The organism is Paractinoplanes rishiriensis (genome assembly GCF_016862375.1).
In the GTDB taxonomy this organism is placed as follows: domain Bacteria; phylum Actinomycetota; class Actinomycetes; order Mycobacteriales; family Micromonosporaceae; genus Actinoplanes; species Actinoplanes rishiriensis.
This window is the reverse complement of record NZ_BOMV01000065.1, coordinates 55,591-163,996: the sequence shown is the minus strand read 5'-3', so window position 1 is coordinate 163,996 and position 108,406 is coordinate 55,591. Positions and strand designations below refer to the sequence as shown.

The following is a 108,406-nucleotide window of genomic DNA, read 5'->3' as shown; positions in this document are numbered from 1 at the left end:
GCGCTGCGCGTCGTATTGGATCTCGTCCATGCCGGTCTTGTCCATGGCGAGATACTCTAGTCAACCGATGGAATATATGGATAGTGTGCGTCGCATGGACTTTCACTGGTTTCTGCCCACCAACGGCGACAGCCGCGACATCGTGGGCGGCGGCAGCGGCGTGCCGACCGGTGCGGCCGGCGGGGCGCGCCCCGCCAGCGTCGCGTACCTGGGCCAGATCGCCCGTAGCGCGGAGCAGCTCGGCTTCGTCGGCGCCCTCACCCCGACCGGTGCCTGGTGCGAGGACGCCTGGCTGACCACGGCGATGCTGACCGAGGTCACCGAGCGGCTCAAGTTCCTGGTCGCGTTCCGGCCCGGGCTGCTGTCGCCCACCCTGGCCGCCCAGATGGCGTCCACCTTCCAGCGGCTGTCCGGCGGCCGGCTGCTGCTCAACGTGGTGACCGGCGGCGAGTCGCACGAGCAGCGGCAGTACGGCGACTTCCTGGACAAGGACGCGCGCTACGCCCGTACCGCCGAATTTCTGGGGGTGGTCCGGGCGCTGTTCCGGGGCGAGACCGTGACGCTGGACGGCGAACACGTCCGGGTCGAGGGCGCCAAGCTCGCGCACGTGCCGGAGGTGGCGCCGCCGATCTACTTCGGCGGCTCGTCCAAGGCCGCCGGCCCGGTCGCGGCCGAGCATGCCGACATCTACCTGACCTGGGGCGAACCGCCCGCGCAGGTGGCCGAGAAGCTGGCCTGGATCCGCTCGCTGCGGCCGGACATGCGGTTCGGCATCCGGCTGCACGTGATCACCCGGGACACCGCGGAGCAGGCCTGGGCCGAGGCCGGCCGGCTGATCGGCGGGGTGCCGGAGAGCGCGATCGCGCAGGTGCAGGCCGGGCTGCGGCGCAGCGAGTCGGAAGGCCAGCGCCGGATGCTGTCGCTGCACGGCGGCTCCCGCGACGGCCTGGTGGTGTCGCCCAACCTGTGGGCCGGAGTGGGCCTGGTGCGCGGCGGCGCCGGCACCGCCCTGGTCGGCAGCCACCGGGAGGTCGCCGACCGGCTGGAGGAGTACGCGGCGCTCGGCATCGACGAATTCATCCTCTCGGGTTACCCGCACCTCGAGGAGGCCTACTGGTTCGGCGAGGGCGTGCTGCCCGAACTGGCCCGGCGTGGCCGCTGGTCGCACCCGGCAGGCCGCCTGGCGACGGCCACGGCCGCGGTGCCGTTCGCCGGGGTCCCGATCTGAAAAAATGTCCCGTGTGGACAGTGTCGATCTTACCAGCGGCCGTGACCTGCGCGACGAACTCGTGCAGCTGATGCACCGCTACGGCATGGCGTCGCAGCAACTGGGCGCGTACTTCGCCCAGAAGCACGGCCTGCACCCCACCGACCTCCAGGCGCTCATCGCGGTGTTCCAGGCGGAGCGGGCCGGCGATCCGCTCACCCCGGGCCGCCTCGGCGAGGCGGTGGGGCTCTCGTCGGGCGCGGCCACCGCCGCCATCGACCGCCTGGAGCGGGGCGGGCATCTTCGCCGTACGCGGGAGAGCCCGGACCGCCGGGTGGTGCACCTGCGCTACGGCGAGCCGGGGATGGCGGTCGCGGTCGGCTTCTTCGGCCCGCTAGGCGTCCGCAGCCACGCCGTGATGGACCGGTTCAGCCGGCCGGAGCTGACCGCGATCCGGCGTTTCCTGCTGGCCATGACCGAGGTGCTCACCGACCATCACGAGGAGATGAAGCGGGTCTGACCCGGAGCGTCTAACTCTAGCGTATATACGCGAGGTATACTCTCGGTGTACGGTGGCGGCATGAGCGTACCCCTCACCCTGCTCGGCCTGCTCGAGCGCCAGCCCAGCCACGGTTACGACCTGAAACGCGACTACGACCTCTACTTCGGCGGCGGCCGGTCGCTGCCGTTCGGCCAGGTGTACTCGACGCTGGCCCGGCTCGCCCGGGACGGCAAGGTGGTGATGGACGAGGTCACCCCGGGTGAGGGCCCGGAACGCAAGCGGTACGTGATCACCGACCGCGGCGCCACCGAGGTCGACACCTGGCTGACCGAGCCGGTCGCCCCCGAGCCGCACCTGCAGACCGTGCTGTTCGCCAAGGTCGTCCTGGCCCTCATGCTGGACCGGCCGGCCGACGCCTACCTGGACACCCAGCGCCGCTCCCACCTGGCCCGAATGCGCGAGCTCACCGAGGTCAAGCGGGGCGGCGGGCTGGTCGAGGGGCTGCTGGCCGACCACGGGCTGTTCCACCTCGAGGCCGACCTGCGCTGGATCGAGACCACCGCGGCCCGGCTCGACGCTCTGCGGGCGCAGGTGCAGCGATGACGGCCGCGCTGGAGGCCCGTGGGGTCGCCCTGTCGCTCGGCGAGACGCCGGCGCTGCGCGGCGCCGACCTCACCGTGGCGGCCGGCGAGATCGTCGCGGTGATGGGCCCGAGCGGCTCCGGCAAGTCCACGCTGCTGCACTGCCTGGCCGGCATCCTGGTGCCGTCGGCCGGCGGGCCCGGCAGTGGTTCGAGCTGCTCGGCATCGGCGGCCTGGAACGGCGCCGTTCCGGCGAGCTGTCCGGCGGCCAGCAGCAGCGGGTCGCGCTGGCCCGCGGGCTGGTGGCCGAGCCGCAGGTGCTGTTCGCCGACGAGCCGACCGGCGCGCTCGACTCCCTCACCGGCGAGCAGGTGATGGACCTGCTGGTGCGGGCCGCCCGGGACCGGGGCACCACGGTCGTGCTGGTCACCCACGAGCCGCGGGTGGCCGCCTGCGCCGACCGGGAGGTCATGGTCCGCGACGGCCGGGTCACCACGCCGGCGGTAGCGCCGTGATCGGGTTGGGCCTGCGTCTTGCGGTGGCCGGCGGCCGGTCGGCGGCCGGGCGGCTCGCCCTGGTCGGCGCGGCGGTCGCGGTGGGCGTCGCGCTGCTGCTGGGGACGCTGGCCGGTATCAACGCGGTACAGGCCCAGAATCTGCGCTACGCCTGGCTGAACAGCGCGGTCACCTCGGCCGCCACCGGCCCGGAGGCGGCCGACCCGGCGGGCTGGGCGCTGCGCCTGGTGCTCGGGTTCGCACTGTTCCCGCTGGTGCGCCTCGGCCTCGCCGGGTTCACCCTGACCGGGGAGCGGTTCTTCACCGGCGACCTTTCGCTCAGCACCGCCGACGTGCTGCTGGTCGCGCTCGGGGTGCCGGTGGGCGCGGCGGTCGCGGCCCGGATCGCGTTGCGCCGGGTGCGGATTTCGCCGCTCGGAGTCAGCCGCCGCGTCACGCCGAAGCCGCCGCGCGCCTGGCGGCTACTTCCGGTGGCGGCCGGGCTCGCCGAGCTGGTGTGGTTCGTCGGCCGTCGCCCGGACACCACGAACGGGCAGCTGATCGCGTACCTCTCCGGCATTGTCCTGGTCATGACCGGGCTGGTGGTCGCCGGGCCGTGGCTGACCATGACCGGTTCCCGCCTGCTCGCCCACCGGGCCGGCCGCCCGGCCACGCTGATCGCCGGCCGCCGCCTCGCCGACGACCCGCGGGCCGGATTCCGGGCGGTGAGCGGGCTGATGCTAGCGCTGTTCGTGACCACGGTGGCGACCGGCGTGATCACCACCGTGGTCAACCACCGGGGTGCCCAGCCGCCGGGCAGCGCGATCCACGACAACCTGACCGTGACCTGGTATCCGGAGGAGCAGCCGCCGGGCACCAGCCCGCCGCCGGCCGCGGCTGTCCCGGCCGCGCTGCGCACCACCGCCGGGGTCGAGGACGTCATCGCCGTGCACGGCCAGGAGCCCGCTCCGGGGCACCTGGCCGGCCTGGTCGACTGTGCGGCGCTGGCCCGGGTGCCGCAGGTGGGCCGCTGCCCGGCCGGCGCCGCGGTGGCCGAGACCCACCACGACCTGTTCGACCCGCGGGACGGCGGGGAGCGGGTGTGGTTGCCGTCGCCGCTGACCCCGGCGCAGCTCGCGGAGCGTCCGCTGCTCTCGGTCGTGGTCGTCACCGACGGCTCGGCGGCGGCGCTGAACCGGGCGCGGACCCTGCTGCAGGGGGCGTTCCCGGACGCCCAGCCGGCGGCCACCCAGGGCGAGTGGCGCAGCAACTTCGCGAACAGCCTGGTGCAGTTCCAGCGGCTCGCCGACGTGGTGATCGTGGCCAGCCTGCTGATCGCCGGGTGCAGCCTGGCGGTCAGCGTCACCGGCGGGATCAACGAGCGGGCGCGGCCGTTCAGCCTGCTGCGGCTCGCCGGGGTGCGGCTGCCCGAGCTGCGGCGGGTGGTGCTGCTGGAAAGTGTGGTGCCGCTGCTCGCGGTCGCGATGGTGGCGGTAGGTGCCGGGTTCCTGGCGGCCCACCTGTTCCTGAGGTCGCAGCTCGGCTACCGGCTCGATCCGCCCGGGCCGGCCTACTACGCGACGGTGCTGCTCGGCCTGGGGCTGTCGCTGGTCCTGATCGTCTCGACCATGCCGCTGCTGCGGCGGGTGACCGGGCCGGCGGCGGCGCGCAACGAATAGGAACCCGGTCGCACCCCGCCGGGTGCGCAGGTCGGTGGCCGGACGGCCGATCGAGGCGGTCGTGCGTACCGACACCCTGCTCGGCCGGGCCGACGACCTGCTGCACCACGGGCGGGCCGGCCAGGCTGCCCACCTGCTGGCACCCGTGGTCGGCGAGGAACCCGGCAACGTCGAGGCGTGGCTGCTGCTGGCCCGGGCCCGGCTCGCGCTGCACCGGCCGGCCGAGGCGCTCGACGCGGCCCGGGCGGCGCTGCGGCTCGAGCCGCGCGGCGTGGAGCCGCTGTACTGGGTGAGCGCCGCCTACACCGCGACCGGCCGGCACGACCTGGCCGTCTCGGCGGCCACCACGGCCTGCGCCGAAGACCCGGGCAACCCGCGCCTGTTCGAGCGGCACGGGCGGGCCCTGCTCGCGGCCGGCCGGGTCGCCGAGGCGGTCGAGGTGCTCGCGATCGCGGTCGAGCTGGCGTACTACGACGCCGATCTGCACGTCGCGCACGGGGTTGCGCTGTTCGCGGCGGGTCGTCCGCTCAGCGCGCGGGACGCGTACGGCCAAGCCTTGAGACTGGAGCCCGGCCACCCCCGGGCCGAGACCGAACTGCGGCGTCTCGCCGCGGCCGAGCGGCGGATCGTCGACGCGACCTCGCTGGTCCGGGTCACCGACGACTTCGCGGAGTCGCTGCGGGTGCCGGCCGGTGGCGTGCAGCCGGTGCCGGTGGGACGGGGCGTGCTCGGTCACCTCGCCTCGGTGGTGTTCGCGGTGTGCCTGGTGGCGGCGCTGGCGCTGGGTGTGCTGGACCGGTTCACCACGGTGCCGGTGCCGATGCCGTTGATCGCGGCGATGCTCTGCGGTGCCGGATCGGCGGCCTGCGTCACGCTGCTCGCCCGCCGCACCTGAAGCAGCCCGCCGCACCTGAAGCAGATTGCCGGGAACCGGCCGCCAGTTTGAGTCGTCTCATCCCCCTGTCGACACTCGTTGGGGGTGACCATGATCGGCCGGCTGGCGGCTTGGGGCGCGGGACTCGCGATGGTGCTGGTGGCGGCGGGATGCGGCGGTGACTCCGGCGCCGGGGACAGCACGATGCCGGCGGAGGCGCCACTGGTCCAACCGACCTGGGAGTCCTGCGCCGCGGCGGCACCGTCGGCGCGGGGACTCGACGGGGCGCAGGACGCGCTGTCGATGCCACGGCTCGACGGCAGCTTCCAGCCGGTGTCCGCGGTGGTCTGCGGGTCGGCGCCGGTCAAACAGGCCAACGGCAGCACCGCGCTCGTTGCCTCCGAGAACAAGGCCACCGACATCGCGGCCGTGGTCGCCGCCCTGCGCCTGCCGGACGAGGCGCCCACCGACGGCGCCTGCACGATGGACCTGCCCGTGGTGCCGTGGCTGGCGCTGGTCGACGCGGACGGACGCTGGGTGCAGCCGGGCGTGCCCAAGGACGCGTGCGGCAAGCCGCGGATCGAGTTCCGGGACGCGTTCGGTGCCATGCGGACCACGCAGGTGTCGGCCAAGCCGGTGCAGGAACTGGAGTCGGCCGAGGCGGCGAAGACCGGGTGTGGGCAGTCGTGGGCCGACATGGTGTGGGCCACCAGCCAGATGGGCCTGGGCAGGACCGCACTGCCGGTGCTGCCGGCGGCTGACGCGGCCGCGCGGATCTGCGTCTACACGGTGCCGGAAGACCAGCGGGGCACCGGGAAACCGGCCGGCCGGTTCGCGTCCGGCGGGCGGCTGGCGGCGGAGAAGTGGGCCGGGGCGCGGGAGCAGCTGACCGTCTCCAAGGACGCGGCCGCCTGCAGCACGCCGGCGACCCGGTTCGCGGTCCTGCAGGTGGAGCAGGCGACGCTCTACGTTGAGGCGGACGGCTGCGAGCGGGTGCTGGTGGAGGCCGGTGGCCGGTCCAGCCTGCGGCAGGGGTCGGAGTCTCTCGGCACGCTGCTGTTCGGCTGAGGACGGGGCAGCGGGGCCGCGCGGTTTCCATTACCGTGTGGCCCTCAGTCCACGGGGGAGCTGGTCACATGCGTGCACAGTTGGCGGCAGCACGGTTGGCGGCAGCACGGTTGGCAGCAGCACGGTTGGCAGCAGCACCGTTGTTCGCCGCCGCCCTACTCGTCGCCGGTACGCCGGTCGCCGCCGCGGCCGCGGCGCCCAGCCTGCAGATCGAACTGCGCCAGTACGAGGACATCAGCGTGGGGCGGACCGCGTTCGAGCCGGAGTTCCGGCTCTCGGCGTCCGGCGGGCCGGCCACCGGGGCGGTCCTCACGGTCGGTCTGGCGGGGCTGGCCGACACCATCAGCGTCACCGGGGTGGCGGACGGCTGCACCCGGGAGGACGCGACGGTGCGGTGTGCGATCGGCGACCTGACGACGGCCACGGTGCGGCCGGTGCGCCTGGTCGCGTCGGTGACCGAGACCCAGCCGGCCGGGGAGCTGCGGCTGGCGCTGACGGCTGCCGAGGGCGGCGACGTCGCGCGGGCGTTCCCGGTGCGGGGGCTGTCGCGGGGGCCCGACCTGTCGCTGTGGGCCGAGCAGGTGCCGGCCGGGGAGCCGGAGCAGGAGCGCCCGCTGCCGATCCGGGTGACGAACAACGGCGACGTGGTGGCGCGGACCAGCCGGCTGGTGCTGACGGTGCCGCAGGGGCTCGGCGTCGGCGACGGCGAGCAGGACCCGGGCTGCACCTACGAAGGCGGCACGGCGGCCGGGCGGTTCCACTGGGGAGAGGTGACGTTGAGCTGCCCGTTCGTGCGGGACATCCAGCCCCGGGAGACATTCGAGCTGCTGTCCCGCTTCTTCGTGATCCTGGGCAAGGACACCCCGGGGCCGGGCGAGTTCCGCGGTGAGATCGCGGTCGAGGTGGCCGGCGGGGATTTCAACGAGCAGGACAACGAGGGGCCGCTCTCGGTGCTGGCGCCGGCCAACACGCTCGACGTCGTGGTGCGGGCGCAGGCCTCGGCGACGGCGGTGACCTGGACGGTGACCAACAACGGGCCGTCGAGCGCGATCGGGTGGACGGCCGACCTGGTGCCGCCGGCGGGGTCCCGGTTCGGGTCGGCGGCGGGCTGCACGGCGCGCGGGACGGGGCTGCGGTGCGTGTCGGAGGAGTGGCTGGCGCCGGGTGCGTCGGTGTCCCGGACCGTCCCGCTGCGGGTCACCGGGACGGCGGGACGGCCGGGGTCGGTCACCGTGGGCGACACCGGGCCGTCGAAGGAGACCGTGCCGGCCGACAACACGGCGGCCATCACGCTGCCGGGGAGCGGTGGCGGTGGCGGGGGCGGTGGTGAGCTGCCCATCACCGGGCCGGGAGCCGCTGTCGCGGGGCTGAGCGTCGCGGGGATGGGCGCGGTATTGGCGGGCCTCGTTCTGCTGGTGCTCGGGCGGCGCCGGGTTCGCTGACAACTTGGTCCATTCCAGAACAAAGTTCGTCCGGTTCGACCGTTCCCCCTGGTGATCGCCTGGCCTACATTGCGTAGGAGGTGGTGGGAGGTTCGGCGATGAACGCGAACCATGTGGTCGGCGGTGTGGCGCTGCGGCCCGGCGTGTGCCTGGTCATCGCGGAGGCCGACTACCTCTACGGCATTGGCGCGGTGACCGTGGTGGTCGCGGGCGTCGACCGGATCTTCTGGTACGCGGGCGAGGACTGGGTCGAACTGCACGGCAGCCAGGTGATGACCGGCGGTGCGACGGTGCCGCGGATCATCTCGGTGCGGGTGGGTGCGCTGCGGGCGGCGGTGCGGCAGTAGGTCCGTCGATCAACTTGCGCAGGATCGCCATCAGTGCGGTGCGGTCGTCGTGGCCGAGCGCGGCGAAGAAGCGTTCCGCCTCGGCCTCCCGCGCGGCCTGGATCGCGCGGTTGGTCTCGACGCCCGACGCGGTGAGTGCGACCAGGGTGGCGCGCCGGTCGGCCGGGTCGGGGCGGCGCTCGGCGAACCCGAGGCGTTCCAGGTCGTCGACCACCTCGGTGGCCGAGCGCGGGGCGATCCGCAGGTGCTCGGCGAGGGCGCCGGGGCGCAGTTCGGCGTGCCCGGCGAGCACCCGCATGGCGCGGGCCAGCGACGGGGACAGGTGCCAGGGCTCGAGCGTCACCCTCGTGCGGTGCCGGAGCCGGTGGGCCACCGCGAAGAACGCCTCGGACAGGCTGTCGGTCACGCGGAATACCGTAGCAGCGACTTCGGTTGTAACCTCATAGTGAGGTAACCTCAGCACCTGTCTTTCCTGGCGGTCCGTCGCGCACCGCGTCGCCGGTGCGCGCGCACACGTCGTACGGCGAAAGGATTTTGATATTGCCCAAGAACAGAGAAGTCTCCGCGGCTGAGAAGGCTCAGGCCCGCTCCGTGTCGCTGCGCCGGATCGGCGCCCTGTTCCGCGCCCACCGCTGGTCGCTGGCCGTGGTGGTGCTGCTCATCGTGGTCACGTCGATCCTCGGCATGGCCGCGCCGTTCCTGCTCCGCGAGGTGATCGACGTCGCCCTGCCGCACGCCGACCTGCGCCTGCTGGCCTGGCTGGTGGCCGGCATGGTCGCGGTCGCCGCGGTGAGTGCTGTGCTCGGGGTCGTGCAGACCTGGATCTCCACCACGGTGGGTCAGCGGGTCATGCACCGGCTCCGGGTCGACGTGTTCGCGCACCTGCAACGGCAGTCGATCGGCTTCTTCACCCGCACCCGCACCGGCGAGGTGCAGTCCCGCATCACCAACGACATCGGCGGCATGGAACAGGTCGTCACGTCGACGGCCACCTCGATCGCCGCCAACCTGACCACCACGGTCGCCTCCATCGTCGCGATGGCCGCGCTGTCCTGGCAGCTCACCCTGGTCTCGCTGGTCGCGCTGCCGCCGGCGATCTGGCTCACCAAGCGGGTCGCCCAGATGCGCCGCGAGATCACCGCCCGCCGCCAGCGCGAACTCGCCGACCTGAACGTCACGATCGAGGAAGGGCTGTCGATCAGCGGCATCCAGCTGGCCAAGACCATGGGGACCGGTCCCGCGCTGGTCGACCGGTTCACCGCGTCGTCGCGCCGCCTCATCGACCTCGAACTGCGGTCCGAGCTGGCCGGTCGCTGGCGGATGGCGTCGATGTCGATCGTGTTCGCCGCCATTCCGGCGGCCATCTACCTGTCGGCGGGTCTGCCGTTCACCGCCGGCACCATGAGCATCGGCACGCTGGTCGCCTTCACGGCCCTGCAGAGCGGCCTGTTCCGGCCGCTGATGGGGCTGCTCAACGTGGGTGTGTCGCTGACCGCGTCGCTCGCCCTGTTCGCCCGCATCTTCGAATACCTCGATCTGCCGATCGAAGTGCAGGAACCGGCGAGGCCCGTGCGGATTCCGGCGCCGCGGGGCCACCTGCGCTTCGAGGAGGTGACTTTCTCGTACGCGGGGAGCCCGTCGGCCGCGGTGGCCGGGGTGAACCTGGACGTGCCCGCCGGGTCCTCGCTGGCGCTGGTCGGCGAGACGGGTTCGGGCAAGAGCACGATCGCGGCCCTGATCGCCCGGCTGTACGACCCGACGGCCGGCCGGGTCACCGTGGACGGTGTGGACGTGCGGGACCTGGCACTGGCCGATCTGGCCTCGATCGTCGGGGTGGTCAGCCAGGAGACCTACCTGCTGCACACCACGGTCCGCGAGAACCTCCGCTATGCCCGTCCAGAAGCCACCGACGCGGAGATCGAGGCCGCAGCCCGGGCCGCGCAGATCCACGACGTGATCGCCGGCCTGCCGGACGGCTACGACACCATGGTCGGCTCGCGGGGGCACCGGTTCTCCGGCGGTGAGAAGCAGCGCATCGCCATCGCCCGGACACTGCTGCGGGACCCGCGGATCCTGGTGCTGGACGAGGCCACGAGCGCGCTGGACAACGAGACCGAGCGGGCGGTGCAGCGGGCGTTCGACGAGTTGTCCCGCGGCCGGACCACGGTCACGATCGCGCACCGGCTGTCGACGGTCCGCGCCGCCGACCAGATCGTGGTGATCGACCACGGCCGGGTGATGGAATCGGGTACCCACGAGGCGCTGGTCGACGCGGGCGGGCGGTACGCGACCCTCGCCGCGTAGGTGGTTGGGTGGTCCTGCAAATGGTGGGGAAGGATCTTTGTGGGTTCCGGGGTTGTCGTACGGGTGTTCTAATTTGGGCGGGTGCTTGAGGATGTGGAGCGGCTGCACGCCGACACCGCCAAGGTTGCGGGGTCGGCGTGCTGGTCGCTGGCCGATTCCGAGCTGATCTCCTGTCTGCGGGCGGCGCACGGGCTCGTGCAGGCCGCGCAGATGATGACGGTGCGGCTGGTGCAGCAGGCCGACAAGCGCGGCATCCCGGGCTCGCACGGTCACCGCACCACGGCCGGCTGGCTGCGCAGTCAACTATTGATGGACCATGGGCCCGCCCGGGAACTCGCCGGGCGGGCCACCGCGTTCCGAGCGCGTCCCGCCGTCGAACAGGCGATCCTCGACGGCGAGCTCGACCTGCGGCAGGGCGACGTGATCGCCGCGTCGGTCGGCGCCATTCCGGCGACGCTCGCCGACATCGTCGAGGACGGTGGGCCGGCGGCCGACGGCACGCTGATCGCCGACGAGGCCGAGGCGTTCCTCCTCGAGCAGGCCGGCCAGTTCCCGGCCGAACAGCTGCGGCGGCTCGGCGAGCGGATCCTGACCCATGTCGCGCCGGAGGTTGCCGAGGCGGCCGAGGAGGCGGCGTTGCGCCGGCAGGAAGCCCGGGCGTACGGGAAACGGGCGTTCACGATGTCACGGCCGAACGACGGCGTGGTCCGGGTCTCCGGGTCCCTCACGGTCGAGGACGCCGCAACCGTCGCCGCCGCCATCGATCCGCTGTGCGCGCCGAAACCCGACGACGACCGGCAGCCCGCCCAGCGGCGTGCCGACGCCCTCGTCGAGGTGTGCCGCCTGACGCTGCGGACCGGGGACACGCCGGACAACGGCGGCGGGACGGCCCACGTGTCGGTGACGATCCCGTACGACCCGCTGACCCGCCTGCTCGGGGCCGGGATCACCGACGGCGGCGAACGGATCTCCGCGGCCACCGCGCGGCGGATGGCCTGTGACGCGCTGATCGTGCCGATCGTGCTCGGCGGCAAGAGCCAGATCCTCGACGTCGGCCGCGCCTGCCGCCTGGCCACGGCCCCGATCCGGCGCGCGCTGGTCGCCCGGGACAAGGGCTGTGCGTTCCCTGGCTGTGACCTGCCGCCGCGCTGGTGCGACGCGCACCACCTGCACGCCTGGTCGGCCGGCGGGGTCACGAGCCTGGACAACCTGGTCCTGCTGTGCCGCCGCCACCATCGCTACCTGCACGATCCGGCGTACGGATGGCAGGTCCGGCTGGCCGAGGACCGGCTGCCGGAGTTCATCCCGCCCGCCTGGATCGACGCGAGCCGGGAGCCGCGCCGCAACCTCTACCATCCGCGGACGTGAGGGCGCCGAGCTGTGGTGACACCGTACGGCACCCGGAGAACTCTCAACCGGTGTGCCGCTCTAGCCGATACCGCTGGGCGACCCCCTTTGCAGCAAGTAGAGAGGACCTCCCGATGGCACAGGGCACGCGAGAGATGCCGGTCCGGGCCGACGGGTGGCGCCCCACGGACCAGGTGTTCGAGGGCATCATCAAGCGCTGTGTCGAGGACGCCGAGGCGGGCGCTTCCCGCGACGGCACCCGGGAGTACATGGCGGGCGCCGTGATCCTGGTGGTGCTGTTGGTGGTCATGCTGATGGCCGGGGTGCCCACCGAGATGGCGCTGCTGATCCCGGGCGTCCTGTTCGGGGCCGGTGCGCTCTACATGATCACGGCCACCAAGCCGGAGCCGGTCAAGCGGCACCGGGCGCTGGCGCCGCTGGGCGGACCGGGGCGGCTGCCGGCCGGCTACCTGGTGCACCCGCGCGCCTGGCAGGCCGGCATGGCGGAGCACGTCGCGTACATTCCGGAGTCGCAGCTGCGGGCCGCGGCCGAACTGTGCAGCTCGTTCCCCGGCTCGGTCGACGACCTGCTGATCTTCACGGGCACGATCGCCGCTCAGTTCCCGGCGCCGCGCAACGCCTCGGGCGCCGACGTGGACCGGCGCGCCCGCGACCTGGTGCTGGTGGGCATGCCGATCCTGCGCGACTACAACGAGAAGTATCCGGCGCCCAAGCCGGCACCGGCCAAGGGCAAGAAGAAGTAGCCCGGACCGCCTACAGCTCGACGCAGAACTCGTTGCCCTCGGGGTCGCGCATCACGACCAGTTCACCCTGGTCGTCTTCACGCTGGTCGTCTTCACGCTGGTTGTCGGCGACGGTCGCCCCGAGGGCTTCGAGTCGTTTCACCTCGGCCGCGACGCCGTCCGGGGCGCGCAGGTCGAAGTGCATGCGCAGCTTGGTGGTCTTGCTCTCGGGCACCCGCTGGAACCACAGGTTGGGCCCGCCCCAGCCGGGCGCCTCCACGAACGACTTGTCGGACGTCGAGTCCTCCTCGAGTTCGCCGCCCAGCGCCGCGGCCCAGAACCGGCCCACGACCAGCGCATCGGCGCAGTCGAACGTCACTGACTTGATGTAGGTGGCCACGTTCGCACTTTATCGGCCGTGTCGATCCCGTTTCTCGTGCAAGGTTTAGGGTGACCCCCATGCCTGCTGAGCCGGAAGATCTGCCCGTGCTGGCCGCGCTGCACTCGACCCCCGCGCGCCGCTACCTGTCCGACCGGCCGATCGAGGACGACGTGATCCGGCAGCTGCTGGACGCGGCGATCCGGGGGCCGAACGGCGGCAACACGCAGCGGTGGGCGTGGATCGTGGTGCGTGACCCGGAGGTGAAGGGGCGGATCGCGGCGTTCTACCGGGAGGGCTGGGAGAACAGCTACGGCCGGCACCGGGAGCGGTTCCTGACGGGGGAGGAGCCGGGGCGGGCGCTGTTCCGGGCCGGTGACCACCTGGCGGCGCACCTCGAGGAGGCGCCAGTGTGGATCTTCCCGGTGCTGCTGGGCGCGGCGAAGTCGCAGAACCCGCGGCTCGGGTCGTCGATCTACGGTGCGGTGCAGCAGTTGATGCTGGCGGCGCGGGCGTTCGGGATCGGGTCGGTGCTCACGACGCTCTACTCGGGACATGAGGACGAGGTACGCGAGCTGCTCGGGTTGCCGGAAGACGCGCTGACCATGGCGCTAATCCCGCTCGGGTATCCGGCGCGTGGCCGGTGGGCGCAGCCGAAGCGGCGGCCGCTCGACGAAGTTGTGCACTTCGAGCGGTACCGAACCTCCTAGTCACTCTTTCGGGTTTGTGCCGGTTTGACCGTGCGGGGCCGCTACCAGGGAATTCAGATGACTAGGTTCCTAGGACGCCGGACACGGTGTGCGCCACGCTACGGGTGGGCGTACCCGAACGCGCGGCTGGTTATAGTTGCTCGGCGAGTGACCGGTTCGGGGGGTGTCCGGCTGGTCGGGGGGACCGCTGCCGGGTGACGCGTCGCCGAGTGACCAGACGGCAAGTCTGGTTGCGTGCGGCCTGTCGGGAGACAGTGCCGGGGTGACATGGTGCCGGGCGGCGCTGGGTCGTGCCCGGCACCGGAGGGGGAGAGGAAGTCGCGATGTCGCAGCAGCCTGCGCCGTCCATCGCTGCCTCCAACCGGATCTGGACCCTGCCCAACGTGATCAGCTTCCTCCGGCTGCTGGGCGTCCCGCTTTTCCTTTACCTGCTGCTCGGGCCGCAGAACGACGTGGCCGCGGTGATCGTGCTGGCGGTCGGCGGCACCACCGACTGGGTGGACGGGTATGTGGCGCGCCGGATGAACTCGGTGTCCCGGCTCGGCGAACTGCTCGACCCGTTCGCCGACCGGCTCTACATCCTGGCCACCCTGATCGGGTTCACGGTGCGCGGCGTGGTGCCGTACTGGCTGACCGGCGCGCTGCTGCTGCGCGAACTGGTGCTCGGCGTCGCGCTGCTGGTACTGCGCCGGCACGGCTACGGCCCGCCGCCGGTGCACTACGTCGGCAAGACCGGCACGTTCGTGCTGTTGGCGGCGTTCCCGGTGATCCTGCTCGACCAGGCGGTGCCGGCCGTGGAGGCCTGGGCCGGCCCGGTCGGCTGGGGGCTGGCCTGGTGGGCGCTGGCGCTGTACTGGGCGGCCGCGGCGCTCTACCTGGCTCAGGCGGCCCAGCTGTTGCGGGCCGCGCGGACGGCTGCCTGATGACGACGCCAGAGCCGCAGCCGGATCACCAGCCGGATCCCCAGGCGGATCAGCAGCCGGATCAGCAGCCCAAGCGGGTTTTCCAGCCGGATTTTTTGACCGAGCTGTTCCGCAATCCGCTCGAACCCGGCTATGCCGCCGCGGCCGCCCGCAAGGCCAAGGAGGGCGAACCCACCGGCCCGCGCAAGTGGATCACCAGCGGGATCTCGGCGCTGACCCTGGTGTGCCTCGGTTTCCTGCTGGTGGTGGCCTACCAGCAGACCGTGGCCGACGAGCCGGCCCGCAGCAAGGCCCGGGACACCCTGATCGAGCAGGTGCAGAAGCGCCGGGACGAGACCGCGCGGCTCCAGCAGCGAGCGGACACCCTCGGCAAGGAGGTCTCCGACCTGCGGGCGCGCGAACTGGGCGGCGCCACCGTGGCCCGGCTGCGTGAACTGGAGGCGGCCACCGGGCTGGCCTCGGTGCGCGGCTCCGGCGCCACGGTCACCGTCGGCGACGGTCCGACCCCGATCAACCCGGTGACCGGGGAGCGCAACACCACGGCCCGGGTCAAGGACACCGACCTGCAGCTGGCCACGAACGCGCTGTGGTCGCTGGGCGCCGAGGCGATCGCGATCAACGGGCAGCGCCTCACCGCGACGTCGACGATCCGGCAGGCCGGTGAGGCCATCCTGGTCGACCAGCGTCCGGTGACGACGCCGTACGAGGTGGTCGCGATCGGCCCGGACGACCTGGCCGACGAGTTCTCGGACGGCTACGCGGGCCGGTTCTTCCGGGAACTCTCCGCCAAGTACGGCATGTCCTTCGACACCGGCGAGGTGGACGACGTGACACTGGCGGCCGCCACGGAGCTGAAGCTACGGGTGGCCGAACCGTCCGCCCCGCCGCCCGAACCGTCGGGCTCTCTACCACCCCACAGCAAAGCGGCCGAGCCGCGCACCTCATCGTCGGAAGGCGGCCGATGATCGCCGTACTCGCCCTGCTCGCCGGGATCGTTCTCGGCATCGTGTTCCACCCGACCGTGCCGGCTGCGCTCCAGCCGTACCTGCCGATCGCCGTGGTGGCAGCTCTCGACGCGGTGTTCGGCGGCGTCCGCGCCAAGCTGGACGGCATCTTCGACGACAAGCAATTCGTCGTCTCGTTCATCTCCAACGTGCTGGTCGCGGCGTTGATCGTCTACCTGGGCGACCAGCTGGGCGTCGGCGGGCAGCTGTCCACCGGCGTCGTGGTCGTCCTCGGCGTGCGCATCTTCGGCAACGTCGCGGCGATCCGCCGGCACCTGTTCCGGGCATAGTCGCGATGACCGACAAGAACCAACCCCACCAGCACGACCGGGACCTGCCCACCGCGGGGCGCAAGCCGCCGCCGGTGGACAAGGGGCCGGGAGGCGAGACCACCCGGCTTACGCCATCGGGGCCGGGCGAGGCAACCGCTCGCCTGACCCCACCCGCGGCGGAGGAGCCGACCACGCGGCTCGGCGAGGTGAGCCCGGCTCCGAGTGCCGCCTCGGCGGACCACCTACCGGCCGACCCGGATGAGGAGACCACGCGACTCGAACCGGTGGGTCCGGGGGAGGCAGCCGGAGCGCCGGCACAGCCGCCGGACCCAGCCGGCCCGGGGGAGTCGACTACCCGGCTCACCCCTCGACCGGCCCCGGCGGCCACGGATCAGGCGGCCGCCGGAAGCGACCCGGAAGGCCCCACCCGGCGGCTGAGCGCCGAGGACCTGGTCGCCTCGCGGGAACCGGATCCAAGCCGGCCGGATCCAAGCCGGCCGGATGCACCCGAACGGGTGACCCCGGCGTATTCACGGGGGCCGTCGCATCCGGAGACGCTGCCGGCGGGTTCGTCACCCCTGGAATCCCGGACGGAGCGCTCGGCGGAGGCGCAGCCGCTTCTCGACGAGGACTCCTCCGCGGAGCCGGCGTCGGACGCTGAGCCGGCGGTGAACGCTGAGCCGGCCGCGGACGCCCGGAACGACGGCGCCACCCCACCCGACAAGGAAGGCACACCCGCCGCCGCGGCCCGCCGCCGTCTCTCCTCGGCCGGTGCCCTGATCTGGCTCCTCCTCGCGTTGTTCGGCTTCACCCTCGTGGTCCAGCTGCGCAGCAACGACGGCGACCAGGGCCTGGCCACCGCCCGCCAGGAGGACCTGGTCCGCATCCTTTCCGACCTGGAGGCCCGGGACGCCCGCCTGCAGAGCGAGATCAACGCCCTCGAGAACACCCAGCGCCAGCTCACCTCGGGTGTCGCCGGCCGGCAGGCCGCGCTGGCCGAGGCGGAACAGCGGGCCGACCAGCTGGGTCTGCTCGCCGGCACGATGCCGGGCCGCGGCCCCGGTCTGGTGATCACGCTCGATAAGATCAAAGCGTCCGCGGTCCTCAACACCGTGCAGGAGCTGCGCGGCGCCGGCGGCGAGGTCATGCAGATCGGCGGCTCCGCCGGTGGCGCCGTACGGATCGTCGCGTCCAGCTATTTTGTAGACGCCGAAGGTGGCGGGATCATCGTCGACGGTGAACGGCTGACCGGCCCCTACACGCTGCTGGTGATTGGCGCCGCGCAGACGATGCAGACCGCGTTGCAGATCCCCGGCGGGGTGGTCGCGTCGGTGAATAGTGCCGGCGGTAGCGTGACGTTGGAACAACAAGCCACGGTCGAGGTGACCGCGGTACGTAAGGCGACGTCTTTGCAATATGCGCGACCAGCCTCGTGACAGTGACGGGTGTGAAACGGGAGAGATGGCGTGATTCCTGAGGACCTGCGGTACACGGCGGAACACGAGTGGGTGTCCGGTGACGGCAGCGGGCCCGTGCGGGTGGGCATCACCCACTATGCGCAGGACGCGCTCGGCGACATCGTTTTCGTCCAGTTGCCGGATGAGGGCACCAAGGTGCAGGCCGGCGACTCGCTCGGCGAGATCGAGTCGACCAAGAGCGTTTCCGAGATCTACGCGCCGATCGCCGGCACCGTGGTGGCCAAGAACGCCTCGCTGGTCGACGAACCCGAACTCATCAATGCGGAGCCGTACGCGGCCGGCTGGCTGGTCGAGATCGTGGCCGACGACGCCGCCTCGATCGGTCAGCTGCTGGACGCGGGCGCATACCAATCGCTCACCGAGAGCTGAGTGGCCGCAACGGCATATTTCGGCGACGACCGCGACACACGCGACCTGCGCGATGAACGCGGTGAAGGCGAAGAAGCCGATGGGACCGAGGCGAAGAAGGCCATGCGGCCGGAACCGTCGTGTTGGATGCGCGACGGTTCCGCGCGTCCGGTTGCCCCGCGATATTGGCGCTGACTAGGCTCGCGTGGCACGAACAAACAGTTGTCTGTACGTCTGTGTCGAAATTTTGAAACCGATAGTCGTGCGTCCGGGCCTGACGGCCGCGGTGGGGGAGCAGAGCTTGTCTCATTGGCCCGTGCCGCCTGGCGGCGACCAACTGATCCGTGAGGTGGTCCGATGACGCGCCCAGACGACGAGTTCCCCCCACTCGACGTCACGTCCACGCTGAACCTCGGTGCGCTCGATGAGGTGCTGGAGGGTCCCGACACCGACGTGGTGCCGAGCCGCATGTCCGGCTCGCTCCCGCCGGGGATGGCGCTGCTGGTCGTGCGCCGCGGCCCCAACGCGGGGGCCCGGTTCCTGCTCGACCACGACGTGACCACCAGCGGACGGCACCCCGACAGCGACATCTTCCTCGACGACGTGACGGTCTCGCGCCGGCACGCCGAGTTCCACCGGGACGGCGGCACCTTCACGGTCCGCGACGTCGGCTCGCTGAACGGCACGTACGTGAACCGGGAGCGGGTCGAGGCGGCCACCCTGAGCAATGGGGACGAGGTGCAGATCGGCAAGTTCCGCCTGGTGTTCATCGCCGGCCCGCGGCCGGAGGGCGAGGGCAGCTGATCGTGAATTCGTCGGGGGCGGCGGCGCGCGACCCTGGGCATCGCCCAGCGGCCGGGCGCGAGGCTGCGCTGATGAGCATCGGGGAGGTCCTGGCCCACCTGCGCACCGAGTTCCCCGACACCACGATCTCCAAGCTGCGGTTCCTGGAGGCGGAGGGGCTGGTCGATCCCCAGCGCACCGCCTCCGGGTACCGCAAGTACTCCTGGAACGACGTGGCGCGGCTGCGGTTCGTGTTGACCGCGCAGCGCGACCAGTACCTACCCCTTCGGGTGATCCGGGAGCAGCTGGACCGGATGGACGACGAGCCGGTCGCCGTCGCTCCGGCCCGGCCGTCCCTGGTGGCGGTCGGTGCCGAGAAGGCGGCCGACCCGTCCGACACCCGGATCCCCCGGGCGGATGTGATCGAACGCACCGGGGTGTCCGGCAGCCTTCTGGACGAACTAGAACAGATCGGACTCGTCACCGCTAAACCGCCAGGCTGGTACGACGGTGACGCGGTGCTCATCGTCGAGGCGGTGGTTGGCCTCACCCGGTACGGCCTGGAGGTGCGCCATCTGCGTGCGTTCCGGGCCGCCGCGGACCGCGAGGTCGGCCTGTTCGCGCAGCTGCTGGCACCGCTGGTGCGGCAGAGCGACCCGGCGGCGCGGGCTCGGGCCGCCGAGACCGCACGTGAGCTGCAGGCCCTCTCGCAGAAGCTGCACGGGGCACTGGTGCGGGCCGGCCTGCGGGGCGAACTAGGCCGCTGAGCCGGGAATGGCGCACCCGTGGGTTCCGGACGCGGGGCGTGTACCGTGCAGGATAAGGGGGCCGTGCGGGGCAGGCGGCGACTAATAGCGACACGGAGGCGGGCGGTGCGCGAGCTGAGCGTGGTCGGGGTTCGGGTGGAGCTTCCGAGCAACCAGCCGATCGTCCTGCTGCGAGAGGTCGACGGTGATCGGTACCTGCCGATCTGGATCGGCGCCGTGGAGGCTACGGCCATCGCGTACGAGCAGCAGGGCGTGAAACCGGCCCGGCCGCTGACCCACGACCTGCTCCGCGACATCCTCAAGGCGCTCGAGGCCCCGCTGAAGGCCGTCGAGATCACCGAACTGAAGGACAACGTCTTCTACGCCGACCTGCTGATCGGCGACGAGCTGCGGGTGTCCGCCCGGCCGAGCGACTCGATCGCCCTGGCGCTGCGTGTCGGCGCGCCGATCCGTTGTGCCGACCAGGTGCTCACCGAGGCCGGTATCGTGATCCCGGACGAGCAGGAGGACGAGGTCGAGAAGTTCCGCGAGTTCCTCGACCAGGTCCGTCCCGAGGATTTCGCGGGATAAGCGCACCGCCGGCCACAGCACCCCGCAAGGCCTGGCGTAGAACCCGCAAAGCCCAGCCACGCAGAACACGCGAGTCGCCCACCGGCGGCGTGTCGTCGCATTACCTCCCTTCCAAGCCGGGCGCTGAGATATACGCTCGTGAAGTCCAGGTGAAGCGGCACCGCGCAGCGGGGAGGTAGTCGCGTGCACGAGCAGCCGTTAGAAGGCCCACTCGTCGGCGAGGACGGCTCGGTCGGTTATCGCGGGGTGACGGCCTGCCAGGCGGTCGGCATCAGTTACCGCCAGCTCGACTACTGGGCGCGCACCACGCTGGTGGTGCCGAGCATCCGGGACGCGTCGGGCTCCGGCACGCAGCGTCTGTACTCGTTCCGCGATCTGGTGGTGCTCAAGGTCGTGAAGCGCCTGCTGGACGCGGGCGTGTCGCTGCAGAACATCCGGCGCGCGATCGAGGCGCTGCGCTCCCGGGGGGTGGACGACCTGGCCGGGATCACGTTGATCTCGGACGGGACAACCGTGTACGAGTGCCGCTCGCCCGAGGAGGTCGTCGACCTGCTGCAGGGCGGCCAGGGCGTGTTCGGCATCGCGATCGGCGGAGCGTTCAAGGAGATCCAGGGTTCGCTCTCGCACCTGCCCGCCGAGCCGGCCGCCGGCCCGCAGCCGCTGCCGGCCGTCCCCGAGGAACCGCCGGCAGGCGATGAGCTGGCCGCCAGGAGAGCCCGCCGCCGTGCCGGTTGAGAACAGCGCTGGTTTGAAACAGTGCTGGTTGAAGACAATGCTGGTTGAGAACAGTGCCGGCTGAGGCCGCCGACTCGCACGACGTCATCCAGGTGCGCGGCGCCCGCGAGAACAATCTCGCCGACATCTCGCTCGACGTACCGAAGCGCCGCCTCACGGTTTTCACCGGGGTCTCGGGTTCCGGCAAGAGTTCGCTGGTCTTCGGCACCATCGCGGCCGAGTCGCAGCGGCTGATCAACGAGACGTACTCGGCCTTCCTCCAGTCGTTCATGGGCAGTCCGTCGCGCCCGGACGTGGACGCGCTGCACAACCTGAGTGCCGCGATCGTGGTCGACCAGGAGCGGATGGGCGCCAACTCGCGGTCCACGCTCGGCACCGCCACCGACGCGTACACGATGCTCCGGATCATTTTCTCCCGGATCGGTGTGCCCAGCGCCGGCAGCGCCCTGGCGTACTCGTTCAACGCCGAGGGCATGTGCCCGGCCTGCGAGGGCCTCGGCAAGGTGTCCGCGATCGACGTCGAGGGCCTGGTCGACCGCGACCGGTCGATCAACCAGGGCGCGATTATGGTGCCGAACTTCAGCGTCGACGGCTGGTATGTGAAGGGGTTCGCCGAGTGCGGCCTGTTCGACCCGGACAAGCCGCTGCGCGACTACACCGAGCAGGAGTGGGCCGACTTCCTCTACAAACCGGCGACCAAGGTCAAGATCAACGGCATCAATACGTCGTACGAGGGACTCGTCGTCAAAGTCCAACGGATGTACCTGTCGAAGGAACGCGAGTCGGCGCAGCCGCACATCCGTGCGTTCATCGACCGGGTCGCCACGTTCACCGCGTGCAAGGAGTGCGGCGGCACCCGGCTCAAGCCGTCGGTGCTGGAGTCGCGGATCGCCGGCCGCAACATCGCCGAGTGCTCGGCCATGCAGGTCAGCGACCTGGCCGCGTTCCTCGACGAGATCAGCGCACCGTCGGTCGGCCCGGTGCTGGCCAACCTGCGCGGCACGCTGGACTCGCTGGTCGAAATCGGGCTCGGTTACCTGTCGCTGGACCGTGAGTCGGCGACGCTGTCCGGCGGCGAGGCGCAGCGCGTCAAGATGGTGCGCCACCTGGGCTCCAGCCTCACCGATATCACGTACGTCTTCGACGAGCCCACGGTCGGCCTGCACCCGCACGACATCCAGCGGATGAATACGTTGCTGCTGCGCCTCAAGGACAAGGGCAACACGGTCCTGGTCGTCGAGCACAAGCCGGAAACCATCGCGATCGCCGACCACGTGGTGGACCTCGGTCCCGGCGCCGGCCCCGACGGCGGCCACCTGCAGTTCCAGGGCACCGTGACGGAACTGCGCGCCTCCGGCACCCTGACCGGCCGTTACCTCGACCACAAGGTGTCCCTGAAGCCGCAGTTCCGGGAGCGCACCGGCGTCCTGGAGATCCGCGGCGCCAGCCTGCACAACCTCCAGCACGTCGACGTCGACCTTCCGCTGGGCGTGCTCACGGTCGTCACCGGTGTGGCCGGCTCCGGCAAGAGTTCGCTGCTGTACGGCTCGCTCGAGCACCGCGCCGGCGTCCAGGTCGTCGACCAGTCGGCGATCCGCGGCTCCCGGCGCAGCAACCCGGCCACCTACACCGGTCTGCTGGACCCGGTGCGCGCCGCGTTCGCCAAGGCCAACGGCGTGAAGCCGGCCCTGTTCAGCGCGAACTCGGAGGGCGCCTGCCCGAACTGCAAGGGCATCGGCCTGGCCTACGTCGACCTCGCCATGATGGCCGGCGTGGCCAGCGTCTGCGAACAGTGCGAGGGCAAGCGGTTCACCCCGCAGGTCCTCGAGTACAGGCTGCGCGGCCGGGACATCAGCGAGGTCCTCGGCATGCCGGTGACCGCGGCCCGCGAGTTCTTCACCGAGAAGACCGAGAAGGCGGCCCGCACCATCCTGGACCGGCTGGACGGCGTCGGGCTCGGCTATCTGACCCTGGGCCAGCCCCTGACCACGCTGTCCGGTGGCGAACGGCAGCGCCTCAAGCTGGCCATCCGCATGGCCGAGGGCCCGACCACCTACCTGCTGGACGAACCCACCACCGGCCTGCACCTGGCCGACGTCGACAAGCTGCTGGCTCTGCTGGACCGATTGGTGGACGCCGGTAACACGGTGATCGTGATCGAGCACCACCAGGCCGTCATGGCGCACGCCGACTGGATCGTCGACCTCGGCCCGGGCGCCGGTCACGACGGCGGCCGGGTGGTGTTCACCGGTACGCCCGCGGCGCTAGTCGGTGCGGGCGACACGCTCACCGCGCGGCACCTGCGCGAGTATGTTGCCGTTCCAGCAAAGTAGTTGCCGCCGCGCCGTCCGGCTGCCGCACGATGGACCGCATGAGTCACGAGCACGAGTGGAACGCCCGGTACGAAGAGAGTGACCGGATCTGGAGCGGCAACCCGAACGTCGCGCTGGTCGCCGAGGTCGGTGACCTACCGCCGGGCCGCGCCCTCGACCTGGGCAGCGGTGAGGGCGCCGACGCGGTCTGGCTGGCCCGGCAGGGCTGGCGGGTGACCGCCGCCGACATCTCCACGGTGGCGCTGCGCCGCGCCGCCGGGCACGCGGCCGAGGCCGGGGTCAGCGTCGACTGGCAGCACCACGACCTTGTCCAGACCTTCCCGGAGGGCGAGTACGACCTGGTCAGCGCCCAGTTCCTGCATTTCTGGAAGGACTTCGACCGGGACAAGATCCTGCGCCGCGCCGCCGAAGCGGTCGCTCCCGGCGGCATCCTGCTGATCGAGGGCCACATGGATCACGGCCCGTTCCGCAGCCACGGCAGTCCCGAGGACCACACCGACCACGACGGCCAGCACGAGGACCACGGCGAGCACGACGGCCACAGCCAGCACGACGGCCACAGCCAGCACGACGGCCACAGCCAGCACGACGGCCACGGGGACCACCCGCATTTTCCGACCCCGGACGAGGTGATCGCCGCCCTCCAGCTCGCCGAGGGGGAGTGGGAGATCCTGAAGACCGAGATCCACCCGCGCGAACAGGTCGGCCCCGACAACGAGCTGCACACCCGCACCGACAGCACGGTTAAGCTGCGGCGCCGCCCCGCCGGCGCGTAGCGTCAGCTTCGTGATCGCGCAGAACTACCCGCTCTATCTCCGCGCGGACGACCGGGACTGGCTGGTGGTCGGCTGGGTGCCGGCCACCGACTCGGGCCTGCCCCGCCAGCCCGTCGTCCTGCTCTGCGGCGACGAGACTCAGGAGCCCCGGGTGCTCGAGCAGACCACGCCGTTCCGGGTGGTGGGCACCGGCGACCGCCCCGCAGTAGCTATCCGGTGATCTCGACCGCAACCCCGCCGGTGGACAGGTCGGCGATGACGACGTGGCCGTCCCCGGCGACCAGCATCCACGTCAGCCGGGTGTCGCCGGGCGCCGCGTCCGCCGGCACGTCCAGCTCCATCGCGAGGCGAACCGTCTTGCCCGGCTTCTCCGGGAAGGCCGCGCAGTTCAGGCGCAGCGTCTCGCCCGTGGTGCCGAGTCTCTGCCGGTAGGTGGGGCAGGGCTTCAGGTTGGCCAGCTTGCCGGTCAGGGTCACCTCGTACCGCAGCGTCTCGCCGCGCCGTACCTGCTGCGGCGCTACGATCGTGGCGGTTACCCAGGGCAGGTTCAGCAGCGGGGGCAGTACCCGCCAGATACCCACCTGGACCGGGCAGGCGGTGGACAGCAGCACGGCCGGCACCGGGATTTCGCGGCCCTGCACCACCACCGCCACGTCCCGGTAGCGGTGGGTGTCCGCCGGCGGCCCGGCGCAGTCGGCCGTGGTGACCACGTCGAGGCGGGCCGGCTCGCCCGGATCGATGGTGGCCGGCACCTGGCTGACCCCGTCGTAGCCGGCCGCGCCGGTGCTGGCTCCGTCCACCCAGCTCTGCGTGGTGCTGACCGGGCCGCGCTCGCCGGTCCGGATGTCGGTGGCGACGATCCCGGCCGATCCGCGCAGCGTGCACCGCGAGTCGATCCGGGTGGGCAGGAGGACGACGGTGTGGCCGGGGCCGTTGCTCTCCGACCATGCCTTGCCGAGGTCGGCCGCCGCACAGTCCCGGGCGTCCGGTCGGACGCTGCGGCGGGCCAGGGACGGCTCCGGCGCGGGCACGTCGGCCCAGGGCACCGCGCTGCCGGCCGTGGTGTCCGGCGTAGCGCCGCCGCGCAGCGAGGGGATGCCGAGTCCGGCCAGGACCAGGACGGCCAGACCCGCGGCCGCGGCGTTGACCCGGCGACGCTGCTTCCGGCGGCGGACGCCGGTGCTGATCCGGCCGACCGGGTCGGGCCAGCCCGGCAGCGCGTACCGGTCGTCGGTGAGTTCGGCCCGCAGGCGCTGGTCGGCGGTCATCGGACGGGCTCCTTGACGTCGGGGACGGCGATGGCCGCCCGGAGCTTGGCCATGCCACGGGACGCGTTGCTCTTCACGGCGCCGACCGAGCAGCCCAGCGCGTCGGCGATCTGGGCCTCGGAAAGGTCGAGGTAGTAGCGCAGCACCAGCACGGCGCGCTGCTGGCGGGGCAGTCCGGCCAGCGCCCGGCGCACCTGGTCGTCGGCGGTGCCGTCCTCGACCGGCGGGCCCTCGGGCGGGTGTGCCATGAGCCGTTCCCGTTTCAGCTTGCGCAGCCGGTTCAGGTAGCGGTTCAGGATGATCTTCCGGGTGTAGCCCTCGGGGTCGTCCCGCCGGGCCAGGCGTTTCCAGGCCATGCCGGTACGCTCCAGCGCGTCCTGTACGAGGTCCTCGGCGAGGTGCCGGTCACCGGTCAGCACATGGGCGAAGCGCAGCAGTTCGACATGCCGGTTGCGGACGAAGTCGACGAAGGTTTCCGGTGCTTCCCAGCGTTCCACGACCCAAGGACCCTACAGCGGCCGGAAAGGTTGCATCTCCAGCAGTTCGCCGAGTTCGGCCAGGTGGGCGGCGAGCTCCGGATTGGGGGTGCCGGTCCACGGGCCAGCCAGGTGCGGGTGGTGCCGGACGACGTGGACGGTGAACGCGGCCAGCTGGTCGCGGGCGTTCTGGGCGGCCGAAACGTCCTCGCCGACCGCGGTGCGCGCGCCGAGCGCCAGGTCGATGCGTTCCCGCAGCCAGGCCGGCGCCGTCCGGGCCCGGTCCGGGGCACCGGCCGCGTCCGCGCCCGCCAGCACCGCGATCCGGGCGGCCACTGCCACGCCGTCGTGCCGGGACGCCATCCGTTCGAACCGGGTCCACTCCCGCCCCATCGAGCCGAGCCGCTCACCCCAGCTCTCCAGCAGCACCATCCGCAGCGCACGCGCCGACTCCCGCAGCCACCACGTCGCGACAGCCGGGTCCGCAGCACCGCTCGCCCGGTCGAAGGCGTCGCGCGCCTGTCCGCGCCACCGATCGAGCCGGGCCGCGACCACCACGGGATCGAATCGCATCGCCCCGATCCAGCCCGCGAACGACGTCGTCAACGCGTCCCCGGCATTTGCGGCCCGCCCGCCGTACGCCTTGTCGATCCCGTGGAACCAGCGCACGTCGTCGAACCGCTCGACCAGCCAGCCGGGCCCACTGGCGAGGGCGGCCCGGATCTCCGCGGCGGTGAACGCGAGCCGGCCCATGTCCAGGTTCTGCGCCCGGCCCGACGCGGCCCACCAGTCGACCAGCCCGGCCTGCTGCCGTTCCAGGTCCACGATCCCGTCGGTGAACACCGGCAGCAGGTCGATGTCCGACATCGGCCACGGCTCGCCCCGCCCGACGCTGCCGCCCACGATCAGCCCGTGCACGCCGGGTACCCGCCCCAGCACGGCGACCGCCTCGTCCAGCCGCTCCTCGATCAGCTCCCGCCACCGCGGCGACGGCGCGGTCACCGCGGGCAGCCGATGGGGCCGGTGGGGTGGACGCCGGCGGCGCACAGGGCGGCGGCGCCGTCGACGGCCACCTTCCGCTCGTACCCAAGGACCCGCCGGTTTACCCGCATCAGTGCGGGCCGACGGCGATCACCGTCACCGCTGCGGCGCCGGCCTCGTCCGAGGCGGCCAGGTCGACCGTGGCGTCGATGCCCCAGTCGTGGTCGCCGTCCGGGTCCTCGAACACCTGCCGGACCGTCCAGGCCGTGGCGCCCGCGTCGGTGTGCAGGCCCGTGTCGATGTGCAGGAAGGCCGGCCCGCGCGCCGCCGGTCCGGTGCCGATCTCGCCGTACTCCTCGAAGTACCCCGCCATCGCGTCCGACCAGCGCTCCGCGGTCCAGCCGTTCTCGCCGTCGAGGTCGCCGAGCACGTCCCAACGGCGCAGGGCGCACAGCTCGACCCGGCGGAACAGCGCGTTGCGCACCAGCACCCGGAACGCCCGGGTGTTGCGGGTGACCGCCGGCGGCTTGTCGTCGAGGCGCACCTCCTCGACCACGGCGCCCGGGTTGCGCAGCCGCTCCCACTCGTCGAGCAGGCTGGAGTCGACCTGCCGGACCAGCTCGCCGAGCCACTCGATCAGGTCGGTGAGCTCCTCGGTCCGGGCGTCCTCGGGCACCGTCTGCCGCAGCGCCCGGAACGCGTCGGCCAGGTAGCGCAGCACCAGCCCCTCGGACCGGGACAGGCCGTAGAACGACACGTACTCGGTGAAGGTCATCGCCCGCTCGTACATGTCGCGTACCACGGACTTCGGTTTGAGCTCGTAGTCCGCCACCCACGGATGCCCGCGCCGGTAGGTCTCGTACGCGTTCTCCAGCAGTTCCAGCAGCGGCCGCGGGTGGGTGACGTCCTCGAGGAGCTCCATCCGCTGCTCGTACTCGATGCCCTCGGCCTTCATGGCGTTGACGGCCTCGCCGCGCGCCTTCTGCCGCTGCGCCGACACCACCTGCCGCGGGTCCTCGAGGGTCGACTCGATCACCGACACCACGTCCAGCGGGTAGTCCGGCGCCTCCCGGTCCAGCAGTTCGAGGCAGGCCAGCGCGAACGGGGACAGCGCCTGGTTGAGCGCGAAGTCCAGCTGCAGGTCCTCGACCAGGCGGTAGGTGCCGGTCTCGGTCCGTTCGATCACCCCGCCGGCGGTCAGCGCCCGGGCGATCGCGACGGCCCGCCGGATGTGCCGCCGCTGCGCCCCCGGCTCCTCGTGGTTGTCGGTGAGCAGGTGCCGCATGGCCGCGAACGGGTCGCCGCCGCGCGCGATCACGTTCAGCAGCATGGCGTGCGAGACCTGGAACGACGACGTCAGCGGTTCCGGGTCGGCGGTCACCAGGCGGTCGAACGTGGGCTGTCCCCAGCCGATCGTGCCCTCCGGCGGCTTCTTGCGTACCACCTTGCGCCTTTTCTTGGGGTCGTCGCCCGCCTTGGCCAGGGCCCGCTCGTTGTCGATGACATGCTCGGGGGCCTGCACGATCACGGTGCCCAGGGTGTCGAAGCCGGCCCGGCCGGCCCGGCCCGCGATCTGGTGGAATTCGCGGGCCTTGAGCAGGCGCGTCTTCACCCCGTCGTACTTGGACAGGCCGGTGAACAGCACCGTCCGGATCGGGACGTTGATGCCGACGCCCAGTGTGTCCGTACCGCAAATGACCTTGAGCAGACCCGCCTGGGCGAGCGTCTCCACCAGCCGCCGGTATTTCGGCAGCATGCCGGCGTGGTGTACGCCGATGCCGTGCCGCACCAGCCGGGACAGCTGCCGGCCGAAGCCCGCGGTGAACCGGAAGTTGCCGATGGCCGCGGCGATCGCGTCCTTCTCGGCCCGGGTGCACATGTTGATGCTCGTCAGCGACTGCGCGCGCTCCAGGGCGGCGGCCTGGGTGAAGTGCACGATGTAGACCGGCGCCTGCTTCGTCTGCAGCAGTTCCTCGATCGTCTCGTGCAGCGGCGTCATCGCGTACGAGAACATCAGCGGGACCGGGCGCTCGGCGCTGGCCACCACCGCGGTGGCCCGGCCGGTGCGCCGGGTCAGGTCGCCGATGAACCGGGTGGTGTCGCCGAGCGTGGCCGACATCAGCAGGAACTGTGCCTGCGGAAGTTCCAGCAGCGGCACCTGCCAGGCCCAGCCCCGGTCCGGCTCGGCGTAGAAGTGGAACTCGTCCATCACCACCTGGCCGACGTCGGCGTCGGCGCCCTCGCGCAGCGCCAGGTTCGCCAGGATCTCGGCGGTGCAGCAGATGATCGGGGCGTCCGCGTTGACGCTGGCGTCGCCGGTCAGCATGCCGACGTTGTGCGCCCCGAAGACCGCGCACAGGGCGAAGAACTTCTCGCTGACCAGCGCCTTGATCGGTGCGGTGTAGAAGGTGGTGCGCTCGCTGGCCAGCGCGATGAAGTGCGCACCGGTCGCGACCAGGCTCTTGCCGGAGCCGGTGGGGGTGTTGAGGATGACGTTGGCACCGGTGGCCAGCTCGATCAACGCCTCTTCCTGGTGGGTGTAGAGGGCGAGGCCCTGTTCGGTGGCCCACTTCTGGAAGGCATCGAAGACCGCGTCGGGTTCGGAGCTTCCCGGTAGGCGATCCGTAAGCGTCATTTCGCGGCTACCTTATCGACATTTGACGAATGGCGAGGCTTCATCGGACGGGACTGTCCGCTACCTCATGATCGCGTAGTCTGCGCTGCCATGACTACGATGGTGGCGCTCAAGCGCCGCGCCCGGCGTGTGGTAAATCGTCTGCTCCGCCGCCGCGGCGGCGCCCCGCAGGTGGTGGCCAAGACCACCGAGTCCCGCGACAAGTGGGCGACCGAGGCGCAGGAGGGGGAGTTCCTCTTCCACAAGAACAACAAGTGGCGGCAGACCCCCGATTTCATGCGCCAGACCGACCGGCTCCTGCGCCATTTCGGTTTCACACCGGAACAGTACGCGGGCCGTACCGTGGTCGACGTCGGGGCCGGAAGCATGTTGCGCACCAAGTTCTTCACCGGCGCACACCTCGTGGTCGTCGAGCCGCTCGCCGACCGCTTCCTCACCGAGATCGAGAACACCGACCTCAAGGACGCGGCCGAACTCTACTCGACGCCGGCCGAGCAGCTGATCACCGAGCTGGTGGGCCGCTGCGACCTGGTGATCAGCATCAACGTGCTGGACCACTGCTACGACTTCCCGCAGATCGTCGACAACATCCGGCAGTACCTGAAGCCGGACGGCCTGGCCTTCCTCACCTTCGACATGCACGACAAGGCCGACCACATGCACCCGCTGTCGCTCACCGAGCAGACCTGCAAGCCCATCTTCGCCAAGGCGAAGCTGCGGATCGAGAAGGTCACCACCGGCGTGGGTGACGCTCTGGGCGGGGCGCAGACGTACGGGCACGGCCCGTTCACGCTGAACTACTGGCTGCGCCGAGCCGACATATAAGCCGAGCCGACATCTAAGGGTCCGACATATAAGGGGCCGACGTCTAGCGCGGCCAGTCCCGCAACCGGTCCCGCAGCGCGGCGATGTCCGCTGCGCTCAGCCCGTACAGCGTGAACCGGACGTCGTCGATCCGGTCCAGGTACCGGCCCGCGTCGGCGACGTCCGCCGGGTCCAGCGCCGGATCCGCGGCCGCCGCCAGCTCCAGCACCCGGTCCAGCGGATAGCGGTCCAGCGCCGCAGCCACGTCGATGTAGTCGCGCACCTCGCGCCGGTTGACCAGCGCGGCCACCTTGGTGGCGACCAGGTCGTCGAGGTGCATGACCGGCCCGAGATCCATCACCACCGGCGCCCGGTGCCGGTCCAGCCGGCACAGGGTGAGCCGCAGCGCCCGGTCCGGCCCCGCGACCACGAACTCCTGCAGGTCCTCGTCCATCCCGGCGAACAGTTCGTCGCCCTCCTCGCGGACCACCCGGTAACCCGCCGCGGTCAGCGCCGCGGTCACCTCACCGGCTGCCGCCCGTACCCCGCCGGCCGTGTCGGTGAACAGGTCGACGTCCTCGGTGGGCCGGTCGACCAGCCCGTTGACCAGCCACGCCACCCCGCCGCCGAGGACGAAGCCGTGCTTGGTGGCCACCGTGAGCGCCACCCGCGCGACGTCCCGGTAGAAGTCCTCGAACGTCACCCGGCAGCCCGGACCGCGACCCGGCGCAGGCGCGGGTGGCGGGCCTCCCAGGCGGCCCGCACCGCGCGGGGGAGGTTGAGCTGCGGCCAGATCCGCACCAGCGTGGCACCGTCGAGGTAGGACCGCAGCTCGTCGACCCGGATCGACTCGCGCAGCACGTTCTCGTACATCCACGCCAGCATGGTGGGATCGTCCAGGTCGAACGTGCGCTGCGGGTGCCACCACAGCCGCAGCGGCAACTCGACCAGACCACGGGTCGGCCCCGCCAATTCCCCAAGGGTCCCAGCAACCAGCACCGGTCGGTGCGGCCGCGCAAGGTGGACCACGGGCGCGTGCATGTGATCAGGGTAAACCGACATCCCGCCCCCACCTAAGTTCCTAGAATCCTAGGATGCCTTACAGGCAGTGCGGCAGGCCGCACCAACCCACGAACGCCGGCTTCGCCGACCACCCAAAAGGATCAGCTCAGGCGCGTAGAGAGCACCGCCCCCAGCACGGTGAGATCCGCCTCCAGCGCCCCGGTTGCTGCTCGATCACAGGTCCAGGACGGTCCCGTCGATGGCGCCCAGTTCCTCCTCGGCCAGTGCCAGGTTGCCGACCGCCGCGACGTTGGCCTCGAGCTGGGTGACGCTGCTGGCGCCGATGATGAGGCTGGTCATCCGGGGGTCGCGCAGCGCCCAGGCCAGCGCCATCTGGGCCAGCGATTGGCCGCGGCGCTTCGCGATGTCGTTGAGCGCGTGTATCCGGGCCAGGGTGCGGTTGTCCAGGGCGTCCTCGTTGAGGAAGACGCTGGTGCGCACCCGCGAGTCGTCCGGGATGCCGTCCAGGTAGCGGTCGGTGAGCAGGCCCTGCTGCAGCGGGCTGAACGCGATGCAGCCGGCGCCCGCGGTTTCCAGGGTGTCGAGCAGGTTGTCCTTCTCGATCCAGCGGTTGAGGATCGAGTACGACGGCTGGTGGATGAGCAGCGGCGTGCCGAGGTCGCGCAGGATCGCGGCGGCCCGGGCGGTCTGCTCGCTGGTGTAGTTGCTGATCCCGACGTAGAGGGCCTTGCCGGCGCGGACCACCGCGTCGAGGGCGGCCATCGTCTCCTCGAGCGGCGTGTCCGGGTCGGGCCGGTGGTGGTAGAAGATGTCGACGTAGTCGAGGCCGAGCCGGCGCAGCGACTGGTCGAGCGAGCTGACCAGGTATTTGCGGGAGCCCCACTCGCCGTACGGGCCGTTCCACATGTGGTACCCGGCCTTGGTGGAGACGACGATTTCGTCGCGGTGCGGCCGCAGGTCGCCGGCCAGGATGCGGCCGAGGTTGGTCTCGGCGCTGCCCGGCGGCGGGCCGTAGTTGTTGGCCAGGTCGAAGTGGGTGACGCCGAGGTCGAACGCGCGCCGGACGATGTCGCGCTGCCGTTCCCAGGGCCGGCCGTCGCCGAAGTTGTGCCAGAGGCCGAGGGAGATCACGGGCAGCCGGAGGCCGCTGCGGCCGGAGCGGCGGTAGATCATCGTGTCGTAGCGGTCGTCCGCCGGGTTGTAGGTCACATCCACACCCTAGAGATACCTGTTCGCAACCAGGTCACTGGTACTTTGGTCGCAGCCATGCGGGAGAGACCGCCTGTGACCGGGCGGCGCCGAAGGGGCAAATCCTCCCCGGAACCTCTCAGGCAAAAGGACCGCGTGGGCAGGCGACTCTGGAGTGCCCGCTGGGTATGACAGAGGGGGAGGCCGCTTCGTCGACCTCTCTGCCCTAGGAGTCGCCCTATGTCGTTCGCTTCCCGGCACATCGGTCCGGACACCGACGAGCAGACCCACATGTTCAAGTCGATCGGGTACGCATCGCTCGACGCGCTGATGGATGCGGCCGTACCCGAGGTGATCCGCTGGCGCGGCAGCCTGAATCTGCCGGCGGCGGCGTCCGAGGAGGAGGCGATCGCCGAGCTGCGGGCGATCGCGGCCGGCAACACGGTGGCGACGCCGATGATCGGGCTGGGTTACTACGGCACGGTCACGCCCGCGGTGATCCGGCGCAACGTGCTGGAGAACCCGGCCTGGTACACGGCCTACACGCCGTACCAGCCGGAGATCAGTCAGGGCCGGCTGGAGGCGCTGCTGAACTTCCAGACGATGGTGACCGACCTGACCGGGCTGGCGACGGCCAACGCGTCGATGCTGGACGAGGGCACCGCGGTGGCCGAGGCGATGACCCTGGCCCGGCGGGCTTCAAAATCAAAGTCGCAGGTGTACGTCGTCGACGCGGACACGTTGCCGCAGACGTTGTCGGTGCTGCGGACCCGGGCCGAGCCGCTGAACATCGAGCTCGCGCTGGTCGACCTGACTCATGCCGGCCTGGAGGGCGGTGACCCGCTGCCGGAGGCGTTCTTCGGGTTGCACCTGCAGTATCCGGGCGCTTCCGGAGCCGTACGGGATCATCTGTCTTTGATCGAGGCCGCCCATGCCGCGGGTGCCCTGGTCACGGTGGCCGCCGACCTGCTGGCGCTGACGCTGCTGCGGGCGCCCGGCGAGATGGGTGCGGACATCGCGGCCGGTACGACGCAGCGGTTCGGGGTGCCGCTCGGGTTCGGCGGCCCGCACGCGGGTTATCTGGCGGTGCGGTCCGGGCTGGAGCGGTCGTTGCCGGGCCGGCTGGTCGGGGTGTCGAAGGACGCCGACGGCGCGCCCGCGTACCGGCTGGCGTTGCAGACCCGCGAGCAGCACATCCGGCGGGAGAAGGCGACCAGCAACATCTGTACGGCGCAGGTGCTGCTGGCGGTGATGGCGAGCATGTACGCGGTGTACCACGGGCCGGACGGGTTGCGCGCGATCGCCCGGCGTACCCATGACCGGGCCCGGGAGATCGCCGCCGGGCTCGCGGCGGCCGGGGTGACCATCGAGCACGCCGCGTTCTTCGACACGGTGACCGCGCGGGTGCCCGGCCGGGCCGCCGAGGTGGTCGCGGCCGCCGCGGCGGCGGGTGTCGACCTGCGGCTGGTGGACGAAGACCGGGTGTCGGTGGCGGCCGACGAGACGACGACGGCCGCAAACGTGTCCACGGTCCTGGCCGCGTTCGGCGCGGCCCCTGCACCCGCCCGGGACCGCGTCCTGCCGGAGAGCCTGGACCGCACCACCGACTTCCTCACCCACCCGGTCTTCCGCACCCACCATTCCGAGACCAGCATGCTGCGCTACCTGCGGCAGCTGTCCGACCGCGACTACGCGCTGGACCGCGGCATGATCCCGCTGGGCTCGTGCACCATGAAGCTGAACGCCACCACCGAGATGGAGCCGGTGAGCTGGCCCGAGTTCGCCGACATCCACCCCTACGCGCCCGCTTCCCAGACGGCCGGCTACGAGCACCTGGTGGCCCAGTTGGAGGGCTGGCTCGCCGAGATCACCGGCTATGACGCGGTGTCCGTGCAGCCGAACGCCGGCTCGCAGGGTGAGCTGGCCGGCCTGCTGGCGATCCGCGGCTACCACCGGTCCCGTGGCGACGCCCACCGCGACGTGTGCCTGATCCCGTCGAGCGCGCACGGCACGAACGCGGCCAGCGCCGTGATGGCCGGCATGCGCGTCGTGGTGGTGGCCTGCGACGACCAGGGCAACGTGGACCTGGCCGACCTGCGCGCCAAGATCGAGAAGCACGCCGCGCAACTGGCCGCGATCATGGTCACCTACCCGTCCACCCACGGCGTGTACGAGACTTCGATCGCCGACCTGTGCGCCCTGGTGCACGACGCCGGCGGCCAGGTGTACGTCGACGGCGCCAACCTGAACGCGCTGGTCGGCTTCGCGAAGCCCGGCAGGTTCGGCGCCGACGTGTCGCACCTGAACCTGCACAAGACGTTCTGCATCCCGCACGGCGGCGGCGGTCCCGGCGTCGGCCCGGTCGCGGTGCGCTCCCACCTGGCCGGGTTCCTGCCCGGCGACCCGCTGCTGGCCGGCGACCACCACGCCGTGTCGGCGGCCGCGCACGGCTCGGCCGGCATCCTGCCGATCTCGTGGGCGTACCTGCGGATGATGGGACCGGACGGCCTGGCCCAGGCGACCGCGGCCGCGGTGCTGGCGGCGAACTACGTGGCGGCCCGGCTGCGCGACCACTATCCGGTGCTGTACGCCGGCAACAACGGCCTGGTGGCCCACGAGTGCATCCTCGACCTGCGCCCGCTCACGAAGGCGACCGGCGTGACGGTCGACGACGTCGCGAAGCGCCTGATCGACTACGGCTTCCACGCCCCCACCATGTCGTTCCCGGTGGCCGGCACGCTGATGGTGGAGCCGACCGAGAGCGAGGACCTGGTCGAGCTGGACCGCTTCTGCGCCGCGATGATCGCCATCCGCGCCGAGATCGACCGGGTGGCGTCCGGCGCCTGGCCGCGCGACGACAACCCGCTCGCGAACGCCCCGCACACGGCGGCCGCCGTGTCGGCGGACGTGTGGGAGCACGCCTATCCGCGGTCGGTGGCGGCCTACCCGTCCGGGGTGTCGCCGACGGCCAAGTACTGGCCGCCGGTGCGCCGCATCGACGGCGCCTACGGCGACCGGAATCTGGTGTGCTCGTGCCCGTCCCCGGAGGCGTTCGAGGAGGCGTAGGCGGGTCAATGCGGATGGGCGGCGGCGTTCGGCAGCGGCGCGGGCGGCCGGGCCACCGCGGCCGCGGTCCGGACCGGCGGGCTCACCACCGTGCCTTCCACGGCGGTGCTGAGCCGCCGGGCGAGCGCGGCATGGTCGACCGGCTGGTCGGTGCGGACGGTCAGCACCTCGCCGATGCCCAGCGGCTCCGCCTCGGCCGCCCACCGGTCCCAGAATTCGCGCACGTGCCGGTCGTCGTCGTAGAGGTCGCCGCGGTCGCGCTGCCGCACCCGGTCCAGGGCGAGGCCGGCGGGCAGGTCGCACCAGACCTCGACGGCCGTGGTGGCGCCGGCGCGGCGCAGGCCGGCTTCGGCGAATCCGCGGTCGCGCGGCCGGAACCACCACGACTCCAGCAGCACCCCACCCGGGACGGCCCCGGCCAGGTCCCACATGCTCCCGGCGGCGACCGGCCCGACGGCCGCCGCCGGGACACCCGGTGCCGCGGCGGCCATCGCCTCCTTCAGCGTGTCCTTGCTGATCACGGGGATGCCCAGCAGCGGTCCCAGCGCGCCGGCGAGCGTGCTCTTGCCGGCGCCCGGGAGGCCGTTCACCAGAACGACGTACTGAGCCATCCGACGAGGATCGCCGATCGGGGCGCGGCTGTCTGCCCGGCTCGCCGCCGCCGCCCGGTTTGCCCCGGCGGGTCGGCCTTGGGGGAAACGGGGTTTGGCACTGTGACCCGTTCGGGTGGCAACCGGCTTGGACACCCTCCGCCGTTATGGTGTTATTGACGATCGTGATTACTGACGGAGGGCTTGGCGGAGCCGCCGCGCGTGAGCTGTATCAGCAATTGCTGGACGCCTGGAACAAACGACGGGCAGACGACTTCGCGGCTTTGTTCGCCGCGGACGCCCTGCTCGTAGGGTTCGACGGCAGCCAGATACCCGGCAACCGGGTGGCCGAACATCTCAGACCAATCTTCGCGGACCACCCCACCGCCAAATACGTGGCAAAAGTACGCCAATTGCGCCCCCTGGGCTCCGACACCACCATGCTGATCGCAATAGCCGGAATGGCCCCACCCGGCGGCACCGTCCTGAACCCCTCTGCCAACGCCGTGCAGACCCTGCTGGTGGAACCCTCCGGCAACACGTGGCGCATTGTCCTGTTCCAGAACACCCCAGCCCAGTACCACGGCCACCCCGAGGTGGCAGCCCAGCACACGGCCGAACTGCAACCCTTCATGACCGCAGGCGTCCTGGTCGCCTGATCCGGGTCTCCAGCCTCCGGCCCGGCACCCGCCCGCAGGGTGATCGCAAACGGTCGCCCACGGGTGCCGGGCGGCGGCCACCCACCGCCGCCCATACCGGTCCGGCCGACTGGTGAGGTGCGCCGACACAGACCGATCCGCTCGGCACCGGTGGACGCGAACCCGACTGGGAAATGTCCGGTAGCCGATGCGGACCGTCTCGCGGTTCACCGGGGTGGGATCTACGCCACTCGCGACCACCGCGCCTGACCAGGCGATGGGAGGGCTCCGTAACCTCAACCTCACCGGTCGGGTTCGGGATCATGCACCGCTTTGGGGCGGCGGCGCGAAGTCGGGATCCGCGTGCTGGCCGGAACCCCGAGAGGAACATGGGCGAGGTGGAGCGCGACCTGCGGTGCCAGCCGCTGGACCGCAAAGTTCTGCTGGGCGACACCCGCATGAAAAGCGGACCGGCTAGCGGCTGTCTGCTCGCGGACCACTGGTCATACCGCGGTGGAAACGGACCGGCCGGTGGCGATCTGCTTTCGGTTCGCCGGGCATGCCCGGCAGAAACGGACCGGCCGGTGGCCACCTGCTCGCGGATCGCTGGCCCGGCGGCCGGGCCCGGGGCTGGCACACCATCCGTGGCGGCGGAATGCGGCGTCCGGCGGGCGACGCCCGGATTGTCGGGCCGCGGCGGGCATGCGTCATCTGCGCCCGCCGCGTGTCGTCGTTGCTCGCGGGGTCGGTCGGCCGTTAGGTGGGAAGGGGCTCGGCGTTGAGCGAGGTGTCACGCGGCTACGGTGAGTAACCGCGGAGGCTCTGCCGGGCGGCTTCGTCGCCGTCCGGTCCGGTCACGCCGCGAGGGCGTGCCGGGCGGGACCGCGGTGCGGTTCGATCATCGTGCCGTCGGGCAGGATCTCACCGGTGTCCTCGAAGACGATCACGCCGTTGCAGAGCAGGCTCCAGCCTTGCTCGGGGTGCGTCGCCACGGCGCGCGCCGCGTCGCGGTCGACGGCATCGGCGCTGGGACAGGTGGTTTGGTGCTGGCACATCAGGGGTCTCCGGTCGGGGGTTGTGTGTGACGATTCACAACGACGGTGACGGACGTTACCTCAATCCGAACGACGACGGATGGAGCGGGTGACGGCGCCACATTGAAGAAATCCTCACTTCGAATGGTCCACGGAAGCAGGCCGGTCGGCCACTTTCCGGTGCCTCCTCTCGGTCCGTTGCCGGGTGCTCCGGCGTCCTGCCAGGGCCGTCACCGTGCGTTAGATGCATTCCTGTGGTTCTGCTGTGACAGTGGTGACCCTGCCGAGCTTGTCTCCGCTTTCTTCGCCGCCAACGGACTGCCGGTGCGAAACATTGGCCGAACGGCTACCCAAGTCCACCCGACTGGCGCTGGCAGTTTGTGCGGAGCGGCACTCTATGTGTCCGCGGCCGCCAGTTCTGTAATTGCCGGCGGCCCGCCGGGCGCTGCCACTCCGGTTCCGACGATCCCCGACGTCTATGCGGTTGTGTACGTCCACACGGACGTTGACGAGCGCCGAACGGACCAACCATGGGAACGTTCACAACGAAGCACGGCGATCTCCGGCCGGCCTCCACGGAACCGGGGGGAGGCCGCGCCGCCGCCACCCGCACTCCGGACGAAACTCGTCCCATCACCCAACTCCCTCGTCGAGGGTCTTTGGCCTGATGGTGACGGCCCGAGGCAATCCGGCCACGTGACGGCGATCACCCCCGGCGCCAGCCGCACAAACAGCCAGAAAGCCAGTTCCGAGGGCCTTCCGGGCGAGTCCCCCACCGGAAGTGCCCAGCCTGCCGCCGGGGAACGCCGCGCGCCGCCGGCGCCGCGCGGCAGCGATCAAGCTTCGGCGGGTGCGAGTGTGCCGGGCGCCGGCACCCATGAGCCGCCAAGGGAGCCGGCCGGTGGCCCGGCCGCCGCCGACCGCGGCGGGGGATGGCGCCTGGGCCCCTGGCGCGCCAGCTGGAGCCCGCGGGAGCACGCCGCCGCCGTCGAAGCCGTCCGGGACGCGATCGGGCGGGGTGACGTCTACCAGGTCAACGTCGTAGGGCACGCCAGCGCCCCCTACACGGGCGATCCAGGCCCGGCGCTGCTCCGGGTGGCCGGGCTGCCCGGCGCGCGGTACGGCGGCGTTCTGGCGGGCGACGGTTGGGCGCTGGCGACCGCGTCGCCGGAGACGCTGGTCGAGGTCCGGGACGGGCGGGTGGTGACCCGGCCGATCAAGGGGACCCGGCCGGCCACCGAGGCCGGGCGCCGGGAGCTGCTGGCGTCGGCCAAGGAGCGGGCCGAACACGTGATGATCGTCGACCTCGAGCGCAACGACCTGTCGCGGCTGCCCGGGCTGGGACCGGTGCGGGTCGAGGAGCTGTTCGCGGTGCGCCGCTGGGTCGATCTGTGGCAGGCGGAGTCGGTCGTCTCGGCGCCGGTCACCGGGCGGCTGGACCTGGCCGACCTGCTGCGCGCGGTGTGCCCGGGCGGCTCGGTGACCGGCGCCCCGAAGCTGGCCGCACTGAACGAAATCGGTCACCTGGAGCCGGTCGGCCGCGGCGTCAGCATGGGCGCGATCGGCTGGGTCGCCGCGGACTACATCGATCTGGGACTCAGCATCCGCACGGTCGCGGTCGACGGTTCCCGGGTGCACGCCTGGGCCGGCGGCGGCATCACCTGGGACAGTGACGCGGACGCCGAGGTCGCGGAGGCCGCCGCGAAGGCCGCCCCGATCCGGGCCGCGCTGGCGGGGGACAGCGGCGGCGGCGCGACGGCGTAGGTGAGGTAGGCGAACGGCCCCTGTCGTTCCATTGTGGTGAGGGTCAGGCGGGCGGGCGCCGGGGATCGCGGGCAGGTCGCGGTGGGTGAAGATCCAAGCCGGTACGTCGCCGTAGTACTCCTGCCATTTGCCGGGGTCGGCCAGCAGGTCGTCGCCCATGGCGAACGCGCTCACCCGGGCGAAGAAGGCGGGGAACGGCGCGTCGTCGCCGCGTTCGTAGCCGACCTCGAACAGCCAGTCCAGCGAGTGGTGCCGGTCGGCGAGGAAGCCGTCGATCGTCGTGGCGGTGTAGTACTGGGTTCTCGGCACGGCGGTGACACTGCCATGGGCGTACGACAAAAACGGGGTTTTGCCGTCGCCGGAGGCGGATCCCGGACCGTCTTCCGCGGTAGGGACACGGCAGGCGGTGAACGAGGATCTACGGGCGTTGCTGCGTGCCGGCCTGTCCGCGGAGTGCCCGCCGCCACTGGGCGACGCGGTGGGCGCGGAGCTGCGCGACGGGCGGCGGCGAACGGCTCCAGACCATGGTCGCCGCCGCCGTTGCCCTTGCTCGTCGCCGGCGGGGCGCTGCAGGCACTGTCTCCCCAAACCGTCCTGTCTCCCCAAACCGTGCCGTTGCTTCCGGCCGCACCGGCGCCGGCACCGTACGCGCGTACGTTGACCATCCACAGCGCCACGGGGACAGCCGTTGGCCTGCGGAAGAAGGCGACGGCAGCGGCCATGCTCCACCTACTGACCACACTCCTCCCGCCCGGGCGGACCAGCGGTTACGCGGCCCCGGACGACCTGTCGGTGCAGCTCTACCTGGACGAGGGCGCCGGGCCCGGCCTGGTGCGGGCGACGGGCAGCCCACCCGTGCGGCCCTCACCGCCGACGAGGCCGTCAGGGTCGCCGCCGACCCGCGCTGGGACGTGACCATGGACGAGCACCTGCTCGACTCGGGCGCCCGGCAGTTCCCCCGGCCGCCGCGATGATCACCGCGGAGGAGGAGTTCGCCGAGTTCGCCCACGCGCACGCCGAGCGCCTGCGCACCACCGCGTTCATGCTCTGCCACGACTGGCACCTCGCCCAGGACCTGACCCAGACCGCGCTCACCAGACTGTTCCTGTGCTGGCGCCGGGCCCGACAGGCCGACAATCTTGTGGCGTACGCGCAAAAGATCCTGCTCCGCGCCTACCTGGACCACCGCCGGCGCCGCTCGTCGACCGAGACGACGCCCGGTGACCTGCTCGAACCCGTCTGCCGCGACAGCCCCGACCTGCGCCTGACCATGCTCGGGGCGCTCGGCCGGCTGCCCGCGCGGGACCGGGCGATCGTGATCCTGCGGTACTTCGAGGACTACAGCGTCGAGCAGGTCGCCGACGTGCTGGAACTCCCGGAGAGCGTGGTCAAGAGCCAGACCCGCCGCTCGTTGGCCAAGCTGCGCCAGGTGCTGGCCGAGGAGCAACTCGCCCTGTTCGCCGCCTGAATGTAACGACCGGATAGCCTGAGCGGCATGACCGTCCGGCCTATTCGGATCTTCGGCGACCCGGTGCTGCGCACCGAGGCCGACCCGGTGACAGCTTTCGACGCCGAGTTGCGCGAGCTGGTCCGGGATTTGGAGGACACCGTACGCGAGCCCGGCCGCGCCGGCGTGGCGGCCCCGCAGATCGGTGTCAGCCTGCGCGTCTTCTCCTACAACGTGGCCGGCCAGGTAGGCCACCTGGTCAACCCGGTGCTGTCAGACTTCGACGGCGAACAGGACGACGACGAGGGCTGCCTGTCCCTGCCCGGCCTCGGCTACCCGACAAGGCGCGCGCTGACGGTCACCGCCCGCGGCTTCGACGTGCACGGCGAGCCGCTGGTGATCGAGGGAACCGGCTTCCTGGCCCGAGCCTTGCAACACGAGACCGACCACCTGAACGGAACGCTCTACATCGACACCCTGACCGGCGACGTCCGCCGCCAGGCCTTGCGCGAGCTGCGCCGGGTCCGCCCGGCCCCTCAGGGCGGCTGACGCCCGCCGCGCATCGCCGCGGCCGGAGCTCAGACCGGGGCAAGCCCCACCGCCCCGCAGACCCTGGTTGATCAGGGCGCCGTCTCGACGACGCCGTGCGAAGTGGACCTCCCGGGATTGCCGGCGCCGCCGGCCGCTTTCTGCGCAGCCTGCTCGATCATGGCCCGATACTGCGCGCGGGCTGCGGGATCGATCTCCTTTTCGTATGCGGCCAGCACCCCGGTCCGGCCGTCGATCTGCTCGCGCAGGATGTCGGCGTGGCCGGCATGCCGGTTGGTCTCCTGCAGGAGGTGGACGATCACGTTGAACAGCTTGACGTCGGGTCGCGACCACCACGGCACGCGCCCGGGGGCGTCGAGGGGAAGCTCCTCGATCGTCGCGTCCGCATGCCGCCAGGCACGGCGATAGAAGCCGAGGACCTGTTCGCGGGTCTCGTGCGGCGTCACCCACCGGACGTCGTACTCGGACAGGCCGTCCAGCTTCCAGATCAGCGCTTCCCGGATCGCCTTGAGCTGGCCGTGCAGGTGGTCCTTGGCGAAATCGTCGATCACGGGCCCGAGCGTGCCACCCGACGGCAAGAGAGCCGGCCAGGTGCCTTCACGGCTCGTGTTGAGGCAGCCGCCGTCAATATTGACGGCGCCACGTCGAGTCAACTGTTGACATGTTGACCGCGTCAACATGTCAGGGCGCACGAGGCGAGGCGGCGCCGCTACACGATGAGGAACTCGGGTGGGTCGTGGCGCAGGAAGTCGTGGTGGGAGATGTCCCAGCCGTAGGCGCCGGCCCGCGGGAACACCAGAATGTCGCCGGCCCGTAACGAACGCACGTGCTGGCCCCGGGTCAGCACGTCGCGCGGGGTGCACAACTCGCCCACCGCGTCCACCGCCGTGTCCGTGACCGACGGGCGGGGGTACGGGTGCGGCCACTCGGAGACCGGCACTATCTCGAAGGGGTGGCTGTAGCCCCACGCCGCCGGCAGCCGGAAGTGATGGGTGCCGCCGCGCAGGACGGCGAACGTGCGGCCGTGGGTGGTCTTCACGTCGAGCACCGACGCCGCGTAGCACCCCGCCTCGGCGGTCAGCAGCCGGCCGGGCTCGAAGATCAGCTCGACGCCGGCCGGGACCCGGACCGTGCGCAGGGGTGTCAGGTCCATGGTGGCGCCGGTGACGTAGTCGATGCCGAAGCCGCCGCCCACGTTGATCACGCGCAGGTCGATGCCCACGGCCGCGGCGGTGCGCTGCGACCAGTCGATGCCGTCGTTCACGAAGGAGGCATGGGCGGCGCCGTCCAGGTTGTTCGAGACGGCGTGCAGGTGGAAGCCGATGATCCGGACCCCGGGGACGCGGACCGCCGGGGCCAGCTGGGACTCCTCGATGCCGAACGGGGTGGGCGCGCCGGTCATGGTGTGGCTGCCGCGCAGGCCGGCGCCCAGCCGGTTGACCCGCAGGCACACGTCCGGCGGGGACGAGGCCAGCGCCGCCAGGCGGCGCAGTTCGTGCAAGCTCTCCACGTTGATCAGCGCGCCCGCGGCCAGGGCCGCCGTCAGCTCGGCATCCGTTTTCGCCGGGCCGCCGAAGACGATCCGGCTCGCGCCGGCCGCGCGGGCCAGGGCCAGTTCACCGCCGGACGCCACCTCCAGGCCGTCGCACGCCTGGGCCAGCGTCGCCAGCACCGCCGGGTGGCCGTTCGCCTTCGCCGCGTACAGCAAAACGGCGGACGGGGGCAGCGAGTGCCGGACCGACGCGGCGCGAGCGCGCAGCGCCGCGGTGTCGTAGACGTAGGCGCACGCCGGGCTGTCCAGGCTGCGCAGCAGGTCAGCGTGCATGCAGCGGGTTCGGCACCGGCACGTGCAGGTCGCCCTGGCCGGCCAGCCGCATCCGGACCAGCGCCTTGTGCGGCACCCGCGGTGCGGTGAACGCGGCGTGGTCGTCGCCGGTGGCGCACGTGTCGAGGACGTCGCGGATGATCCGCCAGGCGCGGTGCTCCTCGATCGGCAGGTGCAGCACGATCTCGCCGAGGTGGGCCTGGAACAGGGTGTAGCCGATCTTGGCGCGCAGCACGTCGAGGTCGTCGGTGCCGACCACCGAGCCGGGCCACAGCGTGATGTGGTGGCCGGCCTCCGCGAGTCTCGGCAGGTGCACGCGCAGGCCGGCGAAGTCGCGCAGGGCCAGCCGGTGCGGGCGGCCGTCGACGAAGGTGGGCAGGCAGTTCTGCAGGTGCGCTTCGAGGGCGACACCCTGCCCGGTCAGGCGGAGCAGGGGCGGGAGGAGCATTTCCGCGTACGCCCGCAGCCAGTCGCCCGGATCGCCGGTGACCAGGTCGCCGAGCAGGAACGGCAGCGCCCCGCCGGGGATGGCCCGCTCGCCGGGCTCCAGGCGGCCGGTCAGGCCGGTGCGGCGGATCGCGGACAGGTCGCGCCCGGAACCGACCGGCACCGCGGACCCGGCCGTCTCGTCGAGCAGCAGCAGCCGGTCGTCTTCGACCAGGGTGTGCAGCAGGCGGGACAGCGCGGGGCCGTTGCGGGTGCTGGCCACGCTGATGCTGCGCCGGGTGGAGGTGACCTGGATGTCGAGGGAGACCTTCAGGTACTCGCCGGTGCCGGGCAGCAGCAGGGTGCGCAGCGCGCCGGTGGGCACCGCGTCGATCTCGTGGTCCAGGATCCGCAGGGCGCCGTCGTGCAGCAGGTCGGCGTAGCGGGCCGGCAGGATCGTGTCGCGCTGCCAGGCGTGCACGGGCTGTACCCGGTAGCCGGGCGGCGCGGGCAGTTCCGGGAACACGTCGTCGCCCAGGTACAGGTCGTCGCGGACGGCCACGAAGCCGAGCCGGGTGGCCGGCGCCTCCAGGTCGTGGGCCAGCACGTCGCTGACGTCCCAGCCGAGCCGGGTCCGGCCGCACGGGTGCAGGTTGTGCCCCGCCACCGCGAGCCGTTCCAGGGCGACGGCCTGCCAGTCGGGGTCGTCGCGGGCTGGGTCGTCGCGGGCTGGGTCGTCGCCGGCTGGGGCGGGCGGCCGGGCCATGGCGATGGCCAGGTTGACGACGGCGTTGCGGATCTCGGCGGCGAAGGCGGGCGCGTCCATGCCGTCGAGCAGGTGGACCGGGTCGCCCACGCCGGAGGTCGCGTATTCGACGCGGCCGTAGCCGTGCTCCGCACCGGGGCCCATGTCGCGCAGGCCCTCGCGGGTCAGCGCGCCGCGTAGCCGGCGGCCGACCGTGTCGGCGGCCTCGGGCACCGCGGCGAGGAAGCCGTCGAGCAGTTCCGGGGCGTGCACGGCCAGCGCGGCCTCGGTGTGCGCGAGGCGCTCCGGTGAGAGGGTGTGCGTCATGCGTGCGCCGCCATCGGGTTGTCCAGAAGGGCCCAGATGTCGTCGAGCGGGTCGGCGGCCAGGCGCATCGCGGTGGTGGCCTTGACCGGCAGCGGGTCGCGCAGCAGGTAGGGCGCGTCGGCCGTGCCGGACTCGCGGACCGCGGCGGCGACCAGGCCCCACAGCCGCCCGGGGTCGGCGCCGCGGTGCCGGGTGAGGGCCGCGATGAGCTGGGCGGCGACCGTGCCGAACGCGGCGGCGGCCAGTTTGGTGCGTAGCACCGCGGGGTCGTCGGTGGGCAGGTCGCCGCGCAGGCCGGGCGGTTCCAGGCCGGCGTTGCGCAGCCGGGCCGGCAGCACCCGGACGCCGCCGAAGTCGCGGTAGAGGATCCGGGTGGGGCGGCCGTCGCGCAGCACGACCAGGGTGTTCTGCCCGTGCGCCTCGAGCGCGACGCCGCGTTCGAGCACGCGCAGCAGGGGCGCGAACAGCAGGGTGCCGAGCTGGGCGATGACGTCGTACGGGCTGGGCACCGTGGCCAGCAGCAGCGGCGACGCCCCCAGCGCGGCGAGCGGCACCGCGGTCTCGCCGGGGCCCAGGGCCGGTGCCTCGCGCACGACGTGGGCCAGGTGCCGTTGCGGGACGCCGTCGACCAGCACGGCGCCGGCCGCGGTCTCGGCGAGCACGTCGATCGGCAGGTCGGCGGTGAGCCGGCGCAGCAGCGCGGACAGGATCGGGCCGTTGTGCACGGCGGCGGGGGAGACGGTGCGCACCGCGGAGGTCATCTGCACGTCGACGGCGGTTTTGACGTGCGGGCCGCCGTCGACCGGTGCCACCGTGCGCAGCGACATCAGCGGCCGGCAGGGCGCGGTCTCGCCGTCGTCGGCCAGCCACGGGTAGCGGTCGAGCAGCCGGCCGGCCTGCCACGGGTGGGCCAGTAGCACCGGCTCGGCGGTGCCCCACCAGCGGTCGGGCGGCACCCGCAGCCGGCGCAGGCGGATCACCGGTGCGTGTTCGGGCGCGTAGGCGAGCACGTCGGCGACGCTCATGCCGCCGCGGGTGCGGCAGCACGGGTGCAGCGGGTGCCCGTCGGTGACCAGCTGTTCGAGGCGGCCCAGCGCGTCCGGGTCGCCGGGCTGCGGCAGGCCGGGGCGAGGCAGCCCAGAGCCGGGCAGGTCCCGGCCGGCGCGGGCCAGGGCCAGGTTGGCGACGCTGTTGTCGATCTCGGCGGCCAGGTCGGTGCCGGGCCACAGCACCCGCACCAGGGTGCCGGGGTCGAACAGGACGGCGCCGGCCGGTGCGGTGCCGCCGGGCTCCGGACCTTGCCAGGCCCAGTCGCCGGGCGGCGGCTGCCGGGCGACGTGCACGGCGGCGGACAGCCCGGCCCCGGCGGCCGCGAACGGCGCGGCGGCGGCCGGGTCGTAGCGCACGGTCAGCCCGCGGAACACGACCTCGCCGGGGCGGCGGGCGGTCATCTCGGGCAGGTGTTCGCGGTCCAGCGCGCCGAGCAGCCGGGCCAGGACCGCGGCGCGGGCCCCGGCGAGCTCCTCGTCGTAGCGGTCGACCAGGCCGGGCCGCAGCGAGGCGAGGTCTTCCCGGGTGCGGGCGGGATCGGCGGTGTGCCGGATCGGCGGCGAGCTGGACGGTAACGGCACGCGTTCATTGTGCGCCCATGCCCGGATCGGCCCGGGAATCGCCTCGGCGCCGGGTGAGCGACACCCCACTCGGAAATCCAACATCCTAGGACGCTCTACAGGTGGTGCGCTCGCGCACCACCCAGAAAAACCAATAAGGAATCAACGGCATCCCCTGGTATTCCGGTTGCGGCGGCGACCGGGCCGCGGCACGGTGGTACCCGTACCTGCTGTCGACCCGGGGGAGTGCTTTTCTCCATGTGATAGCTGCGCCGACCTTCCTGACGCCGCCCGTGTGCGGCGAGTCCCTGTCGGTGTCTGCCCTTGGAGATCCCCTTGTTGAAAGCGTCTTCCCTCAGCTGCGCGCACGACGGTGACCTGCTGTTCGCCGGGTTCGACCTGGTGCTCGGCGACGGTGACCGGATCGCCGTGGTGGGCCCGAACGGTGCCGGCAAGACGACCCTGTTGCGGGTGCTGGCCGGCGAGCTGGCGCCGACCGGCGGCGCGGTGGTCGCCGGGCCCGGGACCAGGGTGGGGTATGTGCCGCAGCAGATGCCCGACCCGGACGGCCCTAACCCGGACGGCCCTAACCCGGACGGCACAGTCGGCAGTTTTCTCACCGGCGGTCTGGGTGAGCTGGCCGGGGTGACGGCCCGGTTGCGCGAGCTCGAGTCGCGGCTGGCCGCCGGTGACGACGTACTGGATGAATTTGGTCTGGTGCAGGAACGGTGGACCGCCCTCGAAGGCTGGCAGGCCGAGTCGCGGCTGCTCGAGATCCGGCAGCGCCTGGACATCGCCGGGGTGCCCGACGATCTGGCGTTGTCCGCGGTGAGCGGCGGTGAGCAGGCCCGGTTGCTGCTGGCCCGGGCGTTGCTGGATGCGCCGGACGTGTTGCTGCTGGACGAGCCGACGAACCATCTGGACGCTGAGGGTGCGGCGTGGCTGGGGGAGTGGCTGGCCGGTTTCCCGGGTGGCGTGCTGGTGGTGTCGCACGATCGGGCGTTCCTGGACGCGCTGGTGTCGCGGGTGATCGAGCTGGACGGGATACACGACGAGCCGCAGGACTTCCCGGGCGGCGGCTACACGGCTTACCGGGCCGAGAAGCAGCGCCGGTGGGAGCGTTTGCTGCTGGATTTCGAGGCGCAGGAGAAGGATCGCCGCCGGTGGGAGGCGGACATCGAGCGGACGAAGCAGCAGTCGCTGAGTGTGGAGCTGGCGACGGGTCTGGGGGTGGCGGGTCCGCATCTGCGCCGGGTGGCCCGGTTGGTGGCGCGTAAGGCGAAGGTGCGGGAGCGGCGGTTGCGCCGGCAGATGGAGTCGGTGCGGTGGATCGCGCAGCCGCGGACGCGTCCGCCGTTGACGTTGGCGTTCCCGGGGGACGAGGAGGAGTCCGGGGAGGTGGTGGTCAAGGTTCGCGGGCTGTCGGTCGCGTACGGGGACCGGGTTTTGCTCGATGATGTTGATCTTGACGTGCGCCGCGGTGACCGGATCCTGATCACCGGCCGTAACGGTGCCGGGAAGACGACGTTGCTGCGGGCATTGACCAGGGCGGCCGGTGACGAGGTCGCGGTGCTGCCGCAGACGTCGGACGGGCTGCGGTCGGACGCGACGGTGATGGAGTTCTTCCGGCAGCGGGTGCCGGTGTATGTCGACGATGCGGAGCGGCTGCTGGCGGGGCATCAGTTCGGGCCGGATCAGTGGGCGGCGCGCACCCGGAGCCTGTCGGCGGGGGAGTTGCGGCGGCTGGTGCTGGCCGTGCTGGTGAATGCGCCGGCGCGGGTGCTGGTGCTGGACGAGCCGACGAACTTCCTGGACTTCGACGCGCTGGACGTGGTGGAGGAGGCGTTGCGGCGGTACCGGGGGACGCTGCTGACGGTGACGCACGACCGGTATTTCGCGGAGGCGGTGGGACATGACCGGCGCTGGCATGTCGCGGCGGGTGCGGTGATCGGGAGCTGAGACGATGGCGGCATGCAGGTGGTGCCGAGGCAGGGCGGCGGCGCGGTGGCGCCGTTGGGGGCGGCGGAGCAGGTCACCGAGGCGTGGCTGCTGAACCGGCGGTTGTCGGAGCACACCCGGGCGGCGTATCGCCGGGATGTGGCGGGGTGGCTGGCGTGGTGCGCCGGGCGCGGGGTGGATCCGTTGCGGGCGTCGTTCCTGGACGTGAACGCGTACGCCCGTGGTCTGGAGTCGCAGAGCCTGGCGGCGTCGACGGTGGCCCGGAAGTTGTCGGGGTTGTCCAGTTGGTACGACTTCCTGGTGAAGTTACGGGCCGTGGACCTGAACCCGGTGGGTGGCGCGGACCGCCCGTACGTGTCCCGGGACCATTCGGTGACGGTGGGCCTGACGCCGGAGGAGGTCGACGCGCTGCTGGTGGCCGCGGACGCCGCGGGGCCGCGGAACCGGGCGGTGATCACCCTGCTGGCCGATCTGGGGTTGCGGGTCGGTGAGGTGGTGGGCCTGGATCTGGCGGATGTGGGCTGGGAGCGCGGTCACCGGACGGTGCGGTTCGTGGGCAAGGGTGGCCGGCCGCGGCGGCGGGTGCTGACCGCGGGTGCGGGCGCGGCGCTGGACGACTACCTGGCGTCGCGGGGCCCGGATGACGGTCCGTTGTTCGTGACGGCGTCGGGTGGCCGGATCGACCGGCACGCGGTGTTCCGGCTGGTGCGCCGGCTGGCGAAGGAGGCGGGCATCCCGGCGGCGGAGCGGTTGTCGCCGCACTCGCTGCGGCACGCGTTCGCGACCACGGCGCGGGCCGAGGGGGTGCCGCTGGAGGACGTGCAGGACGCGATGGGTCACGCCGACCCGCGGACGACGCGGCGGTACGACCGGGACCGGCACAACCTTGATCGTGATCCGGCTTACACGATCGCCGCGGCGCGGGTCCGGCGCGTCGGGGGATGACCGGCACCCCTATGCTCAACCGCGGTTCGGGGCGCGGGAGGGTCGGGGTTTGAACATTTTCGAAGCGATTCTGTTGGGTGCGGTGGAGGGGTTCACCGAGTTCCTGCCGATCTCGAGCACGGGTCACCTGACCATCGTGGAGAAGTTGCTCGGCTACAACATCGCGTCGCCGGACATCACGGCGTTCACGGCGATCATCCAGTCGGGCGCGGTGATCGCGACGGTGCTCTTCCTGCGTAAGGACATCCTCCGGATCATCACCGCCTGGCTGCGGGGTTTGTCCAGCCCGCAGGCCCGGGAGCACCCGGACTGGAAGTTCTCCTGGGCGGTGATCCTGGGGTCGATCCCGATCGGCATCGTGGGGCTGACGTTCCAGGACACGATCGAGACGACGCTGCGCAGCCTGTGGTTCGTGTCGGGGGCGCTGATCCTGTGGTCCGGGGTGATGTTCTTCGCCGACCGCGCGGCGACGCAGATCCGGCACGAGGCCGACGTGACGTGGAAGGACACGCTGATCATCGGCACCGTGCAGTGCCTGTCACTCATTCCGGGGGTTTCCCGGTCCGGGGCGACGATGTCGGCGGGCCTGCTGCGTGACTTCGACCGGGTGACGGTGACGAAGTTGTCGTTCTTCCTGTCCATCCCGGCGCTGCTGGGTGCGACGGTGCTGCAGGTGACCACCGAGGCCGGCAACATCGCGGAGGGTGTCGGCTGGGTGAACACGATCACCGCGACGATCGTGAGTTTCGTGGTCGGGTACGCGGCGGTGGCGTGGCTGCTGAAGTTCATCGCCGGGCACACGTACACGATCTTCATCGTGTACCGGATCGTGCTGGGTTCGCTGCTGATGGTGCTGCTGGCGACGGGCGCGCTCGAGGCGCAATGACGTCGCCCGCCGAGCGTGCCGTCGCCCACGTGCGGGGCCTGTTTCCCGAGGCGGGTCCGCCGGGGCTGTTCGACCGTGCGGTGATCACGGTCAGTTTCCACCCGGACCGCCTCGTCGCGGGCGGCCGCACGGTGGCGGAGTGCCTGGTGGCCGAGGGGGTGTACCGGTCGCAGTTCGAGACCGGGATCTCCAACGGCGGCCTGGACGGGGTGATCGGCGGCCGGCGCACGGTGTGGGAGCAGCGGATGTTCGGCGGCGCTTACGTGTCGCCGTCCGGGCGCCCGATCTACGGCGGCCTGAACCTGGCCGGGCATCCGGACGGTGCGTCGCCGCGGTTCGGCAGCTGTCATCTGGTATTGCGGCCCGAGGTGTCGCAGCGGGCGACGTTCAGTCACGGCGACAGCGTCACGGAACCGTCCGTGGTGGGCACGGCGGTGTCGTTCGGTGCGGTGTGGGCGGCGCTGCTGGACGAGGTGTCGCGGACCGGGCGGGCGTTGAACGTGGCGGCGGCCTCGGCCGGCGACTGGGTGCGGGCGCTGGCGGTGCCGCGGCGTGCTCCCGGCCGGGCGCTCGACGACTACGTCGAGGCGCAGGTCCACGGTGGGGTCACCCTGGGTGCGGATGTCACGGCCGTCGTGGCCGACCCGTCCTTTCGCGGTACGAGGTACGAGGAGCTGCTCGGTTCTCTGGCGCCCGCCCTGGACTGGTCGCCGGGCTTCCGGTTGCCGGCCACCGGCTTCCCTGCCAGTTTGCGCGGCCCCGACGTGCCGCCGCTGGCGTTGGAGATCGCCGACCGGTACGGCACGCCGGTGCTGGACGCGGAGGTGATCGGCCGGGCGGCGCGGGAACCGGGCACCACGCCGGAGCGCCTGCAGCTGATCAAATACCTGTGGCACATCCTGGTGCTGAACGGCGCACCCATAGACTCGCCGTCATGACGTCTCCTCTTCCCGCCGACCGGGTGATCGCCGCGTTGCGGTCCGGGCACGACGACCTTGCCGGGTATGCCGCCGGCCTCGACGAGAAAGGCCTGGCCGGCCCGTCCGGCGCCGCGGAGTGGCCGGTGGCGCAGGTGCTGAGCCATCTCGGCAGTGGCGCGGAGATCGGGCTGGCGACGCTGGACCGGGCGCTGGCCGGCGGCGGGAAGCCGCCGGAGGGCGCCAACGAAAGCGTGTGGGACCGGTGGAACGCGATGTCCCCGGCCGAGCAGCGCGACGGTTTCCTGGTGTCGAACGAGAAGCTGGTGTCCAGGTACGAGTCTCTGGACGCCGCGACCCGCGAGGATCTGCGCATCGACCTGGGTTTCCTGCCGGCGCCGGTGAGCGTGGCCGAGGCGGCGCGGCTGCGGTTGTCGGAGTTCGCCCTGCACGACTGGGATGTGCGGGCGGTGGCCCAGCCCGGTGCGACGGTGGCGTATTCCGCGGTGCCGCTGCTGCTGGACGGCTACGGCCCGATGCTGGCGTGGATCGCCCGCCCGCACGAACTGGGTGGCCGGCAGGCGGCGCTGGCGGTGCAGTTGCGCGAGCCGCAGGCGCAGTACGGCCTGGTGCTGGGCGATGAGGTGGCGCTGTCGGCCGGCGCGCCGGCGGAGCCGGACGGGGTGTTGCGGTTGCCGGCCGAGGCGTGGTTGCGGCTGTTGACGGGCCGGTTGGGCCCGCAGTTCACGCCGTCCGGGGTGGAGGCGCAGGGCCCGGTCACGCTCGACGATCTGCGCCGGGTCTTCCCCGGCTTCTGACCGCTACAGGTTCTGGCCGCTACAGGTTCTGTTACAGCGCCCCCGGGTCGGTCAGGGCCCGGGGCGCCGGCTCTCCGGCCGGCGCGTACCAGGCCTGCGGATCGTCGCTGCCGGCCGTCTCGATCCGCAGCTTGGCCCACTCGTCGAGGTCGGGCAGGTCACCCGGCGCGAACCAGCCGACGGCCAGCGACTCGTCCCCGTCGGCGCGCGGTGCTCCGCCGACGGCCCGGCACCGGAACCACACGTTCAGGTATTCGCACCGGTCCCCGTTCGGGTACTCGACCGGGTGGGTGGCCGCGCCCGCGACCCGGTCCACCTCGGCGACCACGCCGGTCTCCTCGTAGATCTCCCGCACGATCGCGTCGGCGGGTTGCTCACCCGGGTCGACCATGCCGGCCGGCAGCGACCAGCGCCCGTTGTCGCCGCGGCGCAGCAGCAGGATCCGCCCGTCGCCGTCGCGCACGACGGCGCTGACTCCGGGCAGGAGCAGCAGGTCATGCCCGATGTGGGCGCGCAGCGTGCGCACGTAGGGCGGTACGGCCATGCCCGCGAGCCTAGGCGAGGGGTTCGCGCTGCCGGCCGGCCGGGTCGATCCGGTAGACGACGTCGTGCGGATGTGTCTGGCAGACGGCGAGGTGCGGGTCGAGGCCGAGCAGATGCCGCTGCAGCATCCGGCCGATCATCTCGTGCGCGACGATGAGCGGCCGCCGCGCGGGTCGCCGGCTCAGCTGCTGCAGGACCCGCGCCGCCCGCACATCGGCGTCGGCGTAACTCTCCCCGCCCGGGAACCGCCACCGGTATTTGTCGGCGGCCCGCCGCTGCCGCGCACCCGGGTAGCGGGCGTCGATCTGCTCGTCGACGAGGCCGCTGAACTCACCGTGGTCGATTTCAGCGAGGTCGTCGACCACCTCGACGTCCACCCCGGCGACGTCGCGGCTGATCGCGGCGCCGATGATCCGCGCGGTCGTCAGGGCCCGTCCCATCGGGCTGGCGAAGATGCCGTCGACCCCGCATCCGCGCAGCGCCGTCCCGTGCCGGCGGGCCTGCGCGATCCCTGCGGCGGTCAGCGGCGAGTCGAGGTGCCCCTGCCGGCGCCGGACCACATTCCACTCGGTCTGCCCGTGCCGCGCCAGGAACACCACCTCCCAGGGCCGGCCCGCCGGAGGTGAAGTCACCCGGCCCCCTCAGCCCCGCCGCAGCAATGCAGCGTCCACCGCGCCGGCGGCCACGCCGACGGGTCCCCGTCCGTCGACCACTCCGTCACCGACGCCGGGGCCACCTTCAGGTCGAAGGCGCGGTACAGCGGCTGCCCACCCAGCACATGGAACGAGCTCTCCACCGTCTCGCTGTGCCCGACCAGCACGGCCGTGCCGCCGGCGTGGCGCTGCGCTATCTCGGTGATGGCGCTGCCGGTGCGGGCCACCAGCTCCGCCCAGGTCTCGTTGCCGTGTTCGAAGGGCCGGAACACCCCGCCACCGCCGGCCGCGTGGGAGTCCTGGAACTCGGCCGTCCGCATCCCGTCGGCGTGCGGCGGCAGATGCCAGGTGCACAGGCCGCAGTGCTGCACCGGAGCCGTGCCGAGGGCTGCGCCGATCGCGTCGGCGGTCTCCACCGCCCTGGGCAGCACGGACGAATAGACCGCGGCCGCCGTGCCGCCGAGCCGGCCGGCCAGGCTGAGCCCGACGGCACCGGCCTGTGCCCGGCCGCGGTCGGTGAGACCCCGGCACCCTTCCGGACCGCCGATCACACCGTCCAGGGAGTGGTGGGACTCGCCGTGGCGAACAAAGAGCAGCCGGGTCACCGGCGGGCGGGTCACCGGCGCGCCAGGATCGTCGCGGCGACCTGCTCGGCCGGCACCGTGCCGTCGACGAAGTCGGCGTCGGTCAGGTCGGCGAACGTGGTCAGGGCCTGGGCGACGTGGTCCTGCCGCCACCCGGCGGCCTTCGCCTCGATCTGGTCGGCGGCGATGCGGGCGCGCAACTGCGGCTCGGGCACCGCCAGCACGAACTCGCGCACCTCGGCGCCGGACTTGCGGATGCCGTCGAGGATCTCCGCCCGGTGGCCGGCGTCGATCAGGCTCATCGGCGCGATCCACGGGTGCGGGTAGTGCTGCGCCAGCCCGCTCATCGTCTCGACCACCAGGTGCCGCCACAGCGGCAGGTCCTGGAAGTCACCCGTGGGCGCCGGCACGAACGTGGTCAGCAGGTACCCCACGTACTCCGGATCGAAAATCTTGGCCTCGGGGATGCGTGCCGCCAGCAGGGCCGCGGTCGTGGTCTTGCCGGCACCGAACGCGCCGTTGATCCAGACAATCACGAGTGGATCCTGCCACCGCGGGACAACCGGCCGTAGGCTGCCGCGAATGACACCCGACGAGCTTGTGCAGGCGGCGATCGCCGTGGCCGAGGACGGCATGGCGCAGGGCGAGCTGCCGATCGGCGCGGTCGTCGAGATGGGCGGCGTGCTCATCGGGCGGGCGTTCACCCGCGACCGCGGCCGGGGCCGGCGCCTCGTGCACGCCGACCTGCTCGCCATGACCGAGGCCGACGAGCTGCTGGGCTGGCGGGGACGGCCGCACCCGGTCCGGCTGGCGGTCAACCTGGAGCCCTGCCTGATGTGCCTGGGCGCCGCGATGGCGTTCCAGGTCACCGACGTGTATTTCGGCCTGGAGTCCCCGGCCGACGGCGGCGCTCGCCTGGTCGAGGGCTGGCCCCAAAGTCAAGACCTTCCGTGGTACGCCGCGCCGGCCGTCACCGGCGGCATCCGCCGAGCCGAGGTACAGGACCAGTTCCGCCGCTACTGCGACCGCGCCCCGGAGTCGAGTTTCCGCACCTGGGCGCGGACCCTGGTGGATCTGCCCGCCTGAAACCCGGTTGCCGCCGCCTGCCCGCATCGACGAGCCTCACCGTCATGGCCGACTCCACCACCGCGCTGTTCGACCGGCTCGCCGACCGCTACGACCAGGTGCTCCCGTTCTTCGCCGCGTTCGCCGCCCGGCTGCTCGACGTGGTCGACCCGGCGCCGGGCACCCGCCTGCTGGACGCCGGCTGCGGCCGCGGCGCGATCGCCCTGGCCGCCGCGGCCCGCGGTTGCGTGGTCACCGCCGTCGACGCCGCACCGCGCATGGTGTCCCTGCTCGGTGACCGTGCCGGGACCGGCCGACGACGGCGGCCGCTGGGACCGGTTCCACCGGATCGCCGCCGAGTTCTCCGGCCCGCGCCCGCACTTCCCGGACGTGGCCGCCGCCCTCACCGCGGCCGGTTTCACCGACGTACGCGCCACCGGCATCGCGGTGTCGCTGCCGGTCGCCGACCCGGGCACCGCGTGGGACTTCCACCTGTCGCACGGGTTCGCGGCCCGCGTCGACGCCCTGTCCCCGGACGACGCGGCCGCGTTCCGCCGCCGCGCCCTGGCCGAACTCACCCGCATGCACGGGTCGGGCGGCATCGTGCTGGACCGCGGCGCCGTCGTCCACCGGGCCCGGGCATAGTGGTCGTCGTGCCCCTCACCACGCCGCCGGCCATCCCCGCCGGCACCCTGTCCGCCACCCCGCAGCCCGTGCTGTCCACCCCCGACGGCCTGTTCCTGCGTGCCTGGGAGCCGGCCGACGCCCCGGTCTTCCTGGCCGCCTACCGGGACCCCGCGATCCGGCAGTGGCACACCCGGCAGCCCGCCGACGAGGCCGAGGTCCGCGACTGGTTCGCCGGGTACCGGGAGAAGTGGGCGCAGGAGTCCTACGCCAGCTGGGCGGTGACCCGCGACGGCACCGTGCTGGGCCGGGTCGCGATCGGCGGCGTCAACCTGGACGACGGGGTCGCCGGCTGCGCGTACTGGGTGCTGCCGGCCGCCCGCGGCGCCGGTGTCGCACCGCGGGCGCTGACCGCGGTGAGTGCCTGGGCTCTGGCGGAGGGCCGTTTCCACCGCCTGCACCTCGACCACTCCACCCGCAACCAGCCCTCCTGCCGGGTCGCGGTGAAGGCCGGGTTCGTGCTGGAGGGCACCAAACGCAGCGTCGCCGTGCACGCCGACGGCCGGCACGACATGCACCTGCACGCCCGGGTGCGCGGTGCTGAGTTCCCTGAGCTGGCCGGACCCTAGATTGGGCGCATGGCTGTTTCCCCGTACGTGTCCACCTTGCGTGCCCACATCGGCCGTGACCTGCTGCTGTTGCCCGGCGCCGGCGCCGTCGTCCGCGACGGCGCCGGCCGGATCCTGCTGCTGCGCCGCGGCGACGACGGCCGGTGGGCGCTGCCGGCCGGGATGATCGAGCCGGGGGAGCAGCCGGCCGACGCGATCGTGCGGGAGATCTACGAGGAGACCGGCGTGGTCGCCGAGGTGGAACGGCTCGCCGGGGTCGGCAAGCACGTCAGCGTCTACCCGAACGGCGACCACTGCGAGTACCTGGTGGTGTGGTTCCGGTGCCGGGCCGTGGGCGGCGAGGCACGCCCGGACGGCGAGGAGTCCCTGGAGGTGGCCTGGTTCGCGCCCGGCGACCTGCCCGCCGGCCTGGGGGAGCGGGCGCGCCTGCGGATCGCCACCACGGAATCCCCCGGGGGTGAGGCATGGTTTTCGCCGCCCGCGGGTAGAAGCGGAGCGGAGGTGCGGCAATGAAATTTGTGGTCAAGGAGACCAGCAACGGTCAGTTCCGGTTCAACCTCGTGGCCAGCAACGGGCAGGTCGTGGCCACCAGCGAGTCCTACCAGCAGAAGGCGTCGGCGATGAGCACGATCGCCTCGATCCAGAAGAGCGCGGGCGGCGCCACGGTCGACGATCAGACCTCCTGACATCCACCGCGTCAGCGGGCCCCGGGTTGCTCCCCCCCGGGGCCCGCTGTGTGTCCGGCTGAGGGTTACGCGCTGAGGCGGTATCGGCCCGGTGCGATGCCGTGCTGGCGTTTGAAGGCGGCCGCGAAGGCGAACTCCGACGTGTACCCGGCCGCCTTCGCGACCACCGCGAGCGGTGCGTCGTCGCGGCGCAGCAGCCGCGCCGCCGTGGTGAGCCGCCACCAGGTCAGATACGTCAGCGGCGGCTGACCCACCAGGGCGGTGAACCGGCGGGCGAACGTGGCCCGCGACATCCGCGCCTCGGCGGCCAGCGCGGCCACCGTCCACGGCCGGGCCGGGTCCCGGTGCATGGCGGCCAGCGCGGCCGCGGTCGGCCGGTCCCGCAGCGCGCCCGGCCAGCCCGTGGCCCCCGGGTGACCGTCAAGGGCGGCCCGCAGCAGGTACAGCAGCAGCGTCTCGAGCAGCGCCGGAACCAGCGCGTCCGTGCCCAGCCGCGGCCGCTCGAGCTCCGCCGCGAGCAGGTCGGCGGCCGGCAGGTGAGCGGCACGCACGTGGATCAGATCCGGCAGGTCCAGCAGCAGCGGATGCACCAGAACCGGATCAAGCTCGTACGCCCCGCACAGCGTCACCGTCACACCCGTCCCCGCCGGCGTGCCGATCTCGTCGACGGCGAACAGCGGCCCGTCCGGTGCCGGATGGCAGGCAGCCGTCACCGGGCGCGTCGACGGATCGTCGCTGAGCGTGTGCGCCGGCCCGTGCGGGCGGAACACCACGTCACCGGCCTGCAGCGCGAGCGGCGCCTCGCCGGGCCGGGTCAGCCAGCACCGGCCGCGCAGCACCACGTGGAAGCCGGCCGCCCCCGGCACCGCGGCGAACTCCTGCGCCCACGGCGCGTGCCAGGTCAGCAGCGCCGACCGCGGCCGCCCGGTCCGCAGCACGGTCAGCACATCGCTGAGCACATCCATGAGACGACAGCGTATACGAACGCGGTTCTCACGCATTCATCGTCTCGGCGCGGAGCCGTACGGTCGAACCCATGAAGGCGATGCGCATGCACGGCTACGGAGACGTCTCGGTGCTCTCCTACGACGACGTCCCCACCCCCACGCCCGGCGCCGGCGAGGTGCTGGTGCACGTGGAAGCCACGTCGTTCAACCCGTCCGAACTGGGCCTGCGGCGCGGCCTGCTGCGCCACCTGTTCGACGTCGACCTGCCGCACACCCTCGGCAACGACGTCGCCGGCACCGTCGACGGCCGGCCGGTGATCGGCCTGCTCGACGGGGGAGCCGCCGCCACGTACGCCATCGCCCTTGAAAATGCTCTTGTCCCGGCACCGTCGGCCATCCCGCTCGCGCACGCCGCAGCCCTGCCGATCGCCGGGCTCACCGCCTGGCAGGCCGTCCACGAACACGCCGCCGTCGCACCCGGCCAGCGCGTCCTGATCACCGGCATCGGCGCGGTCGGCCGCCTCGCCCTCCAACTCGCCCGCAACGCCGGCGCCCACGTCATCGCCGCCGCCAGCCCCCGCAGCCGCGACGCCGCCCGCGAACTGGGCGCGGCACAGGTCGTCGGGAACGGCCGCGAACTCGACCAGCCGGTCGACGTCCTGCTGCACTGCGCCCCGGCACCGGTCGACGCCTCGGTCCTGCGCCCCGGCGGAACGCTGGTATCCGCCACCGTGCCCGTCCCCACCGGCATCCACTTCGTGACCCGCAACGACCCCGCTCACCTGGCCGCCCTCGTCACGCTCGTCGACCAGGGGAAACTGCGCCTCCACTCCAGCTCCGCGCTCCGCGACGTCACCCACCCGCCCCGGTCCGCACCGACCACCACGAACACGTCCACATCCGAGTGCCCGGTCCCCATCCCGCGAGCCACCGACCCGAACAACACCAAACCCAGCACCAAGTCATCCGCCGCGGCTCGCGCCCGCAGATCGGTGTACGCCGTCGTCACAGAACCATTCTCGCGGGCCGGAGCAACGGAATTCGAAACTCCTATAGACCCAGCGCCGCCCGCACCAGCGCCAGCGCCGTCTCCGGAGCCACCCCCAGCGCCCGGGTCTGCTCCGCATAGGCCGCGGCCGCCCGCTGGGCCTGCGACGACGTCCCCGCCGCCCGCGACGTGACCACCGTGCCCAGCCGCCCCCGCGTCTCCACCAGGCCGGCCGCCTCCAGCTCCTTGTAGGCCCGCGCCACCGTGTTCACCGCCAGACCCAGATCCGCCGCCAACACCCGCACCGGCGGCAGCTTCGTCCCCGCCGGCAGCAGCCCCGCCGCCGCCAGCTCGGCGATCCTCAGCCGCACCTGCTCATAGGGCGGCGTCGGCGACCCGTGGTCGATCCGGATGTCCATCGCAGCGGACAACGATCAGACCACCCGCGGAGGTGTGTTCCCGGCCGCCACGATCGCCCGGCGGATCGGCACCAGCGCCAGCAGGATGCCACCCACCAGGAAGAAGAACACCAGCGACACGATGCCCACCCGGTAACTGTTGGTCAGCTGGAACACCAGCCCGAACGCCAGCGGACCCAGCCAGCTCGTACCCTTGTCGCTGATCTCGTAGAAGCCGTAGTACTCGCCCTCCTTGCCCGCCGGGATCAGCTGCGAGAACAGGCTCCGGCTCAACGCCTGACTGCCGCCCAGCACCAGACCGATCGCCGCACCCAGCAGCATGAACGGCAACGGCTCACCCTCCGGCAGCCAATACGCCGTGACCACCACACCCAGCCACAACGCCAGGCTGAACAACACCGTCTTCCGCGCACCGATCCGCGCCGCCATCGCCCCCAGCAGCAACGCCCCGCCGAAAGCCAGGAACTGCACCAGCAGAATCGTGATGATCAGCGTCGACTGCCCGAGCTTCAACTCCTCGGTCCCGTACTGACTCGCCAGCGCGATCACGGTCTGGATACCGTCGTTGTAGATCAGATAGGCAAGAAGAAAAAACAAGGTCAGAGGGTACGCCCGAATGCCCCTGATCGTGTGCCCCAGCTGCCGGAAACCGTCCGTCAGCACATTTCCCCGCCGCTCGGTCGACGCCGCCCCCGGATGCTCCCGCAGGAACCTCAACGGAATGAGCGTGAACAGCGCCCACCACACACCCGCGCTCACGATGCACCACCGCGCCAGATCCATCGTCCGCTGCGGATCGTCATCGATCGACAGAATCGTCACCGCCACCAGGTTGAACGCCAGCAGCAACCCGCCACCCAGATACCCCAGCGCCCACCCGCGGCTCGACACCTTGTCCCGCTCGTCCGGCCCCGCCAGCTGCGGAAGGAACGAGTTGTAAACCACAATCGACGCGCCACCCGAAATGTTCGCGACCAGGAACAGCGCCCCACCCAGCAGATACCGGTCCCCGGTGACGAACACGAACCCCATCGTCGCCGCCGACGCCAGGAAAGCCGTGCACGCCAGCAACACCTTCTTCCGCGGCGTCCGGTCCGCAATGGCCCCCATCACCGGCAGCACAAAAACCGTGAGGAAAACCGACAACGAGACCACGTACGGGTAATAGGACCCCGCCGCGACTTCGATCCCCAGCGGATAAACCCGCCCGTTGCACTCGTCCGCCCCGAGCTCACAACCCGCCGCCACCTCGGTGACAGTGGTCAGGAACGGCCCGAGAAAAACGGTCAGAACCGTGGTGGAAAAGGCGGAGTTGGCCCAATCGTAGAAATACCACCCGGTCCGCTCACGACGCGTACTGCGAGCGGGCTCCACCTGCGAAATCTCATCTGCGGCCACGCCGGCTGACCCCCTGCGAACACCGGGCGGTTTGCCCGCACAGCGCAGGAGAGTAACGGATCGAGCCAACCCAGCCAAACCTCAAAGATCGCCCGTACCTCAAAGGTCGCGCAGCGCCCGGTTGGTGCGATTGGCCCGCACGGCCGCCCGCTGCTGCTCGGCCGTCACCTCGATGTAACCCTGCGACGTGGTCAGCGACGCGTGCCCCAGCAACCGCATGATCTCGGAAGCGTTGGCCCCGTCCTCGGCCAGCCGCGTAGCGAACGTGTGCCGCAACGCGTGCAGCTGCGCACCCCGCGGAACCCGGTCCACAATCCCCGCGCGCCGGTAACAGGACTCCACCAGATACTGCAGCCCACCGCGCCGCAGCGGCTGCCCGCGCCGGTCCACCAGCAGGAGAGAGGCCGCCTCGGCCCGCCCGAACCGGACCCGCCGCGAATCCAGGTACCGCTCCACCACCCGGTCCAGCTCCGGCTCGATCGGCACCGTCCGCGGCCGCCCGCCCTTACCCGCCACCTCGACCCGCCGCTCACCCGGCCGCCCCAGGACCGACCCGATACGCAGAGCAAGCAGTTCGGACAGCCGAAGCCCCGCACACAACGCCAGCGCCAGCACGGCGACGTCCCGCTCCGGCCACGGATCCCGCTGCCGGTCGTCGACCTGGCTGACCCTCTCGAGAAGCTGCTCCGGCGTGTCCTCACCACGCAGCGGCTTGGGGGAGTGCGCGGGCAGCCGGGGTTTGTCCACCGCCGACATCGGATTACCCGCAACCACCTGCTCAGTCACCAGAAACGTGAAGAACGCATTCCACGACGACCAGGCCCGAGCCACCGAAGCCGGCGACCGCTCCGCCGCAAACCGGGCAAACGCCGACCGCAGCAAACGAGGGGAGAGGTCACCGAGAGTAACCCTTTCACCGTCGACGAGTCCCAGCACAGCCCGAAGATCCCGCCGATAGGCCTGCAACGTATGCACCGAAGGCTTACGCGTAGCCCGAGCAGCCAAAAACTCCTCGACAAGCCCCTCAGCCGTAATGTCTCGTTCGTCATGCATAAGGTATATTATGCAGCATCTAGGCATTTATAGCAGCTGGTGTCCGTTCCCAGTTCACCGACGAGAAGCAAGAGCAGCTGCCGACAGACCGTGCGCGGAAGCTAGCCCAGAGCCGAGCGCCCCGCCGTAGAGATCACCAAGCGGCCGGGACCACTCCAGCGTGGCGCGGCACCCACCAGGCGCAGAACCACCGCGGCGGCGCGGGTTCCTTACTAACAGCTCGGCACTAACAGCTCGGCACTAACAGCTCGGCCGCCCAGCGCGCGCCCAGCACGACGACACCCGGTCGCCGTGCTCCCGACGCCCGTCGGGGCCGGTCCGCGGCAAGACCCAAGGCGCCGTCACACGGTTCGCACCCGACCCGCGTGGCTAGCAGCACGGTCCGAAACGCGACCGCAGCGTTCTGGCGGGAGTGGCGTTCCCAGCGACCGCTAAACGCCGGCTCATCGCTTCCTCCGCAAGCACCACCTCCTCCCGGCGCTTCTAGTTGACATAATGTAAATTATCGACCCGGGATCTGATCGATGAAGCGGGCGCAGCAGCGTCGATCTCTCGGCGCTCAGCGGAACCAGATGTTCACCCATGGCAACGGCCAGCACAGCGGTCGTCCCAGGCCGGCCGCTCTGGTTCGTCGTTGTGCACGATGATGTCGGCGTGATCGGCAGGGCGGACGGTCGCGAAGTACAACTGCTGGGCGGGGATGTAACGCTCGCGCCACCGTCGTTCGACGTCGGCCTGAGATGACACCTGGCGTGCCCGGATCACGGCACGATCCACGGTCCTCTCGAGCGCAACCGATACGAAGACACGGAGGTCCCACCGTTCAACCAGTTCCGGCCGCATGAGGAAGACGCCGTCGAAGAGCAGGACGGCGTCGGCGCGGGCGGTGCCGACCGGCGGGGACATCGCTGTGTCCGTGGTGTGGTCGTAGGCCGCGTGCTGGAAGCTTCGATCTCCGTTCGGGCCGAGCGGATCGAGCAGGATCCGGTTCAGCGAGTCGTAGTCGTGGGTGTCGAAGTAACAGCCTTCGGCCGAGTATTCGCCGCGCGGATAGCGCTGTGCGCGGGGGAAGAGGAAGTGGTCGATCGTCGCCCGGATGACGTCGCGGCCCTGTGCGCGCAGGGTGACGGCGAGTTCGTCGGCGAGGGTGGTCTTGCCGGCGGCGGGCGGCCCGTCGATGGCAACCCGCGTCGGATGTGTGGCGGTGACGGCCCCGACCGCCTCAGCTAGATGGCCGAGCAACTCTGCGCGGGTGCCGTGGCCCATGTCGTGTCCCATCTTGGTCTCGCGAACGCCGGTGTGCGCTTCCCGTCCCTCCGGGGCGCGGTGGCTCTGACAAGGACGTGTTCTACCTCGGCCTCTCCCCTGGTCCGGTGGGTTGAGCGGCCATGCCGAAGCAAGGTGTCGCGTGCACTCAGGTGCCGTATGCGGAGCGCGGCGTGGGGCGGTGAGGTGGGCATGGCGGGGAGGTTAGTCGGGGGCTCCGACATTTTTCGGTGGGTCGCCTACGGTCGGGGTCATGTTTGTACGCTGGATCACTGGGTTCCTCGACTCCCCCTCGGCGGCCGCGGAGCCGTTCTGGCTGGCGGCGACGGGGACGACGCTGTCCGCGCGGCGCGACGGTGGCACGTTCGCGACGCTGGTGCCGGGCACGGGGGACGCTTATCTCCGCGTACAGCTGATCGGATCTGGCCCGCCGCGTGCCCACTTTGATCTCCATGTGGCCGGGGTGTCTGCCGCCGCCGGCACGGCGGTGGGTCTCGGTGCTGAGGTGGTACGCGACCAGGACGGTCTCGTGGTGCTCCGCTCCCCTGCCGGTGTCGTGTTCTGCCTGGTCACGTGGCATGGGGAGCACGCGGTGCCGGGTCCGGTGCGGTGGCCGGGCGGTCAGTCGAGTGGGGTGGACCAGCTGTGCCTGGACGTGCCGGTGGACCGGTTCGAGCGGGAGGCGGCTTTCTGGACGGAGTTGACCGGGTTCGTGCGGCGCCCGTCGGATCTGCCGGAGTTCGAGGTGCTGGAGCGGGTGGCCGGGTTGCCGGTGCGGTTCCTGCTGCAGCGGACCGGGCCGGGCGTGGCGGGCGTACACCTGGATTTTGCCTGTGACGATGTGGACCTCGAGGTGGACCGGCAGGTGGCGCTGGGTGCTGTGGTGGTGCGGCGGGTGCCCGGTGAGTGGACGACGTTGCAGGATCCGGCCGGCCGGGAATATTGCGTGACGGGGCGCCCACCGCAGTGAGCACAGGCGTGGTGACCGGACTCGCCGGGGTGGTGGTCGGCGAAGTTGTCGGTGCCCCCTGGTAGAAAGATTGATACAGGCGTTCGAATCTTGATGGAGGGTGTGATGGTGGCCCGTGGTTTGAGCACGGACGAGCTGGCGGCAATCCGGGACGGGTTGGCTGCCGGACGTAAGCCGCGGGTGCAGTTCACCGAGGCGGCGGGGCAGATCTCAGGGCAGATCGGCCAGGTGGTGTCGCTGGACGATCCGGCGGTGTCCGACGAGTGGGTGGTGGTGCGGTTCGGGCGCGACGAGTTGCCCTTCTCCCCCACTGATCTGCGGGTGGCGCCGCGCGGGGTGGCGGCCCGTAAGGCGGTTCCGGCGGCCGAGCCGAAACCGGAGCCACCGGCGCCACCAATGCCGGAGTTCGTGATCGACAAGCCGGTGCCGGTCAAGAAGGCCAGCGTGGCGCCGCCACCGGCACCGGCGGCGGGCAGGGAGGCGGCGGGCAGGGAGGATGGTGTGGTGAGCGCGCCCGCGCCACGGAAGGGTGGAGACGACGTGACGGCTTCCGCGCCGCGTAAGGCGGCGTCCCGGTCGGCGAAATCGAAGCCGGCGCCGTCGTTGACGGTGACGCTGGCCTACGGCGAGGGCGAGTGGACGATCGCCGCCAACCAGGGTGCCAAGGTGCTGGCGAAACCCTATGTGATCCGCCCGGCGGAGGCGCTGCGGATGGTGTCGCTGGTGGACATGCCGGGCGTGCAGGAGGCGGTGGAGCACATCCTGGCGGCCGAGCGGGCCGAGGCGGAGCAGCAGGCACAGCGGTTGCGGGCCGAGCTCGCGGAGGTGGAGGCGCGGTTGGCGGAGTTGGGCGACGCGCACTGAGGCCGCTCCGGCCGGGCCGGCCGGAGCGGGCCGGGCCGGGTGAATCGGGCCAGCCGGGTCTGGGGTCAGGCGCGGGCGGCCAGCAGCAGGGTGGCCAGCTGGCCGAGGTCGCCGATGGGGAGGTCGGCGGCCACGCCCTTGAGGCCGGCGGTGGCGGCCCCGGCGGCGTGGCCGGCGCGGATGCCGACCTCGGCGTCCTCGACGACCAGGCAGCGGGCGGGTGGGGTGCCGAGGAGTTCGGCGGCGCGCAGGTAGCCCTCGGGGCTGGGTTTGCCGGCGGTGATGTCGTCGGTGGTGACCAGCACCGGCGGGTCGATGCCGGCGGCGGCTAAGCGGGCCTTGGCGAGGCGGGTGTCGGCGCTGGTGACGACGGCCCAGGGCAGGCCGAGGCGGGTGAGGGCGGCGATCAGGTCGGTGGCGCCGGGGGTGGCGGTCACGTCGGCGAGGTCGTCGTACTGCAGCTCGAGCTGGCGCAGGGCGGCGGTGGTGCCGGCGGGTTCGTCGAGGCCGGGCAGCAGGCGGCGCACGGTGTCGGCGGCGGGGGCGCCGTGGGCGATCGCGAGGGCGGCGGCCGGGTCGACGCCGTGTTCGGCCGCCCAGGTGTGCCAGGCGCGTTCGACGGCGGCGTCGGAGTCGACGAGGGTGCCGTCCATGTCGAGCAGCAGGGCTGCCACGGTTGTCAGGTCCACGCGTTCCCCTCAAATAAGCTCTGAGGTCGAGTATAAACCCGGCGGTCAGGGATGGGTGGCCCGGTCGGGTCGCGGGCGCACGCGGGAGTAGTCCGGCGTGCGGGTGGTGTCGACGACGTGCGGGGTTTCCATCTCGCCGGCACGCAGGTGGATCAGGGTCTCGTCGATGCCGTCCATGATGAGGCGGGTGGCCTTCATGGCCTGGGCGCCGGTGTTTCCGGTCGCCGCCGGCAGGCCGACCGGGGCGTCGCCGAAGCGGACCTGCACGACCGGGCGCCGGCGCATCGCGCGCAGGGTGGAGCGCAGCAGGTTCTTGGGGGTGTCGTACGGGAAGACGGCGTGCGCACCCCACTGCGCCACCGGCAGGACGGGCGCGCCGGACATCGCGGCGAGCCGGGCCACGCCGGTCTTGCCGCGCTCCGGCCACATCCACGGGTCCAGGCCGATGCGGCCCTCCGGGTAGATCAAAACCATCGCCCCGTCGCGCAGTGCCTCGGCGGCGGCGGGCAGGGCGTCGGCCACATGGGTGGTGTTGCGGTCGACCCGGATGTGACCGGCCGCGCGCATCGCGGCGCCGGCGATCGGGGCGTCGAAGATGCCGCCGGTGGCCAGGAACCGCGGGGCGACACCGGCCTTGTGGCAGGCCGCGGTCATCACGATCGGGTCGAACGGGCTGACGTGATTTGCGGCCAGGATCACGGCACGGCCGCGCAGCTGCCCGGGTATCTGCCCGGACACCCGCAGGCGGCACAGCGGGAACACGACGAGCCGGGACAGCGCCAGCATGAGCCGCCACATCAGCGGCACCGGCAGCGACTTGTTCTCCATCAGTCGGACATGATCGCACGGCCGCACCAGCCCGGGGCGTGGTAACGAATTCGGTGGACCGCGGCGGCCCGTCCGGGCAGGGTGACGATCGTGACAGGCGACGCCGAGCACCACGTGTGGGCGCGGATGCCCGAGGGCACCCGTGCCGCCATGGCCGGGCTGCCGGGCACGCAGCTGCAAACGTTACTGCTTGCGGTGGCTCGGGACCGGGCAGAGAGGGTACGCCCACCGGAGCTGCTCCGGCGCTGGCGTGCCGACCGCCTCGTGCGCCCGTCCGCCGCCGACCCCCGCGTGCTGGCCGCCGTCGAGTCCCGGCTGTGGCACCTGCTGCCCGCCACGTTCGACGGCGTCGAACTCTCCCCGGTCACCCCGCTCGGCACCTGCGCCGCCGTCGCCCCCGGCAGCCAGAACCGGATCGTCACCACGATGCGCACCGCCGAGGTCGTCAGCGACAGCACCAACGCGCTGGCCGTCGAGGCCGCCGACCGCCGCTCCCGCCAGCCCGCCACCGGCGAGGTCCACCTGGCGGCCGCGCACCGGCTGCTGCGGGCCCAGCGGTTCGGCCCGGGGATGGGCGCGCACTTCCGGCTGTTCTCCCTGGTGTCCAGCGCCCGCGCCACCGGCGGCGCCGACACCGAGACCAAGCTGCTGCGCCACCACCTCGACTACTGGCAGCGCGTCCTCACCGGCGTGCCCGGCGGCCGGGTCCGGTTCACCCTCTTCGACCGCCCCGCGCTGCGCGCCGCCACGACCGGCGCCGTCGAGGAGCCGGACCGCGACCGGGGCCGCGGCTACTACCGCGACCTGGCACTGCGCCTGACCGGCGCCGACACCGAACTGGGCGACGGCGGCTTCACCGACTGGACCGCCCAACTGCTCGGCAACGCCAAGGAACGCTGCCTGACCTCCTGCATCTCGGTGGAACGCCTGGCCACGCTCGCCCCGGGATGGCATCGCGTCCGGGACTGACCGCGAGTTCGGCTACGCTGCCGCGGTGCGGTTCGAACCCGGGCAGGTCGTCACCCGCCGGTACCTGCGCGGGCAGTGGTGCACCTGGGCGCAGGGGCGTCTTCGCCGGCTGGTACCTCAATCTGGAGGAGCCCTACACCCGCCACCACGACGAGGTGCGGACCACGGACCACGTTCTGGACATCGTCGTCACGCCGCAACGCCGGTGGGAGTGGAAGGACGCCGACGAATTCGATCGCCGCATCGGCCACCCGCTCTACTTCGACAAGGCCACGGCCCGGACGATCCGGTCCACCGGCGAGCAACTCATCAGGGCCATCGAGGCCGCAGACTTCCCATTCGACGGCACCCACACCGGCTTCCGCCCGGATCCCACCTGGCCGGTGCCCCGGCTGACCGGCGGCCGCGCGTAACAGCGGCCTGACCCGGTATCTCGCGTATCCGGGGTCGGCCCGGCAGCTACGGCTGCGGCGGGCGGCAGCGCGCGAGTTCCGGCGCCGGCCGGCCGCTGACCAGTTCCTCCGCGACCAGGCGGCCCACGGTCGGCGCCAGGGTCACGCCGGAGTGCATGACGGCCACGTACACGTCCGGCGTCAGGGGACCGATCACCGGTCCGCCGGCCGGCATGGGACGCTCACTGACCTGCCATCCGACAAGCCGGAAATCTCCCTCGAAGGTGGTGCGCAGGCGCCGCACCGCGAGTTCGGCGAGAAACCACGGCTCACGAGGGCCGGGATGGTGGCGCGGCGCGGCGCGGGAGAGGGAAGGTTCGGCGGTGGCGTCCAACGTCACCGCCATCAGCACGGAACCGTCCGCGAGTTCGCGGGCTTCGAAGTCCGGGCCCACCGCTATGGTCCGGATCGCGCCGGGCGGGCCGGCCACCCGTACCAGCAAAGCCGGCGAAGCCGGAACGACGACCGGCGCGCCCAGCCGGGCACTCAACGCGGTCACCCCGGTGCCGGCCGCCAGCACCACGCTGCCCGCCGGCGGGGCGAACGTGGACCTCAGCGACACCCGCGCGCCCAGCGACTCCGCCGCCGACACCAGCGCGGCCGTCAGGCCCACCGGATCCACCGCGCCGTCACCGGGCGTGAAGTCGGCCGACGCGGGCACGGCCACCAGGTGCTGCTCGAGCCGGGTGATCTGCGCCGGGGTGATGTGCGCCGGGGTGAGCGCCGAGCCGGGCCAGCGCAGCGACCCGCACCACCGCACCGCGAACCCGGGGACCGTGGCCTCCAGCCGCCGGTAGTCATCCCGAACGAGCGGGCGCAGATCGGCAGCGCCACCCGGCCACGCGTCGCCGGGCTCGTCGCCGATCCAGCCGAACGAGCCGCCCGTCACCCCGCGCCCGGCCTGCGGCTGCCGGTCGACCAGCGTCACCGCCGCGCCGGCCAGGGCCAGGTGGTAGGCCACCGACGCGCCGACCACCCCGGCGCCGACCACCGTGATCACGGGCCGGACTCCGCGACCGACAGCCACCGCTGCACGGCCCCGGCGTCGTGGTGGCGGATCGCCCAGTCGACCATGCGCAACGACATGTGCGCCCAGTACGCGGCGCGGCGGCGGGGCTCGAGCAGGTCCAGGCGTTCGTCGACCAGCGGCACCAGGTCGGGCGCCGTCCCGGCCAGCGTGAAGCGCAACGTGACCAGGTCGAAGAACCGGTCGCCGCGGACCGCGCCGTCCCAGTCGATCACGCCGGTGAGGCGGCCGCCGGCGACCAGGACGTTGCCGGGGTGGAAGTCCATGTGGACCAGGTCGTCGCCGATCATCTGGTGGCCCGCGGAGGCGCCGGTCTCGTGGATGCGCGCCAGCAGCCGGCGGGTGCGGTCGCTGTGCTCGGCGAGCGGCGCGTGCAGGCAGAACCCGGGGCCGTCGCCGGTCAGGTGGAGCGGGACGGGCCGCGGCGGGGTCTCCGGGCCCAAACCCGTGTCCAGTGCCGACGCGAGTTTGTCGTTCACGGCCAGCATCTGCCGGACGACACCGGCCGTGACGGGCTGCGGCGGCACACCGGGCAGCCGTTCCTGCACGATCACCCGCACGCCGTCCACGTGCGCGGTCAGCTCGTGGCGGGCCGTCGGGACCCCGGCCGACCGGGCCCGGTCCACGAACACCCCGGACCGGGTGCGGCCCGCCGTCAGCACCGACCGCCGGCCGTCCGGCCAGCGCACATAGGCCGCACCCACCTCACCACCCGGGCACGGGCCCTCCAGGACGAGCCGCACCCCGGTGATCTCGGCGATCCGGGCCAGCACCCGCGGCGCGTCGAGGCGGGCCACCCGCGGCCAGGTCCCGGCGGTCACGGTGCCCACTCGACGTCGACGAGGTCCGGGAAGGCCAGCGCCTGCCAGAAGTCACCGGCCGGGCCGTCGAGCAGGCCGCGCGACGCCAGCCAGCAGGTCATCGCCATCCCGTGGGTGCCGACCACGAGCGGCCGGTCCGGCCAGGCGTGCCGGGCGACGGCCCTGTCGAAGCGGGCCGCGACGGACGCGCGCGGCTCCCAGCCGGCATGGTCCGAACCGGACACGTACGCACGGCGCCGCTCCCGGTAGCCGTCGTCCCACGGCTCCTGCCGGCGTACCTCGGCGAAGTCAGCGTCACCCACCACGTGCGTGACGCCCGCGGCCAGCCGGACCGTCTCGGCGGCCTTGGGCTCGTCGCTCGCGACGAGGTGGGCGTGCGGCGGAAGCCGCAGCCGCGCGGCGGCCTCGACCCCGGCGGCGCTCAACCGCCACCGCTGCGGCGGCACCCCCGGGTCGGCCGCCGGCATGGCGTGCCGGACCAGCAGCAGTCTCACGCCTGCGGGCCGCGCTGCCGCAGATACGCCAGGACCGCCTCCCGGGTGGTGCGCACGCCGAACAGGGCCCGGGCCTCGGCGATGCGCCGGTTCGCGGTGCGCAGCGACAGGAACTCCGCCGCCGCGGCCGCCGCGATCGTGTCGCCCGCGGCCAGCCGGTCGAGCAGGGCGCGCTGCTCGGGCACCAGGTCGGCCACCGCGTTGCCGCCGTCGGCCGGCTCCGGCTGGGAACCCTGCCGGACCGTGCCCAGCCGGGACAGGTCGTCGACCAGCGCCCGGCCCAGCGTCGACTCGGCGTCGCAGATCGCCACGATGCCGGCACCCCGCGCCGCGGCCAGCACCGCCAGCTGCAGCGACTCGGTGTCGGTGACCCGCCCGTGCAGCACCAGCCGGCTGCCGGTGACGTCCCATGCCGGATCCGGCAGCGCGAACCCGTCGCGGGCCACCCAGCCGTCGCGGATCAGGCGCCGCAGCACGGTGTCGGCGTCGCCGGGCGTCGCGACGATGTGGCGAGGGGAGTCGGGCTGTCTGGTCACCGGCCATCCTTGATGTCAGACGTGTCGGGACGGGTGGGTGCGGCGAAGGCGAGGGCGGCGGCTTCGGTGCGGGTCCGGGCGCCGAGCTTGCGCATGCCGGCGCGGATGTGGGTGTCGACCGTTTCGGCCGAGATGCCCAGCTGCCCGGCGATGCGCCGGGTGGGTTCACCGGCCGCGACCAGCCGCAACACGTCGATCTCCCGATTGGTCAGCTGCGACCCCGAGCGTGGGCTGCGGGTGTCGCGGTGCACGTTGTGCCGGCGCAGCCCGCGACGGGCCCGCCCGGCCAGCACGGTCAGCCCCGCGTCGTCCGCCAGCCGCTCCGCATCCAGCAGCGCCGCCACCGCCCGCCCAGGATCGATATCGGTCAGTCCCGCCGCCAGCAGGCACCGTACCTGTTCCCGTAGCGCCACCGCACGCCACCCGTCGGCCGCCGCCGCGAACCCGGTCCCGGTCGCCCACGCCGTCAACGTCCGCCGCGCCGCAGCCGGCAACCCACCCGGGATCGGCGGCGTCCCCGGCGCACCGAGATCATGCGCCGCCCACCGGGCCGTGATCGCATGCAGCCCCGACAGCAGTCCCGCCGGCTCCTGCTGCGGCGCGCGCGCCGCCCGATCGGGTTGACCGTCGAGCCACGCCGTCTCCCGCGCCACCCAGTCCGCCGCCGGGTGCTGAGGCGCCGATTCTAGCCGCGCCCGCGCTGCACCCAAAAGCCCGGTGTCCGCCTCGACGAGCGCGCTGGCCGCAATGGCGTATCCGCGAGCTTCGTCCGGAACTGCCCGATCAGTCAAATTCAAACTTCGAAGATGTACGAGGTCGGCGTCGTCGACCGGAGCCGGGGCCGCCCCGTGGCGCACGCCCGGCCGGGTGGGTGGTCCCGCGCTCACGCGGCTGCCGGCCCGGCTGGGAGCCGGCCGCTCCCCGGACGCCGAAAGGTCCCCGGACGAGCCCGCCAAGTCGCTTCCCACCGGACCCCGATACCCGCCATCGACCCCGATCAAGCTCTGGTCCACGATCGAGTGCCGCCCCGGAAGATCGGGGTGCAGCTCCGTGCCGGTGCCGCGGGTGGGGCCTGCCGGATGTCCGGTCCGCGCACCGTCGCCCGCGATCGGGGGTGGGACGGCATCCATCGGCCCCGGGGCGGCGAGGGGGTCGGGCGTGGACTCCGCGCGGCCGGCGTGGGTGAGGCCGGAGCCGTGCAACGCCAGCGCCCAGTCCGCCGCCGCGGCGAACCGGGTCTGCCAGCCGTACGCCAGATCTTCGGCGCAGTCGCGGGCCGCCCGCCGCGCCGCCCGTGCCGCCTCGGTCAGCCGGCCGTCGGCAACCAGCTGCTCCACCAGCAGCCACGCGCTCCAGCGGGCGATCAGCGGGTCACCCCCGGCGGTGGCGGCCGCCTCCAGGGCGGCGTCCCAGCCGGGCGTGCGGTGCTGCGCGTGCACCGCGGCCAGGGCGGCCGCGACGCCGGGGGTCGGGCTGGGGTAGCGGGCCGCGATCTTGCCGGCCAGGTCCTGGGCGCCGGCCGGGTCGGTGGCCAGCTCGGCGAGCAGCAACACCCGGTCGCGGGCCGCCAGCACGGTCGGGGGTGACGCGTCCGGCACCGGGGACACCGCGGCCCGGGCGGCGGCGGGATGGCCGGCCTGCAGCAGGGCCTCGCCGCGCAGCACGTCGGCCTCCACGCCCAGCGGCTTGCCGGTGGTCAGCACCCGGGCCGCCGCCGCGGGACGGCCCGCGGCCAGGGCCGCGTCGGCCGCGGCCAGCCGCACCCGGGGGTCGACCGGGGTGTCCAGGTCGCAGGCGAACAGCAGCAGGGCCGCGCGTTCGCCGCCGGTGGCCTGGTCGGCGGCGGTCAGGGCGCGGCGGTGGGCGCCGGCCAGGTCGCCGGCCGCGGCCAGGTGGCGGGCCGCCTCGGCGGGCGGGGTCAGGTCGGCCAGGCGGGTGTGCAACTCGGTGCGGGCGGCCGGGTCGAGCAGGCCGGCGGCGGTCTCGGCCAGGTAGGTCGACACCGGCAGCAGGTGTCCGGAGACGTCCGGGACGACCAGGCCGGTGGCCAGCAGGTCGGCGGCGCCGGTGCCGAGCAGCGGAACGGGCGCGGGCCGGCCCAGCAGGCCCAGGGCGGCCAGCGCCGTACGGGCCGGGCGCGGCAGGTCGGCCAGCGCGGTGGCTATCGCGTACGCCACCTGATCGATGCCGGACCCGCCGGGAGCGCGACCGGCGGCAGCCTGCCGGGCCAGCGCGGTGATCGCCAAGGGGTTGCCGCCGGCCCGGTCGCAGACGGCGGACAGCACGGCCTCGTCGAGCTGACCGGCGGTGCGCCGGGCCAGCTCGAGCCCGGCGTCGCGGCTCAGTGGCGGCACCGTCAGCCACTCCGTCGCGGCCTGGTGCAGCGCGGCGGAGGTCGCGGCGGGCAGCCGGTGCGGGGTGCGGATCGACACCAGGACCCGGCAGTGCGCGGCCAGGTGCGGCAGCGCGGCCAGGGTCGCGGCGTCGGCGTAGTGGAGGTCGTCGAGCACCAGCAGGCCACCGCGGACCCGGGACCGGACGGCCTCGGCGAGCAGGTGCACATCGTGGGCGGGCAGCCGGGCGCGGACCGCGCGGGACAGGGCCAGCGCGGGCACGGTCTGCAGCATGGCCAGGCCGCCGCCGGACAGCACCGGGCCGGGAACCGCGGCGGTGATGCGGCGCAGCAGCGTGGTGCGGCCGCAACCGGGCGGGCCGGCCAGCACGATCAGGGCGGGGCGGTGCAGCAGCGCAGCGGCGGAGGCGGCCAGGTCGTGATCTGCGGCCACCGCTCCCCTCCCCGTTGTCACTGGCTGGCACGAACACGGGATCCCGTGCCGCACCGCGGTCCGTAGGCTGTCTGCGGCGGGCACCCGGCCCGCCCTGAGCTGGGAGGGTCGAGGTGACGACGGCCGTGGTGCAGCCATTGTCGCTGACAGTGTGCACGGCTGACGAGTCGTCGTGAGCGGCCCACTGAGCGCCAGCGTAGCGACGCTGTGTGACGAGATCGCGGGCCGGCTCAGCCCGGAGGCCGGTGGCCAGGTCAGACAGATCAGCAACCGCCTGTCCGAGCCGTTACGCGTAGCGATCGCGGGGCGGCTGAAAGCCGGAAAGTCGACACTCGTCAACGCCCTGATCGGGCGCCGGGTGGCACCCACGGCGGTGGGTGAATGCACGCGCGTGGTCACCCGGTTCCGGTACGGGCCGGCCGACCGGGTCGACGTGGTGTGCCGCGACGGCGAACGGCGCAGCCTGCCGCTGGACGACGACGGCATGATCCCGCAACGCCTCGGGGTGCCGGCCGGGCGGGTCGCGTACGTGGATGTGACCCTGACCAGTGAGAAGTTGCGCGAGCTCACGGTGGTGGACACGCCGGGGCTGGCGTCGACCGACGCCCGGGTCAGCGCCCGCGCCGAGGAGGTCGTCGGCACCTCCACGGCACCGTTCGACGCGGACATCGACGCCGACTCGGCCTCCGAGGTGGCCGCCGCCGAGGCCGTCGTGTACGTGTTCACCCAGGCGGTCCGGGCCGACGACGTGCAGGCCCTGGACGCGTTCCGGGACGCCTCGGCGCGGCTGGCGTCCAGCCCGATCAACGCGCTCGGCGTGCTCGGCAAGGTCGACACCCTGGTCGGCGGGGTCGGCGACCCGTGGCCGGTGGCCGGGCCGCTCGCCGGACAGCAGGCCGGCCTGCTCGCCCGCACCGTCTCCGACGTGGTGCCGGTGGTCGGGCTGCTGGCCGAGACCGCGGAGGCCGGCCGGCTCACCGCCGCCGACGCCGCCGCGCTCCGCCGGCTGGCCACGCTGCCGGCCGCTGACCTGCGGCTGCTGCTCGTCTCGGTCGACCTGTTCCGCAGCCGGCCCGCCCCGGTGCCGCCGGAGCAGCGGGAACGCCTGCTCGCCCTGCTGGACCTGTACGGCATCGGGTTCGCGCTGGCCCAGTACGCCGCCGAGCCGCAGCTGAGCACCGGCGAGCTGGTGCAACGGCTGGTCGCGGCGTCCGGCTTCCCGCGGCTGCGGCACACGCTGGAGGAGGCGTTCCGCTGGCGCGCCGACGCGATCAAGGCGGGCTGGGCGCTGGGCCGGCTCGAGCGGCTGGCCGGGCACACCCGCGAGACCACAGACCGCGAACGCCTCCGGGACGGCGTCGAGCGCCTGCTGCGCGACCCCGCCTACCACCGGCTGCGGCTGCTCGACGCGGCGCTGCGGGTGGCCACCGGCACCGTTCCGCTGCCGGCCGAGTGGGAGCAGGAGCTGACCCGGCTGGCGACCTCCGACGACCCGCGCTGGATCCTGCGGCTGCCGCACGCCGGCGGCGACGAACTGGCGGCCGCCGCGGTGGCCGCGGCCAATCGGTGGCGGGTGTACGCGGTGGCCGGCGCCGGACCGGCACAGTCCCGGGTCGCGCAGGTCGCGCACCGGGGCTTCCATCTGCTCGCCCAGCAGGTGCGGCCGTGACCGCGGATCAGACCAGAGCGCTGGACACCGCGGTCCGCGACGCGCTCGCGTACCTGCGCACCACCGACCCGGACGCCGCCGCCGAGCTGGCCGAACTGCGCCGCCGCGAGCTGACCCGGCCCTCGGTGGTGGTGGTCGGCGAAACCAAGCGCGGCAAGAGTTCACTGATCAACGCCCTGCTCGGAGTGCCCGGCCTGTCGCCGGTGGACGCGGCCGTGGCCACCGCGACATACCTGCAGTTCGTGCCCGGGCCGGCCGGGGCGCGGGCCTGGCTGCCCGGCTCGGCCGACCCGATCGACGTGGACGACCTGCGCCGCTGGGCCACCGGCGAGCAGAGCCTACCCGCGGCGGAAAACCCCAGAGCAAACCCGGAATGGAAAGCCCGCCGCATCGAGGTGAGTCACCCGGCGCCGCTGCTGCAATACCTGAGCCTCCTGGACACCCCCGGCGTCGGCGGTCTCGACCCGGCGCACGCCACCGTCGCCCTGGCCGCGGTCGACAAGGCAACGGCGCTGCTGTTTGTGGCCGACGCGTCCGCGCCGCTGTCCGAGCCGGAGCTCACGTTCCTGGTCGCCGCCAGCGAGCGCGTCGACGCCGTCGTGTTCGCGCTCACCAAGATCGACGCGTACCCGGGCTGGCGGCACATCGCCGACGACAACCGGGCCCTGCTCGCCGCGCACGCCCCCCGGTTCGCCGAGGCGCCCTGGTTCCCGGTGTCGGCCACGCTCGCCGAACTCGCCGTGCAGGCGCCCGCCGGCGAACAGGCGGCACTGGTCGACGCGTCCAGGATCGCCGAACTCCAGCACGCCCTAATCGACCTGGCCGGCCGCGGCCACCAGCTGCAACTGGCCAACGTGCTGCGGGCCGCCCGCGGTGAACTGTCCCGGCTGGTCACCGCCGCCGGCGGCCGGGTGCAGGCCGCCGAGGCCGACCCGGCCCGCACCGCCCAGGTCCGGGCCGAACGGGCCGCGCTCGCCGCCCGCAAACGCACCGAGTCCCGGCAGTGGACGCTGCTGCTGAGCACCGAGACCCAGCGGGCCAGGGTCGAGACGGTGGGCCAGCTCCGGACCCGGATCTCGCAGGTGCAGCAGGACTTCAGCGCTCGCATCGACACCGGCCGCGGCGAAGCGCTGTCCAAGCTGCCGGACGCGGTCGACGCCGAACTGCAGGCGGTCGCCGCGGAGCTGTCGCAGCGCCTGGAGACGACCTTCCAGCAGGTCGGCGAGAAGGTGCTGGCCTCGGTGTTCGACGAAGGCGAGCGGGCCGCGATGCTGAGCCGGCTCAACGCGACACTGCGGCACGCCCTCGCGGCGGCGCCGCCGCGCGACGGCTCCGGTGACAACCTGCTGATCGCGCTGTCCGCCGGCGGTATCGCGTTCGTGGCCGGCCGCGGCGCCGTCCTGGGCGCGTCGGCGTTCGCGATGGGCAGCGTGCTGGTCCCGATGGCCGGAATCGGTTTGGGCCTGGCCGCCGGCGGTTACGTCCTGTGGCGGCGCCGGGTGCAGACCGACCGGCAGCAGGCCCGGATCTGGCTGCGCGACGTGCTCGGCGAGGCGCGCGCCGCGCTGGCCGACGAGATCGCCAACCGCTTCACCGACCTGCAGTACGCGCTGTCGGTCGCGGTCGACGACGCGATCGAGCGGCGCCTGCGCGACCTGGACGCCCACATAGCGGAGATCGACGCGGCCGCCGCCGAGGACGCGGCCGGCCGGGCCAAGCGCCGGGCCGCGGCCCAGGCCGAACTGGACAGCTGCCGGCAACGGCTGCGCCAGGTGGACGACGTGCTGATCCGGGCGCGGGCCCTGACGCCCGCACCCCACCACGAGGAGAACCGATGACGGATCACCACGACCATTTCCCCTACGAGGAAGAACTGCCCTACGAGAACCCGGCAGACCTCGGAGCGTCGGACCTCGCAGCGGCAGACCTCGCAGCGGCAGACCTCGGAGCGGCAGACCTCGGAGCGCCGGATTTCGGTGCGTCGGACTTCGAGGCGGCCGACTTCGACGCGGCCGATCTGCATGCCTCCCCCCACCGCGGCATTACCGATTTTTCGGATTTGTCCGGCGAAGGGGGCGGCGACGCGGCCGACGGGTTGGCGACGGGTGGGGACACCGCCGAATCGGGCCCGACCGGATCCGGCCCGACCGGGCACGGCGCGTGGGGCGAGGACAGCGCTGAGCCCCACGCGACCGGACACGACGCGACTGACCACGACGAGTCTGTGCCGCCGGACTACTCCGCCGCGGCGCTCGACCTGTCCGCGGACCCGGACTCGGCGGTGGACGTCTTTCCGGCGGCGGTTGACGTCGGGCAGTTGCCGGAACCGGTCGACGGGTTTCCCTGGATCGACTCCGGCAGCCTCGGCCTCGCCGACATCGCGGCCGCCGTCGAACAGGCCGAACTCGACCCGGTCCAACCCGGAGAACTGGCCGAGTACGCGGCCGCCGAACTGGCACCGGGCGTCGACCCGTGGGCCGAACTCGCCGACTCCGACGACCCGGCCACCAGCAACCTGGCCCGCTGGTGGTCCCAGAACTGACCGCCGGATCGAGCCCTTCGATCTCCGTCCTCCATCACAAACCCGGAAAGTCGGAAATGTCCGGCAGGACGGCAGGATGGCAAGACGGCGGGGCGGCCGGGCGCGGCAGCACACCGCACGATCTAGCGCAGTCCGGCGGCTATGGTCCTGGCGCAGGTCAGCGCCTCGGTGTGGGTGGTGTCCACCGTGAGGTCGTAGTCGACGCCCTCGTGGACGACCCCGGCCTGGGTGGCGGCCATCCCGGGGACCCGGTCGCCGCGGGCCACCTCGCGAGCCGTCGCCGCGTCCGGGTCGCACTGGACGCCCACCCACAGGACGTCCAGACCGTCCAGGACCCGGCGCCAGCGCTGCTGGGTGTGTGCCCCGCCGAGGAAGACGTCGTCGATGATCAGCTTGGCGCCGGCGCGGGCGGTGGCGGCTACGCCCTCCATCCATGCGCACTGCAGGCGGTCGAAGGACTCGCCCACCTCGACACCGCCGTCGGGGGTGAACGTTATGCCGGCGACGGTCGACTGCATGGCGGCCGGCATGGACTCGATCAGACGGTCCACGCCGGTGGACAGCCACGGGTCGGGCAGGACAGCCTGCAGGCAGCGGGCGATGCCGGATTTTCCGGAACTGGAGGCTCCGTTGAGCACGATCACCTGGATGGGCACAGCCGCCAGCGTAAGCGCGTACCTCTAGATGTTGATTTTGACCTCGACGTTGCCCCGGATGGCGTTCGAGTACGGGCAGAGCTGATGGGCCGCGTCGAGGAGCCGGCGGGCGGTGGGCTCGTCGACGCCGGCGATCTCGGCCTCGATGGTGACCGTGAGGCCGAAGCCGCCCCGGTCGCTGCGGCCCACGCCGACGTCGACCGTGACGGCCGTGTCGGTGAGGGTGAGCTTGGCGCCGCGGGCGGCCACCTTGAGTGCGCTGTGGAAACAGGCCGCGTAGCCGGCGGCGAAGAGTTGCTCGGGATTGGACAGTGCGCCGCCGGGGCCGCCCATCTCCGTGGGGACGGCGAGGTCGAGCTCGATGACACCGTCGGAGGAGCGGACGTGGCCGTTGCGGCCGTCGCCGGTTGCAGTGGCCGAAGCGGTGTAGATGGCGGGCATGCTGGTCCTTTCAGGCGGGTGTGACGCGTTGCAGCAGGTGGTGCAGCTGGCGTAGTTCGTCGAGGGTCAGGCCGGCACCCTGGGCCGCTTCCTGGGCCACCTGGCGGGGCAGGTCGGCCAGTTGGAGGCGCAGGACCTGGGCGGACTCGGTGGGGTGAACCACGACGGTGCGTTCGTCGGCGGTGCCGCGCTCGCGACGTAGGTGGCCGTGCGATTCGAGGCGTTTGAGCAGCGGTGAGAGGGTGCCGCTGTCGAGGTGCAGGGCGTGGCCGAGGTCGCGGACGGTGACCGGGCCGCGGTGCCACAGCACGCACAGGACCAGGTATTGCGGGTAGGTGAGACCGGCCTCGTCGAGGAACGGGCGGTACCGGGCGGTGATGGCGCGGCTGGTCGCATACAGCTCGAAACAGATCATGTGTTCGAGTCCGGTGGTGGCCGCCATACGCCGAACAGTAGTGCGCAACTAGGTTGTACACCATTGAATGGTGGCGGCGATCACCACGCTGTGTGATCATGCGTGACGTGCCGGAGATCCGTTTCGTGAAGCTCTCCCCCGCTACCCTGTCTGCCCTGATTGCGGGTGATCTGCCAGCCGCCAGCGCGGCCGCGGGCGTGGAGCTCAGCCAGTACCTCGTGGACGAGAGCTGGCTGTGGCGGGTGCGGCTCGAGCAGATCCAGCAGGACCCGTCGAGCGCAGACTGGGTCGCCCGGGCGGCGATCGCCGAGCCGGACGGCGTGGTGGTCGGGCACGGCGGGTTCCACGGGCCGCCGGACGAGCACGGGGTGGTCGAGGTCGCGTACTCGGTGGACCCGCTGCACCGGCGGCGCGGCTACGCCAGGGCCATGCTGAAGTCGCTGCTGGCGCGGGCCGACGCCGACCCGGCGGTGACCGCGGTGCGGGCCAGCATCCGGCCGGACAACGTGGGGTCGCGGGCGGTGATCGCGGGGCTCGGCTTCAAGAAGATCGGCGAGCAGTGGGACCCCGAGGACGGCCTGGAGGACGTCTTCCTACGCCCCGCGGTCTAGCTGCACGACGAGCGGCCGGTGGTCGGACACGGGCGCGTACGGGGTGCACACCTGCACCACCCGGCCCAGCTGCCGGGCGCCCCGCGGGTCGGCCAGGATGTGGTCGAGCTGGGCGCGCGGCGACGGGCTGGGAAAGGTGGGCGCGCGGCCCAGGGAGCGCCAGCCGGTCAGGGCGCGGATCGGGCCGGCCGGCATGTTCAGGTCGCCGAGCAGGATCCGCGGGATCGGCAGCGCGCGCAGCGCCCGGACGACGTGCCGCAGTTGCCGCAGGTTCCAGCCGGGCACGAAGGACAGGTGGGTGGTGGCCACCGTCAGTGGGCCGTCCGGGCCCTCCAGCACCGCCGCCAGCAGCACCCGGGGTTCGTCCTTGAGCAGCCGGATGCCCTCGTCGCCGGTGTAGACCGGCGAGCGGATCGGGGCGCCGGGCAGCGCGGTGATCTGCCAGCGCAGCACCGGATAGCGGCTGACCAGGGCGATACCGTACAGGGGGTGGGCGTTGTCGTCGTCGCTGCGCCACGGCTGCCAGGTCTCCCCCGGCGTGCCGACCACCGCGGCGGCGAACCGGTGGGTGGGCGCGTGCAGGGCCTCGGCCGCGAGTGCGGTGAGGTCGAGCAGGCCACTGCGGGGCTGGGCGCGGTCGACCTCCTGGAGGCCGAGCACGTCGGCGTCCAGGTCGGCGATGGCGGCGCTGACCCGGTCGGCGTGTACCGTGCCGTCGGACAGAGACCGCCCGTGCAGCAGGTTGAAGGTGGCCAGGCGCACGAGTTACGACCCTAGCGAATCGGGAGGCGCGCATGGTCGCCAAGTTGTTCTTGTGCTCAGTGATGATCTTCATCGCGGGCGCGGCGATCGGCATCTGGCTGCAGCGCCACCGCCGCCGATAATGCTGGGATGAGCGATCTTCTCAAACAACTGGAACAGCAGGAACGCGAGCTGGTGTGGCAGCGGTTCGGGCACGACGAGGCGTGGCGGCTGGGCTGCCTGCTGGTCGAGCTGGCCACCGAACGGGCGCTGCCGGTGGCCATCGACATCCGCCGCGGCGGGCAACAGCTGTTCCACGCCGGGCTGGCCGGCAGCACCGCCGACAACGACGAGTGGATCAAGCGGAAGGTCCGGGTGGTGCAGCGGTACGGGGCCTCGTCGTACCTGGTCGGCCAACGGCTGGCGGCCAACGGCGAGGAGCTGGACGCGTCCATGGGAGTTGACCCGGCCCGGTATGCGGCACACGGCGGCGCGTTCCCGATCCGGGTGGACGGCGCCGGGATCGTGGCGGTGGTGACCGTGTCGGGGCTGCCGCAGGCCGACGATCACGCGCTGGTGGTGGAGGCGCTGACCCGGTTCTGCCAACAGCAGTAAAGCCTTCTCTTTGGGAGCACGCTCGGTCAGAGTCGGTGGTCATGAGGCTGTTGATTCTGGGCGGGACAGAGTTCGTGGGCCGGGCCACCGCGGTCGAAGCGGTACGGCGCGGCGCCGAGGTAACGGTGTTCAACCGGGGCCGTCATCCGGCGCCGGCCGGGGTGACGTCGGTGACCGGCGACCGGCTGACCCTCGAATCGCTGCCGGGCACCTGGGACGCGGTGGTCGACACGTGGTCCGGAGCCGCGGAGGCGGTCGAGCGTACGGCTCGCCTGCTCAAGGGGCGTGCCGGGCATTACGGGTACGTGTCGACCCGGTCGGTTTTCCGTCTCGACGACCCGACCAGGCTGGTCGACGCGGAAGAAGCCGGGTACGCCGGGGACAAGCTGCGCGGCGAACTGGCCACCGAAGAGTTCGGCGGGCCGGTGCTGCTGGCCCGCGCCGGGCTGATCCTCGGCCCGCACGAGAACATCGGCCGCCTGCCCTGGTGGCTCAACCGGCTGGCCCGCGGCGGGCCCACCCTGGCGCCCGGCCCGCGCGACCTGCCGCTGCAGTACGTGGACGCCCGCGACCTGGCCAACTTCCTGCTCGACAGCGCCGCGGCCGGCACCACCGGGCCGTTCAACGTGATCAGCGAATCCGGCCACACCACGATGGGCGAGCTGCTCGAGACCGCCGCCGAGGTGACCGGTGGCCGGGCCGAACTGCGCTGGACCGACCCCGAGACGATCGCCGCGGCCGGCATCGAACCGTGGACCGACCTGCCGATCTGGCTGCCGCCCGGCGAACTGCACGACTTCCTGCACGGCGGCGACGTCACCGACACCCTGGCCGCGGGCCTGCGCTGCCGCCCGGTCCGCGAGACGATCGCCGACACCTGGGCGTGGCTGCAGTCGCTGCCCGGCGAGGCGCCGCAGCGGCCAGACCGGCCGGCGGTGGGCCTCGACCCGGCGGTCGAGGCGAAGGTGCTAGGCGAGTAACGCGGCCAGCCGGGCCGCGCCGACGTTGCCGCCCGACAGGATCACACCGACCCGGGACGGCACCGGGCGCAGGTGGCCGGCCAGCAGCGCGGCCAGGCCGGACACGCCGCTCGGCTCGGCGACCAGCTTGAGCCGGTCCACCGTGAAGCGCAGCCCGTCGCGGATCTCGTCGTCGGTGACCAGCAGGATCTCGTCGACCAGATGCCTGTTGATCGAGAAGGTCAGCTCGCCGGGGATGTCGGCCGAGGTGGCGTCGGCGATCGAGCGGGGCACCGGGATGCGCACCCGCTCACCGGCCGCCAGGGAGCGCTTGGTGTCGTCGCCGGCGGACGGTTCGACGCCGACCACCCGGATCTCCGGCTGGAGGGCCTTCGCGGCGGTGGCGCTGCCGGCGATCAGCCCGCCGCCGCCCACCGGGACGATCAGCGCGTCCAGGCCGCCCACCTCGTCGAGCAGTTCCAGCGCGGCGGTGCCCTGGCCGGCGATCACGTCGGGGTGCTCGTACGGCGGGATCAGCGCGAGCCCGCGGGCGGCGGCCAGCTCACGGCCGATGGCCTCGCGGTCGTCGCGGTAGCGGTCATACGTGACGATCTCGGCGCCGTAACCGGCCACCGCCGCCAGCTTGGCCGGCGGCGCGTCGGCCGGCATCACCAGCACCGCGGTGCTGCCCAGCTCGCGGGCGGCCAGCGCGACCGCCTGCGCGTGGTTGCCCGACGAATACGCCGCCACGCCCCGGGCCAGCTGGTCGGCCGGCAGCTTGGCGATCGCGTTGTACGCGCCGCGGAACTTGAACGCGCCGACCCGCTGAAGGTTTTCCGCCTTGATGAAGACCTGCGCGCCGACCAGCGCGTCCAGCGTGCGCGAACGGATCACCGGCGTGCGGTGCGCGGCGCCCTCGATACGTTTGGCGGCGTCGCGGATGTCGGTGAGGGTGACCACCGGCCGATCGTACGGTGGCCACCCTCGGCCGCCGTCAGGCGGCCATGCTCAGGCCCTCGACCGTGGTGGCGCCGAGCCGGGTCGACATGGTGCTGCGGGCCGCGATCTGCGACGCGTACACAGCCCGGCGGCGGGCCACGCAGCCGTCCTTGGCGTTGCCGGTCGCCTGCTGGTCCATGTGCGTGGTCAGGCCGTCCTTGAGCAGCGCCAGCGCCTCGGTGCGCAGCTGCGACACCCGCGACTCGGTGACGGCGAGCTCGGCGGCCACCTCGGCCAGCGGGCGCTCCTGCAGGAAGGACGCCTCGACCACGAAGCGCAGCCGCTGCGGCAGCACCGCGATGGCGTCGTGCAGGTAGCCGATGCGCTCGCGGTGCAGCAGCATCTCCTCCGGGTTCATCGACGCCTCGGTGACCATGTCCTCGGCGGTGCCGGCGGCGAAGCCCTGCAACGACAGGACCGCGGCGCGCTGCACGTCGTCGTCGACGTTTGACAGCTCGCCGACGCCGACACCGAGCAGTTCGGCCAGCTCGTTCGGGGTCGGGGTGCGGCCCAGCTTGGCGGTCAGCTCCTGGCGGGCCTGGTCGGCGCGGCGGGCGCGGGCCCGCACCGAGCGGGTCGCCCAGTCCATGCTGCGCAGCTCGTCGAGCAGGGCACCGCGGACCCGGGCGGCGGCGAACTTGCCGAACGGGATGCCCCGGCCGGCGTCGTACGCCTTCGCGGCGGTGACCAGGGCGGTGTAGCCGGCCGAGGCCAGATCGTCGCGGTGCACGTGCGGCGGAACCTTGAACAACATCTCCCGGACCATGTGGCCGACCAGCGCCATGTTCTCGCGGATCAGCGATTCCTGCTCGCGGGTGACGTTCGTGGTAGCGGTGTTCATGTTCGGTTCCCCCCTGTCGTTGTCGCAGGGGGAACTTTTCGCGTCGCCGGGTGCAGCGAACGGTCACTCTCGGTTGCCGCTCAGTTGCACCCGTTACAGACTTCTCAAGAGAGCAACCATCCGTTGTCCCGGGCCAGCCGGACCGCCTCGGCCCGGGTCCGGGCACCGGTCTTGCCGATCGCCGCGGACAGGTGGTTACGCACGGTGCCCTCGGAAAGGTGCAGGTCACGGGCGATGTCGGCGACCGTGCCGCCGTCCCGGGCCGAGCGCAGCACGTCGGTCTCCCGTTCGGTCAGCGGCGACTCGCCCTGGGCCAGCGACTGGGCGGCCAGGTCCGGGTCGACCACGCGCAGGCCCTCGTGCACCCGGCGCACCGCCTCGGCCAGCTGCCGGGCCGGGGTGTCCTTGACGATGAAGCCGCTGGCCCCGGCCGCCATCGCCTGCCGCAGATAACCGGCCCGGCCGAACGTGGTCACCATCAACACCCGCACCGCCGGCAACTCCCGGTGCAGCTCGCGGGCCGCCGCCACGCCGTCCAGCCCGGGCATCTCGACGTCCAGCAGCGCCACGTCGATCTCGTGGGCCCGGGCCGCGGCCAGCACCTCGTCGCCGCGGCCGACCTCGGCCACCACGGTCAGGTCGGATTCCATGTCCAGCAGGGCCGCCATCGCCCCGCGCACCAGCGCCTGATCGTCGGCCAGCAGCAGTCTGATCACGTCGGGACCTCCACCCGTACCCGGAATCCCGGCTGATCCTCGCGCCCGCCCGCGGTGAGCGTCGCCCCCAGCGCCTCGGCCCGCCGGCGCAGGCCGGTCAGGCCCTGACCGTCGCCGGTCACCGTGGCGCCCACCCCGTCGTCGAGGATCTCCACGCTGCTGGTGGCCAGGCGCACCTCGGCGTGCCGGGCCCGGCTGTGCCGCACGATGTTGGTCACCGCCTCCCGGATCGTCCAGGCGAACAGCTCACGGTTGCGGCTGGGCACCTCGTCGGCGGCACCGGGCAGCGACGCCTCCACGTTCGCGGCGGCCAATGCCGCGCGGGCTGCGGCTATTTCGCCGGGCAGGCTGATTCCACGTACGCCCAAAGCCGTTGATCTGACATCCGACAGGGCGTCACGGGCCAGCGACTCGAGATCGACCAGCTCCTTGCGGGCCCGGTCCAGGTCGACGTCGAGCAGCCGCTGCGCGAGCTCGGCCTTGACCGTCACCACGGTCAGCGAGTGCCCCAGGATGTCGTGCAGGTCACCGGCGATCCGCGCGCGCTCGTTCTGCACCGCGAGGTCGGCGAGTTCCTGCTGGGCGGCGAGCAGCCGGTTCTGCCGCTCAGAGGCAAGGCGGATGCCGTACGTGGCCAGCGAGCCGAGAACCACAGCGAGGCCGTAACCGTTGTCGCGCCACCCCGGCACCGTGGCCGGCAACGCCTCGGCGGCCGCGGTGAGCAGCGCCGCGATCGGGATGGCCTCGGTCAGCGGGAGGCTGATCATCGACAGCGCCGCGATGTACACGAGGCAGGTCAGCGCGTGCGCACCGGCGCCCGGTATCTGCAGGGCGAACAGGGTCAGCAGCAGCAGGATGCCGAACCGCAGCCGCCGCGGCGACTCCCGGGCGATGCGCACCAGCAGCACGTACCCGACCGCGAACCCGGCGACCGCGGCCAGGCCCACCGTGCGCCACCCCATGTTCGGCTGCCGGAGCAGGGCGGCGACGTTCTCGGACAGGTAGAACAGCCAGACGGCGGCGAACACCCACCCGTACCGGGAAACCGCCATGCTGTCGACGCTAGACCCGGGCGGTGTCGCGGCGGAACCGCCACATCGCGCCGGCCGCGAAGATCGCCGTCCAGGCCACCACGTTGAGCACGGCCAGCCACAGGGTGCCGTCGTGCACCAGCGGGTAGCGGGCGATCTCACCGACCCCGTAGACCGGGGTGAACTTCGCGATGGTGGCGAACGTGTGGCCCAGCTGGTCGACCGGCACGAACAGGCCGCCCGCGAAGGCCAGCACGGCCAGCACCGGGCCGAGGATCTGCATCACGTTCTCGCTCGGCAGCAGGTAGCCCATGAACAGGCCGAACGCCGCGAACACCAGCGCGCACAGCCAGGCCAGCAGGCCACACCCGACCCAGGCGGCGGCCGGCAGCTGGGCACCGGCCAGCGACCCGACGGCGAACGACACCAGCACCGACACCGCACCGATGATCATGGCGAGGGCCAGCTTCACGGCGATGTAGGCGGTCGGCTTCAGCGGGGTCAGGCGCAGCTGGCGGCTCCACCCGGCGGCGCGTTCGATCGACACCATGGCGCCGCCGCTCGTGGTGGCCAGCATCGCGCCGTACACGGCCATGCTGACCATGATGTAGCCGGTCACGTTGCCGTCACCGGCCGCCGTGCTGCGGTAGCTGCCGGCGGTGCCGAACAGCAGGAAGAACGCGGCCGGCAGGACCAGCGTGAAGATCACGGTCCGCTTGTTGCGCAGCATCCGGCGCAGCTCCAGCGGGACCATGCCGATGGCGATGGCGGTCATCGGTGGCTCCTATCGTCGGCGGCGCTTTTGTCCCCGGTGCTTTTGTCCGCGGTCAGCGTCAGGAACGCCTCTTCGAGATTCCGGGAGGTGATCTCCAGGTCCCGGGCGGCGGTGTGCGTGAGCAGGTGCCGGGCGATCCCGTCGGTGTCCCGGCCGTGCAGGTAGACGGTGTCGCCGCGGACCTCGGCCGATTCCACGCCGGCGATCGCGGCGAGCCGGTCGGGGGCGGCGCCGGGCAGGGTGGCCCGCACGGTGCGGCCGGAGGCGAGCGCCTTGACCTCGGCGGCGGTGCCGTCCGCGACCACCCGTCCGCGGCGCACGAAGACCACCCGATCCGCGTACGCGTCGGCTTCTTCCAGATAGTGGGTGGCGAAGATGACTGTGCGGCCGCCCTCGGCGTCGCGCCGGATGGCCTGCCAGAAGTCGTGCCGGCCGCCGACGTCCATGCCGGTGGTGGGCTCGTCCAGGATCAGCAGCCGGGGGTCGGGCAGCAGGGCCATGGCGAACCGGAGGCGCTGCTGCTGGCCGCCGGAGCACTTGCCGACCAGCCGTTTCCCGATGTCGGCGATGCCGGCCCGGTCCAGGGCCTCGGCGGCCGCGCCGGGCGGCTTGCCGAACAGCACGGCGGTCAGCCGTACGGTCTCCTCGACCGTGTAGTCGCGCAGCAGGCCGCCGGTCTGCAGGACGGCGGAGACCAGGCCGGCGGCGACCGCGTCCGGCGGGCGCCGGCCGTACACCCGTACCTCGCCCTCGGTGGGGCGGGCCAGGCCGAGCAGGATGTCGATGGTGGTGGTCTTGCCGGCCCCGTTCGGGCCCAGCAGGGCCACCACCTCACCGGGACGGATCCGCAGGCTGATGCCGTCGACGGCGGTGACCGCGCCGTAGCGCTTCACGATGCCGTCCAGGTCGACGGCGAGAGTTGCCGGTGGGGCAGTGAGCGTCATACCTCGATGCTCGGCGCATCCGGCCGGCCTTCCGCAGGCCGGGCGTCACCGGACGGGCATGACATCCGTCAGGGATGCGGCTCCGGGTCTGCCTCCCGGAGGAAGGTCTCGACCGCTTCCTGATCTGCGGCAACCGGCAGGGACTCCTCGGCCATGAGGGCCAGGAGCAGGTGGCCGGTGCCGATGCCGAGGTGGTTCCGGCGCAGCGCCTCGCGGAAGGTCAGCTCGAGTACCTTGCGGGACCGGGCGTCGTACGGGAGCAGGCCGGTGGTGGGCTCGCCGGCCGGCGGCAGCGCGGCGTGGGCCGCCGTGCGCACCGCGCCCGGTTCGAGACCCTGGTCCTGCAGCGCGCGGGTGCCGACGGCGCCGGCCGCGTCGAGCATGCCGAGCAGCAGGTGCCCCGGGAGGATCTCGGGGTGGCCGGCGGCGTTCGCGGCGGCCATCGACCCGACCACGGCGGCCCGGGCCGGCGCCGAGAACCGCTCGAAGCCGTCGGCCGGGGCGGGCCGGCCGACGAACCGTTTCTGCGCGGCCTGCTTGGTCACGCCCATGCTGCGGCCGATCTCGGTCCACGACGCCCCGGAGCGGCGGGCCTGGTCGACGAAGTGGCCGATCAGGTGGTCGGCCAGCTCGCCGAGGCGGTCGCCGAGCAGCACGGCCTGGCTGAGCTGTTCGAGCGTGTCGTCCGGCCGGGCGGCGTTGATCGCGGCGATCAGTTCGTCGAGCCGGACCGGAGGGGTGGTCTGCGTCATGCCGTCAACCTTAGGTTGACGATCCTTCAGCGTCAACGCTTGGTTGACGCCTCCCGGCGGCCGCGCTTACCCAGCGGCACCGCGGACATGTCGACCGCCTGCGAGGTGACGTTCTTGGTCGCGTACCCCCGAACCGACATCCAGGCCGCAGCTTTCTCCTCGGCCCGGACCACCGCGGCGGCAAGGCCGGCCTCGGACTCGTCCGCAGTCTCCGCGAAACGGAACGTGAAGAACGGGCGGGCCGGCAGGTCGTAGGTCAGATAGCCCTCCGGGGTGTACTCGGTGCGCAGGAAGTCGTGCTCGCCCTGCTCGGCGACCAGTTCGGCCTGCTGCGGCGCGCTCAGGTTGTCGAAAGCCCCGCGCACGGTCACCCGGATCGTCCGGCTCATCGTCACTGCCACCTTCCGTTTCGTTCTGCGCGTCTTCGTTCTGCGTGTCTTTGATTTCGCGTCTTTGATTGCGCGTCTTCGTTTTGCGCGTCGAGTATCCGGGCCTAACCGGCGGTGTGACACCGAAATACGGCGTCGCACCGCCGGTGTGTCCCGCCGCTCGGGCGCGGCGACACGATGCCGCCATGCGCCTACGTGAATATGACCGTCCCTTCGATGTCGCCGTCACGGTCCTGGGTAATGCGTTCGAAGACCCCGACCTGCCGCGGGCTGCCCTGTTCGGGCGAATCGGCGCGGATGCGTTCTGCGTGGTCGTCGCCGACGACGGCAAACTGGAGTACCTGCTGGACCGCGGCGGCGCACCCGGCGACCTGAACCTCGACCTGATGCGCCGCGACCTGGGCGTGCTGGCCCGGTACGCGCTGCAGCGCCTCGTCGCGGAACCGGCCAGCCGGCTGTGGAACGGCTTGTTCCGGTCCACCGTCTGGGCCGCGACGACGCCGCTGTGCACGACTTTCATCACCGGCACCTGGCACGGGGCCGCGTTCGACTGCGCCGGCGCCCTGCCCGCCGGCCCCGCCAGTGCCTTGCTCGCTGGGTCCTCTGCCGGCCGGACCGAAGGACCGGCCCGCACGTTGGCTGCACTCATCCCGCACGACCGCGCGCTGACCACGGCTCTGGCCCGGGCCATCGCCGACCCGACGGACCGCGCCGCGCTGGACGCCGCCGCCGGTGACCTGGCGCCGACCGAACTGACCGTGGCCGCCGTCGCCGCCGGGTTGGTGGGCGCGGACATCGAGGCCGACGTCACGGTCGACCGGGTCGCCACGGCCGGCATCTGGCCGGCCGGCACCAGCAGCGCGGTCCACGTGACGCCACTGTGGTGGAACGACCTGGACTGGTACCTGCTGCCGGCACCGCGGCGGCGGGGCCTATGAGCCGGCGACGAAGTGGAACGCTATCCCGGGCGGATCCGGATCGGTGACCAGGCCGTCGACGTCGGTGAACTCGGCCAGCCGGGCCAGCGCCGCCTCCGCCGACGGCGCGTCACCGAGCTGGACGCTGATGCCCGCGAACTCCAGCCAGGCGTCCACCGTGATCGACTCGGGGCCGAGCCCGTCGATGTCGCCGGAGACGGTAGCGGCCACCCGGATCCGGGAGCCGTCCTGCTCGGACACCCGCACCTCCACCCGCTCGTAACGGCGGTGGCCGAAGTAGTACACGCTGGACTCGGCCGGCTCCGCGAACGCATCGCTCGTCGCCGCGTGTCCCGCCAGCTGCCGCCAGCCGGTGGCCGGCAACGGCAACCAGTCGACGTCGAGCGTCACCGGCTCGCCGTCGACTGGCTCGAACGGGACCCGGAAGGTCCAGGTCAGCGCCGGCGGCAGCCCGACGGCAGCATTGTCGAACAGCAGCCCGCTCCACGACCCGCCTGTGGCGGGCACGAGCTGCCGGGCCTTGAGCCCACCCTCGTCGTCACCCACGGCGGGAGTGTGCCACATCGCCCGCAATGGCCTCTAACCGCCCGGCGTCTGACCGCCCGGAGTTTGGCCACCCAGAGTTTGGCCACCCGACGTCTGACCACCCGCCGTTTGGCCTGGCGTCTGTCCACCCAGGCCCGGCAGGTGGGCGTTGACGGCGCGGGCGCGCGCCGCGAACTCCGGCAACTCGATCACGTCCACCCCCGCCGCGGTCAGCAGGGCAACACCCTCGCAGGTCACGAACGTGTCCGGCTCGCGCCACGCGATCACCACCCGCGGAATCCGGGCCGCGATGATCAGCCCCGTGCAGGTGGCGTCCGGCCGGTGCGCCCGCTTCGAGCACGGCTCCAGCGTGCTGTACAGGGTGGCGCCGGCCAGACCGGCGTGCCCGCGCGCTTTGAGCAGCGCCGACTCCTCCGCGTGCACCAGGGGATCGTCGTCGCGGGACCAGCCGTGCGCGATCTCTGCCCCGCTCGCATCCACGACGACGGCGCCGACCGCGAACGCGGTCGCCGACCGCGGTGACCGGTGCGCCAGGTCGACCGCCCAGCTCATCCACCGGTTGTGGTCCATCAGCCGCATCCTATGCCCCACCACGTCCATCGATCTGAAAGAGTGGCGCACATGACCGACCCGGAGTCGGCCGCGTTCCGCGCCGAAGCGCACGCGCTGGCCGCCACCCTCGCCGGCCTGTCCCCCGACGACTGGGACCAGCCCACCCGCTGCGAACCCTGGACGGTCCGCGACGTGGTGGGCCACCTGGTCACCGCCCTGGGCCGCCTGCCGCACATGCTCACCCAGGACGAACCGGACCACCCCGACACCGACGCCACCGGCTACTACCGCCCCGACGCAAGGTTCAGCCTGGACGCCAACACCGACCGGATCCACACCGCACAGACGGAAGGCTCCGCGGACGATCTGGTAGCGGCATTCACCGCCGCCGCTTACGCGGTCGACGACGCCTACCGCGCCGTCACGCCCGCCCGCCGGGTCCGCACCCGGCACGGCGACGCGATGCTGCTGTCGGCCTTCCTGACCACCCGCACCGTCGAGGTGGCGGTGCACGGCCTGGACATCACCGACGCCCTGGCGCAGCCGCCCTGCCTGACCCCGGCCGGCGCCGCCCACCTGCCGCAGGCGCTGCTCGGCCCCGAATGGCACCGCCTCGGCTGGGACCCGGTAACCCTGCTGCGCAAGGTCTCCGGCCGCACCCAGGTGTTCCCCGAAGAGGCCGACCGCATGGCCCAACTCGGCGCCGGCCGCCTGGCATTCGGCTGACACACTGCCACCGTGATAATCACGATCGCCGGTTGGCTGTGCATCGCAACAGGCATCCTGTCCCTGTGGCGCGGGGCGAAGCTGTGGCGCACCGGCCGCCGCGACTCACTGGGCACACCCGGCACGGTGGTTCTGGCCGAGGGCGGCTGCCTGGTGCTGTTCGGCGCGGGCGGCCTGCTGGACGGCGTCTGGACCTTCCTGCTCCTGCCGGCCATGGTGCTCGGCCTGATCTCCCTGGTCTACCGGATCCGGACCTGGCGCCGCGGCCGCGCCCTCACCTAACGGCCCGCCAGCGATCCACCCCCTTTCGTCAGCCGAGCAGGCCGTGCTGCAGCGCGTGCATCACGGCGCTCGTGCGATCTTTGACGCCGAGCTTGAACAGCACGCTCGACACATGGTTTTTCACGGTGCCCTCGGCCAGGAACAGCGCCGACGCGATGTCCCGGTTGGCGTAGCCGCTGGCCAGCAGGCGCAGCACCGCCAGCTCCCGCTGGGTCAGTTTCGGCGCGGGCTGCGGGTCGGCAGCGGCATCGTTGCGGACCGCCCGCAGCACCCGCTCGGTGATGGCCGGCTGGACCAGCGTGCCGCCGCCGGCCAGCGTGCGCACCGCTCCGAGCAACTGGTCGAGAGTGACGTCCTTGAGCATGTAGCCGGCCGCTCCCGCCTGCACCGCGCGCAACACCAACTCGTCGTCGTCGAACGTGGTCAGCACCAGCACCGGCACCCGGATGGCCCGCTCCCGCAGGGTGCGCAGCGCCCAGATCCCGTCATATCGCGGCATCCGCAGGTCGAGCAGCACCACGTCGGGCGGGTCGGCCTCGATCACGGCCACCGCGGACGCGCCGTCGTCGGCCTCGGCCAGCACCTCGATGTCGTCGGCCAGCAGGAGCAGCTCGCGGATGCCCTGCCGGACCAGGGTGTGGTCGTCGACCAGGCACACCCTGATCACGGCGCGGGCACCTCGGCCACCACCCGGAACCCGGGCCGGCCCTCGAACCGGGCCTGCCCACCCAGCTCGCGCACCCGCTCGTCGATGCCGGTCAACCCGTGACCCATCACCACCCGGTCGGCGCCCCGCCCGTCGTCGCGCGCGTCGAAGACGATGCCGCCCTCGTCACCGATCCGGATCTCGATCCACACGAAGTCGGCGCGGGCGTGCCGGATCGCGTTGGTGACGACCTCCTGCACGCACCGGATCAGCACCGCGGTGCGGGCCTCGTCGGTCTGCACCCCGGCGTCGACGTGCACCTGGACCTGCGGCGCCGGCAGATCGGCCACGATCCGGTCGAGCGTGGCCCGCAGGTCGGGCGCGCGGTGCCGCAGCTCCCCCACGGTCGCCCGCACGTCGGCCAGCAGCTCCCGGGCCACCCGCTTGGCGCGGACCACGTGCTCGGCCGGCTCGGCCTTGTGGCTGGCCGCCTCGAGCTCCAGCGCCAGCACGGTGAGCTGATGGCCGAGCGCGTCGTGCAGCTCGCGGGCGATGCGCAGCCGTTCGTCGGCCCGTGACGACTCGGCGAGCATCGCGTGCGCGGCCCGCAGCTCGGTGTGCGCCACCGCGAGCCGCTCGGCGTTGCGCTGCGCCCGGGCCGTGGCCACCACGCTCGCCACGGACGCGACCTGCAGCAACAGGTAGAGCGCGCCGGTCGCCACCACCGCCCCCGCCGAGAAGTCACCCAGCACCGAGGCGAGCACGATGACCCCGGTGTTGTAGACGATCACCGCCGCGGTGACGGGCAACCGCACCACATAGACGCTCAGCGCCGAGGTGAAGATCAGCAGGATCGCCGTCCAGCCGGCCCGCGGCGCGCTCAGGGCCAGCACGGTGCCCAGCACGACCATGGCCGCGAAACCGGCCCGCACGGCCCGCGGCCCCAGCCGGTCGGACCACCACGTGCACACCGTCTGCGCCAGGAGATAGCCGGCAAAACACAGCCACCACAGCGCCACCGGAATGGAGGTCAGGTCCTCGCCGCGCACGTTGATCACCAGCAGCGGCAGTCCCACGGCCGCGCAGATCGCGGTGCCGTAGACCGCGCTCCACATGTCGGGGTCCCATCGCTTCATGCGCCCAGCGTAGGTGGCGGGCGACGGCTGCCGCCCGTGCCGATAGTCATGGGTTATTTCCATGACCGGTGGCACGCGCGGGCCAGGCGCCCCCGCTCATAACGTCGCCCCATGACCGCGATCGAAGTCACCGACCTGCACAAGAGATACGGCCGGACCACCGCCCTCGACGGCGTCAGCTTCACCGTGCACCCGGGTGAGATCTTCGGGCTGCTGGGCCGCAACGGCGCCGGCAAGTCGACCACCGTCGCCGCCATCGCCGGCCTCATCCGGCCCGACCGCGGCACCGTCCGGGTGCTCGGCCACGACCCGGTCCGCGAGCGGGCGACGGTGCGCCGGGTGCTCGGCGTGCAGCTCCAGGACGCCGCCCTGCACCCGGCGCTGACCGTCCGTGAGCTGATCCGGCTGCACCGCGGCCTGCACGCGGACGGCCTGGACCCGGATTTCCTGATCGACGCGCTCAACCTCGACCACCGCCGCGACACCCGGTTCGAGCAGCTCTCCGGCGGTGAGGCGCAGCGGGTGTCGATCGCGGCCGCACTGGCCGGCAAGCCCCGCGTCGCGGTCCTCGACGAGCTGACCACCGGGCTCGATCCGGAGGCCCGCCGCGACATCTGGCGGATCGTCACCGACCTGCGCGCCGACGGCGTCAGCGTGCTGCTGGTCAGCCACGCCATGGAAGAGGTGGAACGCCTCTGCGACCGGGTCGCCCTGCTCGACCACGGCCGGCTGCTGGCGCTCGACACCCCGGCCGCCCTGGCCGCACAGACCGGCCGCGACACCCTCGACGAGGCCTTCCTCGCCCTCACCGGAGGCACCCGATGACCCGCACCTGGCGCCTGCTCGTCGGCGCCGAGCTCAAGACCGTCAGCCGCGACACCGCCGGCCTGATCATCCCGATCGCGCTGCCGCTGCTCGTCCTGGTCGGCAACGCCCTCAACCTGCCCGCCGAGTCCCTGGCCCGCTACGTGGTGCCGCTCGTGCTGGTCATCGTGATCGCCACCATCGGCCTGGTAAACATGCCCAGCGTGCTCGCTACCTACCGCACGACCGGCGTGCTGCGCCGCCTGGCGGTCACCCCGGTCCGCCCGGAGGCCGTCCTGGGCGCCCACCTGACCGCCGGCGGCGTCCAGATACTGGGCGGGGTATTGCTGGCGGCCGCGGTGGCGGTGGCCGGCTTCGGCGCGGCGGCACCGGCCGACCTGCTGGTCACGGCCGGGGTGATCCTGCTGACCACGGTCGCCATGTTCGCCGGCGGCCTGCTGATCGCCGCGGTCGCACCGACCGTCAACGCGGCCCTCGCGATCGGGCTGCTCGTGTTCTTCGGCCTGGGCGGCGTCGGCGGCATGTTCGGCCCGGTCACCAACCTGCCCGGCTGGCTGGCCCGGGTCGGCGAGGCGCTGCCGTTCGGTGCCGCGGTCCGCGCCCTCACCGCCGCCTGGACCGGTGGCGGGCCGGCGTGGGGCAGCCTGCTCGCCCTGGCCGCCTGCACCGTCGTCTGCGGCTTCACCGCGACCCGCTTCTTCCGGTGGTCCTGACGTGGCCCGCTCAGACCAGGCCGTGTTCGTGGGCGAACACGACGATCTGGACCCGGTCGCGCAGCGCCAGCTTGCGCAGGATGGCGCCCACGTGGGTCTTGATCGTGGACTCGCTGGCGAACACGGTGCCGGCGATCTCGGCGTTGGACAGGCCGCGGGCCACCGCGGTGAACACCTCGCGCTCCTTGTCGGTGAGCCCCAGGAAGGCCGCCGGCGGTGGGGCCTCGGCCGGGAACTGCCGGTCCAGCAGGGTGGCCAGGTCCTGCGGGGCGAGCACGGCGTTGCCGGCGTGGACGGTGCGGATCGCGTCGCGCAGCATCAGCGGCGTGGTGTCCTTGAGGAGAAATCCGCTGGCGCCGTGGCGGATCGCGGTGGCGGCGCGGTCGTCCAGGTTGAACGTGGTCAGCACGATCACCCGGACCGGCTTGGCTCGCCGGGCCACCCGCTCGGGCGCGAAGATCTGACGGGACGCCTCGACGCCGTCCATCTGGGGCATCCGGATGTCCATCAGCACGACGTCGGGCCGCAACTCCTCGACCAGGCGGACCGCCTCCAACCCGTCGCCGGCCGCGCCGATCACCCGCATGCCGTCCTGGGCGTCGATGATGACGCGCACACCCTCGCGGAAGAGGTCCTGGTCGTCGACGAGCAGGACGGTGATGTCGTCGCTCATCGGGCGCTGCCTCGCACGGGGACGTACGCGGTGACGGTGAAGGTGGTGCCGTCGGGTTGCTCGCGGCGGCGCACGTCGAGGTGGCCGCCGATCGATTCGAGGCGGCGCCGCATGCCGTCCAGGCCGCGGCCGGGGGCGGCTTCGGGGGCCGCGTCGGTCACGTTGGTTACCTCGATGCGCAAGGTGTCCGAGACGCCGTCGGCCGGTTCCGGCGCCGGCCAGTGTCGTTCGACCGTGATGGGCCGGTCCCGCCGTCCGTGCTTGATGGCGTTCGTGAGCATCTCCTGGAAGACCCGGAAGGCGACCGCACCGGCGTCTGGCGGCAGTTGCCGGGGTGTGCCCAGTTCGGTCGCGGTGATCTCGTGCCCGCTGCCGCGGATGCCGGCGATGAGACTGTCGAAGCGGGCCGTGCCGTCCGGGCCGGTGGCCGGATCCTGGGTCGACGAGAGCACCTGGCGGACGTCCTGCAGCGACGAGCGTGCCGAGGTGGCGATCGTCTGCAGGGTGTTCTTCAGCTTCGCGTTGTCGTCCAGGTACTGTCCCGACTCGGCCTGCGCCAGGATCACCGCGAGCGAGTGGCCGACGACGTCGTGGACGTCGCGGGCCAGGCGGGTCTGCTGGTCGCGCAGGTGGGCGATCTCCCGGGCGTGCTCGGTCTCGCGCCAGGCGCCGGCGGCGGCCTCCTCGGCGGCCAGCATCGAGGCCCGGGACGTTCGCGTCCCTTCGAGCAGGCGCATCACCAGCCCGGCCGGCCACGGAGCGGCGACGACCAGCAGGCCGGTCAGCGACAGGACCAGTTGCGCGGCCGGCTCCTCGCGGATGGCGACGGCCAGCCTCGAACCGCCCAGCAGCAGGTGGAGGATGACGATCCGGCCCTCGTGCAGGACGAACGCCACGACCACCGCCAGCGGCACCGAGAGCGCGCTGATCACCAGGGTCGGTGGGCGGCCCCACCGCGCGCCGCCGAAGAAGACGGCAGTCAACGCGAACTCGGTCAGCATGATCGGCATACCGAACCGCACGTGGAGCAGGCCCAGCATCCAGACCAGCCCGAGGGCGGCACCGGGGGCCCGGCGGCACATCCCGACCGCGAACGCGACGGCCAGCGCCGTGGCGAAGCCTTCCGTGCGACCGCTGATCATCGCCCAGGCCACGATGGCCTCGGTGCAGCCAGCCACGAGCACCACCAGGGCCGCGATGCCCTCGGGCAGCCACGACCGCCAGGCACGCCAGGCCGGGTCGGCGTCGGGGCCGCCGGGTGAGCCGCGGGTCGAGGCCGTTTCGCTCATCAGGTCATCCTGCCAAGCGCGTGCGTCGTTTCAGGCCGGCAGCGCATCACGCACCAGCAGATCGAGCAGGGCGCCGAACGGGGTTCCGGCCGCCGCGAACATGCGGGGCACCTGCGACTGCGCGGTGAAGCCGGGCGTGGTGTTCACCTCGTTGAGGACCGGGCCGTGCGCGGTGAGAAAGAAGTCGACCCGGACGACCCCGGCGCAGCCCAGCGCGTCATACATGCTCACTGCCGCCTGCTCGATCTGCTTGCGGGCCACCTCGTCGAGCGGGGCCGGCACGACGAAGGCGGGCGGGCCGCCGTACTTGGCGGCATGGTCGAAGATCCTGCCATCGGGGACGAGGATCTCCAGCGGCGGCGCCACGACCCGCGATCCGTCCGGGCGGCCCAGCACCGCCACGTCGATCTCCCGGCCGGTCATCACCTCCTCGACCAGGACCCGGTGGTCGTGGGCGAAGGCGGCCTCCAGGGCCGGGCCGAGCGCCGCCGCCTCGCCGACCAGGGTGACGCCGTGGCTCGAACCGGCCGCCACGGGCTTGACCACGACCGGGTGGGTGAAGGCGTACGAGCGGGCCTCGGCGCGGGTGAGCAGCCGCGCGGGCGCCGCCGCGATGCCGAGCGCGCCGGCCACAAGCTTCGTAGCCCACTTGTCCATCGCCAGCGCGCCGGCGCCCAGCGGCGAGCCCACGCACGGCACGTCTGCCAAGCCGCACAGCGCGGCCAGGGTGCCGTCCTCACCCCGCGGGCCGTGCAGCACCGGGAAGGCCACGGCGCACGACCGCAGCACGTCGACCGCTGCGGCCAGGCCGATCGGCTGGCCCTCCCCATCGCGCCAGACCCCGGCCGGGTCGATGGTGAGGCGAACGGCATGGTGACCCGCCTGATCCAGGGCGTCGGCCACCGCGGCGGCCGAGGCGAGGGAGACGTCGTGTTCGCAGTTGCGGCCGCCGCCGATCACGGCGACGCGGATGGGGGTCATGGCGTGCTCCTCCGGTGCAGCCGGGCGCTGAGGCCCGTGACGATCTCGTGTTCGAGGGTTTCGGCCCAGGCGGCCCACTGCGCCGTGGTGGGTTCGCCGTCGTCGCCGGGGCCGAAGACCGTCACCGGATCGCCGACCGACGCCGCGGTGCCGGGGCCCAGGTCGACCACGGTCATGTCCATGGAGATGCGGCCGGCCACCGGGCAGCGGGCGCCGCCCACCCACACCTCGGCGCGGCCGGAGGCCAGCCGGGGCAGGCCGTCGGCGTAACCGAGCGGGATCAGACCCAGCCGGGTCGCCCGCCGGGCGGTCCAGGTGTGCCCGTAGCCGACCGCCGTGCCGGCCGGCACGCTGCGGATGGTCACCAGCGGGGCGGTCAGGGTGAGGGCGGGCCGCAGCCGGACCGTTCCGGACTCGTCGATGCCGACCAGGCCAGCGCCGACCCGGCTCATGGTGTGGTGCGCCAGCGGGTCGGTGAGGGTGGCGGCCGTGGCGGCCAGGTGGTGGTCGGCGGGGCGGAGGCCGGCCGCCCGGGCTACGCGCAGGCCCCAGGCGAACCGGTCGCGACCGCGGGCGTTGGCGGGGTGGCCGGGGCGGTCGGCGCAGGGCAGGTGGCCCATGATCCCGGCGACCCGGATCCGGCCCTGGTGCTCCGCCTGGCGGGCGGCGTGGCAGAGCTGGTCCCAGTGGGCGGGTTCGGCGCCGTCGCGGCCCATGCCGGTGTCGAGTTGCAGGTGGACCCGGGTGCCGGGCGCGGTGCTGGCGATCGCGTGCAGGTGGTCCAGACCGGGCACGCCGAGCTCGATGTCCAGCCGGGCGGCCGCGGTGAAGTCGGCGTCCGGCGGGTTGAGCCAGCTCAGGATCGGCTGGGTCAGGCCGGCGGCGCGCAGCGGGCGGGCCTCGTCGATGCTGGTGACGCCCAGGCGGGTGGCGCCGCCGGCCACGGCGGCCCGGGCGACGTCGACCTGGCCGTGGCCGAAACCGTCGGCCTTGACCACGGCCATCAGCTCGCCGGCCGTGTGCGCCTTGATGGTGCGCACGTTGGCGGTGACCGCGGCCAGGTCGATCCGCAGGATGGCCTGCGGCAGCAGCGCCAGCACACTCACCGGGTCACCGAGCCGCTCACCGAGCCGACCGCCGAGCCGACCGCCGGGCTGGCGACCGGACTGGCGGCCGGGCTGGCGACCGGACTGGCGACCGGGCTGGCGACCGGGCCGTACAGTGCCGCCGCGGCGCCGGTGGTCAGGGCCCAGTAGCGGTCGCCGTACGAGTAGTGCCACCACTCGGTGGGGTAGTTGACCAGGCCCTCCCGGCACAGCACCCGGGCGAGCAGGTCGCGGTTGGCCCGGGCCTCGCGGCTGATGTCGTCGGCGGCGAAGTAGCAGCGGCCGCCGGACTGCTCCGGGGTGGCGTCGATCGGGGTGCCCAGGTCGAGTTCCTTGCCCGCCTCGTCGACCAGGGTCAGGTCTACGGCGGCGCCGGCCACGTGTGGCGCCACCGCCAGCGGGGCGACGAAACGGCTGGTCAGCACGTGCAGTTCCGGCTCGCCTATGCCGGGGCGGTCGGCTCGGATTTCGGCCGCGTAGCGCTCGATGATCGCTCGCTGCTGGTCCGCCGGGCGGTAGCCCTCGACCACCCGCAGGTGGATGCCGGGGGGCAGGGCCGCCTGCGCGAACCGCAGGCGGACGGCCAGTTCGTTTCGGACCAGGGCGTTGCCGGGGCCGAATCCGGGATCGAGGGTGACCAGCGGCTCGTCGACGTCGCGAACGGGCACGGCGGCCACCCGCGGATCGGACAACAGGAGAGTCATGGACCTACGGTGGCGCCGCCATGCGGCTGGGGCCTCCGTCTGAGGTACCGATGATCGGTACCTCAGGACTGATCAAAGGTGCGCGATGTTGACCACCAGCGCGGCCACCGCGGTGGTGAAGAAGACCGCCCAGCCGATCAGTTGCCGCGAACCGACCCGCAGGTGCGCGATCAGGGCACCGACGAAGTACAGCACCAGGCCCGCGGCGGCGAGCACGCCGGCCAGCGGGACCGCGAAGCCGGCCAGCAGACCGAGCGCGCCCGCCGCCAGGCACAGGCCCAGTCGCGGCACCCACGAGCGGGGCAGGCGCTTCATGTCCGCCTGGGCTTTCGGGTAGTCGTGACCGGTCAGGTAGGTGCCGGCGGCGAGCCCGGTGAACAGGGCGGCGACGATGGTGACCGTGACATAGGTGGCGTGCATGCGTCAGGGACGAGGCGGGCCGCACGGATGTGACACCCTGGTGCCGTGACGCCCGATCTCGTGCTGTTGTCCGGGGTGTCCTACCGCGGCCGGGACATTCCGGGCGCCCGGCTGCAGGGGCTTCTCGCGCTGCTCGCCGCCGACCTGCGCACCGGCTGCGGCACCGGGCGGCTGGTCGACGGGCTGTGGCCGGACGAGCAGCCGGAGAACCCGGCCAAGGCCCTGCAGATCCTGGTCTCCCGGGCCCGGTCACAGCTCGGCGGGGACGTCATCGCCCGCACCCCGACCGGCTACCGGCTGACCCTGGCCGACGACCGGGTCGACAGCGCCGCCGTGCTGGACCGGGCCGCCGCGGCCGCTCGGTGCGAGCGAGCCGGCGACCACGCGGCGGCCCTGGCGCACGCCGACGCGGGGCTGGCCCTGTACCCGGGCAGCCCGCTCCCGGAGCACACCACCACCGGCCTGAGGTGGCGCAGCGAAGGCGCAGCCCGGGCCCGGCACGAAAACAGCCCAGCCCTGGAACTGCACGGCCGCCCAGCCCTGGAACTGCACGGCGGCCCAGCCCTGGAACTGCACGGCGGCCCCGTCGGGGCACTGCGATCTGCCCGCCAGGTCACCCACCGCGCCCTGGTCAGATCCCGCGCACTGGCGCTGGCCCGCCTGACCCGCCACGGCGAGGCCCTCGATCTGCTCACCACCCTGGCCGACGCGTCCCCACGCGACGAGGAGATCCTGGCCGAACTGCTGCGCTGCGAAGCCGCGACCCTCGGACCGGCCACGGCGCTGGGCCGCTACGAGACCTACCGCCGGCGGCTGCGCGCGGAACTCGGCGCCGACCCGGGTGCGGCGCTGCAGGCCGAGCACCGGCGCCTGCTCTCGGGCGTCGTGCGGCACGGGGTCACCGCCGAACCCAATCAGCTGCTCGGCCGGGACGATGATGTCGCCGCCGTGGAGGCGCTGCTGCGCACCGCCCGGGTGACCTCGATCGTCGGCCCGGGCGGACTGGGCAAGACCCGCCTGGCCAATGCGGTCGCACGACGGGCCGACTTCCCGGTGGTGGTGGTCGTGCCGCTGGCCGGCCTCGCCGGCGACGGGGTGGGCGACGACGGGGTGGGCGACGACGGGGTGGGCGACGACGGGGTGGGACCGGAAGTTGCCGAGCTCGTCGGCGACGGCCCCGCCCTGCTGGTGCTCGACAACTGCGAACACGTCGTCGCCACTGCCGCCCGGCTGGTCCGCGACCTCGTCGCCGCCAAACCCGGCCTCCGCGTGCTCACCACCAGCCGGACGCCGCTGGGTCTGTCGTCGGAGTCGCTCTACCAGCTTCCGGAGTTGCGCCCCGGGGCCGCCGCCGAGTTGTTCGGGCAGCGGGCCCGGGCCGCGCGTCCCGGCGTCGACCTGCCCGCCGGGGAGGTGGCCGCGCTGTGCCGGCGCCTGGACGGGCTGCCGCTCGCGGTCGAACTGGCCGCGGCCCGGGTGCGGACCATGTCGGTGGCCGAGGTGGCTCGGCGGCTGGACGACCGGTTCGCACTGCTGCGCGGCGGGGCCCGGGACTCCCCCGAGCGGCACCACACGCTGCACGCCGTGGTCGACTGGAGCTGGAACCTGCTCGACCCGGCCGGCCGGGCGGCTATGCGGGCGCTTGCGGTGTTCCCGGACGGGTTCACCGCCGCCGCGGCTGGCGAGGTGCTGGGTGGCGACCCGCTCGTGGTGCTCGAGCACCTGGCCGGTCATTCACTGCTCAAGGTGGACGACACCCCGGCCGGGGTCCGGCTGCGGATGCTCGAGACGGTCCGCGAGTTCAGCGCCCGCGACGCCGGGCACGACGCCGGGCGGGACGCCGGGGACGTCACTGCCGCTTTCCTGCGCTGGGCCCGCGGTTTCGGCCTTGCACACCACGCGGCGCTGCTCGGCCGCGACCCCTACGAGGCCGCCGCGACCATCCACGCCGAGCAGGAGAATCTCCACCACGCGCTGCGGCTCGCACTCGGCCGCGACGACCGGCCCACCGTGGCCGCGGTCGCCGCCGTGCTGTTCGGCATCGGGACCGTCGAGTCGAGCTTCGCCCGGGTGACCGCGCTGATCGGGCAGATCGACCGGCCGCTGTCGCACTACCGGCCGGCACCGGATCTGGTCGAGGCCACCCGCACCGCGCTGACCATGGCCGCGGTCTGCACGTACAGCATCGAGGGCGCACGGCCCATGCGCGCCGTCGTGGGCCTGCGCCGGCTCGGCCTCGCGGCCCCGGACACCCCGGTCCGGGCCGTCGGCTGGGTGATCGACGCGGCGGCCGACCCGGACGCGCTGGCCCGGCTGTGCGACAGCGCCGAACCGCTGCTCGCCGCGGTCGCCAACCTGTACGCCAGCTACCGGGGTGAGACGAGCCACCGGAACGCAGCGAGCGCCCGGCGCGCCGTCGACCTGTTCGCCGAGCTGGACCTGCCCTGGCTGCACGCGCTCGGCCACGGCCGGGCCGCCGAGATCTGCCTCCCGCTCGGCCAGGGCGCGCGGGCCCGCGAGCACCTGCTCGCGGCGCTGCCGATCCTGCAGCGGCTGGGCGCCCGCACCGACGCGGTCGGCACCCGCTCCTGGCTGGTGCTGGCCAGCCTGCAGACCGGTGACACCGGCGAGGCCGAGCAGTGGCTGGACGGGCTGGCCCGGATCGCGCACGACGAGCAGCTGGAGGTCACCACCGCCGGCTACGACCTGGGCATCCGGGCCGAGGTGCTGTTCGCCCGCGGCGAGGTGGACGAGGGCCTGCGGCTGTGGCGCCAGGTCGCGGCCGGCGTCGGGTCCGGCGGCGTCGGGTCCGGCGGCGTCGGATCCGGCGGCGACCGGTGGGCGGCCGAGGCCCGCGCGGTCACGGTGGTGGCGCACGCCGGGCACGGCCGCCTCGACCTGGTCGCGGACGTGGTCGCGACGCTGCCCGCCCAGCTGGCGCTGCTGCTCGACGACCCGTCGGCGCCCCGGGCGGTCTGCGGCACCCTGCTGCTGGCAATCGGCCTGGCCGAGCCGGGGCCTACGGCCGGCCGGATGGTCGCGCTGGCCGAGCGGTTCGGCATTCTGCGCAACTTCCAGCCAACGATGGCCGGGGCAGGAGGAGGGCCGGCCGACAAGGAACCGGCCGGCGAACACCCGGAAGCGTTACGAGCGGCGGCGCGCGACCTGCTGGCCGAGCGTCAACCGGTGCGCTCCGCGTTGTAGAGGCGCCGCGCCCACGCGTACCCCCAAAAAGCGATCGCGGCGCACCAGGCGCAAGCCACCACCCCGCTGCTCCCGATGGCGGAGCCGAGGAGCAGTCCGCGCAGCGTCTCCATGATCGGCGTGAACGGCTGGTGCTCGGCGAACCAGCGCAGCCCGGCCGGCATCGACTCGGTGGTCACGAAGCCGCTGCCGAACAGCGGCAACAGCGTGAGCGGCATGGCCAGGTTGCTGGCCGACGCCGGCGTCTTGGCGGCCAGGCCGAGCGCGACCGTGAACCAGACCAGGGCGAACGTGATCGCGATGAGCAGCCCGCCGGCCGCGAGCCACTCGACCGGCGTCGCGGTGGGCCGGAAGCCGATCGCCACCGCCACGCCGATCACCACCGCGAGGGTCAGCACGTTCTGCACCACGCTGCCCAGCACATGCCCGGTCAGCACCGACACCCGCGCGATCGCCATGGTCCGGAACCGGGCGATGATGCCCTGGGTCATGTCGACCGAGACGGCCATCGAGGTGCCCTGCACGGTGCTGGCGACCGCGATCAGCAGGATGCCGGGCGTCACGTAGTTGACGTAGACGTCACGCCCGCCGGAGCCGCCGCCGATTCCGTCACCCAGCGTGCCGCCCAGCACGAACACGAAGAGCAGCAGGAAGATGATCGGAACGGCCAGTAACAGCAGGGTCGTGGACAGATTGCGGGACATGTGGCGCAGCTGACGCCGCAGCATCGTGGCCGAGTCCCGGATCGCGCCGGTCATCGGGCACCCCCGGTCAGAGCGAGAAAGACATCATCAAGATCAGCCGTACGCACGGCCAGCGCGTCGACCTCGACCGCGGCGTCGTCGAGGCGGTCCAGCAGTGCCTTCAGCGACCGGACCCCGCCGTCGCCCGGCACCCGCAGCGTCAGCGCCGCCCGGTCCGGCGCGACGTCCAGCACCGTGGCCGCCGCGGCCAGCGCGGACTCGTCGGCGAAGCGCAGCTCGACGTGCCCGCCGGGAATCCGCCGCTTGAGCTCGTCCGGCGTGCCCTCGGCGACCAGCCGGCCGTGGTCGAGCAGCGCGATCCGGTCGGCCAGCCGGTCGGCCTCCGCCAGATACTGCGTGGTCAGGAACACCGTCACGCCGCGGGACACCAGGTCGCCGACGATCTCCCACATGTCGCGGCGGCTGCGCGGGTCCAGCCCGGTGGTCGGCTCGTCCAGGAAGATCACCCGCGGGTTCCCGATCAGGCCCATGGCCAGGTCGAGCCGCCGGGCCATCCCGCCCGAGTAGGTCAGCACCGGCTTGCCGGCCGCCTCGGCCAGCCCGAACCGCTCGATCAGGTCGGTGACCCGGCGCCGCTTCTCGGGCCGGGGCAGGCGGTGCAGGTCGGCCATCAGGCGCAGGTTCTCCTGGCCGGTGAGCAGGTAGTCCAGCGCCGAGAACTGGCCCGTCACGCCGATCGCCGCGCGGACCGCCTCCGGGTTCTCGAGCACGTCGTGCCCGCACACGGAGGCCGTGCCGGAGCCGGGCCGGAGCAGGGTGGACAGGATCTGGACCATGGTGGTCTTGCCGGCTCCGTTCGGGCCGAGCAGGGCGAGCACGGTGCCCTCGGGCACCCGCAGGTCGATGCCGTCGAGGACCACGTGTTTGCCGTACGACCTGCGTAGGCCGGTCACGGCGACGGCCGGGTTCGTTGTCATGGCCCGACCATGCGGGTGGCGCGGATCACGGCGGTTTCACCGCGGTTTCGTCACACGCGACCGGCAGCCGGTGTCTGGTGGGCATGACAGAACAGACTGAGGTGGTCGTGGTCGGCGGCGGTTACGCCGGGGTGACCGCGGCAAACCGCCTGACAAAGCGTGACGACGTGTCGGTCACCCTGATCAACCCGCGGCCGGCGTTCGTGGAACGGATCCGGCTGCACCAGCTGGTCGCCGGCACCCACCCGGCGACCGTGCCCTACCGCGACGTGCTGTCACCGCGGGTGCGGCTGGTGGTGGACGCCGCGACCCGGATCGGCGGGGGCCGGGTCACATTGGCCTCCGGCGGCGAGCAGAGCTACGACTATCTGATCTACGCGGTCGGCAGCGGCAGCATCGACCCGCCGGCCCACGCCTATCCCCTGTCCACCTGGGAGGACGCCCAGCGGCTGCGGGCCGTGCTGGCCGGCGACGTGCCGACGATCACGGTGGTCGGCGGCGGGCCGACCGGCATCGAGACCGCGGCCGAACTGGGCCGCCGGGTGACCCTGGTCTGCGCCGGCGAGTTGGGCCCGTACCTGCACCCCCGAGGGCGCCGCGAGGTGGCCCGCCGGCTCGCCCAGCTGGGCGTGACGGTGATCGAGAACGCCACCGTGACGGCCGTGACCTGCGACGCCGTCCGGCTCGCCGACGGCCGCGAACTGGCCAGCGCGGTGACCGTCTGGACGGCCGGATTCGGGGTGCCCGACCTGGCCGCGCGCAGCGGACTGAGCACCGACTCGCTCGGCCGGTTGCGCACCGACGAGACGCTGACCAGCATCGACGACGACCGGATCGTGGCCGCCGGCGACTCGGTGGCGCCCTCCGACCGGCCGTTCCGGATGAGCTGCCAGGCCGCCGGGCCGCTCGGCGGGTTCGCCGCGGACACCGTGCTCGCCCGGATCGCCGGCACCGAACCGGAACCGATCGCCATCAGCTTCGTCGGACAGTGCCTGAGCCTGGGCCGCCGGTACGGCCTCTTCCAGGTCTCGCACCGCGACGACACCGCGCGCGGCATGCACCTGAGCGGGCGTCCGGCTGCCAAGCTGAAGGAGTTCATCTGCTGGGGCACCGTCAAACAACTGGCGATGGAGGCGCGCCGCCCCGGGGTGATGTCCGTACCCGCCCGCCGCAGGGAGCTCGTGCCGTGACAGACCGCGCCACCGACGCCTTCGTCACCCACCGCAACCTGCTGTTCACGGTCGCCTACGAGATGCTCGGCTCGGCCGCCGACGCCGAGGACGTGCTGCAGGAGACCTGGCTGCGGTGGGCCGAGGTCGATCTCGGCCAGGTTCGCGACGAGCGCGCCTACCTGGTCCGGATCACCACCCGGCAGGCCCTCAACCGGCTGCGCACGGCCGCCCGGCGCCGCGAGTCGTACGTCGGCTCATGGCTGCCCGAGCCGCTGCTCACCGCGCCGGACGTGGCCGACGACGTGGAGCTGGCCGAGAGCCTGTCGATGGCGCTGATGCTGGTGCTGGAGACGCTGTCGCCGACCGAGCGGGCGGTGTTCGTGCTGCGCGAGTCGTTCGACGTCAGCTACGACGAGATCGCGGATGCGCTGGGCAAGACACCGGCGGCGGTACGCCAGATCGCCCAGCGCGCCCGCCGCCACGTGGCGGCCCGCCGGCCCCGTTCGGTGGTGTCGGCGGACGAGTGCCGGGCGGCCCTGTCGTCGTTCCGGCACGCGCTGCTCACCGGCGACCTGCAGGGCGTGCTCGACGTGCTCGCACCGGACGTGGTGCTGATCGCGGACGGCGGCGGGCTGCGGCAGGCGGTGCAGCGGCCGATGGTGGGTGCCGACCGGGTGGCCCGGTTCATGGCCGGCGGTCTCGGCAAGGTGGTGGGCACGCTGAGCGTGACGCTCACGCTGGTCAACGGCAACCCCGCTTTGGCGGTACGCATCGACGAGGCGTTCGACGGAGTTCTCGCGGCCCGGGTGGAGGCCGGCCGCATCACGGGTCTGTACTACGTGCGCAACCCGGAGAAACTGTCCCGCCTGGAACAGTCGGTCCCGGTCGAGCGGTGATCCGGCCGGCCCGTTTTCCATCCCGCTCAGATCTTGCCGACGCCCGACGTGCACCGGGTTGCCGAACCGCACCCGCGGGTGCCGCTGGTGGTGCCGTCGAAGTAGTTGTGCACGTACGTGACCCGCAGGTGCCCGTTGTCCTCGGCGCTGTTGTCGTCGGCGTGGCCGAGCAGCAGCGTCTTGTCGTGGTTGTGGAACCGGTTCCAGGACACCGTGATGAAGTCCGACCCGTGGGTGATGTCGAGCAGCCCGTCGCCACCGTTCGAGAAGTCGTTGTGGTCGATCCAGACGTTCGTGCTGCCGTTCTGGATGTTCACCGTACAGCCCCGCGGTCCTGATCAGTCCGGACACCCGGATCGTCTGCGAGGTCGTCGAGTTGAGTGCCGCCTTCAGCGTGCCGGCGGTGGTGACGGTGACGGTGGTACTGGCCGAGCCGCCGGTGGTGCCGCCGTTCATGCTGGCGAACCCGACCAGAAATACGGGAAAAAGGCCCGCCCCCTGTGCTCGGGGACGGGCCAGAGCACAACTGATCAGCGGTGGATCCACTGCTGCGAAGCGAAGCCGTTGCAGCCGGTCGCGGTGACGACCCCGTTCGGGATGCCGCCGGTCCGGTTCATGTCGAGGCAGGCGCCGTAGTCGCTGCGCCACTGGTTGCCCGGGTTGAGGTAGGTCGGGGTCCAGATCTGGCCCGAGTTCCAGGCGCAGGTCACCCGGCGCAGGTGGTCGGTGCCGGCCTGCTGCTCCAGGCAGGTGGTCCAGTTGCCGGTGACAGCGAGGAGCCGGTAGGCGTTCCTCGAACTGTCCGCGACGGTCATGATCCACCGTGCGGACGTGGTGCTGCACGGCACGGCCGAGGCGTTGTGGTTCAGGCAGAAGTTGGCGCCGTTGCTCGTGCCGTAAAGCTTGACCTGGGCCTGGGCCGCCGCCGGCGACGCGGGCAGGATCGCCGCCGCGGCCGCCAGGGCCAGGGCCGCCAGTACCGTTCCGATAGTTCGCCGCTTGCTCACCTGCATGACGCACTCCCCTCGTGATCGTCTGCGCTGCTCAGCGCATGCGAGGAGTGTTGCCAGCCACGCCGACCCCGGTCAAAGATGTTGCGTTTTCCCGTATTCGCCCCGTTCGGTTTCCCGCACGGCCTTCCGGAGCTCGTCCAGCCACTCGACCCCGAGCCGGCGGCCGTCGGGGAACTGGTCGTCGCGATCCCAGCGCCAGGCGGTGATCATCGCCAGCATCAGGGTCCGGCAGTCCCGGAGCACCCGGTGATCGACGCCCGGGTAGTGGTCGCCGACCTCGTCGGGCGCGTGGGCCAGGTCGAACTCGACCGGCCCCCGGCAGCACGTCTCGAAGTCGATGAAGAGCGGGCCGTTCCGGGTCGGTAGCACGTTGCCCGGGTGAGGTTCGCCGTGCAGCAGTTGCTCGGGCCGGCCGCTCCCGCCGGCCGCCAGTCGCATGCGGTCCAGCGTGCCGGCGAGGAAGACCCGGTCCGGGCCGGACAGTTCCGGTGTCCGGGCGTGGTCGGCCACGAGCGCCAGGGCCTCAGCAACCCGGTCCGTGAAATGCGGCGTGGGCAGGTCGACCTTGCGCATGCCGGCGTGCAGGCGTTCGAGCGCGCCGGCATAGTCCGCGGTACGGATTGGTTGCGCGGTCGATTCGTAGAAGACCCACAAGGTGACTGTGTAGTCGTCCTGGGCGAAGACCTCGGGCGACTCCAGCGCGGCCACCGGGCTCCCGACCTCGGCCAGTCGCCGAGCGACATCCACTTCGAACTGGGCGCACTGCTCCCCCGCCGGCGCCACCCGGGCCAGCACATCGCAGGGCCGCAGACGCAGGGTGAGCTTGTTCGAGTTGTGCAGGACCACGGCGTCGCGAGCGGTGAGCCCGAGCCGCGCGGCGCTCGAGATGGCCGCCTGGGTCGCCCGCCGAGCCTCATCCGCCTGCATCG

Annotated in this window: 120 protein-coding genes, 2 pseudogenes and 1 riboswitch (1 of these 123 cut by a window edge); of the genes and pseudogenes, 61 read left to right on the top strand and 61 right to left on the bottom strand. The window is 72.6% G+C overall.

The annotated features are described in order from the left end of the window. Window positions 1-45, bottom strand: the 5' portion of a protein-coding gene (locus Ari01nite_RS31495; RefSeq protein WP_203785848.1) for a sulfite oxidase. Its footprint begins 1,200 nt before the window's first position; 45 of the gene's 1,245 nt are visible here — the first part of the coding sequence; it begins with the start codon at window positions 43-45; the stop codon falls past the left edge of the window. 49 nt (window positions 46-94) lie between these two features. Between Ari01nite_RS31495 and Ari01nite_RS31490 the strand changes: the two genes are divergently transcribed. From Ari01nite_RS31490 to Ari01nite_RS31450, 9 genes and pseudogenes are all read left to right on the top strand, one after another. After that, window positions 95-1,228: an LLM class flavin-dependent oxidoreductase gene (locus tag Ari01nite_RS31490; RefSeq protein WP_239163190.1), complete on the top strand. Its 1,134-nt coding sequence runs from the start codon at window positions 95-97 to the stop codon at window positions 1,226-1,228. 13 nt (window positions 1,229-1,241) lie between these two features. Then, on the top strand, window positions 1,242-1,727 hold the full coding sequence (locus Ari01nite_RS31485; RefSeq protein ID WP_438872252.1) for a MarR family winged helix-turn-helix transcriptional regulator: 486 nt from the start codon (window positions 1,242-1,244) through the stop codon (window positions 1,725-1,727). A 60-nt stretch (window positions 1,728-1,787) separates the two neighbouring features. After that, the gene (locus Ari01nite_RS31480) at window positions 1,788-2,312 is read left to right on the top strand and encodes a PadR family transcriptional regulator (RefSeq protein ID WP_203785845.1); all 525 of its coding nucleotides are present in this window, start codon (window positions 1,788-1,790) and stop codon (window positions 2,310-2,312) included. Further along, window positions 2,309-2,805, top strand: a pseudogene (locus Ari01nite_RS31475) (ABC transporter ATP-binding protein). The gene Ari01nite_RS31480 and the pseudogene Ari01nite_RS31475 overlap by 4 nt, the downstream one beginning before the upstream one ends. Continuing rightward, window positions 2,802-4,463, top strand: a complete 1,662-nt coding sequence (locus Ari01nite_RS31470) for an FtsX-like permease family protein (protein ID WP_203785844.1) — start codon at window positions 2,802-2,804, stop codon at window positions 4,461-4,463. The pseudogene Ari01nite_RS31475 and the gene Ari01nite_RS31470 overlap by 4 nt, the downstream one beginning before the upstream one ends. A 34-nt stretch (window positions 4,464-4,497) precedes the next feature. Then, on the top strand, window positions 4,498-5,358 hold the full coding sequence (locus Ari01nite_RS31465; RefSeq protein WP_203785843.1) for a tetratricopeptide repeat protein: 861 nt from the start codon (window positions 4,498-4,500) through the stop codon (window positions 5,356-5,358). An 84-nt stretch (window positions 5,359-5,442) separates the two neighbouring features. Further along, window positions 5,443-6,405, top strand: a complete 963-nt coding sequence (locus Ari01nite_RS31460; protein ID WP_203785842.1) for a hypothetical protein — start codon at window positions 5,443-5,445, stop codon at window positions 6,403-6,405. Between the two features lie 125 nt (window positions 6,406-6,530). Next, window positions 6,531-7,847: a DUF11 domain-containing protein gene (locus Ari01nite_RS31455; protein ID WP_203785841.1), complete on the top strand. Its 1,317-nt coding sequence runs from the start codon at window positions 6,531-6,533 to the stop codon at window positions 7,845-7,847. A gap of 98 nt (window positions 7,848-7,945) precedes the next feature. After that, window positions 7,946-8,194: a hypothetical protein gene (locus Ari01nite_RS31450; protein ID WP_203785840.1), complete on the top strand. Its 249-nt coding sequence runs from the start codon at window positions 7,946-7,948 to the stop codon at window positions 8,192-8,194. Here Ari01nite_RS31450 and Ari01nite_RS31445 read toward each other — a convergent pair. Then, complete coding sequence (locus Ari01nite_RS31445; RefSeq protein ID WP_203785839.1) at window positions 8,148-8,600, bottom strand: MarR family winged helix-turn-helix transcriptional regulator; 453 nt, start codon at window positions 8,598-8,600, stop codon at window positions 8,148-8,150. The two genes, Ari01nite_RS31450 and Ari01nite_RS31445, sit on opposite strands and share 47 nt — an antisense overlap. A 134-nt stretch (window positions 8,601-8,734) precedes the next feature. Here Ari01nite_RS31445 and Ari01nite_RS31440 point away from each other — a divergent pair, with 134 nt between their 5' ends. The 3 genes from Ari01nite_RS31440 to Ari01nite_RS31430 all read left to right on the top strand — a co-directional run bounded on the left by Ari01nite_RS31440 (window position 8,735) and on the right by Ari01nite_RS31430 (window position 12,609). After that, window positions 8,735-10,498 carry an ABC transporter ATP-binding protein gene (locus tag Ari01nite_RS31440; RefSeq protein ID WP_203785838.1) on the top strand — a complete coding sequence of 588 codons (1,764 nt, stop codon included), beginning with the start codon at window positions 8,735-8,737 and terminating at the stop codon, window positions 10,496-10,498. 81 nt (window positions 10,499-10,579) lie between these two features. Further along, complete coding sequence (locus Ari01nite_RS31435; RefSeq protein WP_203785837.1) at window positions 10,580-11,866, top strand: HNH endonuclease signature motif containing protein; 1,287 nt, start codon at window positions 10,580-10,582, stop codon at window positions 11,864-11,866. A 113-nt stretch (window positions 11,867-11,979) separates the two neighbouring features. Then, window positions 11,980-12,609, top strand: coding sequence for a hypothetical protein (locus tag Ari01nite_RS31430; protein WP_203785836.1), 630 nt, complete (start codon window positions 11,980-11,982; stop codon window positions 12,607-12,609). A 10-nt stretch (window positions 12,610-12,619) separates the two neighbouring features. On the opposite strand, the gene Ari01nite_RS31425 is transcribed toward Ari01nite_RS31430, so the two are convergent. Beyond that, window positions 12,620-12,988: a VOC family protein gene (locus Ari01nite_RS31425; protein WP_203785835.1), complete on the bottom strand. Its 369-nt coding sequence runs from the start codon at window positions 12,986-12,988 to the stop codon at window positions 12,620-12,622. Window positions 12,989-13,047: 59 nt separating this feature from the next. On the opposite strand from Ari01nite_RS31425, the gene Ari01nite_RS31420 reads away from it, so the two are divergent. From Ari01nite_RS31420 to Ari01nite_RS31360, 13 genes are all read left to right on the top strand, one after another. Then, window positions 13,048-13,677 (top strand): nitroreductase family protein, encoded by a 630-nt coding sequence (locus Ari01nite_RS31420; protein WP_203785834.1) that lies wholly within the window; start codon window positions 13,048-13,050, stop codon window positions 13,675-13,677. Window positions 13,678-14,000: 323 nt separating this feature from the next. Beyond that, window positions 14,001-14,600, top strand: a complete 600-nt coding sequence (clsA, locus tag Ari01nite_RS31415; protein WP_203785833.1) for a cardiolipin synthase ClsA — start codon at window positions 14,001-14,003, stop codon at window positions 14,598-14,600. Beyond that, window positions 14,600-15,565: a DUF881 domain-containing protein gene (locus Ari01nite_RS31410; RefSeq protein WP_203785832.1), complete on the top strand. Its 966-nt coding sequence runs from the start codon at window positions 14,600-14,602 to the stop codon at window positions 15,563-15,565. The genes clsA and Ari01nite_RS31410 overlap by 1 nt, the downstream gene beginning before the upstream one ends. After that, complete coding sequence (locus Ari01nite_RS31405) at window positions 15,562-15,894, top strand: small basic family protein (protein ID WP_203785831.1); 333 nt, start codon at window positions 15,562-15,564, stop codon at window positions 15,892-15,894. Before Ari01nite_RS31410 ends, Ari01nite_RS31405 begins: the two co-directional genes overlap by 4 nt. A gap of 5 nt (window positions 15,895-15,899) precedes the next feature. Further along, window positions 15,900-17,312, top strand: coding sequence for a DUF881 domain-containing protein (locus Ari01nite_RS50220; protein WP_239163189.1), 1,413 nt, complete (start codon window positions 15,900-15,902; stop codon window positions 17,310-17,312). A 30-nt stretch (window positions 17,313-17,342) separates the two neighbouring features. Then, window positions 17,343-17,723: a glycine cleavage system protein GcvH gene (gene gcvH, locus Ari01nite_RS31395; protein ID WP_203785830.1), complete on the top strand. Its 381-nt coding sequence runs from the start codon at window positions 17,343-17,345 to the stop codon at window positions 17,721-17,723. Window positions 17,724-18,059: 336 nt separating this feature from the next. Then, the gene (gene odhI, locus Ari01nite_RS31390; RefSeq protein WP_202994510.1) at window positions 18,060-18,506 is read left to right on the top strand and encodes an oxoglutarate dehydrogenase inhibitor Odhl; all 447 of its coding nucleotides are present in this window, start codon (window positions 18,060-18,062) and stop codon (window positions 18,504-18,506) included. 71 nt (window positions 18,507-18,577) lie between these two features. After that, the gene (gene ftsR / locus Ari01nite_RS31385) at window positions 18,578-19,252 is read left to right on the top strand and encodes a transcriptional regulator FtsR (protein ID WP_203785829.1); all 675 of its coding nucleotides are present in this window, start codon (window positions 18,578-18,580) and stop codon (window positions 19,250-19,252) included. 105 nt (window positions 19,253-19,357) lie between these two features. After that, window positions 19,358-19,822, top strand: a complete 465-nt coding sequence (locus Ari01nite_RS31380; RefSeq protein ID WP_203785828.1) for a bifunctional nuclease family protein — start codon at window positions 19,358-19,360, stop codon at window positions 19,820-19,822. A 183-nt stretch (window positions 19,823-20,005) separates the two neighbouring features. Next, entirely contained in the window at window positions 20,006-20,557 is a 552-nt protein-coding gene (locus tag Ari01nite_RS31375; RefSeq protein WP_203785827.1) for a MerR family transcriptional regulator, read from the top strand. A 44-nt stretch (window positions 20,558-20,601) separates the two neighbouring features. Further along, the gene (locus tag Ari01nite_RS31370) at window positions 20,602-22,890 is read left to right on the top strand and encodes an ATP-binding cassette domain-containing protein (protein ID WP_203785826.1); all 2,289 of its coding nucleotides are present in this window, start codon (window positions 20,602-20,604) and stop codon (window positions 22,888-22,890) included. Between the two features lie 38 nt (window positions 22,891-22,928). Then, entirely contained in the window at window positions 22,929-23,666 is a 738-nt protein-coding gene (locus Ari01nite_RS51005; protein WP_203785825.1) for a class I SAM-dependent methyltransferase, read from the top strand. Window positions 23,667-23,676: 10 nt separating this feature from the next. Further along, window positions 23,677-23,886, top strand: a complete 210-nt coding sequence (locus Ari01nite_RS31360; RefSeq protein WP_203785824.1) for a hypothetical protein — start codon at window positions 23,677-23,679, stop codon at window positions 23,884-23,886. On the opposite strand, the gene Ari01nite_RS31355 is transcribed toward Ari01nite_RS31360, so the two are convergent. The 4 genes from Ari01nite_RS31355 to Ari01nite_RS31340 all read right to left on the bottom strand — a co-directional run bounded on the left by Ari01nite_RS31355 (window position 23,876) and on the right by Ari01nite_RS31340 (window position 29,026). Beyond that, window positions 23,876-24,934, bottom strand: coding sequence for a hypothetical protein (locus Ari01nite_RS31355; protein WP_203785823.1), 1,059 nt, complete (start codon window positions 24,932-24,934; stop codon window positions 23,876-23,878). The two genes, Ari01nite_RS31360 and Ari01nite_RS31355, sit on opposite strands and share 11 nt — an antisense overlap. Next, window positions 24,931-25,431 (bottom strand): SigE family RNA polymerase sigma factor, encoded by a 501-nt coding sequence (locus Ari01nite_RS31350; RefSeq protein WP_203785822.1) that lies wholly within the window; start codon window positions 25,429-25,431, stop codon window positions 24,931-24,933. Before Ari01nite_RS31350 ends, Ari01nite_RS31355 begins: the two co-directional genes overlap by 4 nt. A 12-nt stretch (window positions 25,432-25,443) precedes the next feature. Continuing rightward, on the bottom strand, window positions 25,444-26,412 hold the full coding sequence (locus Ari01nite_RS31345) for a nucleotidyltransferase domain-containing protein (RefSeq protein ID WP_203785821.1): 969 nt from the start codon (window positions 26,410-26,412) through the stop codon (window positions 25,444-25,446). 109 nt (window positions 26,413-26,521) lie between these two features. After that, entirely contained in the window at window positions 26,522-29,026 is a 2,505-nt protein-coding gene (locus tag Ari01nite_RS31340) for a DEAD/DEAH box helicase (protein ID WP_203785820.1), read from the bottom strand. Window positions 29,027-29,116: 90 nt separating this feature from the next. Between Ari01nite_RS31340 and Ari01nite_RS31335 the strand changes: the two genes are divergently transcribed. Then, window positions 29,117-29,851: a class I SAM-dependent methyltransferase gene (locus Ari01nite_RS31335; protein ID WP_203785819.1), complete on the top strand. Its 735-nt coding sequence runs from the start codon at window positions 29,117-29,119 to the stop codon at window positions 29,849-29,851. 43 nt (window positions 29,852-29,894) lie between these two features. Here the strand turns inward: Ari01nite_RS31335 and Ari01nite_RS31330 are convergent, their stop codons facing one another. The 3 genes from Ari01nite_RS31330 to mgrA form a co-directional block, all read right to left on the bottom strand. Continuing rightward, window positions 29,895-30,533, bottom strand: a complete 639-nt coding sequence (locus Ari01nite_RS31330) for a nucleotidyl transferase AbiEii/AbiGii toxin family protein (RefSeq protein WP_203785818.1) — start codon at window positions 30,531-30,533, stop codon at window positions 29,895-29,897. Further along, entirely contained in the window at window positions 30,530-30,871 is a 342-nt protein-coding gene (locus Ari01nite_RS31325) for a hypothetical protein (RefSeq protein ID WP_203785817.1), read from the bottom strand. The genes Ari01nite_RS31330 and Ari01nite_RS31325 overlap by 4 nt, the downstream gene beginning before the upstream one ends. Window positions 30,872-31,066: 195 nt before the next feature. Beyond that, window positions 31,067-32,062, bottom strand: coding sequence for an L-glyceraldehyde 3-phosphate reductase (gene mgrA, locus Ari01nite_RS31320; protein WP_438872251.1), 996 nt, complete (start codon window positions 32,060-32,062; stop codon window positions 31,067-31,069). Between the two features lie 50 nt (window positions 32,063-32,112). Then, window positions 32,113-32,206, top strand: a riboswitch (glycine riboswitch). 75 nt (window positions 32,207-32,281) lie between these two features. On the opposite strand from mgrA, the gene gcvP reads away from it, so the two are divergent. Beyond that, window positions 32,282-35,107 (top strand): aminomethyl-transferring glycine dehydrogenase, encoded by a 2,826-nt coding sequence (gene gcvP / locus Ari01nite_RS31315; RefSeq protein WP_203785815.1) that lies wholly within the window; start codon window positions 32,282-32,284, stop codon window positions 35,105-35,107. 5 nt (window positions 35,108-35,112) lie between these two features. On the opposite strand, the gene Ari01nite_RS31310 is transcribed toward gcvP, so the two are convergent. Then, window positions 35,113-35,718: a P-loop nucleotide/nucleoside kinase family protein gene (locus Ari01nite_RS31310; protein WP_203785814.1), complete on the bottom strand. Its 606-nt coding sequence runs from the start codon at window positions 35,716-35,718 to the stop codon at window positions 35,113-35,115. A 164-nt stretch (window positions 35,719-35,882) separates the two neighbouring features. Between Ari01nite_RS31310 and Ari01nite_RS31305 the strand changes: the two genes are divergently transcribed. Then, window positions 35,883-36,356, top strand: coding sequence for an SgcJ/EcaC family oxidoreductase (locus Ari01nite_RS31305; RefSeq protein ID WP_239163195.1), 474 nt, complete (start codon window positions 35,883-35,885; stop codon window positions 36,354-36,356). Between the two features lie 833 nt (window positions 36,357-37,189). Here the strand turns inward: Ari01nite_RS31305 and Ari01nite_RS31300 are convergent. Continuing rightward, window positions 37,190-37,390, bottom strand: coding sequence for a DUF5999 family protein (locus tag Ari01nite_RS31300; protein WP_203785812.1), 201 nt, complete (start codon window positions 37,388-37,390; stop codon window positions 37,190-37,192). A gap of 537 nt (window positions 37,391-37,927) precedes the next feature. On the opposite strand from Ari01nite_RS31300, the gene Ari01nite_RS31295 reads away from it, so the two are divergent. The 4 genes from Ari01nite_RS31295 (at window position 37,928) to Ari01nite_RS31280 (ending at window position 41,129) form a co-directional block, all read left to right on the top strand. After that, a complete protein-coding gene (locus Ari01nite_RS31295; RefSeq protein ID WP_438872253.1) occupies window positions 37,928-39,133 on the top strand; it encodes a chorismate-binding protein in 1,206 nt (401 codons plus the stop codon). A 720-nt stretch (window positions 39,134-39,853) separates the two neighbouring features. Next, window positions 39,854-40,048 carry a hypothetical protein gene (locus tag Ari01nite_RS31290; protein ID WP_203785811.1) on the top strand — a complete coding sequence of 65 codons (195 nt, stop codon included), beginning with the start codon at window positions 39,854-39,856 and terminating at the stop codon, window positions 40,046-40,048. A gap of 55 nt (window positions 40,049-40,103) precedes the next feature. Further along, window positions 40,104-40,601, top strand: a complete 498-nt coding sequence (locus Ari01nite_RS31285; RefSeq protein ID WP_203785810.1) for a SigE family RNA polymerase sigma factor — start codon at window positions 40,104-40,106, stop codon at window positions 40,599-40,601. A 27-nt stretch (window positions 40,602-40,628) separates the two neighbouring features. Further along, the gene (locus Ari01nite_RS31280) at window positions 40,629-41,129 is read left to right on the top strand and encodes a peptide deformylase (RefSeq protein ID WP_203785809.1); all 501 of its coding nucleotides are present in this window, start codon (window positions 40,629-40,631) and stop codon (window positions 41,127-41,129) included. A gap of 71 nt (window positions 41,130-41,200) precedes the next feature. On the opposite strand, the gene Ari01nite_RS31275 is transcribed toward Ari01nite_RS31280, so the two are convergent. The 4 genes from Ari01nite_RS31275 to Ari01nite_RS31260 all read right to left on the bottom strand — a co-directional run bounded on the left by Ari01nite_RS31275 (window position 41,201) and on the right by Ari01nite_RS31260 (window position 46,083). Further along, on the bottom strand, window positions 41,201-41,680 hold the full coding sequence (locus Ari01nite_RS31275) for a mycothiol transferase (RefSeq protein WP_203785870.1): 480 nt from the start codon (window positions 41,678-41,680) through the stop codon (window positions 41,201-41,203). A gap of 158 nt (window positions 41,681-41,838) precedes the next feature. Further along, window positions 41,839-42,954, bottom strand: a complete 1,116-nt coding sequence (locus Ari01nite_RS31270) for an alanine racemase (RefSeq protein ID WP_203785808.1) — start codon at window positions 42,952-42,954, stop codon at window positions 41,839-41,841. Beyond that, on the bottom strand, window positions 42,944-44,452 hold the full coding sequence (locus Ari01nite_RS31265; RefSeq protein WP_203785807.1) for an IucA/IucC family protein: 1,509 nt from the start codon (window positions 44,450-44,452) through the stop codon (window positions 42,944-42,946). Before Ari01nite_RS31265 ends, Ari01nite_RS31270 begins: the two co-directional genes overlap by 11 nt. Then, entirely contained in the window at window positions 44,449-46,083 is a 1,635-nt protein-coding gene (locus tag Ari01nite_RS31260; protein ID WP_239163187.1) for an IucA/IucC family protein, read from the bottom strand. Before Ari01nite_RS31260 ends, Ari01nite_RS31265 begins: the two co-directional genes overlap by 4 nt. A 318-nt stretch (window positions 46,084-46,401) precedes the next feature. Here Ari01nite_RS31260 and Ari01nite_RS31255 point away from each other — a divergent pair, with 318 nt between their 5' ends. The 5 genes from Ari01nite_RS31255 to Ari01nite_RS31235 are packed head-to-tail and all read left to right on the top strand — an operon-like array spanning window position 46,402 to window position 51,587. Further along, entirely contained in the window at window positions 46,402-48,021 is a 1,620-nt protein-coding gene (locus Ari01nite_RS31255; protein ID WP_239163186.1) for an ABC-F family ATP-binding cassette domain-containing protein, read from the top strand. 12 nt (window positions 48,022-48,033) lie between these two features. Further along, on the top strand, window positions 48,034-48,966 hold the full coding sequence (locus Ari01nite_RS31250) for a tyrosine-type recombinase/integrase (RefSeq protein WP_203785805.1): 933 nt from the start codon (window positions 48,034-48,036) through the stop codon (window positions 48,964-48,966). Between the two features lie 49 nt (window positions 48,967-49,015). Continuing rightward, window positions 49,016-49,852: an undecaprenyl-diphosphate phosphatase gene (locus tag Ari01nite_RS31245; RefSeq protein ID WP_203785804.1), complete on the top strand. Its 837-nt coding sequence runs from the start codon at window positions 49,016-49,018 to the stop codon at window positions 49,850-49,852. Continuing rightward, window positions 49,849-50,790, top strand: coding sequence for a DUF3626 domain-containing protein (locus Ari01nite_RS31240; protein WP_203785803.1), 942 nt, complete (start codon window positions 49,849-49,851; stop codon window positions 50,788-50,790). The genes Ari01nite_RS31245 and Ari01nite_RS31240 overlap by 4 nt, the downstream gene beginning before the upstream one ends. Then, the gene (locus tag Ari01nite_RS31235; protein WP_203785802.1) at window positions 50,787-51,587 is read left to right on the top strand and encodes a maleylpyruvate isomerase N-terminal domain-containing protein; all 801 of its coding nucleotides are present in this window, start codon (window positions 50,787-50,789) and stop codon (window positions 51,585-51,587) included. Before Ari01nite_RS31240 ends, Ari01nite_RS31235 begins: the two co-directional genes overlap by 4 nt. Window positions 51,588-51,618: 31 nt before the next feature. On the opposite strand, the gene Ari01nite_RS31230 is transcribed toward Ari01nite_RS31235, so the two are convergent. Genes Ari01nite_RS31230 through Ari01nite_RS31215 form a run of 4 tightly spaced genes read right to left on the bottom strand, consistent with a single transcriptional unit; the run spans window position 51,619 to window position 53,903 of the window. Continuing rightward, window positions 51,619-52,131, bottom strand: coding sequence for an NUDIX hydrolase (locus Ari01nite_RS31230; protein WP_203785801.1), 513 nt, complete (start codon window positions 52,129-52,131; stop codon window positions 51,619-51,621). A 10-nt stretch (window positions 52,132-52,141) separates the two neighbouring features. After that, window positions 52,142-52,762 carry a histidine phosphatase family protein gene (locus tag Ari01nite_RS31225; RefSeq protein WP_203785800.1) on the bottom strand — a complete coding sequence of 207 codons (621 nt, stop codon included), beginning with the start codon at window positions 52,760-52,762 and terminating at the stop codon, window positions 52,142-52,144. Beyond that, entirely contained in the window at window positions 52,759-53,403 is a 645-nt protein-coding gene (locus tag Ari01nite_RS31220) for a histidine phosphatase family protein (protein ID WP_239163185.1), read from the bottom strand. Before Ari01nite_RS31220 ends, Ari01nite_RS31225 begins: the two co-directional genes overlap by 4 nt. Further along, window positions 53,400-53,903 (bottom strand): P-loop nucleotide/nucleoside kinase family protein, encoded by a 504-nt coding sequence (locus Ari01nite_RS31215; protein WP_203785799.1) that lies wholly within the window; start codon window positions 53,901-53,903, stop codon window positions 53,400-53,402. The genes Ari01nite_RS31220 and Ari01nite_RS31215 overlap by 4 nt, the downstream gene beginning before the upstream one ends. Before the next feature lie 46 nt (window positions 53,904-53,949). Between Ari01nite_RS31215 and Ari01nite_RS31210 the strand changes: the two genes are divergently transcribed. Further along, window positions 53,950-54,453 carry a nucleoside deaminase gene (locus Ari01nite_RS31210; protein ID WP_203785798.1) on the top strand — a complete coding sequence of 168 codons (504 nt, stop codon included), beginning with the start codon at window positions 53,950-53,952 and terminating at the stop codon, window positions 54,451-54,453. Between the two features lie 88 nt (window positions 54,454-54,541). Here Ari01nite_RS31210 and Ari01nite_RS31205 read toward each other — a convergent pair whose 3' ends face one another. Continuing rightward, entirely contained in the window at window positions 54,542-54,712 is a 171-nt protein-coding gene (locus tag Ari01nite_RS31205) for a hypothetical protein (protein WP_203785876.1), read from the bottom strand. A 14-nt stretch (window positions 54,713-54,726) separates the two neighbouring features. Between Ari01nite_RS31205 and Ari01nite_RS50200 the strand changes: the two genes are divergently transcribed. From Ari01nite_RS50200 to Ari01nite_RS31190, 4 genes are read left to right on the top strand one after another with little or no spacing between them, the layout of a single operon-like run. Then, complete coding sequence (locus tag Ari01nite_RS50200) at window positions 54,727-55,077, top strand: hypothetical protein (RefSeq protein ID WP_239163184.1); 351 nt, start codon at window positions 54,727-54,729, stop codon at window positions 55,075-55,077. Window positions 55,078-55,085: 8 nt separating this feature from the next. Further along, a complete protein-coding gene (locus Ari01nite_RS50195) occupies window positions 55,086-55,685 on the top strand; it encodes a GNAT family N-acetyltransferase (RefSeq protein ID WP_239163183.1) in 600 nt (199 codons plus the stop codon). A gap of 9 nt (window positions 55,686-55,694) precedes the next feature. Next, entirely contained in the window at window positions 55,695-56,198 is a 504-nt protein-coding gene (locus tag Ari01nite_RS31195; RefSeq protein WP_203785797.1) for an NUDIX hydrolase, read from the top strand. Then, window positions 56,195-56,371, top strand: a complete 177-nt coding sequence (locus Ari01nite_RS31190) for a YegP family protein (RefSeq protein ID WP_203785796.1) — start codon at window positions 56,195-56,197, stop codon at window positions 56,369-56,371. Before Ari01nite_RS31195 ends, Ari01nite_RS31190 begins: the two co-directional genes overlap by 4 nt. A gap of 65 nt (window positions 56,372-56,436) precedes the next feature. Here the strand turns inward: Ari01nite_RS31190 and Ari01nite_RS31185 are convergent, their stop codons facing one another. Then, window positions 56,437-57,336, bottom strand: a complete 900-nt coding sequence (locus Ari01nite_RS31185; protein WP_203785795.1) for an AraC family transcriptional regulator — start codon at window positions 57,334-57,336, stop codon at window positions 56,437-56,439. 71 nt (window positions 57,337-57,407) lie between these two features. Between Ari01nite_RS31185 and Ari01nite_RS51720 the strand changes: the two are divergent. Next, window positions 57,408-57,611: pseudogene (locus tag Ari01nite_RS51720) on the top strand (NADP-dependent oxidoreductase); the annotation flags it as partial. A 485-nt stretch (window positions 57,612-58,096) separates the two neighbouring features. Here Ari01nite_RS51720 and Ari01nite_RS51440 read toward each other — a convergent pair. From Ari01nite_RS51440 to Ari01nite_RS31155, 5 genes are all read right to left on the bottom strand, one after another. After that, window positions 58,097-58,237, bottom strand: a complete 141-nt coding sequence (locus tag Ari01nite_RS51440; protein ID WP_369076776.1) for a hypothetical protein — start codon at window positions 58,235-58,237, stop codon at window positions 58,097-58,099. 131 nt (window positions 58,238-58,368) lie between these two features. Beyond that, the gene (locus Ari01nite_RS31170) at window positions 58,369-58,725 is read right to left on the bottom strand and encodes a GntR family transcriptional regulator (RefSeq protein WP_203785866.1); all 357 of its coding nucleotides are present in this window, start codon (window positions 58,723-58,725) and stop codon (window positions 58,369-58,371) included. Between the two features lie 15 nt (window positions 58,726-58,740). Beyond that, entirely contained in the window at window positions 58,741-60,123 is a 1,383-nt protein-coding gene (locus Ari01nite_RS31165) for an MFS transporter (RefSeq protein WP_203785792.1), read from the bottom strand. Between the two features lie 99 nt (window positions 60,124-60,222). Continuing rightward, window positions 60,223-61,176, bottom strand: a complete 954-nt coding sequence (locus Ari01nite_RS31160; RefSeq protein WP_203785791.1) for a tyrosine-type recombinase/integrase — start codon at window positions 61,174-61,176, stop codon at window positions 60,223-60,225. 576 nt (window positions 61,177-61,752) lie between these two features. Then, window positions 61,753-62,442 carry a cytidylate kinase family protein gene (locus tag Ari01nite_RS31155; protein ID WP_203785790.1) on the bottom strand — a complete coding sequence of 230 codons (690 nt, stop codon included), beginning with the start codon at window positions 62,440-62,442 and terminating at the stop codon, window positions 61,753-61,755. A 253-nt stretch (window positions 62,443-62,695) separates the two neighbouring features. On the opposite strand from Ari01nite_RS31155, the gene Ari01nite_RS31150 reads away from it, so the two are divergent. Together Ari01nite_RS31150 and Ari01nite_RS31145 are read left to right on the top strand one after the other, a co-directional pair. Continuing rightward, the gene (locus Ari01nite_RS31150; protein WP_203785789.1) at window positions 62,696-63,412 is read left to right on the top strand and encodes a VOC family protein; all 717 of its coding nucleotides are present in this window, start codon (window positions 62,696-62,698) and stop codon (window positions 63,410-63,412) included. A gap of 105 nt (window positions 63,413-63,517) precedes the next feature. Further along, window positions 63,518-64,276: a hypothetical protein gene (locus Ari01nite_RS31145; protein WP_203785788.1), complete on the top strand. Its 759-nt coding sequence runs from the start codon at window positions 63,518-63,520 to the stop codon at window positions 64,274-64,276. Window positions 64,277-64,341: 65 nt separating this feature from the next. Here the strand turns inward: Ari01nite_RS31145 and Ari01nite_RS31140 are convergent, their stop codons facing one another. Both Ari01nite_RS31140 and Ari01nite_RS31135 read right to left on the bottom strand, forming a co-directional pair. Then, a complete protein-coding gene (locus Ari01nite_RS31140; RefSeq protein WP_203785787.1) occupies window positions 64,342-64,965 on the bottom strand; it encodes an HAD-IA family hydrolase in 624 nt (207 codons plus the stop codon). A 45-nt stretch (window positions 64,966-65,010) separates the two neighbouring features. Next, window positions 65,011-65,793: a lysophospholipid acyltransferase family protein gene (locus tag Ari01nite_RS31135; protein WP_239163182.1), complete on the bottom strand. Its 783-nt coding sequence runs from the start codon at window positions 65,791-65,793 to the stop codon at window positions 65,011-65,013. A 90-nt stretch (window positions 65,794-65,883) separates the two neighbouring features. Here Ari01nite_RS31135 and Ari01nite_RS31130 point away from each other — a divergent pair, with 90 nt between their 5' ends. Continuing rightward, window positions 65,884-66,762, top strand: coding sequence for a hypothetical protein (locus Ari01nite_RS31130; RefSeq protein WP_239163181.1), 879 nt, complete (start codon window positions 65,884-65,886; stop codon window positions 66,760-66,762). Then, the gene (locus tag Ari01nite_RS31125; protein WP_203785786.1) at window positions 66,741-67,175 is read left to right on the top strand and encodes a ribonuclease FAU-1 family protein; all 435 of its coding nucleotides are present in this window, start codon (window positions 66,741-66,743) and stop codon (window positions 67,173-67,175) included. Before Ari01nite_RS31130 ends, Ari01nite_RS31125 begins: the two co-directional genes overlap by 22 nt. Before the next feature lie 46 nt (window positions 67,176-67,221). Here the strand turns inward: Ari01nite_RS31125 and Ari01nite_RS31120 are convergent, their stop codons facing one another. Genes Ari01nite_RS31120 through Ari01nite_RS31100 form a run of 5 tightly spaced genes read right to left on the bottom strand, consistent with a single transcriptional unit; the run spans window position 67,222 to window position 72,878 of the window. After that, a complete protein-coding gene (locus Ari01nite_RS31120; protein WP_203785785.1) occupies window positions 67,222-68,214 on the bottom strand; it encodes an NAD(P)/FAD-dependent oxidoreductase in 993 nt (330 codons plus the stop codon). Then, a complete protein-coding gene (locus tag Ari01nite_RS31115) occupies window positions 68,211-69,062 on the bottom strand; it encodes a phosphotransferase (protein ID WP_203785784.1) in 852 nt (283 codons plus the stop codon). The genes Ari01nite_RS31120 and Ari01nite_RS31115 overlap by 4 nt, the downstream gene beginning before the upstream one ends. Beyond that, window positions 69,059-69,556 carry a histidine phosphatase family protein gene (locus tag Ari01nite_RS31110; RefSeq protein ID WP_203785783.1) on the bottom strand — a complete coding sequence of 166 codons (498 nt, stop codon included), beginning with the start codon at window positions 69,554-69,556 and terminating at the stop codon, window positions 69,059-69,061. The genes Ari01nite_RS31115 and Ari01nite_RS31110 overlap by 4 nt, the downstream gene beginning before the upstream one ends. After that, a complete protein-coding gene (locus Ari01nite_RS31105; RefSeq protein ID WP_203785782.1) occupies window positions 69,553-70,092 on the bottom strand; it encodes a LuxR family transcriptional regulator in 540 nt (179 codons plus the stop codon). The genes Ari01nite_RS31110 and Ari01nite_RS31105 overlap by 4 nt, the downstream gene beginning before the upstream one ends. Continuing rightward, on the bottom strand, window positions 70,089-72,878 hold the full coding sequence (locus tag Ari01nite_RS31100) for a LuxR C-terminal-related transcriptional regulator (RefSeq protein ID WP_239163180.1): 2,790 nt from the start codon (window positions 72,876-72,878) through the stop codon (window positions 70,089-70,091). Before Ari01nite_RS31100 ends, Ari01nite_RS31105 begins: the two co-directional genes overlap by 4 nt. A 172-nt stretch (window positions 72,879-73,050) precedes the next feature. On the opposite strand from Ari01nite_RS31100, the gene Ari01nite_RS31095 reads away from it, so the two are divergent. From Ari01nite_RS31095 to Ari01nite_RS31085, 3 genes are read left to right on the top strand one after another with little or no spacing between them, the layout of a single operon-like run. Then, entirely contained in the window at window positions 73,051-74,547 is a 1,497-nt protein-coding gene (locus Ari01nite_RS31095; RefSeq protein WP_203785780.1) for a dynamin family protein, read from the top strand. Beyond that, entirely contained in the window at window positions 74,544-76,385 is a 1,842-nt protein-coding gene (locus tag Ari01nite_RS31090) for a dynamin family protein (RefSeq protein WP_203785779.1), read from the top strand. The genes Ari01nite_RS31095 and Ari01nite_RS31090 overlap by 4 nt, the downstream gene beginning before the upstream one ends. Then, window positions 76,382-77,089 carry a hypothetical protein gene (locus Ari01nite_RS31085; protein ID WP_203785778.1) on the top strand — a complete coding sequence of 236 codons (708 nt, stop codon included), beginning with the start codon at window positions 76,382-76,384 and terminating at the stop codon, window positions 77,087-77,089. The genes Ari01nite_RS31090 and Ari01nite_RS31085 overlap by 4 nt, the downstream gene beginning before the upstream one ends. A 122-nt stretch (window positions 77,090-77,211) precedes the next feature. On the opposite strand, the gene cpt is transcribed toward Ari01nite_RS31085, so the two are convergent. The 3 genes from cpt to Ari01nite_RS31070 are packed head-to-tail and all read right to left on the bottom strand — an operon-like array spanning window position 77,212 to window position 78,628. Further along, a complete protein-coding gene (cpt, locus tag Ari01nite_RS31080; RefSeq protein WP_203785777.1) occupies window positions 77,212-77,745 on the bottom strand; it encodes a chloramphenicol phosphotransferase CPT in 534 nt (177 codons plus the stop codon). A 24-nt stretch (window positions 77,746-77,769) separates the two neighbouring features. Beyond that, window positions 77,770-78,186, bottom strand: a complete 417-nt coding sequence (locus Ari01nite_RS31075; RefSeq protein ID WP_203785776.1) for an organic hydroperoxide resistance protein — start codon at window positions 78,184-78,186, stop codon at window positions 77,770-77,772. A 10-nt stretch (window positions 78,187-78,196) separates the two neighbouring features. Next, window positions 78,197-78,628 carry a MarR family winged helix-turn-helix transcriptional regulator gene (locus Ari01nite_RS31070; protein ID WP_203785775.1) on the bottom strand — a complete coding sequence of 144 codons (432 nt, stop codon included), beginning with the start codon at window positions 78,626-78,628 and terminating at the stop codon, window positions 78,197-78,199. Between the two features lie 71 nt (window positions 78,629-78,699). Between Ari01nite_RS31070 and Ari01nite_RS31065 the strand changes: the two genes are divergently transcribed. Next, window positions 78,700-79,212, top strand: coding sequence for a GNAT family N-acetyltransferase (locus Ari01nite_RS31065; RefSeq protein ID WP_239163179.1), 513 nt, complete (start codon window positions 78,700-78,702; stop codon window positions 79,210-79,212). Here Ari01nite_RS31065 and Ari01nite_RS31060 read toward each other — a convergent pair. Next, window positions 79,195-79,974, bottom strand: a complete 780-nt coding sequence (locus Ari01nite_RS31060) for an endonuclease/exonuclease/phosphatase family protein (RefSeq protein WP_203785774.1) — start codon at window positions 79,972-79,974, stop codon at window positions 79,195-79,197. The two genes, Ari01nite_RS31065 and Ari01nite_RS31060, sit on opposite strands and share 18 nt — an antisense overlap. Before the next feature lie 129 nt (window positions 79,975-80,103). On the opposite strand from Ari01nite_RS31060, the gene Ari01nite_RS31055 reads away from it, so the two are divergent. Both Ari01nite_RS31055 and Ari01nite_RS31050 read left to right on the top strand, forming a co-directional pair. Continuing rightward, entirely contained in the window at window positions 80,104-80,568 is a 465-nt protein-coding gene (locus Ari01nite_RS31055; RefSeq protein WP_203785773.1) for a heme-degrading domain-containing protein, read from the top strand. 41 nt (window positions 80,569-80,609) lie between these two features. Beyond that, complete coding sequence (locus tag Ari01nite_RS31050) at window positions 80,610-81,548, top strand: Rossmann-fold NAD(P)-binding domain-containing protein (protein ID WP_203785772.1); 939 nt, start codon at window positions 80,610-80,612, stop codon at window positions 81,546-81,548. Here Ari01nite_RS31050 and Ari01nite_RS31045 read toward each other — a convergent pair. From Ari01nite_RS31045 to Ari01nite_RS31010, 8 genes are all read right to left on the bottom strand, one after another. Continuing rightward, window positions 81,537-82,487: a pyridoxal-phosphate dependent enzyme gene (locus tag Ari01nite_RS31045; RefSeq protein ID WP_203785771.1), complete on the bottom strand. Its 951-nt coding sequence runs from the start codon at window positions 82,485-82,487 to the stop codon at window positions 81,537-81,539. The genes Ari01nite_RS31050 and Ari01nite_RS31045 overlap by 12 nt on opposite strands. Before the next feature lie 34 nt (window positions 82,488-82,521). Then, window positions 82,522-83,367: a sigma-70 family RNA polymerase sigma factor gene (locus Ari01nite_RS31040; protein ID WP_203785770.1), complete on the bottom strand. Its 846-nt coding sequence runs from the start codon at window positions 83,365-83,367 to the stop codon at window positions 82,522-82,524. A 104-nt stretch (window positions 83,368-83,471) separates the two neighbouring features. After that, a complete protein-coding gene (locus tag Ari01nite_RS31035) occupies window positions 83,472-84,083 on the bottom strand; it encodes a response regulator transcription factor (protein ID WP_203785769.1) in 612 nt (203 codons plus the stop codon). Then, window positions 84,080-85,135: a sensor histidine kinase gene (locus Ari01nite_RS31030; protein WP_203785768.1), complete on the bottom strand. Its 1,056-nt coding sequence runs from the start codon at window positions 85,133-85,135 to the stop codon at window positions 84,080-84,082. Before Ari01nite_RS31030 ends, Ari01nite_RS31035 begins: the two co-directional genes overlap by 4 nt. 10 nt (window positions 85,136-85,145) lie before the next feature. After that, a complete protein-coding gene (locus Ari01nite_RS31025) occupies window positions 85,146-85,889 on the bottom strand; it encodes an ABC transporter permease (protein ID WP_203785767.1) in 744 nt (247 codons plus the stop codon). After that, entirely contained in the window at window positions 85,886-86,833 is a 948-nt protein-coding gene (locus tag Ari01nite_RS31020) for an ABC transporter ATP-binding protein (protein ID WP_203785766.1), read from the bottom strand. The genes Ari01nite_RS31025 and Ari01nite_RS31020 overlap by 4 nt, the downstream gene beginning before the upstream one ends. Window positions 86,834-86,901: 68 nt before the next feature. Next, window positions 86,902-87,585: a Clp protease N-terminal domain-containing protein gene (locus tag Ari01nite_RS31015; protein ID WP_203785765.1), complete on the bottom strand. Its 684-nt coding sequence runs from the start codon at window positions 87,583-87,585 to the stop codon at window positions 86,902-86,904. A 32-nt stretch (window positions 87,586-87,617) separates the two neighbouring features. Next, window positions 87,618-87,974 carry a DUF6204 family protein gene (locus Ari01nite_RS31010; RefSeq protein WP_203785764.1) on the bottom strand — a complete coding sequence of 119 codons (357 nt, stop codon included), beginning with the start codon at window positions 87,972-87,974 and terminating at the stop codon, window positions 87,618-87,620. A gap of 185 nt (window positions 87,975-88,159) precedes the next feature. On the opposite strand from Ari01nite_RS31010, the gene Ari01nite_RS31005 reads away from it, so the two are divergent. After that, window positions 88,160-88,912, top strand: coding sequence for a hypothetical protein (locus Ari01nite_RS31005; protein WP_203785763.1), 753 nt, complete (start codon window positions 88,160-88,162; stop codon window positions 88,910-88,912). Here Ari01nite_RS31005 and Ari01nite_RS31000 read toward each other — a convergent pair. Together Ari01nite_RS31000 and Ari01nite_RS30995 are read right to left on the bottom strand one after the other, a co-directional pair. Beyond that, on the bottom strand, window positions 88,907-89,458 hold the full coding sequence (locus tag Ari01nite_RS31000) for a hypothetical protein (protein ID WP_203785762.1): 552 nt from the start codon (window positions 89,456-89,458) through the stop codon (window positions 88,907-88,909). The genes Ari01nite_RS31005 and Ari01nite_RS31000 overlap by 6 nt on opposite strands. Window positions 89,459-89,491: 33 nt before the next feature. Next, window positions 89,492-90,028: a deaminase gene (locus tag Ari01nite_RS30995; protein ID WP_203785761.1), complete on the bottom strand. Its 537-nt coding sequence runs from the start codon at window positions 90,026-90,028 to the stop codon at window positions 89,492-89,494. Window positions 90,029-90,079: 51 nt separating this feature from the next. On the opposite strand from Ari01nite_RS30995, the gene Ari01nite_RS30990 reads away from it, so the two are divergent. After that, window positions 90,080-90,736, top strand: coding sequence for a maleylpyruvate isomerase N-terminal domain-containing protein (locus Ari01nite_RS30990; protein WP_203785760.1), 657 nt, complete (start codon window positions 90,080-90,082; stop codon window positions 90,734-90,736). Window positions 90,737-90,748: 12 nt separating this feature from the next. Continuing rightward, window positions 90,749-91,018: a hypothetical protein gene (locus Ari01nite_RS30985; protein WP_203785759.1), complete on the top strand. Its 270-nt coding sequence runs from the start codon at window positions 90,749-90,751 to the stop codon at window positions 91,016-91,018. A 28-nt stretch (window positions 91,019-91,046) separates the two neighbouring features. On the opposite strand, the gene Ari01nite_RS30980 is transcribed toward Ari01nite_RS30985, so the two are convergent. Both Ari01nite_RS30980 and Ari01nite_RS30975 read right to left on the bottom strand, forming a co-directional pair. Beyond that, window positions 91,047-91,685: a response regulator gene (locus Ari01nite_RS30980; RefSeq protein WP_239163178.1), complete on the bottom strand. Its 639-nt coding sequence runs from the start codon at window positions 91,683-91,685 to the stop codon at window positions 91,047-91,049. Continuing rightward, window positions 91,682-92,800: a sensor histidine kinase gene (locus Ari01nite_RS30975; protein ID WP_203785758.1), complete on the bottom strand. Its 1,119-nt coding sequence runs from the start codon at window positions 92,798-92,800 to the stop codon at window positions 91,682-91,684. The genes Ari01nite_RS30980 and Ari01nite_RS30975 overlap by 4 nt, the downstream gene beginning before the upstream one ends. 111 nt (window positions 92,801-92,911) lie before the next feature. Between Ari01nite_RS30975 and Ari01nite_RS30970 the strand changes: the two genes are divergently transcribed. Both Ari01nite_RS30970 and Ari01nite_RS30965 read left to right on the top strand, forming a co-directional pair. Further along, window positions 92,912-93,625, top strand: coding sequence for an ABC transporter ATP-binding protein (locus tag Ari01nite_RS30970; protein WP_203785757.1), 714 nt, complete (start codon window positions 92,912-92,914; stop codon window positions 93,623-93,625). Further along, window positions 93,622-94,338: an ABC transporter permease gene (locus Ari01nite_RS30965; RefSeq protein WP_203785756.1), complete on the top strand. Its 717-nt coding sequence runs from the start codon at window positions 93,622-93,624 to the stop codon at window positions 94,336-94,338. Before Ari01nite_RS30970 ends, Ari01nite_RS30965 begins: the two co-directional genes overlap by 4 nt. Before the next feature lie 10 nt (window positions 94,339-94,348). Here Ari01nite_RS30965 and Ari01nite_RS30960 read toward each other — a convergent pair whose 3' ends face one another. From Ari01nite_RS30960 to Ari01nite_RS30935, 6 genes are all read right to left on the bottom strand, one after another. Next, window positions 94,349-95,011: a response regulator gene (locus Ari01nite_RS30960; RefSeq protein ID WP_203785755.1), complete on the bottom strand. Its 663-nt coding sequence runs from the start codon at window positions 95,009-95,011 to the stop codon at window positions 94,349-94,351. Continuing rightward, window positions 95,008-96,300: a sensor histidine kinase gene (locus Ari01nite_RS30955; RefSeq protein WP_203785754.1), complete on the bottom strand. Its 1,293-nt coding sequence runs from the start codon at window positions 96,298-96,300 to the stop codon at window positions 95,008-95,010. The genes Ari01nite_RS30960 and Ari01nite_RS30955 overlap by 4 nt, the downstream gene beginning before the upstream one ends. Window positions 96,301-96,330: 30 nt before the next feature. Further along, the gene (locus tag Ari01nite_RS30950) at window positions 96,331-97,281 is read right to left on the bottom strand and encodes a D-alanine--D-alanine ligase family protein (RefSeq protein WP_203785753.1); all 951 of its coding nucleotides are present in this window, start codon (window positions 97,279-97,281) and stop codon (window positions 96,331-96,333) included. After that, on the bottom strand, window positions 97,278-98,387 hold the full coding sequence (gene alr / locus Ari01nite_RS30945; RefSeq protein ID WP_239163177.1) for an alanine racemase: 1,110 nt from the start codon (window positions 98,385-98,387) through the stop codon (window positions 97,278-97,280). The genes Ari01nite_RS30950 and alr overlap by 4 nt, the downstream gene beginning before the upstream one ends. Next, window positions 98,384-99,091, bottom strand: coding sequence for a M15 family metallopeptidase (locus tag Ari01nite_RS30940; protein ID WP_203785752.1), 708 nt, complete (start codon window positions 99,089-99,091; stop codon window positions 98,384-98,386). Before Ari01nite_RS30940 ends, alr begins: the two co-directional genes overlap by 4 nt. 72 nt (window positions 99,092-99,163) lie before the next feature. Continuing rightward, on the bottom strand, window positions 99,164-99,511 hold the full coding sequence (locus Ari01nite_RS30935; protein WP_203785751.1) for a DoxX family protein: 348 nt from the start codon (window positions 99,509-99,511) through the stop codon (window positions 99,164-99,166). 45 nt (window positions 99,512-99,556) lie between these two features. On the opposite strand from Ari01nite_RS30935, the gene Ari01nite_RS30930 reads away from it, so the two are divergent. After that, window positions 99,557-102,715 carry an ATP-binding protein gene (locus Ari01nite_RS30930; protein WP_203785750.1) on the top strand — a complete coding sequence of 1,053 codons (3,159 nt, stop codon included), beginning with the start codon at window positions 99,557-99,559 and terminating at the stop codon, window positions 102,713-102,715. Here the strand turns inward: Ari01nite_RS30930 and Ari01nite_RS30925 are convergent. Then, a complete protein-coding gene (locus tag Ari01nite_RS30925; RefSeq protein ID WP_203785749.1) occupies window positions 102,691-103,473 on the bottom strand; it encodes an ABC transporter permease in 783 nt (260 codons plus the stop codon). The two genes, Ari01nite_RS30930 and Ari01nite_RS30925, sit on opposite strands and share 25 nt — an antisense overlap. Then, complete coding sequence (locus tag Ari01nite_RS30920) at window positions 103,470-104,396, bottom strand: ATP-binding cassette domain-containing protein (protein WP_203785748.1); 927 nt, start codon at window positions 104,394-104,396, stop codon at window positions 103,470-103,472. The genes Ari01nite_RS30925 and Ari01nite_RS30920 overlap by 4 nt, the downstream gene beginning before the upstream one ends. An 83-nt stretch (window positions 104,397-104,479) precedes the next feature. Between Ari01nite_RS30920 and Ari01nite_RS30915 the strand changes: the two genes are divergently transcribed. Both Ari01nite_RS30915 and Ari01nite_RS30910 read left to right on the top strand, forming a co-directional pair. Continuing rightward, a complete protein-coding gene (locus Ari01nite_RS30915; protein ID WP_203785747.1) occupies window positions 104,480-105,586 on the top strand; it encodes an NAD(P)/FAD-dependent oxidoreductase in 1,107 nt (368 codons plus the stop codon). Continuing rightward, entirely contained in the window at window positions 105,583-106,464 is an 882-nt protein-coding gene (locus Ari01nite_RS30910) for an RNA polymerase sigma-70 factor (RefSeq protein WP_203785746.1), read from the top strand. The genes Ari01nite_RS30915 and Ari01nite_RS30910 overlap by 4 nt, the downstream gene beginning before the upstream one ends. Before the next feature lie 26 nt (window positions 106,465-106,490). On the opposite strand, the gene Ari01nite_RS30905 is transcribed toward Ari01nite_RS30910, so the two are convergent. The 3 genes from Ari01nite_RS30905 to Ari01nite_RS30895 all read right to left on the bottom strand — a co-directional run bounded on the left by Ari01nite_RS30905 (window position 106,491) and on the right by Ari01nite_RS30895 (window position 108,404). Beyond that, window positions 106,491-106,781 carry a pectate lyase family protein gene (locus Ari01nite_RS30905; RefSeq protein WP_239163176.1) on the bottom strand — a complete coding sequence of 97 codons (291 nt, stop codon included), beginning with the start codon at window positions 106,779-106,781 and terminating at the stop codon, window positions 106,491-106,493. Window positions 106,782-106,994: 213 nt separating this feature from the next. Next, window positions 106,995-107,477, bottom strand: coding sequence for a ricin-type beta-trefoil lectin domain protein (locus tag Ari01nite_RS30900; protein ID WP_203785745.1), 483 nt, complete (start codon window positions 107,475-107,477; stop codon window positions 106,995-106,997). Between the two features lie 72 nt (window positions 107,478-107,549). Then, on the bottom strand, window positions 107,550-108,404 hold the full coding sequence (locus Ari01nite_RS30895) for a phosphotransferase family protein (RefSeq protein WP_203785744.1): 855 nt from the start codon (window positions 108,402-108,404) through the stop codon (window positions 107,550-107,552). Between the last annotated feature and the right edge of the window lie 2 nt (window positions 108,405-108,406).

Excerpts from the sequence above, each read along its gene's own strand:
- Ari01nite_RS31490 (WP_239163190.1), top strand. The coding sequence starts at position 95 with ATGGACTTTCACTGGTTTCTGCCCACCAACGGCGACAGCCGCGACATC.
- Ari01nite_RS31480 (WP_203785845.1), top strand. The coding sequence starts at position 1,788 with ATGAGCGTACCCCTCACCCTGCTCGGCCTGCTCGAGCGCCAGCCCAGC.
- Ari01nite_RS31450 (WP_203785840.1), top strand. The coding sequence starts at position 7,946 with ATGAACGCGAACCATGTGGTCGGCGGTGTGGCGCTGCGGCCCGGCGTG.
- Ari01nite_RS31430 (WP_203785836.1), top strand. The coding sequence starts at position 11,980 with ATGGCACAGGGCACGCGAGAGATGCCGGTCCGGGCCGACGGGTGGCGC.
- Ari01nite_RS31420 (WP_203785834.1), top strand. The coding sequence starts at position 13,048 with ATGCCTGCTGAGCCGGAAGATCTGCCCGTGCTGGCCGCGCTGCACTCG.
- clsA (WP_203785833.1), top strand. The coding sequence starts at position 14,001 with ATGTCGCAGCAGCCTGCGCCGTCCATCGCTGCCTCCAACCGGATCTGG.
- Ari01nite_RS31410 (WP_203785832.1), top strand. The coding sequence starts at position 14,600 with ATGACGACGCCAGAGCCGCAGCCGGATCACCAGCCGGATCCCCAGGCG.
- Ari01nite_RS31405 (WP_203785831.1), top strand. The coding sequence starts at position 15,562 with ATGATCGCCGTACTCGCCCTGCTCGCCGGGATCGTTCTCGGCATCGTG.
- Ari01nite_RS50220 (WP_239163189.1), top strand. The coding sequence starts at position 15,900 with ATGACCGACAAGAACCAACCCCACCAGCACGACCGGGACCTGCCCACC.
- odhI (WP_202994510.1), top strand. The coding sequence starts at position 18,060 with ATGACGCGCCCAGACGACGAGTTCCCCCCACTCGACGTCACGTCCACG.
- ftsR (WP_203785829.1), top strand. The coding sequence starts at position 18,578 with ATGAGCATCGGGGAGGTCCTGGCCCACCTGCGCACCGAGTTCCCCGAC.
- Ari01nite_RS51005 (WP_203785825.1), top strand. The coding sequence starts at position 22,929 with ATGAGTCACGAGCACGAGTGGAACGCCCGGTACGAAGAGAGTGACCGG.
- Ari01nite_RS31355 (WP_203785823.1), bottom strand. The coding sequence starts at position 24,934 with ATGACCGCCGACCAGCGCCTGCGGGCCGAACTCACCGACGACCGGTAC.
- Ari01nite_RS31340 (WP_203785820.1), bottom strand. The coding sequence starts at position 29,026 with ATGACGCTTACGGATCGCCTACCGGGAAGCTCCGAACCCGACGCGGTC.
- Ari01nite_RS31335 (WP_203785819.1), top strand. The coding sequence starts at position 29,117 with ATGACTACGATGGTGGCGCTCAAGCGCCGCGCCCGGCGTGTGGTAAAT.
- Ari01nite_RS31325 (WP_203785817.1), bottom strand. The coding sequence starts at position 30,871 with ATGCACGCGCCCGTGGTCCACCTTGCGCGGCCGCACCGACCGGTGCTG.
- gcvP (WP_203785815.1), top strand. The coding sequence starts at position 32,282 with ATGTCGTTCGCTTCCCGGCACATCGGTCCGGACACCGACGAGCAGACC.
- Ari01nite_RS31310 (WP_203785814.1), bottom strand. The coding sequence starts at position 35,718 with ATGGCTCAGTACGTCGTTCTGGTGAACGGCCTCCCGGGCGCCGGCAAG.
- Ari01nite_RS31300 (WP_203785812.1), bottom strand. The coding sequence starts at position 37,390 with ATGTGCCAGCACCAAACCACCTGTCCCAGCGCCGATGCCGTCGACCGC.
- Ari01nite_RS31290 (WP_203785811.1), top strand. The coding sequence starts at position 39,854 with ATGCTCCACCTACTGACCACACTCCTCCCGCCCGGGCGGACCAGCGGT.
- Ari01nite_RS31285 (WP_203785810.1), top strand. The coding sequence starts at position 40,104 with ATGATCACCGCGGAGGAGGAGTTCGCCGAGTTCGCCCACGCGCACGCC.
- Ari01nite_RS31280 (WP_203785809.1), top strand. The coding sequence starts at position 40,629 with ATGACCGTCCGGCCTATTCGGATCTTCGGCGACCCGGTGCTGCGCACC.
- Ari01nite_RS31270 (WP_203785808.1), bottom strand. The coding sequence starts at position 42,954 with ATGCACGCTGACCTGCTGCGCAGCCTGGACAGCCCGGCGTGCGCCTAC.
- Ari01nite_RS31265 (WP_203785807.1), bottom strand. The coding sequence starts at position 44,452 with ATGACGCACACCCTCTCACCGGAGCGCCTCGCGCACACCGAGGCCGCG.
- Ari01nite_RS31250 (WP_203785805.1), top strand. The coding sequence starts at position 48,034 with ATGCAGGTGGTGCCGAGGCAGGGCGGCGGCGCGGTGGCGCCGTTGGGG.
- Ari01nite_RS31240 (WP_203785803.1), top strand. The coding sequence starts at position 49,849 with ATGACGTCGCCCGCCGAGCGTGCCGTCGCCCACGTGCGGGGCCTGTTT.
- Ari01nite_RS31235 (WP_203785802.1), top strand. The coding sequence starts at position 50,787 with ATGACGTCTCCTCTTCCCGCCGACCGGGTGATCGCCGCGTTGCGGTCC.
- Ari01nite_RS31230 (WP_203785801.1), bottom strand. The coding sequence starts at position 52,131 with ATGGCCGTACCGCCCTACGTGCGCACGCTGCGCGCCCACATCGGGCAT.
- Ari01nite_RS31210 (WP_203785798.1), top strand. The coding sequence starts at position 53,950 with ATGACACCCGACGAGCTTGTGCAGGCGGCGATCGCCGTGGCCGAGGAC.
- Ari01nite_RS31205 (WP_203785876.1), bottom strand. The coding sequence starts at position 54,712 with ATGCGCGGTGCGGCGTCGACGGCGGTGACCACGCAACCGCGGGCCGCG.
- Ari01nite_RS31195 (WP_203785797.1), top strand. The coding sequence starts at position 55,695 with ATGGCTGTTTCCCCGTACGTGTCCACCTTGCGTGCCCACATCGGCCGT.
- Ari01nite_RS31190 (WP_203785796.1), top strand. The coding sequence starts at position 56,195 with ATGAAATTTGTGGTCAAGGAGACCAGCAACGGTCAGTTCCGGTTCAAC.
- Ari01nite_RS31185 (WP_203785795.1), bottom strand. The coding sequence starts at position 57,336 with ATGGATGTGCTCAGCGATGTGCTGACCGTGCTGCGGACCGGGCGGCCG.
- Ari01nite_RS51440 (WP_369076776.1), bottom strand. The coding sequence starts at position 58,237 with ATGGGGACCGGGCACTCGGATGTGGACGTGTTCGTGGTGGTCGGTGCG.
- Ari01nite_RS31170 (WP_203785866.1), bottom strand. The coding sequence starts at position 58,725 with ATGGACATCCGGATCGACCACGGGTCGCCGACGCCGCCCTATGAGCAG.
- Ari01nite_RS31160 (WP_203785791.1), bottom strand. The coding sequence starts at position 61,176 with ATGCATGACGAACGAGACATTACGGCTGAGGGGCTTGTCGAGGAGTTT.
- Ari01nite_RS31155 (WP_203785790.1), bottom strand. The coding sequence starts at position 62,442 with ATGGGCCACGGCACCCGCGCAGAGTTGCTCGGCCATCTAGCTGAGGCG.
- Ari01nite_RS31150 (WP_203785789.1), top strand. The coding sequence starts at position 62,696 with ATGTTTGTACGCTGGATCACTGGGTTCCTCGACTCCCCCTCGGCGGCC.
- Ari01nite_RS31145 (WP_203785788.1), top strand. The coding sequence starts at position 63,518 with ATGGTGGCCCGTGGTTTGAGCACGGACGAGCTGGCGGCAATCCGGGAC.
- Ari01nite_RS31135 (WP_239163182.1), bottom strand. The coding sequence starts at position 65,793 with ATGGAGAACAAGTCGCTGCCGGTGCCGCTGATGTGGCGGCTCATGCTG.
- Ari01nite_RS31125 (WP_203785786.1), top strand. The coding sequence starts at position 66,741 with ATGGCATCGCGTCCGGGACTGACCGCGAGTTCGGCTACGCTGCCGCGG.
- Ari01nite_RS31085 (WP_203785778.1), top strand. The coding sequence starts at position 76,382 with ATGACGGATCACCACGACCATTTCCCCTACGAGGAAGAACTGCCCTAC.
- Ari01nite_RS31075 (WP_203785776.1), bottom strand. The coding sequence starts at position 78,186 with ATGCCCGCCATCTACACCGCTTCGGCCACTGCAACCGGCGACGGCCGC.
- Ari01nite_RS31070 (WP_203785775.1), bottom strand. The coding sequence starts at position 78,628 with ATGGCGGCCACCACCGGACTCGAACACATGATCTGTTTCGAGCTGTAT.
- Ari01nite_RS31065 (WP_239163179.1), top strand. The coding sequence starts at position 78,700 with ATGCGTGACGTGCCGGAGATCCGTTTCGTGAAGCTCTCCCCCGCTACC.
- Ari01nite_RS31055 (WP_203785773.1), top strand. The coding sequence starts at position 80,104 with ATGAGCGATCTTCTCAAACAACTGGAACAGCAGGAACGCGAGCTGGTG.
- Ari01nite_RS31050 (WP_203785772.1), top strand. The coding sequence starts at position 80,610 with ATGAGGCTGTTGATTCTGGGCGGGACAGAGTTCGTGGGCCGGGCCACC.
- Ari01nite_RS31040 (WP_203785770.1), bottom strand. The coding sequence starts at position 83,367 with ATGAACACCGCTACCACGAACGTCACCCGCGAGCAGGAATCGCTGATC.
- Ari01nite_RS31030 (WP_203785768.1), bottom strand. The coding sequence starts at position 85,135 with ATGGCGGTTTCCCGGTACGGGTGGGTGTTCGCCGCCGTCTGGCTGTTC.
- Ari01nite_RS31025 (WP_203785767.1), bottom strand. The coding sequence starts at position 85,889 with ATGACCGCCATCGCCATCGGCATGGTCCCGCTGGAGCTGCGCCGGATG.
- Ari01nite_RS31020 (WP_203785766.1), bottom strand. The coding sequence starts at position 86,833 with ATGACGCTCACTGCCCCACCGGCAACTCTCGCCGTCGACCTGGACGGC.
- Ari01nite_RS31015 (WP_203785765.1), bottom strand. The coding sequence starts at position 87,585 with ATGACGCAGACCACCCCTCCGGTCCGGCTCGACGAACTGATCGCCGCG.
- Ari01nite_RS31010 (WP_203785764.1), bottom strand. The coding sequence starts at position 87,974 with ATGAGCCGGACGATCCGGGTGACCGTGCGCGGGGCTTTCGACAACCTG.
- Ari01nite_RS31005 (WP_203785763.1), top strand. The coding sequence starts at position 88,160 with ATGCGCCTACGTGAATATGACCGTCCCTTCGATGTCGCCGTCACGGTC.
- Ari01nite_RS30995 (WP_203785761.1), bottom strand. The coding sequence starts at position 90,028 with ATGGACCACAACCGGTGGATGAGCTGGGCGGTCGACCTGGCGCACCGG.
- Ari01nite_RS30990 (WP_203785760.1), top strand. The coding sequence starts at position 90,080 with ATGACCGACCCGGAGTCGGCCGCGTTCCGCGCCGAAGCGCACGCGCTG.
- Ari01nite_RS30975 (WP_203785758.1), bottom strand. The coding sequence starts at position 92,800 with ATGAAGCGATGGGACCCCGACATGTGGAGCGCGGTCTACGGCACCGCG.
- Ari01nite_RS30970 (WP_203785757.1), top strand. The coding sequence starts at position 92,912 with ATGACCGCGATCGAAGTCACCGACCTGCACAAGAGATACGGCCGGACC.
- Ari01nite_RS30965 (WP_203785756.1), top strand. The coding sequence starts at position 93,622 with ATGACCCGCACCTGGCGCCTGCTCGTCGGCGCCGAGCTCAAGACCGTC.
- Ari01nite_RS30960 (WP_203785755.1), bottom strand. The coding sequence starts at position 95,011 with ATGAGCGACGACATCACCGTCCTGCTCGTCGACGACCAGGACCTCTTC.
- Ari01nite_RS30955 (WP_203785754.1), bottom strand. The coding sequence starts at position 96,300 with ATGAGCGAAACGGCCTCGACCCGCGGCTCACCCGGCGGCCCCGACGCC.
- Ari01nite_RS30950 (WP_203785753.1), bottom strand. The coding sequence starts at position 97,281 with ATGACCCCCATCCGCGTCGCCGTGATCGGCGGCGGCCGCAACTGCGAA.
- Ari01nite_RS30940 (WP_203785752.1), bottom strand. The coding sequence starts at position 99,091 with ATGACTCTCCTGTTGTCCGATCCGCGGGTGGCCGCCGTGCCCGTTCGC.
- Ari01nite_RS30935 (WP_203785751.1), bottom strand. The coding sequence starts at position 99,511 with ATGCACGCCACCTATGTCACGGTCACCATCGTCGCCGCCCTGTTCACC.
- Ari01nite_RS30925 (WP_203785749.1), bottom strand. The coding sequence starts at position 103,473 with ATGACCGGCGCGATCCGGGACTCGGCCACGATGCTGCGGCGTCAGCTG.
- Ari01nite_RS30920 (WP_203785748.1), bottom strand. The coding sequence starts at position 104,396 with ATGACAACGAACCCGGCCGTCGCCGTGACCGGCCTACGCAGGTCGTAC.
- Ari01nite_RS30915 (WP_203785747.1), top strand. The coding sequence starts at position 104,480 with ATGACAGAACAGACTGAGGTGGTCGTGGTCGGCGGCGGTTACGCCGGG.
- Ari01nite_RS30900 (WP_203785745.1), bottom strand. The coding sequence starts at position 107,477 with ATGCAGGTGAGCAAGCGGCGAACTATCGGAACGGTACTGGCGGCCCTG.
- Ari01nite_RS30895 (WP_203785744.1), bottom strand. The coding sequence starts at position 108,404 with ATGCAGGCGGATGAGGCTCGGCGGGCGACCCAGGCGGCCATCTCGAGC.